This is a genomic window from Salinivibrio sp. MA351, from assembly GCF_001996065.1.
Lineage (GTDB): Bacteria > Pseudomonadota > Gammaproteobacteria > Enterobacterales > Vibrionaceae > Salinivibrio > Salinivibrio costicola.
Genome location: NZ_MUFG01000011.1, coordinates 57,672 through 163,163, shown reverse-complemented (window position 1 = coordinate 163,163; position 105,492 = coordinate 57,672). Strand labels below are relative to the sequence as shown.

General features: G+C 48.5%; 92 protein-coding genes and 1 tRNA gene (1 of these 93 cut by a window edge). 43 read left to right on the top strand and 50 right to left on the bottom strand.

From position 1 onward, the window contains the following. Positions 1 to 94 precede the first annotated feature (94 nt). Positions 95 to 1,255 carry a PLP-dependent transferase gene (locus BZG78_RS08160; RefSeq protein WP_077660904.1) on the top strand — a complete coding sequence of 387 codons (1,161 nt, stop codon included), beginning with the start codon at positions 95 to 97 and terminating at the stop codon, positions 1,253 to 1,255. Continuing rightward, positions 1,252 to 2,667 (top strand): Na+/H+ antiporter NhaC family protein, encoded by a 1,416-nt coding sequence (locus BZG78_RS08155; protein WP_077660903.1) that lies wholly within the window; start codon positions 1,252 to 1,254, stop codon positions 2,665 to 2,667. The genes BZG78_RS08160 and BZG78_RS08155 overlap by 4 nt, the downstream gene beginning before the upstream one ends. Positions 2,668 to 2,790: 123 nt before the next feature. Here the strand turns inward: BZG78_RS08155 and BZG78_RS08150 are convergent, their stop codons facing one another. Beyond that, positions 2,791 to 3,171, bottom strand: coding sequence for a glutathione S-transferase N-terminal domain-containing protein (locus BZG78_RS08150; protein ID WP_025744879.1), 381 nt, complete (start codon positions 3,169 to 3,171; stop codon positions 2,791 to 2,793). Positions 3,172 to 3,362: 191 nt separating this feature from the next. Between BZG78_RS08150 and BZG78_RS08145 the strand changes: the two genes are divergently transcribed. After that, entirely contained in the window at positions 3,363 to 4,202 is an 840-nt protein-coding gene (locus tag BZG78_RS08145) for a 2OG-Fe(II) oxygenase family protein (protein ID WP_077660902.1), read from the top strand. Positions 4,203 to 4,305: 103 nt separating this feature from the next. Here BZG78_RS08145 and BZG78_RS08140 read toward each other — a convergent pair whose 3' ends face one another. From BZG78_RS08140 to BZG78_RS08130, 3 genes are all read right to left on the bottom strand, one after another. Beyond that, positions 4,306 to 5,427, bottom strand: coding sequence for a PQQ-dependent sugar dehydrogenase (locus BZG78_RS08140; protein WP_077660901.1), 1,122 nt, complete (start codon positions 5,425 to 5,427; stop codon positions 4,306 to 4,308). A 13-nt stretch (positions 5,428 to 5,440) separates the two neighbouring features. After that, positions 5,441 to 5,680 carry a DUF465 domain-containing protein gene (locus tag BZG78_RS08135; RefSeq protein WP_025744348.1) on the bottom strand — a complete coding sequence of 80 codons (240 nt, stop codon included), beginning with the start codon at positions 5,678 to 5,680 and terminating at the stop codon, positions 5,441 to 5,443. Positions 5,681 to 5,783: 103 nt separating this feature from the next. Continuing rightward, positions 5,784 to 7,658, bottom strand: a complete 1,875-nt coding sequence (locus BZG78_RS08130) for an alkaline phosphatase D family protein (protein WP_077660909.1) — start codon at positions 7,656 to 7,658, stop codon at positions 5,784 to 5,786. A 247-nt stretch (positions 7,659 to 7,905) separates the two neighbouring features. Here BZG78_RS08130 and BZG78_RS08125 point away from each other — a divergent pair. Further along, positions 7,906 to 7,981, top strand: a tRNA-Asn gene (locus tag BZG78_RS08125). A gap of 116 nt (positions 7,982 to 8,097) precedes the next feature. Here BZG78_RS08125 and BZG78_RS08120 read toward each other — a convergent pair. Beyond that, on the bottom strand, positions 8,098 to 9,705 hold the full coding sequence (locus tag BZG78_RS08120; RefSeq protein ID WP_077605502.1) for a peptide ABC transporter substrate-binding protein: 1,608 nt from the start codon (positions 9,703 to 9,705) through the stop codon (positions 8,098 to 8,100). A gap of 338 nt (positions 9,706 to 10,043) precedes the next feature. Between BZG78_RS08120 and BZG78_RS08115 the strand changes: the two genes are divergently transcribed. Beyond that, positions 10,044 to 10,709 (top strand): glutathione S-transferase family protein, encoded by a 666-nt coding sequence (locus tag BZG78_RS08115; protein WP_077660900.1) that lies wholly within the window; start codon positions 10,044 to 10,046, stop codon positions 10,707 to 10,709. A 23-nt stretch (positions 10,710 to 10,732) separates the two neighbouring features. Here BZG78_RS08115 and BZG78_RS08110 read toward each other — a convergent pair whose 3' ends face one another. Next, positions 10,733 to 11,395: a glutathione S-transferase gene (locus tag BZG78_RS08110; RefSeq protein WP_077460882.1), complete on the bottom strand. Its 663-nt coding sequence runs from the start codon at positions 11,393 to 11,395 to the stop codon at positions 10,733 to 10,735. An 87-nt stretch (positions 11,396 to 11,482) separates the two neighbouring features. Next, the gene (locus BZG78_RS08105) at positions 11,483 to 12,019 is read right to left on the bottom strand and encodes a hypothetical protein (RefSeq protein WP_077460883.1); all 537 of its coding nucleotides are present in this window, start codon (positions 12,017 to 12,019) and stop codon (positions 11,483 to 11,485) included. Between the two features lie 196 nt (positions 12,020 to 12,215). Between BZG78_RS08105 and BZG78_RS08100 the strand changes: the two genes are divergently transcribed. Continuing rightward, positions 12,216 to 13,772: a cryptochrome/photolyase family protein gene (locus BZG78_RS08100; RefSeq protein ID WP_242412999.1), complete on the top strand. Its 1,557-nt coding sequence runs from the start codon at positions 12,216 to 12,218 to the stop codon at positions 13,770 to 13,772. A gap of 82 nt (positions 13,773 to 13,854) precedes the next feature. Here BZG78_RS08100 and BZG78_RS08095 read toward each other — a convergent pair whose 3' ends face one another. Beyond that, entirely contained in the window at positions 13,855 to 14,493 is a 639-nt protein-coding gene (locus BZG78_RS08095; protein WP_025744343.1) for an OmpA family protein, read from the bottom strand. Between the two features lie 283 nt (positions 14,494 to 14,776). Here BZG78_RS08095 and yiaY point away from each other — a divergent pair, with 283 nt between their 5' ends. After that, positions 14,777 to 15,925 (top strand): L-threonine dehydrogenase, encoded by a 1,149-nt coding sequence (yiaY, locus tag BZG78_RS08090; RefSeq protein ID WP_025744342.1) that lies wholly within the window; start codon positions 14,777 to 14,779, stop codon positions 15,923 to 15,925. A gap of 63 nt (positions 15,926 to 15,988) precedes the next feature. On the opposite strand, the gene BZG78_RS08085 is transcribed toward yiaY, so the two are convergent. Next, positions 15,989 to 17,002 carry a 2-hydroxyacid dehydrogenase gene (locus BZG78_RS08085; protein WP_077660898.1) on the bottom strand — a complete coding sequence of 338 codons (1,014 nt, stop codon included), beginning with the start codon at positions 17,000 to 17,002 and terminating at the stop codon, positions 15,989 to 15,991. Between the two features lie 168 nt (positions 17,003 to 17,170). Continuing rightward, positions 17,171 to 19,345, bottom strand: a complete 2,175-nt coding sequence (locus tag BZG78_RS08080; protein ID WP_199877176.1) for a TonB-dependent receptor — start codon at positions 19,343 to 19,345, stop codon at positions 17,171 to 17,173. A 153-nt stretch (positions 19,346 to 19,498) separates the two neighbouring features. Here BZG78_RS08080 and BZG78_RS08075 point away from each other — a divergent pair, with 153 nt between their 5' ends. The 4 genes from BZG78_RS08075 to glpD all read left to right on the top strand — a co-directional run bounded on the left by BZG78_RS08075 (position 19,499) and on the right by glpD (position 24,783). Continuing rightward, on the top strand, positions 19,499 to 20,203 hold the full coding sequence (locus BZG78_RS08075) for a riboflavin synthase (protein ID WP_025744340.1): 705 nt from the start codon (positions 19,499 to 19,501) through the stop codon (positions 20,201 to 20,203). Between the two features lie 286 nt (positions 20,204 to 20,489). Next, entirely contained in the window at positions 20,490 to 21,359 is an 870-nt protein-coding gene (locus BZG78_RS08070) for an MIP/aquaporin family protein (RefSeq protein ID WP_025744339.1), read from the top strand. 63 nt (positions 21,360 to 21,422) lie between these two features. Then, positions 21,423 to 22,946: a glycerol kinase GlpK gene (glpK, locus tag BZG78_RS08065; protein ID WP_077460889.1), complete on the top strand. Its 1,524-nt coding sequence runs from the start codon at positions 21,423 to 21,425 to the stop codon at positions 22,944 to 22,946. A gap of 295 nt (positions 22,947 to 23,241) precedes the next feature. Continuing rightward, on the top strand, positions 23,242 to 24,783 hold the full coding sequence (glpD, locus tag BZG78_RS08060) for a glycerol-3-phosphate dehydrogenase (protein WP_077660896.1): 1,542 nt from the start codon (positions 23,242 to 23,244) through the stop codon (positions 24,781 to 24,783). A gap of 100 nt (positions 24,784 to 24,883) precedes the next feature. Here glpD and BZG78_RS08055 read toward each other — a convergent pair whose 3' ends face one another. From BZG78_RS08055 to BZG78_RS08045, 3 genes are all read right to left on the bottom strand, one after another. Next, positions 24,884 to 25,735 carry a DMT family transporter gene (locus BZG78_RS08055; RefSeq protein ID WP_077660895.1) on the bottom strand — a complete coding sequence of 284 codons (852 nt, stop codon included), beginning with the start codon at positions 25,733 to 25,735 and terminating at the stop codon, positions 24,884 to 24,886. A 114-nt stretch (positions 25,736 to 25,849) separates the two neighbouring features. Then, on the bottom strand, positions 25,850 to 26,131 hold the full coding sequence (locus tag BZG78_RS08050) for a hypothetical protein (protein WP_077457317.1): 282 nt from the start codon (positions 26,129 to 26,131) through the stop codon (positions 25,850 to 25,852). A 32-nt stretch (positions 26,132 to 26,163) separates the two neighbouring features. Continuing rightward, positions 26,164 to 26,742: a BON domain-containing protein gene (locus BZG78_RS08045; protein ID WP_077660894.1), complete on the bottom strand. Its 579-nt coding sequence runs from the start codon at positions 26,740 to 26,742 to the stop codon at positions 26,164 to 26,166. Positions 26,743 to 26,977: 235 nt separating this feature from the next. On the opposite strand from BZG78_RS08045, the gene BZG78_RS08040 reads away from it, so the two are divergent. Beyond that, positions 26,978 to 28,372 (top strand): sigma-54 dependent transcriptional regulator, encoded by a 1,395-nt coding sequence (locus BZG78_RS08040; RefSeq protein ID WP_199877175.1) that lies wholly within the window; start codon positions 26,978 to 26,980, stop codon positions 28,370 to 28,372. On the opposite strand, the gene BZG78_RS08035 is transcribed toward BZG78_RS08040, so the two are convergent. Both BZG78_RS08035 and BZG78_RS08030 read right to left on the bottom strand, forming a co-directional pair. Further along, positions 28,351 to 30,003, bottom strand: coding sequence for a diacylglycerol kinase family protein (locus BZG78_RS08035; protein WP_046075681.1), 1,653 nt, complete (start codon positions 30,001 to 30,003; stop codon positions 28,351 to 28,353). The two genes, BZG78_RS08040 and BZG78_RS08035, sit on opposite strands and share 22 nt — an antisense overlap. 123 nt (positions 30,004 to 30,126) lie before the next feature. Further along, entirely contained in the window at positions 30,127 to 31,107 is a 981-nt protein-coding gene (locus BZG78_RS08030; protein WP_077660891.1) for a rhodanese-related sulfurtransferase, read from the bottom strand. 406 nt (positions 31,108 to 31,513) lie between these two features. On the opposite strand from BZG78_RS08030, the gene BZG78_RS08025 reads away from it, so the two are divergent. Continuing rightward, positions 31,514 to 32,902, top strand: a complete 1,389-nt coding sequence (locus BZG78_RS08025) for an amino acid carrier protein (protein WP_199877174.1) — start codon at positions 31,514 to 31,516, stop codon at positions 32,900 to 32,902. Positions 32,903 to 33,022: 120 nt separating this feature from the next. On the opposite strand, the gene BZG78_RS08020 is transcribed toward BZG78_RS08025, so the two are convergent. The 4 genes from BZG78_RS08020 to BZG78_RS08005 all read right to left on the bottom strand — a co-directional run bounded on the left by BZG78_RS08020 (position 33,023) and on the right by BZG78_RS08005 (position 37,208). Further along, entirely contained in the window at positions 33,023 to 34,018 is a 996-nt protein-coding gene (locus BZG78_RS08020; protein ID WP_021022971.1) for a chemotaxis protein, read from the bottom strand. A gap of 223 nt (positions 34,019 to 34,241) precedes the next feature. Further along, positions 34,242 to 35,498 (bottom strand): FAD-dependent oxidoreductase, encoded by a 1,257-nt coding sequence (locus BZG78_RS08015; protein WP_077660890.1) that lies wholly within the window; start codon positions 35,496 to 35,498, stop codon positions 34,242 to 34,244. After that, positions 35,495 to 36,874 (bottom strand): FAD/NAD(P)-binding oxidoreductase, encoded by a 1,380-nt coding sequence (locus BZG78_RS08010; protein ID WP_077660889.1) that lies wholly within the window; start codon positions 36,872 to 36,874, stop codon positions 35,495 to 35,497. The genes BZG78_RS08015 and BZG78_RS08010 overlap by 4 nt, the downstream gene beginning before the upstream one ends. Further along, entirely contained in the window at positions 36,867 to 37,208 is a 342-nt protein-coding gene (locus BZG78_RS08005; RefSeq protein WP_077460894.1) for a (2Fe-2S)-binding protein, read from the bottom strand. Before BZG78_RS08005 ends, BZG78_RS08010 begins: the two co-directional genes overlap by 8 nt. Before the next feature lie 341 nt (positions 37,209 to 37,549). Here BZG78_RS08005 and BZG78_RS08000 point away from each other — a divergent pair, with 341 nt between their 5' ends. The 3 genes from BZG78_RS08000 (at position 37,550) to BZG78_RS07990 (ending at position 41,582) form a co-directional block, all read left to right on the top strand. Beyond that, positions 37,550 to 38,986, top strand: coding sequence for a coniferyl aldehyde dehydrogenase (locus tag BZG78_RS08000; protein WP_077660888.1), 1,437 nt, complete (start codon positions 37,550 to 37,552; stop codon positions 38,984 to 38,986). A gap of 139 nt (positions 38,987 to 39,125) precedes the next feature. After that, positions 39,126 to 39,629, top strand: a complete 504-nt coding sequence (locus BZG78_RS07995) for a hypothetical protein (protein WP_077660887.1) — start codon at positions 39,126 to 39,128, stop codon at positions 39,627 to 39,629. A 369-nt stretch (positions 39,630 to 39,998) separates the two neighbouring features. Then, positions 39,999 to 41,582, top strand: coding sequence for a S8 family peptidase (locus BZG78_RS07990; protein ID WP_077660886.1), 1,584 nt, complete (start codon positions 39,999 to 40,001; stop codon positions 41,580 to 41,582). Positions 41,583 to 41,717: 135 nt separating this feature from the next. Here the strand turns inward: BZG78_RS07990 and rihA are convergent, their stop codons facing one another. Further along, entirely contained in the window at positions 41,718 to 42,653 is a 936-nt protein-coding gene (gene rihA, locus BZG78_RS07985) for a pyrimidine-specific ribonucleoside hydrolase RihA (RefSeq protein ID WP_021022974.1), read from the bottom strand. Between the two features lie 443 nt (positions 42,654 to 43,096). Between rihA and BZG78_RS07980 the strand changes: the two genes are divergently transcribed. From BZG78_RS07980 to BZG78_RS07960, 5 genes are all read left to right on the top strand, one after another. Further along, positions 43,097 to 44,344 carry an aromatic amino acid transport family protein gene (locus BZG78_RS07980; protein WP_077660885.1) on the top strand — a complete coding sequence of 416 codons (1,248 nt, stop codon included), beginning with the start codon at positions 43,097 to 43,099 and terminating at the stop codon, positions 44,342 to 44,344. A 318-nt stretch (positions 44,345 to 44,662) separates the two neighbouring features. Further along, positions 44,663 to 45,400 carry a nucleoside recognition domain-containing protein gene (locus BZG78_RS07975; protein WP_077660884.1) on the top strand — a complete coding sequence of 246 codons (738 nt, stop codon included), beginning with the start codon at positions 44,663 to 44,665 and terminating at the stop codon, positions 45,398 to 45,400. Then, a complete protein-coding gene (locus BZG78_RS07970; protein ID WP_021022978.1) occupies positions 45,397 to 45,864 on the top strand; it encodes a YjiG family protein in 468 nt (155 codons plus the stop codon). The genes BZG78_RS07975 and BZG78_RS07970 overlap by 4 nt, the downstream gene beginning before the upstream one ends. Positions 45,865 to 45,872: 8 nt before the next feature. Beyond that, positions 45,873 to 47,009, top strand: a complete 1,137-nt coding sequence (locus BZG78_RS07965; protein ID WP_077660883.1) for a M20 family metallopeptidase — start codon at positions 45,873 to 45,875, stop codon at positions 47,007 to 47,009. 179 nt (positions 47,010 to 47,188) lie between these two features. Next, on the top strand, positions 47,189 to 47,416 hold the full coding sequence (locus tag BZG78_RS07960) for a DUF2798 domain-containing protein (protein ID WP_077660882.1): 228 nt from the start codon (positions 47,189 to 47,191) through the stop codon (positions 47,414 to 47,416). A 4-nt stretch (positions 47,417 to 47,420) separates the two neighbouring features. Here the strand turns inward: BZG78_RS07960 and BZG78_RS07955 are convergent, their stop codons facing one another. The 4 genes from BZG78_RS07955 to BZG78_RS07940 form a co-directional block, all read right to left on the bottom strand. Further along, positions 47,421 to 48,845 (bottom strand): sensor domain-containing diguanylate cyclase, encoded by a 1,425-nt coding sequence (locus tag BZG78_RS07955; RefSeq protein ID WP_242413000.1) that lies wholly within the window; start codon positions 48,843 to 48,845, stop codon positions 47,421 to 47,423. 230 nt (positions 48,846 to 49,075) lie between these two features. Then, entirely contained in the window at positions 49,076 to 51,001 is a 1,926-nt protein-coding gene (locus BZG78_RS07950; RefSeq protein ID WP_077660880.1) for a RecQ family ATP-dependent DNA helicase, read from the bottom strand. A 159-nt stretch (positions 51,002 to 51,160) separates the two neighbouring features. After that, positions 51,161 to 51,769 (bottom strand): bifunctional 4-hydroxy-2-oxoglutarate aldolase/2-dehydro-3-deoxy-phosphogluconate aldolase, encoded by a 609-nt coding sequence (locus tag BZG78_RS07945; RefSeq protein ID WP_077660879.1) that lies wholly within the window; start codon positions 51,767 to 51,769, stop codon positions 51,161 to 51,163. Positions 51,770 to 51,778: 9 nt separating this feature from the next. Beyond that, positions 51,779 to 53,158 (bottom strand): GntP family permease, encoded by a 1,380-nt coding sequence (locus BZG78_RS07940; RefSeq protein WP_077660878.1) that lies wholly within the window; start codon positions 53,156 to 53,158, stop codon positions 51,779 to 51,781. A gap of 152 nt (positions 53,159 to 53,310) precedes the next feature. Here BZG78_RS07940 and BZG78_RS07935 point away from each other — a divergent pair, with 152 nt between their 5' ends. Together BZG78_RS07935 and edd are read left to right on the top strand one after the other, a co-directional pair. Next, positions 53,311 to 53,832: a gluconokinase gene (locus BZG78_RS07935; RefSeq protein ID WP_077660877.1), complete on the top strand. Its 522-nt coding sequence runs from the start codon at positions 53,311 to 53,313 to the stop codon at positions 53,830 to 53,832. Further along, a complete protein-coding gene (gene edd, locus BZG78_RS07930; RefSeq protein ID WP_077660876.1) occupies positions 53,829 to 55,622 on the top strand; it encodes a phosphogluconate dehydratase in 1,794 nt (597 codons plus the stop codon). Before BZG78_RS07935 ends, edd begins: the two co-directional genes overlap by 4 nt. A gap of 21 nt (positions 55,623 to 55,643) precedes the next feature. On the opposite strand, the gene BZG78_RS07925 is transcribed toward edd, so the two are convergent. The 6 genes from BZG78_RS07925 to BZG78_RS07900 all read right to left on the bottom strand — a co-directional run bounded on the left by BZG78_RS07925 (position 55,644) and on the right by BZG78_RS07900 (position 62,533). Next, on the bottom strand, positions 55,644 to 56,645 hold the full coding sequence (locus BZG78_RS07925; RefSeq protein ID WP_077460904.1) for a substrate-binding domain-containing protein: 1,002 nt from the start codon (positions 56,643 to 56,645) through the stop codon (positions 55,644 to 55,646). Between the two features lie 118 nt (positions 56,646 to 56,763). Next, positions 56,764 to 57,177, bottom strand: coding sequence for an alternative ribosome rescue aminoacyl-tRNA hydrolase ArfB (gene arfB / locus BZG78_RS07920; protein ID WP_021022988.1), 414 nt, complete (start codon positions 57,175 to 57,177; stop codon positions 56,764 to 56,766). Between the two features lie 102 nt (positions 57,178 to 57,279). Next, positions 57,280 to 57,975 carry a pirin family protein gene (locus tag BZG78_RS07915; RefSeq protein ID WP_077660875.1) on the bottom strand — a complete coding sequence of 232 codons (696 nt, stop codon included), beginning with the start codon at positions 57,973 to 57,975 and terminating at the stop codon, positions 57,280 to 57,282. Positions 57,976 to 58,138: 163 nt separating this feature from the next. After that, positions 58,139 to 59,764 (bottom strand): methyl-accepting chemotaxis protein, encoded by a 1,626-nt coding sequence (locus tag BZG78_RS07910; RefSeq protein ID WP_077660874.1) that lies wholly within the window; start codon positions 59,762 to 59,764, stop codon positions 58,139 to 58,141. Between the two features lie 257 nt (positions 59,765 to 60,021). Next, on the bottom strand, positions 60,022 to 61,944 hold the full coding sequence (locus BZG78_RS07905; protein ID WP_242412998.1) for a DUF4105 domain-containing protein: 1,923 nt from the start codon (positions 61,942 to 61,944) through the stop codon (positions 60,022 to 60,024). Positions 61,945 to 62,050: 106 nt separating this feature from the next. Continuing rightward, entirely contained in the window at positions 62,051 to 62,533 is a 483-nt protein-coding gene (locus BZG78_RS07900) for a DUF3015 domain-containing protein (RefSeq protein ID WP_021022964.1), read from the bottom strand. A gap of 276 nt (positions 62,534 to 62,809) precedes the next feature. Here BZG78_RS07900 and BZG78_RS07895 point away from each other — a divergent pair, with 276 nt between their 5' ends. Then, the gene (locus BZG78_RS07895; RefSeq protein ID WP_077660873.1) at positions 62,810 to 64,618 is read left to right on the top strand and encodes an ABC transporter transmembrane domain-containing protein; all 1,809 of its coding nucleotides are present in this window, start codon (positions 62,810 to 62,812) and stop codon (positions 64,616 to 64,618) included. Here BZG78_RS07895 and BZG78_RS15315 read toward each other — a convergent pair. The 6 genes from BZG78_RS15315 to BZG78_RS07870 form a co-directional block, all read right to left on the bottom strand. Further along, positions 64,615 to 64,788, bottom strand: a complete 174-nt coding sequence (locus tag BZG78_RS15315) for a DUF6435 family protein (RefSeq protein WP_108743183.1) — start codon at positions 64,786 to 64,788, stop codon at positions 64,615 to 64,617. The two genes, BZG78_RS07895 and BZG78_RS15315, sit on opposite strands and share 4 nt — an antisense overlap. Positions 64,789 to 64,859: 71 nt before the next feature. Beyond that, positions 64,860 to 65,267, bottom strand: coding sequence for a hypothetical protein (locus BZG78_RS07890; protein WP_077660872.1), 408 nt, complete (start codon positions 65,265 to 65,267; stop codon positions 64,860 to 64,862). A 192-nt stretch (positions 65,268 to 65,459) separates the two neighbouring features. Continuing rightward, a complete protein-coding gene (gcvP, locus tag BZG78_RS07885) occupies positions 65,460 to 68,324 on the bottom strand; it encodes an aminomethyl-transferring glycine dehydrogenase (protein ID WP_077660871.1) in 2,865 nt (954 codons plus the stop codon). A 15-nt stretch (positions 68,325 to 68,339) separates the two neighbouring features. Then, positions 68,340 to 68,717, bottom strand: coding sequence for a glycine cleavage system protein GcvH (gene gcvH, locus BZG78_RS07880; protein WP_077660870.1), 378 nt, complete (start codon positions 68,715 to 68,717; stop codon positions 68,340 to 68,342). Positions 68,718 to 68,845: 128 nt separating this feature from the next. After that, positions 68,846 to 70,144: a serine hydroxymethyltransferase gene (locus tag BZG78_RS07875; RefSeq protein ID WP_077460915.1), complete on the bottom strand. Its 1,299-nt coding sequence runs from the start codon at positions 70,142 to 70,144 to the stop codon at positions 68,846 to 68,848. A 26-nt stretch (positions 70,145 to 70,170) separates the two neighbouring features. Then, on the bottom strand, positions 70,171 to 71,571 hold the full coding sequence (locus BZG78_RS07870) for an L-serine ammonia-lyase (protein ID WP_077660869.1): 1,401 nt from the start codon (positions 71,569 to 71,571) through the stop codon (positions 70,171 to 70,173). Between the two features lie 596 nt (positions 71,572 to 72,167). On the opposite strand from BZG78_RS07870, the gene BZG78_RS07865 reads away from it, so the two are divergent. Both BZG78_RS07865 and gcvT read left to right on the top strand, forming a co-directional pair. Continuing rightward, positions 72,168 to 72,770, top strand: coding sequence for an XRE family transcriptional regulator (locus BZG78_RS07865; RefSeq protein ID WP_051109680.1), 603 nt, complete (start codon positions 72,168 to 72,170; stop codon positions 72,768 to 72,770). 60 nt (positions 72,771 to 72,830) lie between these two features. Beyond that, positions 72,831 to 73,955: a glycine cleavage system aminomethyltransferase GcvT gene (gcvT, locus tag BZG78_RS07860; RefSeq protein WP_077660868.1), complete on the top strand. Its 1,125-nt coding sequence runs from the start codon at positions 72,831 to 72,833 to the stop codon at positions 73,953 to 73,955. A 75-nt stretch (positions 73,956 to 74,030) separates the two neighbouring features. Here gcvT and BZG78_RS07855 read toward each other — a convergent pair whose 3' ends face one another. The 3 genes from BZG78_RS07855 to BZG78_RS07845 form a co-directional block, all read right to left on the bottom strand. Further along, entirely contained in the window at positions 74,031 to 74,378 is a 348-nt protein-coding gene (locus BZG78_RS07855; protein WP_077460919.1) for a carboxymuconolactone decarboxylase family protein, read from the bottom strand. A gap of 224 nt (positions 74,379 to 74,602) precedes the next feature. Continuing rightward, a complete protein-coding gene (locus BZG78_RS07850) occupies positions 74,603 to 75,985 on the bottom strand; it encodes a multicopper oxidase family protein (RefSeq protein WP_077660907.1) in 1,383 nt (460 codons plus the stop codon). Between the two features lie 166 nt (positions 75,986 to 76,151). Then, a complete protein-coding gene (locus BZG78_RS07845) occupies positions 76,152 to 76,925 on the bottom strand; it encodes an EAL domain-containing protein (protein ID WP_077660867.1) in 774 nt (257 codons plus the stop codon). Positions 76,926 to 77,389: 464 nt separating this feature from the next. On the opposite strand from BZG78_RS07845, the gene BZG78_RS07840 reads away from it, so the two are divergent. Further along, entirely contained in the window at positions 77,390 to 78,004 is a 615-nt protein-coding gene (locus tag BZG78_RS07840) for a DNA-J related domain-containing protein (protein ID WP_021024428.1), read from the top strand. Positions 78,005 to 78,145: 141 nt separating this feature from the next. Here the strand turns inward: BZG78_RS07840 and BZG78_RS07835 are convergent, their stop codons facing one another. Then, entirely contained in the window at positions 78,146 to 78,442 is a 297-nt protein-coding gene (locus tag BZG78_RS07835) for a DUF406 family protein (protein ID WP_021024429.1), read from the bottom strand. A 249-nt stretch (positions 78,443 to 78,691) separates the two neighbouring features. Further along, entirely contained in the window at positions 78,692 to 80,347 is a 1,656-nt protein-coding gene (locus BZG78_RS07830) for an AMP-binding protein (protein ID WP_077660866.1), read from the bottom strand. A gap of 367 nt (positions 80,348 to 80,714) precedes the next feature. Here BZG78_RS07830 and BZG78_RS07825 point away from each other — a divergent pair, with 367 nt between their 5' ends. The 3 genes from BZG78_RS07825 to BZG78_RS07815 all read left to right on the top strand — a co-directional run bounded on the left by BZG78_RS07825 (position 80,715) and on the right by BZG78_RS07815 (position 83,252). Continuing rightward, entirely contained in the window at positions 80,715 to 81,200 is a 486-nt protein-coding gene (locus tag BZG78_RS07825; RefSeq protein WP_021024431.1) for a TetR/AcrR family transcriptional regulator, read from the top strand. A 335-nt stretch (positions 81,201 to 81,535) separates the two neighbouring features. Continuing rightward, positions 81,536 to 81,922: a hypothetical protein gene (locus BZG78_RS07820; RefSeq protein WP_021024432.1), complete on the top strand. Its 387-nt coding sequence runs from the start codon at positions 81,536 to 81,538 to the stop codon at positions 81,920 to 81,922. A gap of 142 nt (positions 81,923 to 82,064) precedes the next feature. Next, positions 82,065 to 83,252: an acetate kinase gene (locus BZG78_RS07815; RefSeq protein ID WP_077660865.1), complete on the top strand. Its 1,188-nt coding sequence runs from the start codon at positions 82,065 to 82,067 to the stop codon at positions 83,250 to 83,252. Between the two features lie 77 nt (positions 83,253 to 83,329). Here BZG78_RS07815 and BZG78_RS07810 read toward each other — a convergent pair whose 3' ends face one another. The 3 genes from BZG78_RS07810 to BZG78_RS07800 form a co-directional block, all read right to left on the bottom strand. Continuing rightward, positions 83,330 to 85,252 carry an LTA synthase family protein gene (locus BZG78_RS07810; protein ID WP_242412997.1) on the bottom strand — a complete coding sequence of 641 codons (1,923 nt, stop codon included), beginning with the start codon at positions 85,250 to 85,252 and terminating at the stop codon, positions 83,330 to 83,332. A 21-nt stretch (positions 85,253 to 85,273) separates the two neighbouring features. Further along, positions 85,274 to 85,648 (bottom strand): diacylglycerol kinase, encoded by a 375-nt coding sequence (locus BZG78_RS07805; RefSeq protein ID WP_077660863.1) that lies wholly within the window; start codon positions 85,646 to 85,648, stop codon positions 85,274 to 85,276. A 352-nt stretch (positions 85,649 to 86,000) separates the two neighbouring features. Then, positions 86,001 to 86,510 carry a cytochrome b/b6 domain-containing protein gene (locus BZG78_RS07800; protein WP_077660862.1) on the bottom strand — a complete coding sequence of 170 codons (510 nt, stop codon included), beginning with the start codon at positions 86,508 to 86,510 and terminating at the stop codon, positions 86,001 to 86,003. A 209-nt stretch (positions 86,511 to 86,719) separates the two neighbouring features. Here BZG78_RS07800 and BZG78_RS07795 point away from each other — a divergent pair, with 209 nt between their 5' ends. The 8 genes from BZG78_RS07795 (at position 86,720) to BZG78_RS07765 (ending at position 93,082) form a co-directional block, all read left to right on the top strand. Continuing rightward, complete coding sequence (locus BZG78_RS07795) at positions 86,720 to 87,337, top strand: thermostable hemolysin (protein WP_077660861.1); 618 nt, start codon at positions 86,720 to 86,722, stop codon at positions 87,335 to 87,337. Next, positions 87,321 to 88,574 carry an AMP-binding protein gene (locus BZG78_RS07790; RefSeq protein ID WP_158011790.1) on the top strand — a complete coding sequence of 418 codons (1,254 nt, stop codon included), beginning with the start codon at positions 87,321 to 87,323 and terminating at the stop codon, positions 88,572 to 88,574. The genes BZG78_RS07795 and BZG78_RS07790 overlap by 17 nt, the downstream gene beginning before the upstream one ends. Further along, a complete protein-coding gene (locus BZG78_RS15310) occupies positions 88,517 to 88,825 on the top strand; it encodes a hypothetical protein (protein WP_131826075.1) in 309 nt (102 codons plus the stop codon). Before BZG78_RS07790 ends, BZG78_RS15310 begins: the two co-directional genes overlap by 58 nt. 8 nt (positions 88,826 to 88,833) lie before the next feature. Then, the gene (locus BZG78_RS07785; protein WP_077660860.1) at positions 88,834 to 89,526 is read left to right on the top strand and encodes an iron-containing redox enzyme family protein; all 693 of its coding nucleotides are present in this window, start codon (positions 88,834 to 88,836) and stop codon (positions 89,524 to 89,526) included. Between the two features lie 9 nt (positions 89,527 to 89,535). Continuing rightward, positions 89,536 to 90,372, top strand: a complete 837-nt coding sequence (locus BZG78_RS07780) for an SDR family oxidoreductase (RefSeq protein WP_077660859.1) — start codon at positions 89,536 to 89,538, stop codon at positions 90,370 to 90,372. Then, on the top strand, positions 90,359 to 91,003 hold the full coding sequence (locus tag BZG78_RS07775; RefSeq protein ID WP_077660858.1) for a tetratricopeptide repeat protein: 645 nt from the start codon (positions 90,359 to 90,361) through the stop codon (positions 91,001 to 91,003). The genes BZG78_RS07780 and BZG78_RS07775 overlap by 14 nt, the downstream gene beginning before the upstream one ends. Then, positions 91,000 to 91,656 (top strand): response regulator, encoded by a 657-nt coding sequence (locus tag BZG78_RS07770; RefSeq protein WP_077660857.1) that lies wholly within the window; start codon positions 91,000 to 91,002, stop codon positions 91,654 to 91,656. Before BZG78_RS07775 ends, BZG78_RS07770 begins: the two co-directional genes overlap by 4 nt. A gap of 64 nt (positions 91,657 to 91,720) precedes the next feature. After that, entirely contained in the window at positions 91,721 to 93,082 is a 1,362-nt protein-coding gene (locus tag BZG78_RS07765) for an ATP-binding protein (RefSeq protein ID WP_242412996.1), read from the top strand. 266 nt (positions 93,083 to 93,348) lie between these two features. Here BZG78_RS07765 and BZG78_RS07760 read toward each other — a convergent pair whose 3' ends face one another. The 4 genes from BZG78_RS07760 to BZG78_RS07745 all read right to left on the bottom strand — a co-directional run bounded on the left by BZG78_RS07760 (position 93,349) and on the right by BZG78_RS07745 (position 98,145). After that, positions 93,349 to 93,879 carry an MltR family transcriptional regulator gene (locus tag BZG78_RS07760; RefSeq protein WP_077660855.1) on the bottom strand — a complete coding sequence of 177 codons (531 nt, stop codon included), beginning with the start codon at positions 93,877 to 93,879 and terminating at the stop codon, positions 93,349 to 93,351. Between the two features lie 61 nt (positions 93,880 to 93,940). Continuing rightward, the gene (locus tag BZG78_RS07755) at positions 93,941 to 95,089 is read right to left on the bottom strand and encodes a mannitol-1-phosphate 5-dehydrogenase (RefSeq protein ID WP_077660854.1); all 1,149 of its coding nucleotides are present in this window, start codon (positions 95,087 to 95,089) and stop codon (positions 93,941 to 93,943) included. 67 nt (positions 95,090 to 95,156) lie between these two features. Then, on the bottom strand, positions 95,157 to 97,127 hold the full coding sequence (locus BZG78_RS07750; protein WP_077660853.1) for a PTS mannitol transporter subunit IICBA: 1,971 nt from the start codon (positions 97,125 to 97,127) through the stop codon (positions 95,157 to 95,159). 517 nt (positions 97,128 to 97,644) lie between these two features. Then, positions 97,645 to 98,145: a lactoylglutathione lyase family protein gene (locus tag BZG78_RS07745; RefSeq protein ID WP_077660906.1), complete on the bottom strand. Its 501-nt coding sequence runs from the start codon at positions 98,143 to 98,145 to the stop codon at positions 97,645 to 97,647. 101 nt (positions 98,146 to 98,246) lie between these two features. On the opposite strand from BZG78_RS07745, the gene BZG78_RS07740 reads away from it, so the two are divergent. Continuing rightward, entirely contained in the window at positions 98,247 to 99,128 is an 882-nt protein-coding gene (locus BZG78_RS07740; protein ID WP_077660852.1) for a LysR family transcriptional regulator, read from the top strand. A 42-nt stretch (positions 99,129 to 99,170) separates the two neighbouring features. Here the strand turns inward: BZG78_RS07740 and clcA are convergent, their stop codons facing one another. Together clcA and BZG78_RS07730 are read right to left on the bottom strand one after the other, a co-directional pair. After that, complete coding sequence (gene clcA / locus BZG78_RS07735; RefSeq protein ID WP_077660851.1) at positions 99,171 to 100,568, bottom strand: H(+)/Cl(-) exchange transporter ClcA; 1,398 nt, start codon at positions 100,566 to 100,568, stop codon at positions 99,171 to 99,173. 361 nt (positions 100,569 to 100,929) lie between these two features. Then, positions 100,930 to 102,231, bottom strand: coding sequence for an alpha/beta fold hydrolase (locus BZG78_RS07730; protein ID WP_077660850.1), 1,302 nt, complete (start codon positions 102,229 to 102,231; stop codon positions 100,930 to 100,932). Positions 102,232 to 102,436: 205 nt separating this feature from the next. Between BZG78_RS07730 and BZG78_RS07725 the strand changes: the two genes are divergently transcribed. The 4 genes from BZG78_RS07725 to BZG78_RS07710 form a co-directional block, all read left to right on the top strand. Then, on the top strand, positions 102,437 to 102,898 hold the full coding sequence (locus BZG78_RS07725; RefSeq protein ID WP_021024442.1) for a MarR family transcriptional regulator: 462 nt from the start codon (positions 102,437 to 102,439) through the stop codon (positions 102,896 to 102,898). A gap of 108 nt (positions 102,899 to 103,006) precedes the next feature. Beyond that, positions 103,007 to 104,065: an HlyD family secretion protein gene (locus BZG78_RS07720; protein WP_077660849.1), complete on the top strand. Its 1,059-nt coding sequence runs from the start codon at positions 103,007 to 103,009 to the stop codon at positions 104,063 to 104,065. A gap of 11 nt (positions 104,066 to 104,076) precedes the next feature. Continuing rightward, positions 104,077 to 105,114 carry a DUF2955 domain-containing protein gene (locus BZG78_RS07715; RefSeq protein WP_021024444.1) on the top strand — a complete coding sequence of 346 codons (1,038 nt, stop codon included), beginning with the start codon at positions 104,077 to 104,079 and terminating at the stop codon, positions 105,112 to 105,114. A gap of 261 nt (positions 105,115 to 105,375) precedes the next feature. Beyond that, positions 105,376 to 105,492, top strand: the 5' portion of a protein-coding gene (locus BZG78_RS07710) for a methyl-accepting chemotaxis protein (protein ID WP_077577348.1). The gene runs 1,488 nt beyond the window's last position; only the first 117 of its 1,605 coding nucleotides appear in the window; its start codon is at positions 105,376 to 105,378; the stop codon falls past the right edge of the window.

The window sequence follows — 105,492 nt, the reverse complement described above, 5'->3', positions numbered from 1 at the left end:
GTGCGGGTATTGTCATGTCATTATGTTTTATAGTCGTGATAATGACTTATATTTGCCATTTTAACGATTTTTTATACCAATAAAGAGCCCTGACATGAGAAATCCTCATTTTTCTACCCTTGCTATTCATGGTGGTGATCAAACCGACAAAGGTCACCATGCGGCTTTTACTCCGATTTATACCGCCAGTAGCTTTATTCAGCCCCATCTGAGCCATCAAGCAGACTTTGGCTACTCCCGTGTTGGCAATCCAACACGATATGCTTACGAGAGTGCGTTGGCGGCGCTCGAGCAAGGCTGTTATGCGACCGCGACGGCCTCGGGGATGGCTGCGACAGCCTTGGCCTTAGAACTGCTACCCGCAGGCGCGCACATTATTGCGATGCGCGGTGTGTATGGGGGTACACATCGCTTGTTCGACAAACTCCGCGCCACCAATAACGGACTCAGTGTCGATTATGTTGATCTCAATGACTTGGACGCCGTGGCGGCAGCCGTCAAACCAAGTACTGCCATGGTTTGGATTGAAACTCCGACGAATCCCTTGTTAGAACTGGTTGATATTGCTGCGATTTGCCAGTTTGCCCGCGAGCATGCCTTATTAACCTGTGTGGATAACACCTTTGCGACTGCGTGGAACCAAACGCCGCTGTGTTTAGGGGCGGATATTGTGATGTTGTCGACCAGCAAATACATTGGCGGGCATTCTGACATGATTGGCGGTGCGCTGGTCACCGCTGATGAAACCTTGGCGAAAAAAATTGATTTTGCCAAAACCACGGTCGGCGCAATTGCCTCACCATTTGATGCTTATCTCGCGTTACGCGGATTAAAAACGCTCGATTTGCGTATGCAGCGTCAATGCGATAATGCGCTAAACGTCGCGACCGCACTGGAAAACCACCCTGTCATTGAAGCGGTTTTCTATCCGGGCTTACCGTCACACCCGCAACATGCGCTTTGTCAGACGCAAATGCGCTCAGGGGGAGCAGTCGTCACCATTCAGTTAAAAGGCACGCGGGTCGAAAGCGAGCGATTTTTAAGCCGCTTACGCTACTTTATCTTGGCGGAATCGCTGGGTGGTGTGGAAAGTATGATTAACCATTCAGCGTCCATGTCTCACGGCTCCATGAGTGAAGAGGAACGCGAGGCGATGGGGGTTTTCGATACCACCTTCCGGCTCTCGGTCGGCATTGAAGACAGTCGTGACTTGATTGATGATCTCCTGTATGCGCTCGATCAGGAGGCATCATGACCGATTATGGCGTCTGGACGGTGGTGACGCCCCTGGTCACGATTGTGCTTGCGGTGGTCACGCGTCAGGTCATTCTGTCGCTACTGACAGGGGCGATGGTGGGTTATACCGTGATTGCGGATTTCAATCCATTCGCTGGCGTCGCCAAGGCACTGGATAGTTATATTGGTGTGTTTGCCAGTGCGGGAAATACGCGCACCATCTTGTTTTGTTTTATGGTGGGTGGATTAATTCGTCTTATCCAAGTCACAGGTGGCACGCGGGCCGTGATTCATGCGCTCACCGAGCGTGCTCAATTGGTGAAAAATCCGATTGCGGTGCAGTTGCTCGCGATGGTCACCACCACGCTGATTTTTATTGAAAGCTCCATTTCCATTATGTCAGCGGGGACGGTGAGCCGTGATTTAGCCGATCACTATCGCGTCTCTCGCGAGAAGCTCGCCTATGTGATCCAGTCATCCTGCGTCGCGACCTGCTCTAGTGTGATGATCAATGGTTGGGGTGCCGCGATGATGGCGATTATCGGCGTGCAAGTCAGCAAAGGTTATGTTGAAGGGGAGCCCTTCAACATTCTATTGCACGCTATTCCTTACAACTTAATGGCGTGGCTCTCCTTGCTAGCAGTGCTGTTTTATGTGCTCACTGGGGCGAGTTGGGGGCCAATGGCGAAAGCTGACCAACGTGCAGCAGCCGGGCAAGTACTGCGTGAGGGCGCCTTTCCTATTGCTGGCGATCATCAGCGCGATGATGAGCCGCTAGGCAAAGTGAGCTATTTTGTTCTGCCGTTACTGAGCACCATTTTAATGGTGCCGGTGGGCCTGTTTATCACCGGTAATGGCGATATTGCCTCTGGGTCTGGCTCGACTGCTGTCTTTTGGGCGGTGATGACAGGTACTGCCGTCGCGATGGCTTTCTTTATCGGCACGCGTGTCTTGTCGTTAGATGCCTTTTTCCGCCACCTGTTAGCCGGATACGCCAATATGATGCCTCTGGGGGCAATTATGTCGCTGGCATTTTTAATGGGGGATTTATCGGCAGACTTACATACGGGACACTACATCACTCAGGTGATTGATGGCATTTTGCCTGCGGGATTATCAGCCGCTTTTGTCTTTGTGATTGCCGCCATTATGTCACTGGCGACCGGGACCTCGTGGGGCACGTTTGCAATCATGATCCCGATAGGTATTCAGATTGGCGCCGCGACAGGCATTGACCCGCACTTGATGATTGGCGCATCGATATCTGGGGCGATTTTTGGCGATATGACGTCACCAATCAGTGATACCGGCATTGTCGCGTCGATGGCAACAGGCAATGATCACGTTGATCATATCCGCACGCAATTTCCTTACGTTATGGTCGTAGGAGCGATTAGCACAATGGCATTTGCGATCTTAGGGAGTATTTAAAGAGAGACTGCCTAAGCGATGGCGCGGGCGGTTGAATAACCTCAATGCAAGCGTTGTTACTGCATTGAGGCGTAAAGGCAAGCAGGGGCGTTGTCACCAAAAAAAACCCCTCTAAACGATTGACTAGATCTTGTTGATGATGGGTGCTGTTTGCTGATTTAAATACGCGATAATGTCGTCCGATTCATACATCCAGCGCGTGTCTCCAGCATCATCTTCGATACGCAAACAGGGCACTTTAATACGGCCACCACCTTGCTCAAGCGCTTGCCGTGCGGCCATATCACGTTTGGCATCTTTAACCGCCAAAGGTAGCCCTAGTTTGCGACTCGCCTGACGAACTTTGACACAAAACGGGCATGCAGCAAATTGATAGAGTGTGAACTGTTCTGACAACCGCTCAAGTGCTTGTGTTTGTTCGGCACTTAACTTGGGAGACTTAGGTTTGGTTAAGGCCTCGACAACGAGAATAATTTTTCCAAGGATCCAACGAATAACGCCCATATAACCTCCATGCGTTCAATAAAGCCAGAGTGTAACACGCCAAACACGTTTGCTCATCGTTAACATATTGTTCCTGTATGGAAATAAAGTGTTTCCACCTGAGTACAGAATCGCGTTGTGCCTCTCGATCGCGCTGTTAGACTATGCATGCGACAACCTCACGATAAAAAGCAAACGATTACGAGTACCCTATGATACTGCAAGCTATTGACTTCCAAGCATCGAATGCGGAGCAAGCATTTGTTGAATCTTTACGTGAAACAGGCTTTGGCGTTCTTAAAAACCACCCGCTACAACAGCAGCGAGTCGCTGATATTTACCAAGAGTGGGAAGGCTTTTTTAACACCGAGGAAAAGCACGATTTCACCTTTAAGTCAGACACGCAAGATGGCTTTTTCCCCGCTAAAATTGCGGAAACGGCGAAAGGCCATACCAAGCGTGATCTAAAGGAGTTCTTTCATTATTACCCTTGGGGGCAGTGTCCTGAAGCACGACGTGATAACCTGCAATCTTATTATCAACAAGCGACCAGTTTAGCTGAAACCTTGTTGTCTTGGGTTGAGCGTCAATCGCCTGTCAGCGTCAGTGAGCACTACTCACAGTCACTGTCGAGTATGATTGCGGGGAGCGAACAGACGTTACTGCGCGTATTACATTATCCGCCGTTAAACGGTGATGAAGAGCTAGGTGCAATCCGGGCCGCTGCGCACGAGGATATTAACTTGCTCACTATCCTTCCGGCGGCGAATGAGCCGGGCCTGCAGGTGAAAGCCAAAGATGGTAGTTGGTTGGATGTACCGTGTGATTTTGGTAATTTGATTGTCAATATTGGTGATATGCTGCAAGAGGCATCGGGCGGCTATTTCCCATCAACCACCCATCGCGTGATAAACCCTGAGGGGGCGGATAAAACTAAAGCACGTATTTCCTTACCACTGTTTTTGCATCCCAAACCAGAAGTGGTGTTGTCTTCTCGCTACACTGCGAAAAGCTACTTAATGGAACGTCTGCGTGAGTTGGGCGTGATTTAACCTTAGGCCTCCAATAGCTGCCGAGATAAGATATTGCCTCGGCAGCGTTAAAACCCTATCGTTCGCCCTGATACGGTCACCTAAAACAAGTACGAGCATAGCTTTAAGGGGAAGGCGTCAGTTTCAATAAACTCCCGTTACTTCTGTCTGTCAGTAACAATATACTGCCATCGTTTGCTTGGATAACATCACGAATACGACCAAACTGACCATCAAGCATCCGCTCCTCATGAATCACTTTGCCATCTTCCAATACTAGCCTGACTAATAACCCAAATTTTAAAGAGCCAAGCAGCAGGTTGCCTTGCCACATTGGGAAGCGATCACTGTCAACCATGATCATGCCTGACGGTGCAATTGACGGATCCCAATAATAAACCGGTTGGCGCATCCCTGGTTTTGATGTCCCCTCTCCGATTTGTGTGCCCAGTCCATAGTTAACGCCATATGTTATAGTCGGCCAGCCATAGTTTTCACCGGCGAGAATAACGTTGAGTTCATCGCCACCTTGGGGACCGTGCTCATGTGCCCAAATACGTGTGCCTGTGTTATCGAGGGCGATGCCTTGGATATTTCGGTGCCCGAAGCTAAACACCTCCGCACGTTTGTCATCCGCCTGTAGGAAGGGATTACTCTTCGGCACTGTACCATCAAGATTAAGACGCACGAGCGTGCCCAGATGATCGTCGGCAAATTGCGCGCGATCGCGGTGGCCACGATCGCCGAGCGTGATATATAGGTGCTCAGAAGTGACCAATAAACGACTGCCAAAATGGCGCCCGCCACTGCGTTTGGGAGAGGCTTTAAAAATAACACGACTGTCAATGAGTACATCTTTAGACAGTGTGGCCATTATAACCTCAGTACCGGCTTGTCCTCGCTCGTCGATGGCGGCATAGGAAAGATATAAACGCTGGTTGGTCGCAAAATCAGGTGCCAAGGCGATATCTAATAGGCCCCCTTGCCCCTCTTGAAACACGTTTTTTGGGGTGCCTAAAATGGAGACGACCAGCCCATTGGGTGTCAGCCGTTTAAGCTTGCCGTCACGCTCGGTAATCAGTAGATCGCCATCCGGAAGCTCAGTGATCCCCCATGGATGAGAAAAGCCGGATTTCAGTGTTTCAACACGAAGGCTCACCGCCTCCGTGTTGATGGTTTTTGCCTCTGCAGCCCCTATTGTCCCAAGAAACAGAACGACCAAGCACAATGAATGCGACAAACGCATTGCTCACCTCCCATTAATGTGTGCGTAGTTTTTCGTACAAGCGGTCTTTGAGGTGCGCGCGCTGTCGTTTCATGGCAGTAAAGATGTCGTCGCTGGTGGGGATTTGGTTCATCTCTAAACCACGAATATGGTGATCGAGTTGATGATAGCGTTGCGCATCGAGCTGAAACGCGGGGTCATATTGCTTAAGGTGGTGGATACGATCGCGATGCTCCGGGAAATCAAAAACGAGTGCGTGGTTTTCTCCTTGCATACAGCCTCCTGTTATCGGCCTGCCTTTTATAAGGTTAGGCCTGCTTACCGCGATTATCCAAATTTCATCGATGATAATCACGGTGATGTAGTAGGCGAGCTGTCTAGGTCTTTGTCTTTTCGGGAAAAGAGACGCGTTGACCATCGGTCTTCAGAAGGCTAATGGTGCGTGGAGAGCCATCTTCATTCAAGGTGACCAATCCTACGGCGCTGGCATTGACGAGACGCTTCGGGCCTGGCGTATCAGGGTCGCGCCGATCAATACGCATACGCTTGCGTTTAGTGAGCCAATTCAGTGGAGACAGTGGGCTGAATAAAACGCGATCGCACCACTCGCAAAAGCTCAGAAGTGGCTCGGGGAAGCGGTTTTTGAAACCACTGGCAGTTATTTGCCACAAACGCGGACTATGGGTGCGAAATCGGATTCGAATATCATAAGCAAACGAGTAATGCACATCCCCAGATAAAATCACGTAATTGGTGGGCGTACGTTGATGACGAAAAATACTGAGTAGCGTATTGGCACTCCCTGGGTGGGCCATCCAGTTTTCGGCATCGACGACAGTCGGCGCGCCTAGCCAGGTCGCAATTCGCTGTAATACCTCGATAAATTTAACGCCAAACATGGGAGCGGCAGAGACGATCACCGCGCTATCATGCCTTAACAGATCATGTTGAAAATCCATCAGTGCTTCCCAGTCCATCAGGCCCGACGGTTTATTCATTCGTGACTCGGATCGCCAGCGACGAGTGCGTGTATCTAACACAACAAGATGTGGCGTGGTTGGTACCGTGTAATGCCAGTGCTCAAAGCGCAGACATTGCTCCACCATAGCCTGGTGCGTCTCTGTTTGTGTGTCCAGGTCGCAAACACTAATGGGCTGATAGGCGCTTTGGCGGGCGGTAGTGAGAAAGTCTTGGCCAAAGTTATCGGGCGCATTGCCCCAACCTTGGCACAACCAGTAAGCCATCAGACCATTGCCGATAATGCGACGAGAAAAGGGATTGAGATACGCGGCCTGTTCCCAACCGACGGTGATATTCCAATCATCCGTGATGTCATGGTCATCAAAGATCATATAGGTTGATAGATGTGCGAATAGTCGCTGCACACCGGTTAAACCGGAACGAAAGGCATTGAGTGCGAGTGTTTCTTGTTGATAGCGTTCGCGTTGACTGTCGGTAAGTTGACTGGGGAGATGAAGATGAGGTCCGTCTGTTAGCGTCCAAGAAACGGGAGCCCAAACCAGCAAATACATGGCGACGTGTTCTGCAAAGCTTATCAAGTGATTGGAGACGGTTTTGGAGGTAAAAATAGGCTGTGGTTGACCAAACAGTCTCTCTAAACGGCCGCCCTTTTCCGCGCGCTGGCTAGGGAGGAGCTTGCCACGTTGAACATAGCTGTCAGGATGTGTATCCAAGGCACGGCAGTCGACAATGGGCGCGGCCTCGAAATACTCATTTTTAAGACCTAATACGGCAATTAACCGGCGAATACGCTGCAGCATCGGCGTGGCGACGTCATCGGCGTAGATTTGATCCCCACTCATAATCAACATATTAGGCCAGTGTGTCATGGGGGTCGTGGCCAAATGTTGGTCGAGAGTGACGAGGGCATCATCGCAGTGGTGGTGCAGATGTCGGCATGAGCCATGCGCGATGTGGGTGGCTTTTGAGGGAATACAAAAAGAGGGCGCTTGCTCGTTGTCATACAAGATATCCGGTTGGATGTCCGCCACTCCCCTGTGGTTGATCTGTATATCGTATGACAACGGGAGATCGACGGGAAACCCATGGGCCGACCGGAGATGATGAAGCACGACCCACGCACGCTCGCCAAGACGAAACCAATGTCCGGCTGACAATGGCATGGATGCTAATATCTGGTTGTGCTGATAAACTGACACGGTGCCATCTTCGGGCTTTTGTGTTAGCACTGACCATAACGTCACTTCATGCTGTGTCGTACGCCGTAGCATGGGGCCGGCAATAAAGAGTGGGAGCGATGCGTCTTTATCCAATGTCTCTGGGTCCTCGAAATCAGCTACTGGGCTACTGGGTTGTATATTTGCACTTTTACCTACGTGAGTGCAAAGAAGATAGTTTAATCGTCTGATTTGTTGCCTTTTTAGCCATTCGAGCCGAGTGTGTGGGGATTTATTGAAAAAAGGGTTGCACCGAGATAATGGATTGCCTATCATCTCGCTCGTTGTCGAAAAAGACAATTCCCCCATAGTTCAGTTGGTAGAACGGCGGACTGTTAATCCGTATGTCACTGGTTCGAGTCCAGTTGGGGGAGCCAAATTTAGAGAAAGCGCTAGCCGAAAGGCTGGCGTTTTTTTTTTGCGTTTTTTTTTGGATTTTGTCACGTATTGTCAAACGCCACGCTAGGTAGCGTGGCGTTTGCACTTTCTGCCATTAATTTTGCGTTATGTATAGATTACGGGTGTACCGCAATTTATTCGGGTTCTCAACGTTATAACCGCCTACTTTAGGGCTTTTAATCACACTACGTGTGTAGAAGTACAGCGGAATGGCTGGCATGTCGCGAGCAAAAATACGCTCAGCTTCTTGATAGTAATCGTTGCGTTTTTCCGGGTCGACGACCGTCAAAGCCTGATCCAGCGCGTGATCATAATCTTTATTCCCCCAACTGGTTTTATTCATACCGTCACTACTGAAATAGCTCAAGAACGTCGATGCTTCGTTATAGTCACCAATCCAACCGTCTCGGGCGACATCAAAATCTTTTTGCAGCACTTTTTGTAAAAAGGTTTTCCACTCTTGGTTGGCTAAGTTGACATCAACCGGGAGGTGGCGTTTCCACATCGAGGTTACTGCCAGTGCCAGTTTTTTGTGTGACTCCATAGTGTTGTAAACCAGTTCAAACTCCAGTGGATTGTCTTGCGTAAACCCGGCTTCCGCCAATAAGGATTTGGCTTTTTGATAGCGCGCATCCTGACTCATTTCCGCCCATTCAAGCTTGGGTGCCTCAAAGTGGTTAATCGCTGGTGGGGTAGCGCCATACGCAGGAATTTGGCCTTGGCCGAGAATAATATCGGTGATGATGTTTCTATCAATGGCATAAGATAAGGCTTTGCGCACTCTGACATCGTCAAAAGGGGCCTTTTCGGTATTAAATAAGTAATAATAGGTTGCTAAAGACGGCATGGTGATCAATTCATTAGGGCGTTCTTTTTTGATTTGATCATACGCTTCCAAAGGGAAGCTCGAGGTGATATCGATCTCGCCGGTACGATAACGGTTATATTCAGCATTGACATTACTTGATGCAACATACGAAGTCTTATTAATCACTGTTTCTTTGTCGTTCCAATAAAGCGGATTTCGCTCAAGATCAATGCGCTCATTAATGACCCAGTTAGTGAGATTGTAGGCACCCGAGTTCACCATATTGTTGGGGCGAGTCCAGCTGTCACCAAACGCTTCAAGCGCATGCTGTGGTACTGGATACGTTGATGAGTGAGTCAGCATATTGGGGAAGTAAGGCGTACGGCGTTCCAGGGTAAACTCAACCGTGTGATCGTCAATGGCTTTAACCCCGAGTTGCTCTGCTGGCTTTTCGCCGTCAGTGATCGCTTTTGCGTTCTGAATATTGGCGGTCCCTAAATACCAAGCGTAAGGCGCACCTGTAACAGGATCGACGACACGTCGTAAGGTAAAGATAACGTCGTCGGCCGTTATAGGCTCACCGTCTGACCATTTCGCATCACGTAGATGAAACGTATATTTAAGTCCATCGTCACTGATTTCCCAGTCTTTCGCCAGGCCGGGCACAACCTCGCCTTCTGGATTACGAATCATTAACCCTTCAAATAAATCGGAGATAATTTTATTGCTGGCGGTATCGCTGGATTTGGTCGGGTCTAGTGTTGGTACTTCACCGGCGACGCCCCAAATGAGGGTCTGTTCATTAGCGAGGGTGACATTCTCTGGCACTTGGGCGGCAAACGCTGAACTGCATAATGTTAACGCCATGGCACTGGCGAGTATCTTGATTTTCATAAGCCTTCCTTGGTTGAGTGTTTTGTTAATAAATCTTAACAATCAATAGATTAACCCTAATTGCTGATGAAATAAAACCTAGATGAAAGAAATATGATGCGCGTTGGTGACAGCAATAAAAGGTGACACCTCGCGAGCAGCATTAAACAGGGGTTTAAGCGATTAAAGCAGCATGATCGTTGGTCTTCCCGGTGTTTGTATGGCTAAGTTGTCATGCTTTTAGCATAGAAACACGATGACTTGCTAAGCTCGTTGGATTATGCGAGCCTCAAACATTCATCTTAAATCAAATAAAATCAAGGCAAGGAACTGCTTCTGACTGTTACAAGGAGAGTAAAATGAAAGTGTACGGACATCCGCTGTCAATAAATGTTCAGAAAGTGATGTGGTTGATTGAGGAGCTGGATTTAAGTATTGCGCTAGAAGAAGTCGATATTTGTCATAGCCATCGTGACGCACAAGCCATCGCTGAGCGTTGTCCGATGCAACAAACCCCCGTTTTAGAAGACGGCCCGAATAGCGTGTGGGAGTCACATACCATATTGCGCTACCTCGTTGCTTGTTATGGTAACAAAATGTGGTATCCGGATTGTGCGTTTCAACGATCATGTTATGAACGCTGGATGGACTGGTGTCTCTCCTCATTCCAACCCGTTATTAAAAGGGCGTTATTCTCTTCAGCCTCTGACCACCCACAAGCTATGTCTTCACAAGCTATGTCTTCACAAGCTATGTCATCACGAGCTATGTCATCACGAGAAAAGGCGCTAGAGCAGTGTCGTTATCATCTGGAACGAATCGATGAGGTACTGGCGGAGCAAAAATATCTCGCATCAGATCGCATAACATTGGCTGATATTGCGATAGGAAGTTTGATCCATAGCTTGCATAATGAGGCGTCTTTAACCTTGCCACCTAATATCTCTCGCTGGTATCAGCAGTTAGCTGATTTGCCAGGCTATCAGCGTTGGATCATGCAAGCAGAGTCGACTCTGCCTGCATAATACAAGCCTTAACACTGTCTTTGTTACAGTGTTTTTAGGGGGCCGACCACGCATAACGCATTCTGGTAGCCGGGTTGCTGCTCAACTTGCTCCAGATAGCGAAAAATGTTGGCGTGATGTTCGGTATGAAGCTGTGGGCGCGCTGCCAATAATGGAAAACTCATTTGAATATCGGCCGCTGTGATTTGGTCCCCACAGAGCCATTTATGATGCGCTAAATGATTATCTATCATAGCGAAATGGTCGTGTAACTGCGGCGTCAGGAACTGCTGCTTCACACCATCCATCAGCTTTCGGGCTAGGGGCCGAATAAAAAATGGCATGGGAGATTCTGGAATTTTACTGAATATCAGAGACATCACCAATGGTGGCATCAGAGAGCCTTCGGCATAATGCATCCAGTATCGATAGAGGCTCTTCTCTGTTTTTGTTTCAGGTATTAAGCTGCCATCCCCGTATGTATCTAACAAATATTCAATGATTGCGCCAGATTCCGCAATCACAATGTCCCCGTCTTCGATCACGGGCGCTTTCCCCAAGCTGTGTATTTGTTTCAACTCACGCGGTGCGAGTTTGGTTTTTGGGTCACGCTGGTGGCGAACCAACTGATATGGAACCGCCAAAGACTCCAATAACCAAACAATACGCTGAGACCGCGATTGCTCTAAATGATGTAAAGTAATCATATCGGACCGTTTTAGACTGTAATTTAAAAACTAGGCTCGGGATAACGTACGACTCTAATGCTGATTCGATCAATAATGGTTGGCAGATCATTGGGTAAGAGCGGGAAGGACTTGTCCTTCGATACGAAGATCCGGACTGATTTCTTGAATATTTGTACCGCGAATATACAGATTGCCGCCGATATAGATATCGTCAGGAATAGCGTTTATCGGCGAGTTCGTGAGGTATAAATTGCCTTCAACAAATAGACGCTGAGGGAGCGCTGTCAATGGCGTATTGACCAGGCTTAAATCGCCTCGCACCACGAGGTTAGGGGGCAGACGCGTTATTTGTGTATTGGTCAGGTTAATATAGCCACCGACTTTCATTCTCGGTAGCTGCTTCAAAGCGGTATTGGCCGCGTTAAAATACCCGCCCACCTCTAATCCGCGAGGTAGCCGTACAATATCACTGGCTTCAATATCCAGGTACCCTTTTGTTTTGAACCCTGCAGGGAGTGCTGTAATCGGCGCAAACCGCAGTTTTACGTTACCGTAATTATCTATGTAGCCGTGGAAGCGAAGGTCTTGTACAAACTGGCTAGCGGGCTCATTCATTGCCAATGTCGGATAGACAACTATCATTGGAGTGATCAACAGGCAAAATCTGACAAGAAGTGCGCGCATAAGAGTAGGGCATAATGGCTAGTGTTTGGACCAATGTAGAGCGTTTTGGCAGATATTCAAGCTGGTTGAGCTAGGCAATCATCGAAAATGTGGTTTGCTGCGTATGATTTTGCAACATTTATCTTGCAACACTTATTATGACAACGAGGTGCCAGTGAAGAGCACGCACTATAAAACTTTGCGCTTGGTGCTGGGCGATCAGCTCAATGCGAGCCATTCATGGTTTAAACAGACCGATGACTCTGTGCTTTATTTGGTTGCGGAGCTTAACCAAGAAGCCACCTATGTCAGGCATCATGTCCAAAAGGTAAGCGCATTCTTCGCGGCGATGGCGGCCTTTTCCCATGCACTTGAGCAAGCGGGTCACCATGTCTGTTACCTCACTTTAGATGACACTCAACGCTATCAAGATTTACCCGCGCTAATAAGTGCTTTGTGTGAACATTATCAGGTAAACACCTTTGCGTATCAGCGGCCGGACGAGTATCGGCTTTCGCAGCAACTCATCGCGCTCAATCTCCCCGATAAAGTGGCAATCCAATGTGTTGATACAGAGCATTTTTTATTGTCTTACGACCATATAGCGACTCAGTTTACGGCGAATAAACATCGTAAAATGGAGTATTTTTATCGGGATATGCGTCGCCAGTTTGGTGTCCTGATGGACGGTGATACGCCAGAAGGAGGACGCTGGAATTACGATCAAGATAATCGTAACAAGCTCAAAAAAAGCGATTTAGCTGCCATTCCGTCTCCCTTAGTATTCAGTAACGATGTTCGCGATATTTTAGCTCGTATCGAACGGCATAACGTTGCGACGATCGGTGAACCTGCACCAGACCTACTCTGGCCTGTGACACGATCACAGGCGAAAGCCTTGTTGGATCACTTTTGCCGTCATTGCTTGCCTCTGTTTGGTCAGTTTCAAGATGCCATGACGGGTCGTAGCGATCACCAATGGAGCCTCTATCACAGCCGTTTGTCGTTTGCACTGAATGCAAAGTTACTTCATCCCATGCAGGTGATTACCGTCGCGATTGCGTATTTCCGACATAGTGATGCCATCAACCTAGCGCAGATTGAAGGCTTTGTGCGTCAAATATTAGGCTGGCGGGAGTACATACGTGGCGTATATTGGGCAAATATGCCTGCTTATGCAGAGAAAAATGTCCTCGAGGCAAATCGACCACTCCCGCGTTATTTCTGGGATGGGCAAACCAAAATGCGCTGTGTGTCTCAAGCGGTGACCCAGTCATTGCAAACGGCCTACGCACACCATATTCAACGACTCATGGTAACGGGGAACTTTTGCTTGCTAGCCGGTATTAACCCGGATGCCGTCGATGACTGGTACTTATCAATTTATATTGATGCGATAGAATGGGTTGAGATGCCTAACACCAGGGGGATGACGCAATTTGCTGATAACGGGTTGGTTGGCACGAAACCCTATGCGGCCAGTGGCGCTTATATTAATCGCATGAGTGATTATTGCGGGGATTGTCATTACTCAGTGAAAGAGAAAGTGGGGGATAACGCGTGTCCACTGAATGCACTTTATTGGCATTTTATGCAGCGTCATCGCGATCGCTTTAGTCGAAATCCAAGAATGGCTATGCCTTACAGAAACTGGGATAAAATGGACGCTGCCCAGCGCGAGGCCATGCTTGAGCGTGCAGACTATTTGCTTGCTCACCTCGATAATCTCTAGTGTTGGTGGTCAATACCTCTTTACGGTGCGCTTACTGCCAATAAGCGCACCGTGTTGTGTCATTCTTGACTGATCACCGCCGCTATTGGGTGTTTGGCACCACTTGAATCTCAACCCGACGATTCAATGCGCGATTGGATGCACTGTTATTGGCAACGAGTGGACGTGTTTCGCCAAATCCAGAGGTATAAAGGCGCGCATTGTCGATAGACTGGCTGGCAAGATAGCGTTTAACGCTCATCGCACGTCGCTCAGACAAGCCTTGGTTGTATGAGGCTGCCCCTGTGTTGTCGGTATGGCCCTCAATGCTTAAAAAGGTTTTGTCGTATTTGCGCATGACGTTGGAAACCGCATTGAGGGTGGGATAGAAGTCGGCGGCGATAGCATCTTGATCCAATCCAAAGGTAATATTCGATGGCATGATCAAACGAATGTTATCCCCTTCTCGCACTACTTGAATCCCGGAGCCTGCCAATTCCTCACGGAAAGCCTGCTCTTGCTTATCCATATAGTTGCCCACCGCGGCACCACCGATCGCACCAATGGCTGCCCCGATAAATGCGCGTTTATCTTTGTGGTTAGAGGTGGACTTACCCGCAATCGCACCAGTGATCGCGCCAATGGCCGCACCTTTTTGGGCATTCGACATGGATTCACAGCCTGTTAATGCCAGTGAGGCAGTCAAAACCGCAACCGCAGTAAGTTTATATTTTGTTCCCATTGTGTTCTCTCTATCACAAGTTAGCGATGACTCTACTCTATTGCATGTTAGACATTATTCTTCAAGAAAGTGTCAAAAAAATGATTTTCTGCTGATGTTTTAAACACAATGGATTCCGTCGCAGACACAACTCTCAGTTTTGTCTTTTATTTTGTTTATCTTGCCTAGCAAATTGCGCTGGATCAAAATGTGACGAACTAATGGCGTGTTACAAAATGGCATCAAAAGGGGAAAGCACTTTCTGCTAAAACCTCTGTTATCCCTACAAAAGGAGTCAAGGATCATGTCGAGCACTTTCTTTATCCCAGCGGTTAACCTCATGGGTGCCGGATGCCTTTCAGAAGCCGCAGACGCTATTCAATCGCATGGATTTAAAAAAGCCCTCATTGTCACCGATAAGGTGCTGAACGAAATTGGTGTCGTCAAACAAATCGCGGCGTTACTGGATAGTCGCCAGGTTGACAGTGTGGTGTATGACGGTACTCAGCCTAACCCAACAACCGGCAATGTGGCGCAAGGCCTTGAGCTTTTGCAAGCGAATCAATGTGACTGCGTGATCTCTTTGGGTGGCGGATCGCCGCATGATTGTGCGAAGGGTATCGCTTTAGTTGCCACGAACGGCGGCCATATCAGTGATTATGAAGGTGTCGATCAATCGGCGAAACCTCAACTGCCACTGATTGCGATCAATACAACAGCCGGCACGGCATCTGAGATGACGCGTTTTTGTATTATTACTGAAGAAGAACGTCATATTAAGATGGCGATTGTCGATAAGCATACCACGCCAATTATCTCGGTGAATGATCCTGAGCTTATGCTCGCGAAGCCAGCTTCACTAACCGCGGCGACCGGAATGGACGCATTAACTCACGCCGTTGAAGCGTATGTATCAACCGCCGCGACACCGATCACGGATGCCGTCGCGCTCAAAGCAATGACCTTGATTCAAGAGCACCTTCGTACCGCCGTGGCTGACGGACAGAATATTGAGGCACGTGAACAAATGGCTTATGCGCAGTTTATGGCCGGTATGGCATTCAATAATGCGTCGCTCGGCTATGTGCATGCCATGGCACATCAGCTCGGCGGGTTTTATGACCTCCCTCATGGTGTGTGTAACGCGGTATTGCTACCCCATGTTCAGCGCTATAACGCGCAAGTCTGTGCAAGTCGTTTACGCGATGTGGCAACTGCGATGGGCGTTGATACCGAAAACATGACTGAGGATGAAGGTGCGAAAGCCGCAATCCAAGCGATTCAGTCGTTGTCAACGGATGTAGGTATTCCTGCAGGTCTGAATGAATTGGGCGTTAAACAAGACGATATTGATGTGTTGACGGAAAATGCGCTCAAAGATGCTTGCGGGTTTACCAATCCGAAGCAAGCAACCCATGAAGAAATCGCTAAAATTTTCATGGAAGCCATGTAATCAGCCGCTAAATCGATATTGAAGAACAAAAGGCCTGAGTGATCAGGCCTTTTTTAATCGGCGTTAATCGCTTCTGTCTTCCACTTCGACGATTTGGTTTTGGCAAGTCTGACCGCTTAGTACGATCTGAATGTTCGCCAATGTGGTCTCGGCAATGTTGTGCAGTGCTTCTTTGGTTAAGAAAGCCTGGTGGCCGGTAATCAATACGTTGTGGCAGGCTGAAAGCCGACGAAATACGTCATCCACAATCACATCATTCGATTTATCTTGGAAAAAGAGATCGCGCTCATTGTCGTAGACATCTAAGCCTAATGAGCCAATTCGGCCTTGTTTGAGTGCCTCGATGGCCGCGACAGAATCAAGAAGCTCGCCCCGACTGGTGTTTATCACCATCACACCGTCTTTCATTTGATTGAATGCGTTGGCACTGAGTAAATGGTAGTTCTCTTTAGACATGGGGCAATGTAAAGAAACCACATCACTTTGCGCATAAAGCGTTTCTTTTGAAACATATTCCGCCCCCAGTTCAAGGGCCTGTGGGTTTTGATAGGGATCGTGGCAGAGTAGACGCATCCCTAGGCCGTTGAGAATGCGCATGGTCGCAATACCAATTTTTCCTGTACCAATAATCCCCACTGTTTTGCCATGAAAGTTGAAGCCGACTAAACCCTCGAGCTCAAAGTTGGCGTCGCGGGTACGTTGATACGCTTTATGGAAACGACGATTAAGACACATCATCATGCCAACCGTGTGCTCGGCGACCGATTCAGGCGAGTACGCGGGCACGCGCACAACCGTGATCCCCAGTGATTTAGCTGCGTCGAGATCGACACGGTCGTAGCCAGCGCAACGCAAGGCTACGAGAGAAGTCCCTGCCTTTGCGAGAATTTCAAGTACGGGGCGAGACAAATCATCGTTTACAAACGCACAAACCACCTCGGCACCTTGCGCCATTTTGGCTGTTTTGTCAGTGAGTTGGAAATCATGAAACTCAAACGTGTACGCAAATGCGTCGTTGACATGAGTAAAGGCGGCCTTGTCATAAGATTTCGCGCTAAATACGGCAATGGTCGTCATTAAATAGCCTCCGGTTTAATCGGGGGAGGTGAATGGTCTCTATCAATAACGTGATTTTGATCAGAAATAAACCATTAAATTTATCAGGATAATCGTGTCGGTTATGGTACGAAATTGCAAAGCCGAACTTGTGTTCGGCTTTGATAATGTTGTGTCTCCCTCGCTTGCCTAGAACCTAATAGTGGTATTAATGCGTATATCTCGGCCAGCTGCTGGCACGCCGGCAGAAAGGTAGGGTGAGTAATATTGATCGGTAAGATTGACGATAGTGGCACGTAGTACAAAATCATCACTGGGCTTCCATTCACCATACAAGTTTTGGAAAAAGTAGGCGTCACTTGCCACGTTTGCAGTGTGCAAAGAAGGCTCGTTAGGAACACGATCTTGCTCGTCCCAATATTGCCCTTGCCATGCGATTTGAATGGTATCTGTCAGTTGGCGTCCGATACCGAACATTGCACTTAGTGGTGGGGTTTCGTACCAGTATTCGTCTGCGCCCGTGCTATCGCGCAATGATCCTTTATGTTTCCCCCTAACAATAGAAACAGACGCATCGGTGAACCAATCGTAGAGACGATATTGTAACTGTGCGTCGAGGCCGTAGGTATATAGCCCTTCTAGGTTGGTATAGTAGCCTTCTTTTTGTTTTGTCGCATTTATGCCACGACGCTGAGCAACGTCATGAATGATGTCATTCCAGAACAGCGTGACCTCAGTAGCAAGGTGATCGCTTTCAGTCAACACACGTTGATGCTCATTAGTCATACCTAATAGATACGCATTGACTCGAGTCACGGAAAGATCCCGACTTGTCGAGGCCCGTTTAGAGGCTCTTGCATACTGCACCGTATACAATTCGTCAATTGTTGGTGCTTTCAAGCCATAAGCATAGGCGGCTTTGATTTGCGTAGATGGACTGACATCGTAGACCAATGCAATACGCGGCTCCCAACCCTGGTGAGTAACAGCACTATAGTCATGACCCACAGATGGGTCGTTATAATCAGGTGCTAAATTCGGAACGCCCTCTGATCGAATATGGTTATAGCGCAGCGAGGCGGTTAGTTCGAGATCTGGAGTAATGAAGTATCTATCTTGGACAAACGCACTTTGAGTTCGCTGTTCACCAGATGGTTCAAAGTTTGGTGTATAGTACCCGTAGTTTTTCGCTGGTTTTTTTCGATAAGTATGATTGTAAACGCGAGAGTCTCGGTTTTGGTCTTGGTATTGAGCGCCGATCATAATTTCGTGATCACCGAAGTGGCTAGTATTCGTCAATTCTGCAAACCAACGCTCATATGATAACCATACCTGATGACCGTATTGACCCGAAGAAATATAAGATTGATAGGTGCTGTCGGGTCTCTCCCAATAACGATGGTTTTGTGAATGTGCGATCACGACACTAGTGTCTATAAAGTTATTAAACGGTTGATAGTGGTAATTCAGGGTACTGGTATACTCGCGATAATGATTATCCACCGATGTGGCAAATAATGCCGCTTCGTAGCTACCATACTTATCTATTTTGTAATCACTAATCGAAGGCATGGCGCCGCGTCGATTTGCCCACGGTTTTCTTCCCTGGTCGTCATACCGTGTGTGGCTTAACATAAAATCATGCGCACCAGATTGATAATGAATTTTACCGAGCAAGCTATGTTGGGCGTAGCCCGAGAAATCAAATGTCTCTCCGTTTCCTAGCTCAATATCATCTGCATCACGTTTTGACCCATGGAGCAATACCGACCAGCCAGAGTCGGATTTGCCAAAGGCAGTAATACTGCGTTTCCATTGTTGGTTCACGCTATTAAAGCCAGCCTGAGCCGTCGCACCGATTGACTCATCCGCATCAAGAAAGTCTGCAGCTTCTTTTGTTTCCATAATAAAACTGCCGCCAAAGGCGCCCACACTGGCACGAACGTTATGATCGCCTTTTACCACGCGGACAGATCTTAGCAACTGAGGATCGAGGAAAAAACTGCCATATCGATACTGTTGAAATCCGACTGGAGCACCATCTATACGGACAGATAGTGCTGAGGGGTGAGAAAACCCCCACACATTGATACGTTCACTGCCTGGGCGCGCACCGGCATCAAGTGAGACGCCGGGCATTTTCATGACCAACTCTCCGATGTTATGAGCCTGTTCGCGTTGAATATCGTCCAGCTCTAAAGTCGATTTTCCCGGTGAAATAAGGGTAATAGGATGGTTTAGTTGCTCACCTTGCACCTTAATGGTTTCAATGCTGTCGGGAGAGCGATTCGTGTTAGCACTGGCGGTATGAATGCCAATAGCGAAGGCTGCCAAAATGGCAAAGCATAAAGAAGGATACGGCATACTCATAATACTTTACTGACGTATAAAAATGCGCACTATACGCCGGCTAATCACAACTATCAATGCTAATGAGATTGATTATCACTTGTGCGCATTGGTTATTTTTGTTGCCAAGCAGTATGATTATGGGAAATTCTTAAGAGGATATCCCCCATGTTTACCGGAATTATTCAAGCGGTGGCAAATATTGACGTTTGTCGCGATCACCAAGGTATTCGAACGTTCGATATTCGCTTCCCAGATGGCTTTTGTGATGGATTAGAAATTGGTGCCAGTGTCGCCATTGATGGCGTATGTTTGACGGTCACTGAGCGATTAGAAGCGAATCTTGTGCGTTTTGATGTGATGCTACAAAGCTTAGCGATAACGACGTTACGTTCGTTTAATACTGGCGATAGCGTGAATGCGGAGCGAGCAGCGAAAGATGGCGCAGAAATCGGCGGACATCCGTTATCGGGGCATGTGGATTGCTGTGCTTTAGTGCATGACGTGCTGTTTCAAGAGGAAAATTGTCGATTGCGATTTTCCTTAGCAACGTCATGGATGCGCTACATCTTTGCCAAAGGTTATATCGCTATTAATGGTGCAAGCTTGACCATTGCCGACGTAAACAAGGATGAAGGGTGGTTTGACGTTTGGTTGATCCCAGAGACGCGGCGAATGACAACGTTCGAGCGAAAGACTGTCGGTGATTCCGTTAATATAGAAATCGAGCGACAAACCCAAGTGATGGTGGATACCGTGCGTGATACGTTGAGCGAAAAGCTTGGCCCCTTACTTCCTGTGCTCGAATCGTTAGCAAAGGAGAAAGGGATCGATCTTGATACACTTGGGGTCTCAATGCCAACCTCTCGATAACAAAAATATAACAACAAAGCGCGCTCCTCAACGATCACTGCATGGATATGAGGGGCGCCAAGCCTTGCCATCCCTAGCTTTCTAGCAATCCCACTGTGTTTGCGCATTTTGTGCGCGAACGTGCTCAAATAATGATGTAGTTAACAAAAATGTCAGTATTAAGTCATAAAATTATGCTCGAACGCTCATTTTTGTTGTGAGTTTGTTTTCGAGATGCTGTGATTATGCAAAATGGTAGTGTGGTTTTGAACGTGTACCCCTACTAACAGTGACAAGGATAATCATCATGAAAAAAGCATCGTCGACTCTATTAGGCGAGTGCGTGTCCGAGTTTATCGGCACGGGCTTGCTCATTTTCTTTGGCGTGGGTTGTGTGGCAGCGCTGGTACTGACTGGCGCCGATTTTGGTCAGTGGGAAATCAGTATCGTCTGGGGCTTTGGTGTGGCGATTGCCATTTACTGCACAGCAGGTGTCTCAGGCGCGCATATTAATCCTGCCGTTACCATCGCTCTCGCGGCCTTCCATGGCTTTGATAAAAGTAAAGTTGTTCCCTACATTATTTCGCAAATGCTTGGTGCGTTTGCGTCCGCCGCACTTGTTTACAGTCTATATAGCAATCTTTTCGTCGAGTGGGAGTTAGCCAATAATGTTGTTCGGAGTAGCCCCGAGGCCTTAGCAACCGCAGGTATCTTCTCAACGTATCCGCATCAAGCTCTGTCTTTCATGGGTGCCATGGCGGTTGAATTTGTGATCACAGCGGTGTTGATGTTTGGCATCTTAGCGCTAGGCGATGAAAATAATGGCGCTGCACGTGGCCCAATGAATCCATTACTCATCGGTATTTTGATTGCGGTTATCGGTGGCTCGTTAGGTCCATTGACCGGTTTTGCAATGAACCCTGCGCGTGATTTCGGTCCTAAACTATTTGCCTTCTTTGCCGGATGGGATTATGCCCTGACAGGCGCACGCGATATTCCGTACTTTATTGTGCCCATTGTCGCACCAATTTTAGGGGCCTGTTTCGGTGGTTGGCTGTATCCAAAAGTGATTGCCCCATACCTGCCTCAAGAGGGCCATGGTTGCACCATTCCTAACCAGTGTGATGATGAGGAGCTGGAGCTGGCTGAAACCGAGACGCAAAAAGTAAACGCATAAGTAGCATGGGCGCGTTAGTGCGCCATAACGACTAAAATATAAGAGATAGAAGGAAACCCGATTATGTCTGCGCACAAATATATCGTTGCTCTAGACCAAGGTACTACCAGCTCACGCGCCGTCGTCATGGATCATGACGCGAATATTGTGGGTGTGTCTCAGCGCGAATTTACCCAGATTTATCCTCAAGCCGGTTGGGTCGAGCATGATCCAATGGAAATTTACGCGACACAAAGCTCCACCTTAGTTGAGGTGTTGGGCAAAACGGGTATCCGTAGTGATGAGATTGCGGGTATCGGTATTACAAACCAGCGTGAAACCACGGTAGTCTGGAATAAAGAAACCGGAAAACCTGTGTACAACGCGATTGTGTGGCAATGCCGTCGTACCGCCGACATTTGTGATGACTTGCGCGAGCGTGGTTTAACTTCATATGTTCGCGATAACACTGGGCTTGTACTTGATCCGTATTTCTCAGGTACAAAAGTGAAGTGGATTTTGGACAACGTCGAAGGCGCGCGAGAGGACGCAGAAGCGGGTAAGCTATTGTTTGGTACCGTGGATACCTGGCTGGTCTGGAAAATGACCCAAGGGCGTGTGCATGTGACGGATTATACCAATGCGTCACGAACTATGTTGTTTAATATCAATGATATGTGCTGGGATCAAAAAATGCTCGATGAGCTCGGTATCCCCGCTTCAATGTTACCTGAAGTGCGTCGCTCTTCTGAGGTATATGGGCAAACGAATATCGGCGGTAAAGGCGGGACACGTATTCCAATTGCTGGGATCGCGGGTGACCAACAGGCTGCGCTATTTGGTCAAATGTGTGTAGAAGCCGGACAAGCGAAAAATACCTACGGCACAGGGTGCTTCTTGCTGATGAATACCGGGCAAGAGAAAGTTACGTCTTCTCATGGCCTGCTGACGACGATTGGTTGTGGTCCACAGGGTGAACCTTCTTATGCGCTTGAGGGCGCGGTCTTTATGGGCGGAGCCTCTATCCAGTGGTTACGTGATGAGCTTAAAGTGCTCGAAGACGCGCATGATTCTGAGTATTTTGCCACTAAAGTCGATACGTCAAATGGTGTTTATGTGGTCCCGGCTTTCACGGGATTAGGCGCCCCCTACTGGGATGCATATGCACGCGGTACCATTGTAGGCTTAACGCGCGGTGTGAATTCAAATCATATTATTCGAGCAACATTGGAAGGGATTGCTTACCAAACTCGTGACGTATTGGATGCAATGCAAGCCGATTCAGGTATCAAGCTCGCGGCGTTACGCGTGGATGGTGGTGCCGTTGCCAATGACTTCTTGATGCAATTCCAAGCCGATGTGCTTAATACGGAAGTTCACCGTCCCGAAGTGACGGAAGTCACGGCGCTGGGCGCAGGTTATCTTGCGGGGATGGCTGTTGGTTTCTGGGGTAGCCTGGATGAGTTAAAAGACAAAGCGAAACTCAATCGTAGCTTTGAGCCTCATCAGGATGAAGAAAAGCGGAACCGTCGTTACCGTGGTTGGAAGCGTGCGGTAAAATGTGCTCAGGCATGGGCACAGCTTCATGATGAGGAAGAAGACATTTAATTACGTCTAAACCGAGTTATCTTAAAAAGGCGCGTTTTCGCGCCTTTTTTTATGCCTGAACGCAGACGGGTGAATTCTGCTTTATTGAATAACAGAGTGACAACGACCTGCTTCTGCTACGTTAATCTTGGCTTTACGGTTCACAATTCACGCATTTTTATAACACTTATTCTACACTTGTCACACTCGATAATAATTTTTCGAACATTAATAGTGACCGAAAACGAAAGTTGATATACAGTTACACCCATCAATTAATGTTCGTTCGCTCATATCTGGACAAGGTCGGCTAATAATGACTACGCATAATACTCATCAAGAAGCATTACTCGATATTATCGTCGTGGGAGGCGGTATCAATGGTGCAGGCATCGCTGCAGATGCAGCAGGCCGCGGGCTTAATGTTGGATTGTACGATGCAAAAGATTTCGCATCGGCCACATCGTCAGCAAGCTCAAAGTTGATTCATGGCGGGCTTCGCTATTTAGAGCATTATGAATTTCGTTTGGTTTCCGAAGCGCTAGCAGAGCGTGAAGTGCTAATCAACAAAGCGCCGCATATTGCCTTTCCTATGCGCTTTCGTTTGCCGCATCGCTCTTATCTGCGCCCCGCGTGGATGATTCGTTGTGGCCTCTTTTTATATGACAATTTAGGTAAACGTTCGACGTTACCAAGTAGCCACAAAGTGGATCTCAGTAAAACCGGCTATATGAAAAAAGAGATGAAGATCGGTTTTGAGTACTCTGATGCGTGGGTAGATGATGCGCGTCTCACACTGCTTAACGCTCAGTTTACCAAAGAGAAAGGCGGTGAAGTCCGTAACTATTGTAAAGTGGTGACGGCAGAGCGTGAAAACAATATCTGGCGTGTTACCTTGGAAGATGCACACACCGGCGAGCGTTTTGAGCGCAAGTCGAAAGCCTTGGTGAATGCAACAGGGCCTTGGGTCAAACAATTCTACGACGATAGTCTTCATGAAAAATCGCCACGTGGGATCAAAATGATCAAAGGCTCTCATATGGTGGTGCCACGTATCCATCAAGATCCACAAGCCTATATTCTGCAAAATAATGATGGTCGTATCGTATTTGTGATCCCTTACCTGGATAAGTTTTCACTGATTGGCACCACGGATGTTGAACACAAAGCAGATCCGCGTGAAGCTAAAATTGATGATGCTGAAGTTGATTATCTGGTTGATGTGGTCAATCAGCATTTTACGCACCAAATCAAACGCGAGGATGTTATTTGGACCTACAGTGGTGTGCGTCCTCTATGTGATGACGAATCGGATTCGCCGCAGGCAATGACACGTGACTATACCATTGAGTTAGAGCAGCAGGGCAGTCAAGCGCCGCTCGTATCCATTTTCGGCGGTAAGCTCACCACTTATCGTAAGCTGGCGGAGTCCGCGATGCGTAAACTCGAGCCATTCTTTAACAAAATGGGTCAGCCTTGGACCGCAAACGGAACGTTACCTGGTGGTGACTTCAGCTGTGGTCGCGATGATCTGGCCATGTCAATCAAGCAACGTTACCCGTGGTTAAGTCACGAGACGGCGCAGCGATTTGTGGACACATACGGTACTTGCACCCATCAGTTGATGAAAGGCTGCACCAGCGAGGCAGATATGGGACGTCAGTTTGCAGATGGTGTTTATCAAGCTGAGCTAAATTATCTCATTCAACACGAGTTTGTGCAGCATGTTGAAGACGCGCTATGGCGCCGTACGAAGCTTGGTCTCTATTTGACTGAAGAGCAGGCTGATGCGATTAGCCAGTACATCGAGCAACAGCGCGTTAAGGTGCATGCACTGCCATTGAGTGAAGCGAGCTAACACTCGGTAAAGTGAGTCGTTCAGAGAACAAGATTCGATGACTAAAAAGAGCGCCGACCATCGGCGCTCTTTTCTATTGGTTGGTGTTAGTGCCTTTTCGTTAATGCCTTTTAGCCGATAACGTACTGCCTAACGAGGCAGTGATTACCATACCGATGGCGAGCCATTGGCGCAGTGCAAGTTGCTCGTCGAGAACCAATAGCCCTGCCATTGCGGCAACGGCGGGCTCTAAACTCATCATCACACTGAAGGTTTGCTTAGGCATATTTCGCAGCGCGATCATCTCTAACGAGTAGGGAATAGCGCTAGAAATGAGTGCCACCGCAATGCCCAATGGCAGCAGTTGCCACTGGAGCAGAGCGCCATCGGTGGCAACGTAGCCCGCGGGTACAAGATAGAGCGCAGCAACCGTCATCCCCAGTGCAACAGTGCCGCCGCCTGGCGCTAGATTACCCGCTTTTTGACCAAATAAAATATAGCCAGCCCAGCAGCCCCCGGCGGCTAGGGCGTATGCAACCCCTCGTGGGTCGAGGGCATTTACGCCTGATAGATCCGGGAGCAATGTGATCACACCGCCGACGGCGAGCACAATCCAAAGGCTGTCCCGCGCGCGCCGTATTGAAAGCAATGCAACCAGAAGAGGACCCGTAAATTCGAGTGCAACGGCAATCCCGAGAGGAATGGTTTCAATCGCTAAATAAAGCAGCAGCATCATGCCACCCAGGCAACTGCCATAAACGCTAATAGCGCGCCAGTGACGTCCACGAGGCCATTGGCGCCAAGGCCGAAAAACCAGCCATAGTATCAGGGCGGAAAACCCGACTCGCAGAGCACTTGTCCCGACAGGCCCCACCAGAGGAAACAGCTGCTTGGCAAACGAGGCACCGAATTGAATCGCGCACATGGCGCCAAAAACACTCAATATAGCGATAAAAAGCGCGCGAGCCTGCATGTTTCCTCTCCTTGGTGATATTAAAGCCTTACCTTAACATAAAGACAAAAAAAAGCCGCTCCGATGAGAGCGGCAAAGATTTTGGAGCAAATTGTCTCAATCCTAGTGTGTTAGCTAGAATTTCTGTTTGGCCGAGTCATAAGCTTCTTTAAGTGATGTTAATGCTTGTTCGGCGCCTTGTTTAATATCATCCCACGCCTCGTCACTGGCATTTTGAAGCTCATCAATGCGCGTTTTTGCTTGTTCTTTTCGCGCTCTTAAGTGCTCGATAGACTCACGGTATTCGGCTTTTGCATTTGCTGATGCGACGTTCGCTTTGGCTTCAAGCTTATCAATTTCTTGATTCCAGTCATGTAAGCGGCCGTGTAATTTTTCAATCATTTCTTGGCGTTGCATAGCATCTCCTTATTAGGGGTTTGTCATTACCCTTAGGCATTTTCTTCTACTTTAAGTTCATCAATGACACGCTCGACATCTTGGGCGTTTTCCGCCATTAAGACGGCTAGATCACGAGCGCCATCACTTTTGACTTTTCCGGATAAGGTTGCCACGCCGTCTTCAACGGAGACATTAATATTGGTTCCGCTAATATCTGGATTAAGTAGCAAGCTCGTTTTTAATGCCGCACTTACTTTTGTGTCGACAACGGCTTGCCCTAAGTCTGCGGCTTTGCTGGCGGGTTGAGAAACGGTGAGATCATTTTCCACCTGACTGACCCCGTCGATTTGGCGCACAAGACCGCCAGCTAAGCTCTTATCCAACTCAGTGTCTACGTTTCCCGTTAAGATAACCACACCTTGCTCTACATCTGTGTTGATATCAAAGTTGTTTAGGTCAGTATTAACCATCAGCATGGATTCGGCTTTGCCATCAATCCACGCATCTTTGGCTTCATCTTGCCAGTCATTGGCGCTGCTCGCTGCAGAGACAGATGAAGCGCCAAGCGCAAGCGCTAACCCTAATGATACAAATAAAGGATGAAATCGACCTTGTGGAGTCGTCTTCATTAAATCCTCCTTTTTCAATGAGTGTGAGCAACGTTGTGGCGCTGCTAGGGCTACTAAAAGCGAAATCTATGCCATTTTTGAAAATAGTTAAAAATCAATAATTTAACTATGTACTGATGAATTGAAGGTTTTTTATTTAGGTAATTTTTTCTTATGTAGAGTAATTATTACTTAATTTATAGGGTTGGATATGGCAGTCTAGAACAACAATACGCTTGGAAGGAGTGCGATGTATATGTCTTGCTTGTTCGCTTATTTACCTCAGTCGTCAGATGCCTCTTTGCGTCAGATGCTAAAGGTGGCGCTTAACGCGCGAGCTACGAACGTGGTGTGCTTTGATACGTTAGCCGCACTGTTGGAAGCGTGTCAGGTTGATGGCCCTGACTGGGTCGTATTAGATGTTGACACCAAGGATGGCGATATCGATGAGCTGCTCACCATCATGACACGTGTCACCCACACGCAATGGGTGTTATTGACTGATGGTGCGCCCTTTCCTGCTTGGAATCACCACGCCCAAGACATGGCAGCGATGGTATTTCGTCGTCCTATCGATAAGCAGGCTTTCCAGCATCTCGTTATTGATCAGATGCGCGGTGGGGATCGTGGGCAATTACAGGGTACCCCCGTTATTACTAGCCAGGCAGATCAATACGGCTATTTATTGGGCTCATCAAGCCCGATGCTGGCCCTGTATCGCCAGCTTCAACGACTAGGTCCAACGCAAGCGAATGTGTTTATCATCGGTGAGAGTGGGGTGGGCAAGGAGCATGTCGCAAAAACACTTCATGGCTTGGGTCGACCGACTGACATAGGCGGGATGGAGAGGCGAAGCCAAGGGGGGGATGCCCTTTTTATGGCGGTCAATTGTGGGGCACTGAGCCCAGAGCTGATCGAAAGTGAGTTGTTTGGTCATGTCAAGGGGGCGTTCACTGGCGCGCATCAGGATCACCAAGGGATTTTTTACCAAGCCGAAGGGGGAACGGTGTTTCTCGATGAAATAACGGAAATGCCCCAGTCGCTGCAAGTGAAATTATTGAGGGTGCTGGAGTCAGGGGAATACCGCCCGGTTGGTTCGACACGCAATCAAAAAGCGAACGTGCGTCTTCTGGCCGCCACCAACCGCGACGCGCAAGAGGCGATTCAGCAAGGCAAGCTGCGTGAGGATATTTATTATCGCTTGGCACAATTTGTGGTCACGGTTCCGCCATTAAGGGCGCGAGGAGATGACATTCATGCACTGACCACGCATTTCCTCGCTGAATTGAATTTTAATCATCAGACAACCGTGAGCATTAGCGATAACGCGCTCGAGCACGTCCAGCACTACCACTGGCCAGGGAATGTACGTGAACTCAAACATGCTATTGAGCATGGCTTTCTATTGAGTAATGGGTGCATTGAAGTCACGGACCTACCCACTAACGTGATGGGTGATGATCCGTCAACAGCGGTTGAGGCGCTTTCGCTGCCAGAGGGAATCAGACTTGATGAACTCGAAAAAGCAGCGATTTTACAAACACTCGCACGCTGTCAAGGAAACCGTCAGCGTACGGCTAAGGCGCTTGGGATCAGCCCTAAAACCTTATACAATAAACTCCAGCAATATCATGCATTATCGTCTGATTGAGCGGCATCAGGAAGAGGCGGAGACAGGATCGCGAGTGATTGAGGCTGCGCGTCAATCGTCAGTTTTCGGTCGCGATAAAGCTCGCCGTCAATGACATAGTCAATGACTGATGTAGCACGTATCGAGACGCGTGTGACCTGCTGATAGTGAGTAAAGCGGCCTAATCGTGTTTCAAACAGGCTCGCGAATGCTAATTCCATGAGGGACAACGCGGTATCTGTTTTGGTAGAACTCGCGGTGAGCCAAGTGACATCGAGTTTGCCGTCGGCATAATTTGGTTGGCCTTGCCCTTGTGCTAATAAGGTTGTCATTGGTGCGGCATTGGCGACCACCATACTGGTTGTGCGGATCAACTGAGGCGCTTGGTGATCGAATTGAACGGTGAGATCGATGGCTTGATTTTGACTGGCAGCCCCGAGTAGACCCTGCAAATACGCCCACTGGCCTAATTGATTTTTCTGCTCCCGAGCGGCGTGGCGAATCATTTGTTGTTCAAAGCCAACGCCCACGACTAACAACGCCACTTTGCCGTTACAGCGTGCGGTGTCGATGGTTCGTGGCGTCCCATCTAAAATTACATCGCAAGCGGCATCAATATTTAAAAATTTGGTCTTTATCCCCCACAATGCATGGCATAAGGCGTTTGCGGTGCCAAGCGGTAATACGCCTAAAGGGATTGCGGTGTTAATCAGTGCTCGCGCAACAGCGTTGACAGTGCCGTCTCCACCGGCGGCGATCACCACATCAGCCTGTTGTGAAACAGCGCGGCAAGCGAGTTGATAACTGCGACGATTATGGCGTGTCTGATGGACGACTAACCGATACCCGTCACCTAAATAGGCCTGAATATAGTCGCGGTGCTTACGCCATTTCTTTCCACCTGCAGCAGGGTTAGCAATGATCCAGGCAATGGGACGCGCCAACCGCAACGCACCGCTTTGCTGAAAACGCACTAAAGCGCGGCGCTGGCGTTGGTTCAAGTGTGCTTTGGGGCGTACCATTTTGATGTCACCAAGCACATCCTCGAGCGAATGGTGGGGAGAAAGTGCCCAAAGATAGGCGGCAACAACCATCACGGACCGTCCGCGTCCTAGTGCACAATGCACCACCACCTTGTGTCCGGCTTGTCGCTGTTGATGCAGCCATTGTAACGCGCGCATCAGTTGGCTACGCGAGGGATAGGCATGATCCAATACGGGCACCGAGAGATAGGCGACAGCCTGTGATTGTGTGAAACGGTCGACGCTCTCGAATTCAGCGGTAACATCTAATATTCCATCAATACCTTGCGCTTGAAGATCGGGGATGTCTTTGTAGGTCAGGCGGGCACCGACATAGAGCCCAGGGGCGACTTGCTGGACGGGCGGTGCAACATCGCGTTTTCTTGCCCAACGATTGTACAGGTGGGTAAAGGTGAAAAATGGCGCAAACACCCACTGGCTGATGCGAGGCAACTGCCCGGACTGGCGTTTGCGAAAAAGGCGAGGCTGATTACGCCAATAAGCGATACTAACGGCGAAAAATGCTGCCGCACACCATGAGAAAAGCAAGGTAAGAAGGACGTTAGGTATCCACCAGCTGATCGTGAATAAACACGCGGCGACCAAGCTATAAAAGGGACCTATAAACACGCTTATTCACTCCTTTTTTATTCAAGCACAGACGCCATCGGTAAAACAATCCAGCTTTTACTATACGTTAGCCCTGCCCAATATCATAAAAAACGGCACGTCTGGCGTGCCGTTTTTGTATTATTATTTATCTTGATTTTGACGTTGGCGCCGGAATTTCTTCATTGCGCGACGTTGTTCAATGATCTTTCTCGCCTCACCGCCGACGTGCTGTTCACCACGTTCTCGTGCAAGACGGACTTGGTACTCTCGCTCTCGAAACGCTGCCTTTTGGGCGTCGGTGTGTTTGTCAATGCATTTAGGGCAGGAGACGCCTTGTTCATAGTGCTCGCTTTCCATGTCTGCTTGGGTTATTGGCAGACGACAAGCGTTACACATTGCGTAAGAGCCTTTTTCTAATTCATGATTAACGGCAACTCTGCTATCAAAAACATAACATTCACCGTTCCATAAGCTCTCACTTTCAGGCACCTCTTCAAGATACTTTAGGATCCCGCCCTCGAGGTGATATACCTCATCGAAGCCTTTTTCTTTCAAAAATGCCGTCGACTTTTCACAGCGGATCCCGCCAGTACAGAACATCGCCACCTTTTTGTGGGTACTGGGGTCAAGTTGCTGCTCGACATAGTCCGGGAATTCGCGAAAGCTATCCGTATGCGGGTTAACGGCGCGTTCAAAGGTACCGATCTCAATTTCGTAATCGTTGCGCGTATCAATCACCAACACATCCGGATCGCTGATTAATGCGTTCCATTCGGTCGGTTTGACATAGGTGCCGACACTTTGGCGTGGGTCAATGCCTTCCACGCCCATGGTGACGATTTCTTTTTTCAGTTTTACCTTGGTACGACTAAACGGCTGGCTGTCTTCAAACGATTCTTTATAGTCAATATCGGCCAGGCGTGGGTCGTTTTTAAACCACGCAAATAGCGCATCCATATTTTCTCGTGTCGCAGCGACTGTACCATTGATGCCCTCGTGAGCGAGAAGGAGTGTACCGCCTATCTGATTGGCTTCCATTACCTCAAGCAATGGCGCTTGCAAAGACTGATAGTCTTCAAGGGTGACAAATTTGTACAAAGCACAAATGACATAAGTAGACATGTTTTTTCCTCTTGCTGGCTGGAGCGTAAATCCAGTGCATGGGTTATTAGGGGAATAAAGCAGGGCGCGGAGTATATCGAAATGACAACCCTCTAAACACCGACAGAAAGTATGGTTACTGAGCAAAAAAACGTACCATGCACGGCTTGGTGCGCTCCAACTGTTTCGCTCTCAAATCAAATAAAGCCTGTAACGGCGACATCAAAGCCAATATTTATGTGACAAAAGTCATGAATTAGCGGCAAAAATATCGCTCATGTAAGATTATAATCGTAATTTGAATGCGTTTTTAGTCACGCGATGTTTGTTTTTATTTTGTACTCTAACTATTTGTAGCTGGGCGTGACTCGCTGGCTTGTGGTAGGCGCTGAGCGATGGCTGCACAATCAAAGGAAGGAATTCGCAGATGCTTGAAGAATGGATTAATGCCTTCGTCGGCTTTATTTGGGGAAAGCCCATGCTCATCTTACTTGTCGGGGGAGGGATCTTTTTTACCCTATACGGCAAGTTTACGCCATTTCGCTATATGGGGCACAGTTTAAAACTCCTTACAGGGCGGGTTGATGATGGCTCGGGGCATGGTGATTTATCGCACCGGAAGGCCTTAGCGGCTGCCTTGTCGGGGACGCTTGGGCTGGGCAACATTGCTGGCGTCGCTTTGGCGCTAAGTGCAGGTGGTCCTGGCGCGGTATTTTGGATGTGGTTAACTGCATTACTGGGTGTGTCGACAAAATTCTATACCTGCACACTTGGCGTGATGTATCGCCACAAAGACAGCGAAGGTCGCGTACATGGCGGACCCATGTACACGGTGCGTAATGGCTTGGGTAACAAGTTTAAATGGCTCGCGGTGTTATTTGCTATCGCGGGATTAATGGGCTTTGTTCCCTCTTTTCAGATTAATCAGCTCGGCGCGGTAGTCCAAACACAACTGTTTCCAGGGGTTGAGTGGCTAGAAAGTACGGCCTTTTCGTGGGGGCTGGGTATTGTCTTGGCTATTTTTGTCGGGTTGGTGATTTGGGGCGGCTTGAAGCGGGTTGCGGACGTTGCTGGCGCACTGGTTCCCCTGATGGCTGGAAGTTATATGGTGATGGCGATTGTAGCTTTGCTGCTCAACGCAGAGCGTGTGCCGGCTGTTTTTCAATCCATTTTTGCTAGCGCCTTTTCGCCTGATGCTATGTTTGGTGGCTTGATCAGTGTGATTATTGTTGGTGTCAGTCGAGGCGCTTTCTCGAATGAAGCAGGGATTGGCACTGAAGTGATGGCTCATAGCGCGGCTAAAACCAATGAACCGGTGCGCGAAGGCTTAGTCGCAAGTCTCGGGCCAATTATCGATACGTTAATCGTATGCAGTTGTACCGCTTTAGTTATCTTAGTTACCGGGGTATTGGACCAGGCTGACGGCATGCAAGGTGTCAGTTTGACGATGGCTGCTTTTAAAGCCGCATTTGGTGCGCCTGGTGCATGGCTATTAGCCGCACAAGTTTTGGTGCTGTCTTTTACCACTGTATTTACGTTCTGGTATTACGGGTATAAGTGTTTTGTTTATCTGTTTGGCGAAACGGCAGGACAGTACTACAAGTACTTATATCTCTCATTGGTGGTGTTAGGGGCGGTTGTATCATTGGATGTCGTCTTCTTATTCTTGATCGGCGCTTATGGCCTGATGGCGGTTCCTACGATGGTCTCTGGGCTGTTATTGGCACCAAAAGTCAATCAGGCGGCGAAAGCCTATTTTTCAAGTCAGGCATATAAAGGGGCAGCCCAGCTTCAGTCTCGCGCGCCTCATCATTAAACCGCTGTTTTTGTTATAGCCGAAAGAACAAAATCAAAAGGCTGCCTATGTTCGGCAGCCTTTTTTATCAAAGTAGACTGTTTTCTATCGAAGAAGGCAATGCTTTCGTGCGTATATGTGTTAGTCATCCAGCGGCGCACCAAACACATACTTGTCAACCAAGCTAACCATACGCCCAATCTCAGGTTTTGTAATGGTGTCGTTTGCACCGAGCTGCAAGGCTTTCGCGCGGTTATCTTCACTCATAATGGATGAGAACATAATAATTGGCATGGTTTTGTAGGCGTCTGTTTCACGTAGGCGCTTGACCAAGTGCATACCGTCCATCCGGGGCATTTCAACATCTGAGACAATGGCATCGACAAATTCAGTGATGGCGACGCCTTCTTCTTTTGATATACGCTCAAACTCGATCAGTTTTTCGAATGCTTCACCACCGTCTTTGGCGGAAATAATATTAAAGCCGGCTGAGCGGAGGGTGTTTTCGATCAAACTACGAATAAAGGCGGAATCATCGACGACCAACGCGGTTTTAGCTTCGCGTTTTTTAGCGCTAGACTCGGATATATTGACGCTTCTATCCTGAGTGACATCGTATTTTTCCATGCTCAATTCAGGATTGATGTCAGCAATGATTTTTTCAAAGTCTAAGATCATGATCAGATTTTTGTCTTTACGTACCACAGCAACCACACAATCTTGCTCGCCAGCTTCTAAAAACTGGCTAGGAGACTCAACGGCTTCCCATGAAATCCGATGAATGCGGCTGATACTATCGATCAAAAAGCCATTGGTCATATTGTTGAAATCGGTAACGATGACAAATTTGTTATCTTTTTCTGGTCGTGTAGGCACCCCCAACCAGCCAGCGAGATCAATCAATGGGGTTAGCTTGTCGCGCGATGAGAACACACCAATCATGTGTGATTGTGCATTGGGATAATCCGTTGTTTCAGGGACTTGAATGACTTCACGAACCTTGGCCACATTGATACCGTAGTAGCAAGTTTTGGTGCTACCGTCAGGAAGTTGTTTTATCAAGTGGAACTCGATGATTTCGAGCTCATTCGTCCCACTTTCCGTTAGTATTTCGTTCTTTGATGGCTCGTGATTCATGCCTACCACATTTCCTTTCGATAACAGCGAACAACGCTGATGTGAGCTTACGTTTGGTCAGTATAAGCCCGAGATCGTTAAAGCGACAATATTTGCGCATCAATCAAACGATGATCTGTGGCCTATCGCGCTAATTGATGTATCAAATACGTCATCCAATCACAGGCTTTTAACATAAGAGATGCTAGCATAATGCAGATTTTACCTGCGGATAGATGAAAGGTTAAGGCAATGCTACGTCCAAATGATAGTGACCAATCATCTTTCCTTGGTCGTCTAAAAAGCGCGTGTAGGAGAACGGCTCAAGATCGATGGTGGTTGGCATACCACGCACGACTTCATTGATGACTTTCCCTGTGATGGCAGAGGTCAACATTCCGGTACGAAAATGCCCACATGCATTCAGGTAACCATCAATACCCGGTACTGTACCTAGGATCGGGAGTTCATCTGGTGAACCTGGACGTAAGCCTGCCCAGCAGCGCTTGATGTTCATCTTTTTCAGCTCAGGGATAGACTTCATGGCGCCTTGTGCCAGCTGTTTGATGTATTTCATGTCTGTGGTGGTATCAAAACCGCGCTCTTCGGTGGTTGAGCCAATCAGGACTTCGCCGTTATCTTTTTGGGCGATGTAACAATCACTGGTGGTCAAACAGCCATTTAAAAGCTTAGGTAGCTTCTCGGAAACGATCACTTGGCCTTTGACTGGGAAGACAGGCATTGGCATCCCCGTTGCCCACAAGCTGAGTTTTTCCGCCCATGCGCCACCGGCGTTGATCATGGTGCCACAACCTAGCTTACCGTTTTCTGTCTCAACCGCGACAACCCGGTTACCTTGTCTCACCACGCCCGTGACTTTGGTATTAAGATATAGCTCGACACCGTTCTGCCGTGCTGCTTCCAAATAGGCCTCGTTGAGGCGATAGGGGTTGATTTGGTGATCCCCCTCAAACTCCATCGCACCAATTGCAGCGCGCGACACGTTAGGCTCTTGTGCGTGAAGATCGTCTTGAGAAACCCAGCGTACATGCTCTTGGCGATCAGGAATGGCGGCCGCAATATGTTCGGCATAGAGTTTGTCGTATTTATCAAACATGACAAACTTCAAACCGGTACGCTCAAACTTAAAGTCCACACCGTGATGCGTCATCAGGTCATCATACAATGCCGGATAGAGCTGGTTAGACAGCATCGCCATATCGAAGAACGGCTTGGGCATAATGTGCGGTTTGATCTCTGGTGATCCCCCTTCGCCGCTTTCTTGCATCTGCTTAGAAAGGGTTTTAAACAGGATAACGCCGCAGCCAAGGCCGGTTGACTCGCCCATCGCCCATAGGCCACCGGCTGACGCACGTGAGGCATTTCCGGGGTATTTATAGTCCACAACGGCGATGGATAAGTCGCGCTCGCGGCTTAAATGATAAGCCACCGATGCGCCGATCACACCGCCGCCACAAATTACGATGTCGTACTGTTTCATGCGTCATCCTCCAACGCAGCAAAAGGAATAGGGTCGAGTGGGAATCGAGGGCGAATCAAAGGCTGAGGCGACGTCGTGCTCTCATTGAGTCGGTCGTAGCAATAGTGCGCACAGGTTTTTCCTTGGCAGTCACCCATGGTAACGCGGGTACGCATTTTCAACGTAATCACATCCTTGACGCCTTGATTGATGGCGTTATCAATGTCCGCCTTTTTCACTTGCTCGCAGCGACAGATCACTGTGTCTTTTTCCGGCAAACTGAGCAGGCCTGGGCGACGGTAGCCTGCCGTATCAAAGCCTTTACGGAAACGGTAGCTCTTTTCGAGCTGATGACGCAGAGCCTTAAATTCATTGTCAAGATTAGGCATTGAAATATTGCGTGCCTTCAGTGCGGAGCACGCCGCAATCTTTCCTTCCAACATGGCGGCTTCTGCGCCGGCAAATTTCACGGTATCACCGGCGCAGTAAACATTGTCGAGACTGGCTCGTTGCCACTCGTCCACCACGGGGATCGCCCCGCTCATGTGATCGTACTGCATATCTAGTCCCATCAGTTGTGCGAGCTGAGAGCGTGCCGCAAAGCCGTAACCCACACCAAGTACATCAGCATTTATGGTTTCGGCACGGCTAACATCTGGGTGCCAGTCTTTACTGTAGGGGGCTACCGTAACTTGCTCGACTTGAGGATCACCTGAGGCTTTGACTACGCCCCAACCGTAATGCATCGGGATATGGTGGCGTTTGAGATACATCATCATGGACAGACCATCTAGCGCGAGCTGTGGACGGTTGAGGAGGGCGAGCGTTTCACGTGCCAAGTCTTTGAATGGCGCCGCTTCATAGATACCCGCGATATCACAACCAGCTTTGTGAAGTTGACAAGCAACCAGTACAAGCAAAGGACCTGTGCCGGTGATCACGCAGCGGTGACCGGGACGGACTAAGCCACTTTTTATTTGAAGCTGGATACCCCCGAGAAGCATCACCCCAGGCATATCCCAGCCGGGAAAGGGAATGCTGCGCTCTTGGCAACCGGTGGCGAGGATCAACTGCTCGTAGTCAATCGTTGATAGCGTGTCTTCATGAGCAGTGAGGAGGTGTTGATCCGCCATTGGCCCCAGTACCCGCGTCAAACTACGTAGGTCAATCAAATTCTGATGCTGGCGATATTGTTCGCGCAGGGATTGTGACGTGGCCTTCCATTTATCATCCAAATGAGGCAGCGCGTCAGTATCTCGCCATGGACCACGGTAGACGACGCCACCGGGTTTGGGCGCTTCATCAACAATAATACTAGCGACCTTGTGCTTGGCCAGTGTGACCGCTGCAGACAGACCGGCAGGTCCAGCACCAACAATAACAACAGGTTTAGACATGGGTTTCTCCTTGCTCGACGGTACTGCTTTCAAGATCCTTGCTCTCAACCACAATGTTGGCTTCAGTGCGGACATCCATATCCGGTTGCACGGCGACTTGACATGCGCGTTGTTTATGGCGGCCGTTGATTTCCAGCGTACAGCAATGGCATACGCCCATGCCGCAATAGGCACTGGCTAATCGGCCATAATCATTTTTAGATAGCGCACGGATATTGCTCGCAAGCAAGGTGCTTAGCACGCTTTCTCCAGCGATGGCAGGAACAGTCTCGCCATTGACACGGATTGAGAAGGTTTGACCAACTGCATCGGTAATGTCTTGGGATCGTTTCATCGTTTTAATTTGCTCATTCGTATGTTGTCGGGACAGTGATGACTCCCACTCAGTCTGTTTAAGTGAGCGGACCTTATTGTCTTATTTGTTAGGCGATGCGTATAATAAACTTGCTTTGTGAATATGTAGTTACTTTTTGTTTCGCATTTGTTATCCCTCACAAAATATATGGAAATAATGATGATGTTGTGAGCTTTATCATGATAACGATCAGGTTTGCGCGGAGAGGGGCCTGTGAACAGTAACGCTATATCGGTCAATCGCTGTTGCGTAAACAAGGTGGCTATGTCATCAATGAAGAAGTGGTTTATCGCGATCTTGTATCGGTAGAGGAGGCAAGGATGACAGAGTCAGGCTCACAGTGGTTGGAAACGGTTAAAGAGATGCGAGAGACATTCGACGCGCAAAAAGAACAGGTATCTCAGCGACCTTTTTTAGAGTACAGCCATCGCCGTGACTCGCTGCTGCGCTTACGTCAGGCTATCAAGCAAAAATCGCCTGTACTACAACAAGCCCTTAGCGACGATTACGGCCACCGCGCTTTTGGTGATACCGAAATCGCTGATATTTTGCCACTGATACACCAAATTGATTATACCCGTCGCCGATTAAAACGATGGATGAAGCCGCAAAAACGGCGTCCTGGGATTACCTTACTCGGAACCAAATTGGCGGTACACCAACAGCCAAAAGGGGTAGTTGGGATTGTCGTGCCGTGGAATTTTCCAATCATGCTGGCAGTCAGTCCATTGATTTGCGCGTTAGCGGCCGGCAATCGGGTAATGCTCAAGCTTTCGGAGTTCACGCCGAACACCAATCGGGTATTACGCGAGCTCATCGCGGATGTGTTTAGCCCTAAGGAAGTGGCCGTGATTGAAGGGGAAGTGGAAGTGTCGCGTCGCTTTACTGAATTAGAGTTCGATCATCTATTTTTTACCGGTTCGACCCAAGTTGGACGGCAGGTCATGCTGGCTGCGGCTGATAATTTGACGCCGGTGACCCTTGAGTTGGGGGGGAAATCTCCTGTGATCATTGATGATAAGATTGATATGGATGTCGCCGTCTCGCGGCTTATTTACGGAAAGTGCTTAAACGCTGGGCAGATATGTGTTGCCCCCGACTATGTGCTTTGCCCTGAACATCGGCAAGAAGCGTTTATCCACGCCTACCAACAAGCGTTTCGTGCCATGTATCCTGATTTTGAGGCCAACCAAGACTACAGCCAGATCGTTAACCAAACTCAAGTAACGCGGCTAGAAGAAACACTGCAAGATGCGTTAGATAAAGGTGCGAGGCGCTGGTGTGCGCTCGATCAAAAAACCATACCGACGGCCGAAAAACGATGCTGGCCAACTCAGTTACTGACTCATGTCACTGACGAAATGCGGGTGATGCAAGAAGAGATTTTTGGTCCGCTTTTGCCCATTGTCAGTTATCAAGATTTTACCGAGGCACTGCATTATATTCAGGCACGTCCACGACCGCTCGCTTTGTATTTGATGAGTAATGATGCGGAGATACGCGCGCAGGTCACCACACAGCTTCACGCCGGCGGCATGGGGATTAATGAAACCTTGTTTCATGTCGCGGCAGAAGATGCGCCTTTTGGGGGCATTGGTGATTCCGGCATGGGGCATTACCACGGCATTGAAGGCTTTTATACCTTTAGCCACAGTAAAACCGTGCTCACCCGTGATAGATGGGACACCAGCTTTTTAGTTAAACCGCCATACAACCGCTGGTATAAACGCTTAATGCGCTGGTGGTTGCTCAGATAATTAGGAGTATCTGTTTTGGGTTGTCTTTCGATCTATACATTATTCGGTTAAATCACTAAACCTTTTAGGGGAATTGATCTATACCTTTGGTTGTTACATAAGTGTTAAAATCGATGCGGGCAACCAAGGGAGCAACCTAATGGCTTTTTCAATACAACCCGATTCTATGCTGCCAGATATTAGCAATCATGAACGAGCAATGGTCGAGCAAGAGGTAAAGCTCGCCGTCACCGATGCTAATGGCAAATCACTGGGGTATTTGGCGATGGTGCCCGATGCGCAGCGCTTTATTACCTTAACCCAAGATAACGCAGAGTCGTTGAGTTTTATCAAAACCCCATGCAGCGTTAATGCAGGCTACTACCAATGGTCTTTTTTTTATGACGACGTCGAGTATGGCCTCGATTGTTTGATTGAGCCGGACAGAAACAAGTGTCGACTTTATGCCAACGATCACGCTGCGGCTGCGCCCTCATGGAAGCTCGCTTATCAAGGAGAATTTGGCCCTTTAATGATTGCAGCGCCTATCTCCGCCATTGGGCCGGGTACGCGTATCGCTGTCACGTCTTCAGATACTGAAGTACCTAATGTGTTAGTGGGCGCGCTTGATGGCGGCGTGTTGATTCACGAAGAATCTGCCTAACAAAAAAGCATTAAGAAATATGTAATGAGCCAGCGAAACCGCTGGCTTTTTTCTGTTCACAGAGATCACTAATAGGCTGTGAGTCCCAATTTAGTTTTCATATAGAGTGTGGTGGGTGTCTAAAATAAAGGACTAACAATGCCTAGTTAAAAAGTGTTAGATGTGAGTGAGCTGAGTCAATTAACGCATTGTAAACAATTGGTTAAAAAATGTTTGGCTGACAAAAAGGTCAATAATACTAATGAATCTCCTTAATAAAGTGATTTTCACTACGGAAAAAACAGCCTTAGTTGTATAGCTTTAAAGCGTTATTGTTGATTTTTGTAGGCAATAATTGCTAATACATTTAACCATTGTAAGGAATACAATATGTTAAAGCATGCTCTTAGCTGTTGCGTCGCGTCGGCGCTGATGGCGGCATCACCCACAGCACTATCTGAACAAAATGAAGGTAAACAAGGCGTCTCTCAGCAGCAAACGCTAGCGCCATTGATGGTTGCGGCGGAAAACCGGGGGATTGAGGATCAGTACATCGTGGTACTCAAGCAGCCAATGACTCTGAGTGATGATCCGCAAGCGTTGAAAACCTTTACTCAACAAGCCGTGTCTAGCATGGTTAACCAACATGCGGTTAAGGTAGAAAAAGTGTTTGATCGCTCGTTAAGTGGGTTTGTAGCTAAGCTCACACCGGCACAACTACGTGCATTACGCATGGATTCGCAAGTTGATTTTATTGAACAAGATAAGACCATTTCATTGGACCCGGTGATTACCCCTGACGCGAACCAAAATAACCCTGTTTGGGGGTTAGATCGTATTGATCAGCGCAATCTTCCTCTAGACAACAACTACAGCACTAACTTTGATGGCACAGGTGTCACTGCTTATGTTATTGATACTGGTGTGACAACGTCACATGTTGAGTTTGGTGGTCGTGCACGCTCCGGATATGACTTTGTTGATAACGATCAAGATGCGACTGACTGTAACGGCCACGGTACGCATGTAGCTGGCACCATTGGCGGTAGTCAATACGGAGTCGCTAAAAATGTCGATATTGTCGGGGTGAGGGTGCTCAGCTGTAGCGGTTCGGGGTCGACGTCCGGTGTGATTGGTGGTGTCGATTGGGTAGCAGCCAATGCGAATGGCCCGTCAGTGGCAAACATGAGCCTAGGTGGAGGCGTATCAACAGCGCTCGATCGTGCCGTTGCCAGTGCGGTACAATCTGGCGTGAGTTTTATGCTAGCAGCGGGTAACTCCAATGCTGATGCCTGTAATAGTTCGCCTGCACGAGAGCCAAGCGGTGTCACTGTAGGATCTAGCACGATTCGCGATACCCGCTCTAGCTTCTCAAACTGGGGAAGCTGCTTGGATGTGTTCGCCCCAGGATCGGACATAAAGTCCGCTTGGTATGATGGGAGTTATCGCACCATCAGCGGCACCTCGATGGCGACCCCTCATGTTGCTGGGGTTGCTGCCTTGTACCTACAAGAAAACAGCAACCTTTCGCCTGTACAATTAGCGAATTTAATTAGCAACCGCGCGAGTGTCGATAAAATTAACGACCCTCGTGGCTCCGTCAACAAACTGTTGTATAGTCAAGCCGATAGTAGTTGTGAGCCAAATTGCGGTACAGAGCCTGATCCTAAGGGTGAGCTTAAAAATGGTCAGGCGCTAACAGATATTTCGGGTGGGCAAGGCGCCCAGCGCTTCTTCTATGTTGATGTAGACGCTGGGCAACGCCTCACGGTGAATATTAGCGGCGGCTCAGGCGATGCTGATTTGTACCTGCGCTATGGCTCAAAGCCAACCCTTAATAACTGGGATTGTCGACCGTACAATTACGGTAATAGCGAAGTGTGTACCGTGCAGAACACCCTGAAAGGTCGCTATCATGTGATGTTAAACGGCTACGCAGCATTTAGTGGTGTCAGCGTGACCGCCCGTTACTAGGCGTTTGTTGGCAATAAATAGCATTCGCTGCACGACAAGTGATGAATGGTAAGATACCGAGTTAAACGCGCGGATATGATCCGCGCGTTATTTATCAGACTTGCCGAAAACCTCTTCGTTTAGGTAGGAGAGCAGTCAATTGTAGTGGCGTATACACTTACACAGTAAATCGATAAACCCTTCTCGGTTGATTGCCATTGCAACCTCGGCATTGGCTGGATTACCTGTAACTTGATAACGATCGACCACTGTCATACCTGTTGTCAGTGCTCCCTGAGTTTCTATACCCACCCAAACGGATTCACAGTCAAAAAGCTCAGGCTTGACTAACCACGCAATCGTGCATGGATCATGTAACGGTGAGCCATCAAGTCGCCATTTAGGATCGCGATGGTAGCGCATAAAGAAATCAAGCCACCCCGCGACAGTTTGCGCCACAGGATTATTAATGGCTCGGATAGACGCCACGTCTTCATCTTTGACTAGGGCTTGATGGGTCACATCTAACCCAAACATGGTTATGGGGATCCCTGCACGGAAAACACAGTCTGCCGCCTCAGGGTCAACATAAATATTAAATTCAGCGGCGGGTGTCCAATTGCCAAAAGTCACGCCTCCCCCCATCAATACAATCCGCTTAATTCGGTTGGTCAGATCAGGGTAGGCAGCGATAAGTAACGCCACATTCGTCAATGGACCTGTTGCAACCAAGGTGACCGGCTGATCGCTTTTTTTTAAGACACTGGCCATCAGATTAACAGCATTATTAGGATCAGGATCCATCATAGGCTCTGGCAGCTCAGGACCATCCAAGCCCGACTCGCCGTGAACATTATCGGCAATAATCAAATCACGGGTGAGCGGTTTATGTGCCCCACCCGCAATGGGAATATGTGATTGTTGCAGTAAGGTGAGAATGCGCCGTGCGTTGTAAAGCGTTTTATCAGGGGTTTGGTTGCCCGCACTGGTCGTCACGGCTTTGATATCGAGTTGCGGTAATGCACAAGCCATTACCAGTGCAATGGCATCGTCATGTCCCGGATCACAGTCAATAATAATGGGTTCATTCATAAACAACCTATCCCGTTGAGGTAAATATCCGTTGAATCATGCTTAGGATAAATGTGTTTCTGCACTGTGCTTGTGATCCCTTTCGCTAAACAGCCATGTCGCGCGAGATGTAGTCGCGCGAGATGTAACATGTGCGTGATTTATCATCAAAAAATGAGATGTAAACAGTTACAATTTGTCAACAACAAGCAAACGAAAATGTGGTTGTTGCATTGTTTTGCAAACAATTCAATCAATCTAATTAATATAAATAATTTGGAATATTGTTCTGGTTGTTTGTCAATTTATTGGTTGTTTATGCTGCCATTTGAAGAATAGCCCAGCTGGATTTGCGTGTTTTTGGTGATACAATTAGGACATATATCTATTACATATATGTGATAGTTTAGGTCGAACTCGGTACTATGCAACCGCACAAAATATTATAACTAAGAGAGTTTGACGTGAACCAGACTATAGATATCTCCTCAAAAAGTGTATCGCACCGTTGGACCCAGCATGACACCCATTGGGCGCTTAGCTTGTTTGGAACCGCGGTCGGTGCCGGAATTTTGTTTCTACCCATTAACCTAGGAATGGGGGGCTTTTGGCCGCTGATTATTATGGCGGTACTAGCGTTTCCGATGACGTATATGGCGCACCGGGGTCTAGCGCGCTTTGTATTATCGTCGCGTCACAACGATGCCGATTTCACCGATGTCGTCGCAGAACATTTCGGCGCCAATGTCGGACGTATGATTTCGATACTGTATTTCCTCTCTATTTTCCCCATTTTATTGATATACGGCGTTGGGCTGACCAACACGGTTGATAGTTTTTTAGTCAACCAACTGGGATGGGTATCACCAAATCGCGTGTTGCTGTCGGGTGTACTAGTCGCTGGTATGATTGCGATCATGTTGGGTGGTGAACGCCTGATGCTGCGTGCGTTCGCGGCGATGGTTTATCCGTTGGTTGCCATTCTGGCGTTTCTGTCTTTTTATCTTGTTCCATCGTGGCAAACGCCTAATCTCAGTTTACCGCCGATGGGTGAGCTGGGTATGAGTCTTTGGTTGGCGGTGCCTGTGGTGATTTTCTCGTTTAGCCATGCAGCGGCGATTTCTAGCTTTGCCAACATTCAGCGCCGGCATTACGGCGACGAGGCTCAAGGTAAGTCAGAGCAAATTCTTAAACGTGCCGGTATTATGCTGGTGGCTTTTGTGTTGCTGTTTGTGTTCTCGTGTGTGTTGACACTCACCCCAGCACAAATGGCAGAAGCAAAAGCACAAAATGTGTCTGTATTGTCGTATCTTGCTAATGTCACCCATAACCCGTTTATTGGTACCTTGGGGCCTTTGGTTGCTTTCATTGCGATTACTTCATCGTTTTTGGGACACTTCCTTGGCGCGCGTGAAAGTTTGAACGGCTTGGTGACGAAGCACAGTAAACTCACTTACAAAAACGCCGACAAACTGGGCGTCATCGTGATGTTTTTTGCTATTTGCGGCTGTGCCGTGCTCAACCCCAGTATCCTTGACATGATGGGTGCATTGTCTGGGCCTGTGATTGCGATGATCTTGTTCATTATGCCAACGGTTGCCGCTTATAAGGTCAAAGCCCTGGCGCAGTATCGTGGGCAAGTAGGTACTTACTTTATCTTCATCACAGGGATGCTTGCGATATCAGCATTGCTTTATAACCTGATGGGCTAATTAAGTATTCGTAATCATCCATTAAAAAAGCGCCCACTGGGCGCTTTTTGGGTTATATTTTCTAATCTATTATAAGCGGTTTTCTTATTCGATGTTCTCTGCGCATATCTCTCAGTTGTGACATATAAATGCATTTAAATCAGCCTTTAAAGTCACATTCATTTCTGTTTTCTTTGACTTTGTTTGTCAGCTTATGAATGAGCTCATATTATGTAACTGCTAGCCTATTACTTGTGGGATAAATTGATAATTATCAATCTTTGTTTGTGTGTCAGCGCCGATGATGAGGTCAATGTTCATTGATCATGAGGGCTGTTTATGACACGTCCAACCGATACAGATCGGCAAGTGACATGGGGATGTTACTTGGCACTGGTATTCGCTGTGGTGTTTTTCTCGGGATTGTTACAATCCAATCAATGGTACGGCGTGTTCGACTTTACCACCTTGAATGGTTCGTTCGGACAAGTTGCGTATCAGGCCACGACTGCGACAGACGGCACGGTAGAGGTGGCAACAACATCACTTCGCGGTAAGGGCGGGAGCGGTGCGCGTGATGGTTTCATTTTTGCGTTGACCTTAATTCCTACCGTGATGTTTGCGCTGGGTATGATTGGTGTACTTGAGCACTATGGAGCGCTTGATGCCGCGCGCAAACTCTTAACGCCTCTTCTTAAACCTGTATTAGGCATTCCTGGAAATTCAGGACTAGCACTGATTGCCTCCATGCAAAGCACAGATGCTGGCGCAGCGATGACTCGTCAATTGAAAGATGAGGGTTACCTGACCAAGCGTGAAACCGATGTATTCACCATGTTTCAGTTCACGGCAGGCGCAACCATCGTCAACTTTTTTTCCTCGGGCGCGGTACTTTTTACTTTAACCATGTCAGACGGTTCGTTAGCGGTGACATCGTCAATTGGTCTTGCTATTGGCGTGATCTTCTTATTTAAGTTCATTGGTGCCAATGTCTTTCGTTTGTACCTCAATATAACTGAGGGCAAAGGACCGCAGCGAGAAAAGACACAATCCTATCAAGAGGAGCACGCATCATGACCCAGTCTTCTACCAGTAAACCGATGATCACTGACATCTTTGTCGAAGGCGCTAAGAAAGGTTGGCATATTGCAACAACATCAACCGTGCCTAATGTTGTCATGGCGTTTGTGATTATCAAAGCACTTCAAATTACCGGCCTACTGGCCTTGATGGGCGATGTGTTTGCACCTGTGATGGCTGTATTCGGATTACCCGGTGAAGCCGCCGCAGTGCTAATGGGGGCATGGATGTCGATGGGAGGCGCTGTTGGTGTCGTGATCACTTTGTTTGACCAAGGCATTCTCACCGGTACCCATATCGCTATCTTGGTTCCTGCTATTTATTTAATGGGTTCGCAAGTGCAATACATTGGCCGAGTAATGGGCCCGATTGGCACTGAAGGCCGCTACATCCCTATTATGGTCGGCATTTCTATTCTGAATGCTTTTGGCGCCATGTGGGTGATGAATCTTTTACTTTAGGAGGCATGATGACGTTTTCTTTGCAACGCTACCTAGATGAGTTGGCGCCTCTAGTCAATATCGACTGTGGCACCTTTCAACGAGAAGGTATTGAGGTGATTGCGGCCCTAATGGCCGATAAATATGAGCAAATGGCAGGATGGCATATTAAGCGAGTGGAATGTGGAGAGGCAGGGATTGGATTGGAAATTCGCAACCAGCCAACCCATCCACATATCGATGTGATGCTGATTGGTCACATGGATACGGTCTTTCCTCAGGGGACGGCGGCAGAGCGTCCCATGCATATGGAGGACGGCTTCGCATACGGTCCCGGTGTATCAGACATGAAATCAGGCTTGCTTAATATCGTGTATGCACTGCGCGCATTGCCGCAAGCAGAACGTGATGCATTGAGCATTTGTGTCTGCATGAACCCGGATGAAGAGGTGGGTTCGATACATTCCAGTACCTGGCTTGAGTCCGTTGCTCGTAATGCACGCTATGTGCTGGTGGCAGAGGCGGCCCGCGCAGATGGTGGCTTAGTAAAAGCGCGTAAAGGCATGGCGCGTTATAAAATTGCCGTTTCAGGTCGTGCCGCTCATGCTGGTAACGAGCCAGAAAAAGGACGTAGCGCGATTACAGAGTTAGCTCATTGGCTGGTGACCCTCGATAGTATGAAAGATCTAGAGGCCGGTACCAGTATTAATGCTGGTTTGATTGAAGGTGGAGCGGGGGCGAATATTGTCGCTGCTTATGCATCGGCACTGGTTGACGTCAGGTTCTGGGACAACAATGCTTATTGCGCGCTTGATCAAGCCATTCAAGCGCGCGCCTCTCACCCTTACACCCCCGATGTCACCATTGAATTGGTTCGCGAAGCCTATAAACCAGCGATGGTGCCGACCCCTGAAACGGAACACTTGATGGGTCTTGTTGAAGCGGCAGCCTTTGAGGAAACCGTGCCTATCCATTGGAAAGCGGTGGGCGGCGGCTCCGATGCCAATAATACCGCAGCATTGGGGATCCCTAGTTTAGATGGATTTGGCCCAGTAGGAGCCAACTTCCATAGTGATGGTGAGTATTTGCAACTCGACTCCATTGAACCAAGGATCCGCTTGCTCACTCGGGTGTTATCACGTTTAGCAGAGCAAAAAACAGTCTAAACATTGCGCGGCTACAATAAGCGGTAGCCGCGATGGCGTTTCCCATCAAGTGACCATGTCATATTACAAATTAGGGGGTAAGTTGATCTGCTAGAGTTGATCGACGCAGTAACACCACTTGTTATTTCTGCTTGCTCATTTACTATAAGCATTAGTACTTGCTAAATTATTGGGTGTGTATGTTACCAAAACGATTTTTCCCTATTGTTGCGCCGTTTCTGATGTCAGTGTTAATGGTGACATTGATGACAGCGGTAATTACCGCTGTCAATACCGGGCTGAACAGTGGGTTTGTTTGGCGTTGGTTAGAGGCCTTTATTGTTGCTTGGCCCATTGCGTTTTCTATTATTTTTGTTTCGTCAAAACATGTTCAACGGTTAGCTCAGTGGCTGTGTAGCCGCGAGTAAAGGGTTACAGCACGTGTAGAACCGCGCAGTTTTTACCCTGTTTTTTGGCTTGGTACATGGCTTTGTCAGCATCGATAATTTCACTGTGAGGCATGCCGTTAGGGTAATAAGCAATGCCTAAACTGATCGTGACAGGCTTAGACGCGTGATTAAATAACGCTAAACTCTGTCGCGCAATCTCTTCACATAAAACCCTTGCTTGTGCCAAGGCGCCCTCTGCACTTGAGAAATATTGGAGTATTGCAAATTCCTCGCCGCCAATACGGGCGATAATGGCATCTTTCGGCAATAGAATTGTCGCCGTTTTAGCCACAAAACAGAGCACCTCATCCCCATGAGCATGACCAAAACCATCGTTAAATGCTTTAAAATCATCAATATCAAAAACCATTAGCGCGATGTCGCCTCTCGTTTTATCCAAGTCATAGAGGTGTTGATAAAAATACCGGCGATTGCGCAACAGCGTTAATGAGTCGGTAATGGCTTGATCTTGAAGCATATCGTTGGCTGTTTGTAGCGCGCGCGTTTTTTGTTTGACCGTTCGCTTAAGTAAGACAATGTAACTGGTAACGATAAAAATACTGATAGCGACTAAAGCAGGAAATAAATGGGTAGGGTAAACCGTTTCAACGTCATAATAGACCCAGCGATTGAGTAGCTGGCGTTTAGTATCGTCATCTAACCAAGCAAATTTATTGTCTATGCGATTAAGTAATGCCGCGTTGCCTTTCGCAAATCCAGCGTGCAGCATCTCTGTATAAAGGTGCCTGACAGGGATAAATAGGTTGTGGTTCGTGGTGGTATAAAGGTGATAATTTGCCACTTGCAGGTCGGCCACAAATGCTTGAATTTTTTTAGATAATGCCGCATCAAGCATGGCTTGGTTATTCGGGAAAAGCTGCAATGCTACGTCTGGAAAGTTAGCGCTCATAAACTCTTCTTCGTACCCGCCTTGTACCACGCCAATCTTATGTTCGGTCTCACCAGAAAGGACAAAGTCAGCAGACGTGCCCATCATGGATTGACTGAAAAATACTTGCGTATCAATGGCAAATAGAGGCGTGCCAAAATCCATGAATTGCAACCGCTCCGGTGACTGAAGGAGCCCAGCGTGCACATCAGCTTGACCGGTACGCACTAAATCGATTGACGTTTGCCAATCGGTCAATAGAAACTCGATATCATAGCCATTGCGGTCGCCAAATTCTTTCCAAAAGTCAATCAAGATTCCTCTGGGTTCTTGGTTGCTATTGAGATAGGAAAATGGACGCCATGCATGCGAATTAGCCACCTTTAAAACAGGTTTTTGTGACTCAGGTTGTTCGCTGTTATCAGAGTGAGCGCTGGGGCTTATCGATAACAACACGCCAACGCACAGTGTAAAAACAATTTGGCGGGCCAAAACATACAACGCCCCAGAATGCAGCATAAATAAACCCTGAATATGGCAATACATTAAGTGTGCGGTGGTCACCGCATCACGTCTTTATCATCAGTATATGAATAAATTCTTAACTTCTGGGATAAATTTGTCTCGTTTCCTTATAACTATAGGGTTCTAAAGGCGATCGCGGCTGTTGTATAACACTGAGACTGTTCGGCTAGCCGCTTAAGCGGGTGTTAACGCACGCAAAGGTCAATGAATCAAATCGCCACTTCTTAATGATAGATATCGTGCTCAGCGATCACCTGTTCTTTGATAGTTTGAAACGGATAAGATGCAAGGGCGCCAAACCCAGGTATGGCCTTCGCCTTAATTTTGGTATGAAGCGGTGACGATAGGCCGAGTAAAAAGCGCGTCATTGCCGCCGAAGTTGGTGTGCCGTCGCAAGCAGCCGCAAAATGCTGATACCATGAGGATAACGCTTGCACATCGATCGCCGGTAATTCTGGGCGCGGAGGTAAATGGGCGATCTCGCCTTGGCATACCGAGCAATGACCACAGGTGGTTGGTGCCGCATGATCACCAAAATAGTCGGCAAGGCGCTGACTAATACAGGTTGAAGAAGATAACAAGGTCAGTAATTGGTTGATGCGGGCAAGCTCGCTCTGTTCTTTTTTGGCAAAAAGGGTATACAGCGTCTCAGCTTGATCGTGAATATCAATCTCGTGGGTGTTCACGCCAAACACTTGTGTGGCTTGTTGGGTCGCGAGTGATAACCAACCTTGTTCGTGAAAGTACTCCAATGCAGTTAACGCGCGCTTTCTTTCTGCTCCAAAGCGTTGCCACAGTTGTTGGAAATCCATCTTGTACCAGGTTTTTGCTTTGATCGCGCATGCAAATAGCTGGGCAACAAATTCGCGTCGCTCACCATGGAATTTGGCCGTAATGGCGGCGGGTGACTCCACACACTGGAATTTCACATCGGCAAAGTAACTGTATTGGCTGGTGATCACGCCGGCCATTTCTAAATAAACGAGCAAGGTTTTAAGCGGTAAGAGCCGAATATTATATGTCCGTGAAAGACTATGGAGCATGACTTCCCATTGTTGACCGGCCTGTTGTACTTCTTCCAGTAACCCCTGAATCGCCATTTTGTCTGGCGTATCGCCGTAGATAAAATTCTCTAGTACATTCAGACTCGACTGGTTAGCGAGTACCGTGCAGGTCGCCTTGTGACCATCCCGTCCCGCGCGGCCAATTTCTTGGCTGTAGTTTTCAATCGACTTCGGCAAATCAAAATGGATGACACGGCGAATATCCGCCTTATCGACGCCCATCCCAAAGGCGATGGTCGCAACAATACATGGCGATTGGCCCGACATAAATGCCTCTTGTATCGACACGCGAACATCGTGACTCATACCGGCATGGTAAGCTGTCGCGGATATATGCTGGGATTGTAACCACTGGGCGATATTCTCCGCGGTCTGCTGCTGGGTGACATAAATGACGGTCGGCAAATCGGGGGCGGGCTTTAACTGCTCAACCAGCGCTTGCCGCTTATGCGCCTCTTCCACGGCGACCACATTTAGATGCAGGTTAGGACGATAAAACCCCGTTAATGTGGTGTTATTTGCCGGGATGGCAAACTTCGTCTGCATGTCCTCAACCACAGCCGGCGTTGCGGTGGCGGTGAGAAGCAAGACTTGCGGAATATTTAATTGCTGTCGGTAAGCAGGGAGTTTGAGGTAATCCGGACGAAAATTGTGTCCCCATTCAGAGATACAATGCGCTTCATCCACCACCAATAACGAGATCGGGATAGGCGTGATAAACTGGCGAAAACGTTCGTTATTCAAACGCTCGACTGAAATCATCAGTACTTTGATGTCGCCGCGACGGACTTGATCCATCACTTGTTTGGTTTGTTCGGGTGTCTGCGTTGAATCGATGGTGGCCGCTGGGATGCCTTTGCGGGTCATAAATGCAAGTTGATCATGCATTAATGCCAGCAAAGGCGAAATCACCAATGTTAAGTGGGGCAGCTGTGTGGCCGGCAATTGATAGCACAATGATTTACCTGCACCGGTGGGAAAGATCGCACAGGCCGATTCACCTTGCATCACCTGCGAGATCACTGCTTCTTGTCCCGCACGAAATGACGAAAACCCAAAAATTTGCTCAAGTGCTTGTGCCAACATACCGTCTTTCCCCTACTTTTAACCAAGTGTCTGTTTATGAACAGGCGGGAAAAGGTATCGGCTATGTGCCGAGGTTGCAAGCACAGGGGGTATGCGTGCGAGCGACCCCATTATCTTCAATAAGTGGGGTCGATCTTTTCTTAACGGATACGAGAGCTATCACAGCGCCTTAATCAGTGCTGCTATCTCATCCCACCTTTGTTCATCAATCAACTTGGCGGGCACCATCCAAGTACCGCCACATGCCAGTACAGAGGGCAACGCGAGATAATCGCTCACGTTTTCTTCACTCACGCCGCCGGTTGGCATAAAGCTGACCGGGTACACCGCAGATAGCGCTTTTAACATCGCAATGCCTCCCGACGCTTCCGCGGGGAAAAACTTCAACGTATCAAGACCAAGTTCCATGGCTTGCTCGACCAAACTCGGGTTGTTGATCCCAGGGACGATGGCAATCCCACGTTGTTGGCAATGTTTTACTGTAGTGGGATTAAGCCCAGGGCTAACAATAAAATCCGCCCCAGCGTCAATCGCGACATCGACTTGTGCAAGCGTCAGTACTGTTCCGGCACCAATCAGTAGCTCGGGATAGGCATCGCGCATTTGGCGGATAGCACTGGCAGCCGCGTCGGTACGAAAGGTGATTTCGGCGCACGGTAAGCCATTGTCGACCAAGGTTTTAGCGAGCGGCACGGCATCGTCCGCATTATTAATCGCAATCACCGGCACAATGCGAATTGCCTTGAGACGTTGGTTTAGTTCAGTCATAGGATTCCCTTATAGTAAAACGCTTAATAGCGCTACGATAACAAACGCGATAGTCCCGAGCAGGGTTTCCATCACAGTCCAAGTTTTTAGCGTGGTTTTTTCATCCATTTCGAGCAAACGTGATACGAGCCAAAAACCCGAGTCGTTGAAATGCGATAAAACGGTAGCTCCACCGGCAATCGCGATGACAATAAAGCATAAATCGAGTTGAGATAAGCCGACAGTGTGCGACACCGTGGGCGCAATCAGCGCGGCTGTGGTTGTGAGTGCGACGGTGGCTGAGCCTTGTGCGACACGCAAGCAGGTAGCAATCACAAACGCGGCCAATATTATCGGCATCCCCGTATCTGACAGCATGTTGGCGAGTGCTTCACCAATGCCGCTAGAACGAAGTACGCCTCCAAACATCCCGCCCGCACCGGTCACCAAAATCACCGCACAAATCGGTGCCAATGAGTCGGAGCACAGCTTCTCCATTTTACTTTTGCCAAGCTTTTGGCCGAAGACTAACAAGCAAGTTAACAGCGTGATGAGCAGTGCAACCGGTGTTTTACCCAGCATACGCAGAAAACCAACCCATGGGTTTTCGCCGTCAACGATACCTGCAACACTGAGTGCGTTTAAGCCTGTGTCGAGGAAAATTAGCATGACAGGTAGGAGTAAGATCATCAGCACCGTAGAAAAGGTGGGATGGTCCTTTTTGTTTTTAAACATCACTTCTGTATTTAAAAACGCCTTCGCAAGGGGAATATTGAATTTCTTGCCGGCATACAAACCAAATAAATAACCGCCTAGATACCAAGTGGGTAGCGAAACCAGTAGCCCAACGACCAAGAGAAGACCCATATCTGCGCCGAGTAAATCTGAGGCCGCAACGGGGCCGGGGTGCGGGGGAACGAAGGTATGCATAACCGCAAATGCACCCGCGACGGGTAGGGCATACTTTATCGGTGAGCCACCTAAACGTTTCGCGACACTAAACATAATGGGCATCATCACAATCAGCCCCGCATCAAAGAAGATCGGAAAGCCAAATAGTAGAGAAGCGATACCCAGTGCAAACGGAGCACGGGCTTCGCCAAAGCGGTCGATCAGCGTATCGGCCAATACATTTGCGCCACCGGTGACTTCGAGAATTTTACCAATCATGGCGCCGAGCCCAACGAGCAAGGCGACCGACGCCAGGGTGCCGCCAAACCCTGTCATCATGGCCGGCACTACCTTATCGGTAGGGATCCCCGTGGCCAAAGCAGTGATTAAGCTGACCAATGTGAGTGATGCAAACGCATGCACCTTAAGTTTCATTATCAGTAGTAATAACAACGCGATAGCGCCCAATGCTATCAAGAGTAAAGTAGTGGGTTCAGGGCTTTGTGCGAGTAGTTCCATGGCTCACCTCTTCCGACCAGGATGTTTGTGTTAAACTTCACAAATCTCAACGTTACCGGTAACATGTTACCGGTAACCACACTAAGATAAAGACAATTATTGAATGCGTTATCAAAAATGAGATCTGGTTAAAATCTCGCTAAGGAGTGGGTATGACAATTGGCAGTGTGATTGTGATGGGCGTCAGTGGCTCGGGGAAAAGTACCCTTGGCGCAGAGTTGGCACAGCGCTTAGGGGCAAAGTTTATTGATGGAGACGACTTACACCCGCGTGCGAATATCGAAAAAATGGCGACGGGTAAGCCGCTTGATGATCATGACCGAACTCCCTGGCTGGGCCGGATTAGCGATGCCGCCTTTAGTTTGGAGCATAAACATGAATATGGCGTGATTGTGTGTTCAGCCTTAAAGCGCCGCTATCGAGACCAGATCCGAGATGGCAATCAGAACGTTACCTTTTTGTTTTTGGACGGAGATTATGCGTTGATCCTCGCAAGGCTTCGAGCGCGCAAAGGGCATTTTATGAAAACCCATATGCTGGATAGCCAGTTTGCCACGTTGGAGGTGCCGGGTGACGATGAGCCTGATGTGGTCCGAGTCGGCATTGATGCAGACATTGATACTGTGGTGACACGTGCAGTGAACGCTTTAAAAGACAAGGAGGATGCCGAATGACACATCCGACATTGATGGCAGTGACAGAGGCGTTATGCCAGCGCAGCCAACCGACGCGCATCGCGTTTTTGCATCGGACTCAACAGCAAGCCGATACCGGGAAAGCGCGTACCAGTCTGTCTTGCGGTAACATGGCGCATGCGGTGGCGGCGTCGTGCCAACAAGACAAACAGCACATGCTGGATATGACCACCGCCAATGTGGCGATTATCAGCGCCTATAATGATATGCTGAGCGCGCACGCGCCCTATGCTGACTACCCTGATCAGATCAAAGCCGCTTTGCTGCCGTTAGGTCATACCGCGCAAGTGGCAGGTTGTGTGCCTGCGATGTGTGATGGAGTGACCCAAGGCCAACCGGGAATGGAAATGTCGTTGTTTTCACGTGATGTGATTGCACAGGCGACTGCGATATCGCTGAGCCACAATGTGTATGACGCAACATTATTGCTTGGTGTATGCGATAAAATTGCACCGGGACAATTGATGGGCGCGCTGGCCTACGCCCATTTACCTACCTTATTTATTCCCTCCGGCCCAATGACAACGGGCACCAGCAATGATCAAAAAGTGGCGGTGCGTCAAGCCTATGCGGCAGGCGAAGTAGGCAAAGACGCGCTACTCGCCATGGAATGTCAGGCTTATCACAGCCCGGGAACCTGCACCTTCTATGGCACGGCCAATACCAATCAACTGGTGCTCGAGGCGATGGGATTAATCTTACCTGGCGCTGCTTTTGTCCCACCAGATTCAGCGCTGCGCCAAGCGTTGACTTGCTATGCAGCGACAGCGTTAGCTTCTCAGTGTGCCGGAAGTGCAACTTACCGATCATTAGCCGATGTGGTGACTGAAAAAAGCGTGGTGAATGGTGTGATCGCGTTGTTGGCTTCAGGCGGCAGCACCAACCATACCATCCATTTGGTGGCCATGGCGCGAGCAGCAGGGATTATCCTAACGTGGGAAGATATTGATGCGCTCTCTCGTGTAGTGCCCTTGCTGACTCGAGTCTACCCCAATGGGCCGGCCGATATTAATGCCTTTGAAGCGGCCGGAGGCGTACCGACGTTAATGGCTCACTTACATGCGCTAGGGTTATTGCATGCCGATACCTTGCCTGCCGTCGGCCAATTTAGCGACCAGCTGACCACACCACGATTAGATCAGGGGCAGCTTGTTTGGGAAGCGGCCACCCCATCAACCGACACAGCGGTCATTGCCCAGCCCGGCTCACACTTCAGTGCAGCCAGTGGCTTGCGCATGCTGTCTGGCAATATGGGTAACGCGGTGATCAAAGCCTCTGCGGTTGACCCCGCGCATCGCGTAGTTTGTGCGCCCGCACGGGTGTTTGAGTGTCAGCACGAGGTCGAGCAGGCCTATCAACGCGGTGAGCTCAACCAAGATGTGATTGTGGTGGTGCGTTTTAATGGCCCTGCTGCTAATGGGATGCCAGAGCTCCATAAACTCATGCCTATTCTCGGCAATGTGCAAAAAATGGGTTATCAGGTCGCACTGGTAACAGATGGCCGGTTATCCGGCGCGTCAGGCAAAGTCCCTGCGGCCTTGCATGTCTGCCCGGAAGCCATGCATGGCGGTGCGTTGGCGTCCATTCAAGACGGCGATCTGATCACATTGGACGCGAATACTGGCGTATTGACCTGCCATGCTGACTTATCTCAACGATATGTAGCTAATACGCCTCAAGCTGCTACAACCTGGGGACGTGATTTGTTTGCTGCGGCGCGTCAGCGGGTGTCTCGCGCTGATGAAGGGGCGACGTATCTATTTCCGTGATCGCTCGGTCAACCGTGATGGTTACAAGCTGCCACCGTCTGTGATGGTGTGTGGGATAGCATGCACTTTTTCGGTGATAGTTTCACCGCTTAATGCTTGAATCAAAAGTGTCGCGCTGCGCTCACCGATTAACTCTCGGGGCGTCGCGACACTGGTGAGTCTTGGGCTGACCACAGTGCCAATATCCAACGCATTGTAGCCGACAATGCTAAGCGTTTTAGGTACCTCAATGTCCTGCTGTTTACAGGCAAGTAACGCACCGACGGCGAGGTCATCATTGGTACAAAACAGCCCGTCACAATCTGGATACTGAGCCAAGGTTTGGTTAAGTAAGGTCTCGCCTAAGCTGAATGAAGAATGCTCCTCGGTGGCAACACAGCGAGGAGTGAGTCCTGCCTGTGTCATCGCGCGTTCGTACCCTTTTTGCCGCAGCTGAGTGCGGGTATCCAGCCGAGCCGCCAAATACACAATCTGCGTTTTATCTTTGTTGATCATCGTTTGAACTGCATCATAAGCGGCTTGCTCATGATCAAGCCCAACTGCCATATCAATCGGCGTTTCTGGAAGCTCCATGGTTTCTACCACAGGAATGGCGGCGGTTTTTAACATTTGTAACGTACGTGGGGTGTGGTTAGTTTCAGTGAGGATTAAGCCATCCACTTGATAAGAGAGCAAAGAGGCAATTTTCTCTTCCTCTGCCTGCTCGCTATAGCCGGCGTGCGTAATCAAAATGTCGTAGCCATGTGCCTTAGTCACGCGTTCAATGCCCTGGACTAAATGAGCAAAGACTTGGTTAGACAATGAAGGAAGCACAATTCCAATGGCTTTGCTCGATGATTTAGATAACATCGCGGGCACACGATTTTGTATGTATCCCAATTCTTCAATCACCGCCGCAATCTTGTCGCGTGTCGCAGGGGCGACTGACTCCGGATTGCGCATATAGCGCGAGACTGTCATTTTGGTCATCCCGACGCGGTCAGCAATATCTTGTAAGGTGGCCCGGTTTCTTTTTTCTGTCATCTCATGCACTAGCCGAAAATGTTACATGTAACATTAGAGCAATCTGACCGCCGATTAGCAAGAAAAACTGGTAGGTGGAATTAGGTCTTTATTGAGAACGCACACTGACGATTTTGAATTAAGGCGCCACTTTACCGCGCAAAGACTTAGTCTGGCTCTTACGCTTTTTGGATTCTACGCGGCGACGTTGTGACGCTTTGGTTGGCCGAGTTGGCTTGCGTTTTTTCTGCTCCACCATCGCGCTTTTAATTAGCGCAGCGAGGCGTTCTAACGCGTCTTCTCGGTTTAGCTCTTGGGTGCGGTAGTTTTGCGCTTTGATCACCACGACGCCGTCTTTGGAGATGCGTGAATCGGACAGTGTCATTAAGCGTGCTTTGTAGGCATCAGGCAGTGACGAGGCGTGAATATCAAAGCGCAAATGAATGGCACTCGACACTTTATTGACGTTTTGTCCGCCTTTCCCAGCGGCGCGGATGGCCGTGAGCTCGATTTCACTGTCGGGAATCGCTACTTTGTTGGATAGAGTCAGCATACGGCCTCAAATATTAACAAGAGGCGCGCAGTGTACATAGCATTAGGCCTGTGGCGCAAATAAGCCTGCAGGCCGAGTCTTTTTGAGTCGTTAATCGGCACTTTAGGGTAAATCAAATACCAGTGTTTGGCTGATTTCGTTGCCGACATTACTAAAGGTGATGTGACGGATATCTTCGACTTTCGCGCCATCACCGGGAGAAAGAGATGTGTTTTCAACCTTAAGAGTGCCCGCGACTTGATGCACATAGGCGTTGCGTCCTGCCTCCAAAGCGAAGGTAACAGACTCACTCGGCGCCAAGACAAGCTGCAGCAAACGTGCATCTTGTTTTATTTTTAACGAGCCATTCTCACCCGTTGGCATCGCAATGACGGTAAAGCCGGCTTGGTTGCCAAAATCTTTTTGCTGATAGCCCGGATCTCCGCCTCTTTCGTTAGGTTCAATCCAAATCTGTAAAAAGTGCAATGGCTGGGATGACGAGGCATTATATTCACTATGATAAATACCACGCCCAGCCGACATCAGCTGGAACTCGCCAGCGGGTAGAGTTTGTCGGTTGCCTTGACTGTCTTTGTGTTCTATTGCTCCTTCCAGCACCAGACTGATGATTTCCATATCACGGTGTCCATGGGTATCAAAGCCCGCGCCAGGCGAAACGATATCATCATTGATCACACGTAGTGCAGAGAAGCCCATATGATGGGCATCGTAATAGCTACCAAATGAAAAGGTATGGCGGCTTTGTAGCCAACCAAAGTTAGCCTGACCGCGATCGCTGGCATGACGTACTGTAATCATAACGCTTCTCCTCACTGATTCGATGTTGAACAGCGGTGACGCTGAACAATAGATGCAGTGTAGAAACAAAAACGCCGTGCGAACACGGCGTAATCTTGTGCATCTTGTTCTAAAACATTGAACGAGTATCGTGCAGGAGAAATAGCACGCATCAGATAATGTACTAAAGCTTAAATGTTTCCATGCGTGTTTTTAAGTTATGCGCAAGATTGCTGATTTGGTCACAGGCAATCGCTGTTTGCGTTGCCCCCTCGGCCATTTCCGTTGAGGCACTATTAATGTTCTCAACGCTGCGGTTAAGCTCGTTAGAGACAGAGCTTTGTTCACTGCAGGCGGTAGCAATTTGGGTACTGCGTTGGGCGATATCATCAACAGAGACTTCAATTTCTCGCATTTGTTCGCCGGTATCGCTGACCGTTTCTACACATTGCGTAATGCCTGCTTGGCATTCATGGCTGGATTCGCGGACCTTAGTCGTGTTTATTTGCAGTGTCTCGATGGTATTAACAATTTGCTCGGTCGATTCTTGAGTACGCTGTGCCAGTGAGCGAACCTCATCGGCTACCACAGCAAACCCTCGGCCTTGCTCACCGGCACGGGCTGCTTCTATCGCCGCATTCAAAGCCAGTAAATTAGTTTGCTCGGCAATACCACGAATCACATCAACCACGACATTAATGTCTTCGGAGCTTGTTTTAAGTTGCTCTGTTAACGTCTCTGAGTCTTGCATCAATCTAGATACGCGTTCAATAATGCTAATCGCATCGGCTAATGAACCACTCCCTTTTTTTGCTATATCTGCTGCTGAATGCGCTGATGTTGCGCCTTCTTCGGTATTTTGTGCCACTTCACTGACAGCGGCTTGCATCTGGGTCATCGCTGACGCCACCGATCCAAGCTCTTGCTGCTGGTTTTGCATACCTGACGCATTTTGAGATGAAATCGCACTCACCTCTTCAACGGCGGCAGTTAGCTGAATGGTAGAATCGTTAATTTCTGATACCAATCCGTGAAGATTGTTTTGCATCGTCACCAATTCTTTGAGTAAGGAGCCAAGCTCATCTTTGGACAAGTCCTTTTCATCAAATTTGTTGTTGAGCTGACCTTTGGCAATACTCGAAGCAAACGCGAGCGCTTTATCGACTGGGCGAGAGATAGCGCGAGAAAGCAGAATAGATGCAGCCATAATCACTAAAATAATCACAAGTGTTCCAATGGCTGCATTTATCTGAGCGGCGGTTGCTGCACTCTGGGCTTCTGCCCCAATTTGCTTTACTAAGTCATCGTTTAGTTCGAGTGTGTTATCCAAGCTTTTTAGCGCATCGGAATAGGTCCCAAAACTGGCTAACACGACTTCATTCGCTTTGTCAGGATCGTCATTTCTTAAAAGCTGGTTATAAGACTGGGTTTCCTTAATGTACTGATTCCAGGTTTTCTTAAACACATTAAATGATTGTTTCTCTTGTGATGTGAGGTCCAGAGCTTGATAAGCTTTGATCCCAGCTTGTACATCGGCACGCCATTGGTCGAGATCGTTTAACCATTGCGATATTTTTGGGTTACCGCTGTTTGGTAGCAGTGAAAATTCATCTTTTCGGACTTTGGTGATGTCGACCTGGATGCCTTTTAATATTGATACCGAGGGGAGACTTTTGTTTGAAAGTTGTGTGATGTCTTTACTTATCGTGGATAGGCCGAGCATAAACATGATGGCAACGGAGGCAAAAACGATAAAAACGGCAATAAAACTGAGCCCTATTTTTTTGACAACACTAAGATCTTTCATCATCTGCTTTCCTGTTCATCGCGCTCATGAACTAGCGCAAAGGTGTTTTGTAACAACATTAAGCTAAGCGTAGACGATTTAGATGATAAAAATATTATTAATTGTGAGAGAAGAATATAAACGCGCGGAGGGAAAACCGAGGAGTAACTTGTTATGAAAGCGGGCCGTTAATCTTGAATGCTATTAGACCCGCTGGTTCTAGGGGATGCGTGCTATTTCTTTGCTGTCAGTTCGAGAGGACGGCATACGATTTGAGGTGTTTAAAAGTAAAAATAGCTAGTAATGTGACCACTCATCTCTTCGTTCTCCCAGTGCTGGTAGCGTGCTTTACTGCGAATAGACCAATCATCGGTGACGCGCCAGTGCCAAGTCATATCGACTTGTGATTGTGTCAGGGAGGAACGATTAAGCAGCGGCAGATACTGTGCTTGCACGCCGAGACGATGGTCATCAGCAAGTTGCCATAGCAATCCTGATTCTACGCCGGTTGCTAGATTAAATTGGTCATCGCTGGCATCGCCATGAGTTAATGCTGTTGACCACAAAGCGTAGGCATGTAAACCGTCACTTTCTCCCCACGACTGACCAACGCCCCCTTGGGCAAACCAACGGCTATCTTGTCTCTCGGTGCCTGGTAAACGGTCAAAGCCTGCACGGATATTCCACGATAGACTAGAGAAAACCCGTTTTTTCGGCGCGATTGTCATTGCATCGATCAGATAAAGCTTATCCAGTTGCGTATTACCGTTTTCATCGTGACTGATAGCGACATCAACAAAGCTGATTTGTGCTCCGGGCACAAAGCCATCTTGGGGATCCATTAAATCATGGTATGCTGCGCGCCATTCAAGCGAGAGGGCATCGGGACCGTATTTTGCGGTTCTTGCTCCAAAACCAATACGTGTAGAGCCGTGCCCTTTATCCGGCGATACATTGATATTAGCTACGGACTCAAACGGAGAGGCTGCACTGACTTGGCTGCGCATGCTGAGTAATTTAGTGAGGCGCTGCGCATAGGGATCTCTAGGAAGTGCTTGATCATAAAAATCAAAATTGAGCCACTCGTAAGCAAATTCATAAATAGCGGCCAATTGCTCGTCAGTATACTGCTGATGGTCAGGGAAATGGCCACTTTTCGCTTTTTTCGCGGCTTCAAACACCGCAGGAGAGGCTTGTTGCGACATATTTAATAGGCGAGTGCCAAACGAGGCACGAAAACTCGGTGTCTCAATCAAGTCATTACTGGCTAGTGTTTTTACTGTATCTGACGGGATCGCTTGAAACGGGAAATCATCGACCAAACTTAAATCATCGCGAGCCAACTGAAGCAATGCGAGCAGTTGGTATGAGCAGTTTTCGTCAAGAAAGTAGTAATCGAAGGTCGCGCTTTGCATCTCCCACAAATGCAGCAATACACGATTTACCTCTTGCTCGGACAAGTTAAGGGGATATTCCCAAATATCTCGCGACTCAATGTCGTTATACTCGCGAACCTTACGATAATAAGGCATCACAGTAAATTGCCCCGGGTAAGCACCAAACAGCCCCTTTGTGGCATACATGGCGGCATTGTCATCTTGGCTGGGTTCGGCAGCAAAATTGACTGCAAATGCCACCAATTCTTTATTTCGTGTTTGATCTTGTGCGTCAATTCGCAACAGCGTATGGCCAAACATTGATGAGGGATTGTTCATAAATGCCGTTGGAAAAACCAGCGTCATGCCATCTGGATCAAGCACCTTTTGCCAACGCTCAAGTTCAGGGCAATCGAGTTGTGCAGTGCGTCCTGCTTTAGACTCGAGCCATGTAAAACGCGCGGGATATTGACACCTTGCTGCTTTTGCAAAGGAGGCATCGGCATGGTAAAGCGCATTAATTGTCGCTGCTAGCTCTTGTTGCGGGTGTGTCTTTCCGTTAGCGGCAAGGAAAAAATCTTCTGAATCAACCGTACTTTCATAGCCTGATAACGTGTTAGGTAGATAGTGAACCAGTTTTAGCCAGTATGCTTGGTTGGCCAAGGAGGGAATATCAAAGTCACTATTTTTCGTAACAGTAGCGGTCTTAGCAAACGTAGCCGTGTTGGTAAAATCAGGCGTACTCGCAAAAGCCGGCGCGCTAAAGAGAGAAAGAATGATGAGACTAAGACGAACAAATAGCGAGGTGCGAGAATGAATAAGTCTCATATCAGTACAACGATTCACGTCCAGAAACATGAAAGTGCCCAAGTAGGGCACTTTCGTACTTAATAACCGCCACTGTTTGGCGGATAACCGTCAAGCGTTATACCGCTTAAATTTTATACGTTGAAAGCTGCTCGTTTTGCGCTACAACAGTATTTAGGTTGGTCAGTACTTCTTGTGAAGTGACTTGATCAGAGGTTACGATCGATGCAAAGTTTTGCTTAGCAACGTCGTTAAATGCTGCTTTGTCTGCATCTTTGATGCCCCAAACTTCAGAAAGCGTTGCCAACGTTTCGCCTTCGCCGCGTGCGATATCACGCGCTAGGTTGTCCATGTTTCCGTCAATGAACATGGCTAGCTTCTGCTGCGAATCAATGGTGCCTGTGCCATCACAGCCTAGCGTACCAAAGGTGATACCAAAGGTTTGGTTACCAGATGTGCCGTTTGTGGTCGCGCCGAGTACTTTGTAAACCTTTCCTTGTTGACCATCAAATACCATTGTGCCGAGACCACAGCCGATATCTGAATCTGCCAATGCCGCGCCAGAGAGTGGAAGGGTAGCAAGTGCAGCAATAGCGATAAATTTTTTCATGGTAATCCTTTTGATTAAAAGTGTTGCAACTAGAGTTTACCTCATAATAGCTTCTCAAAGGTGAGATTATTAGGCAGGAAAACCCTAAAAATTTGGTGTGATGATTATATTGACTGTTTTGTATAATTTCAACGACACCTTTGCAAACGTGGGATTAGCTGCTCAAAGAAAGAGAAATAGCGAGCGATAACAGCTTATAGTGGCCAAAGCATTCATAATAGGAATGTTCGTCAGGCAATAACACGCTAACATGCAAGGACAGCATTGAGTGAGCTTATGGCAAATCAAACCGCAACGGATACCTCATCGAAACAATCTGCCGTGAATCGCAACAGTAAAAACCTGACTATATTGTGGGAGCTTATTGCGTTTATCCGCCCTTACCGTTGGCAAGTGAGCGCGGCATTGCTGGCTTTGGTTTTTACCGCATCATTAACACTCTCGGTCGGACACGGCGTTCGGCTTTTGATCGACCAAGGCTTTGCACAGCAATCACTGGTTGAGTTGGGCAATGCGGTACAGTTTATTTTGCTGATCACGGTATTAATCGCGATCGGCACCTTTTTCCGGTTCTATCTGGTGTCATCGGTAGGTGAGCGGGTCAGTGCCGATATTCGCCAAGCGGTGTTTGATCATGTGATTGATCTGCATCCGAGTTATTTTGAAACCCACGGCAGCGGCGAAATTATGTCGCGGATCACCACAGATACCAGCTTGCTGCAAAACATCATCGGCTCCTCTTTTTCCATGGCGATGCGCAGTGCGTTGCTGTGTGTGGGCGCTATCATCATGCTGTTTGCCACCAATATTAAACTGACCTTAATTGTGCTGGCCTCCGTGCCTTTTATTTTGGTGCCAATACTTATCTATGGCCGTCGCGTGCGGGCATTGTCGCGGCAAAGCCAAGATTCGATGGCGGATGTAGGCAGCTATGCCGGTGAAGCGATCGCCAATATTAAAACCGTGCAAAGCTTTGCGGTAGAAGATCACGCCAAAGCTGCATTTGGGCAAGAAGTGGAGCGTGCCTATCTCATCGGACGCGAGCGCGTGAAACAACGAGCCATTCTTATTTCCGGCGTGATCGTGATTGTATTTAGCGCCATTACTGGCATGTTATGGGTCGGTGGTCGTGATGTGATTCAAGGTACTATGTCAGCAGGGGATCTGGGTGCCTTTGTATTTTTCGCCATCATGGTAGCCTCTTCCATGGCCACTTTGTCGGAAGTGCTGGGGGAGTTGCAGCGCGCGGCTGGCGCGACAGAGCGCTTGGTAGAACTTTTACACGTGCAAAGCCATATTCGTACGCCAATCACCGCGCTAATAGACCCTCAAACTTTGAGCAATGATATTCGTTTTGAAGCGGTGCATTTCCATTATCCCACGCGTCCTCATCAACCGGCGATTGATACGCTGAACCTTGCTATTCAGCCTGGTGAAGTCGTGGCGTTAGTGGGGCCGTCGGGGGCCGGAAAAACGACGGTCTTTGAGTTACTACAACGCTTCTACGATCCGCAGTCGGGTGCGATTACACTGGGAGGACAAGATATTCGCCGCTTGTCCCCGCAAGCCTTGCGCCAACAAATGGCATTGGTGCCGCAGCAACCGGCATTGTTTAGCGATAATGTGATAGGAAACATCCGCTACGGCAGGCCAGACGCCAGTGAGCAAGCGGTGAAAGAGGCGGCAGTTCAAGCGCACGCTGACGGCTTTATTCAGCAATTACCGGACGGCTATCACAGCTTTTTGGGCGAGCGTGGTGTGCGGCTTTCGGGCGGCCAACGGCAGCGAATTGCGATTGCCCGCGCAATTCTCAAGGACCCACGGATTTTATTGCTCGATGAAGCCACCAGCGCGCTGGATAGTGAAAGTGAGCATGCGGTACAACAAGGATTGGCCACCTTGATGCGCAATAGAACGACCTTGATTATTGCTCATCGATTGTCGACCATTCAACATGCTGATCGCATTGTGGTGATGGATCAAGGTAAGTTGGTGGATGTGGGCAGTCATACCGAGTTGTTGGCACGCTGCCCTTTATATCAGCGCTTGGTAAAACGGCAATTTAACCCTTCTTCAAGTCACTAAGCCTTGTTTTCCAAGGCTTTAATCTGTTGGTCAATCTTTTCCGCTTCTTCGGTGAGTAGTGAGTAACCTCTGATATCGCCATTGCGTTGAGCTTCAAAGGCTTGTTGTTGTTTGGCGTCGTACTGCTTTTTTAGCTTTTTAACCGGGTTCGGTTTTAGAAACGAGAGCATAGTGGATCCTTATAGATGGTGACTGCTCTCAGTACGACGTTAACCTCCACTTAGATGACCGCTTGCTATGACTAGAATGAATACGTCACGCCCAGCGCGCCGCCAAGTTGCAACTCTGGACCGCCGTGGAAGTTAAGCTCTGGATGGACTTGGCCGTAGGCACTGATCTGTTTGGTGATTTCCCAATCTAATCCTATCGGTAAACGAACGCCATAGTCGTCGTCCCACTCCGCCCAGCCACCGGCGCCTACATACCAATCAACCGGGACATCGAGGTTATCAAAAGTGCCTTGTTGAAAAAGATAATCAAATGCGGTGCCATCATTGCCGAGGGTAAAACGGTATTGATCGTCGATTTCCAGTACAGCGCTTAGTTGTTGATCAACGGCGAGACCCGCCGAGATGCTGGTTTTTTCTTGCGCCACCGCTTGAGTGGTGAGACCAAGTGCGAGCAGGAGACCGAGAGCGATAGGTTTCATAGTGTGCCTTAATACTGCTTTTTCAGATGGCACAGAATGTAGCGGTGTTCGGAGAACAATCTGTCAAGCGTTTGTCAGCGACATTTAAAAGTTCATACCCTTATGTCAACGTTTGCCCAGAGAAAGCCATTCATAAAAAAGGCGAGCCGAGCGGCTCGCCTTTAACATCACTCTTTCCGCGAGCGGAATGGATTACTCATCCATATAGTTTTCAATGCTAGGGCAAGAACAAATCAAGTTACGGTCGCCGTAGACATTATCGACACGGTTGACCGATGGCCAGTATTTGCTTGCCTTATTATGGGCAGATGGGAAGCAAGCCAACTCACGTGAATAGGCGTGAGACCACTCGTCTGCCATCAGATCCGCTTGGGTGTGAGGCGCATTGACCAATGGGTTGTCTTCCAGCGTCCATTCACCGTCTTGCACCTTGGCAATTTCCTCGCGGATGGCAATCATGGCATCACAGAAGCGATCCAATTCCTCTTGGCTTTCACTTTCGGTCGGCTCAACCATCAGCGTACCCGCGACCGGGAACGACATGGTCGGCGCGTGGAAGCCATAATCCATCAAGCGTTTAGCAATGTCTTCTTCGCTGATGCCGGATGCCTCTTTGAGCGGACGAATATCGATAATACATTCGTGCGCAATGCGTCCATTTTTGCCGCGATAAAGCACAGGGTAGTAAGGACGCAAACGTTCCATCACATAGTTGGCACTGAGAATCGCCAACTCGGTCGCGCGCGTCAGGCCTTGTTCACCCATCATCGCAATGTACGCCCATGAAATAGGAAGAATCGAGGCGCTACCCATAGGTGCAGCCGAGACGGCAAATTCGTCGCCTTGCTCCACATGACCGGGAAGGAAAGGCGCAAGGTGCGATTTCACGCCAATCGGTCCCATACCTGGGCCGCCGCCACCGTGGGGAATACAGAAGGTTTTGTGCAGGTTGAGGTGCGAGACGTCTGAGCCAATATAACCCGGTGTGGTCAGCCCCACTTGCGCATTCATGTTGGCGCCGTCTAAGTAAACTTGGCCACCTGCCTCGTGCACCAGCTCGCACACTTGCTGCACGGTTTCTTCGTACACACCATGTGTCGATGGGTAGGTGATCATTATGCACGAGAGCGCATCGCGGTGTTTATCGATCTTGGCTTTCAGATCATCAATGTCGATGTTGCCATCGTCATCACAGCCAACTACAACCACTTTCATTGAGACCATGGCTGCGGAGGCAGGGTTGGTACCGTGGGCGGAGCTTGGGATCAAGCACACGTTGCGGTGACTGTCACCACGGCTTTCATGGTAGCGCTGAATCGCAATTAAGCCCGCATACTCCCCTTGCGCGCCTGAGTTGGGCTGCATGGATATCTCGTCGTAGCCGGTGATTTCACACAGCATGTCACGCAGTGATTTGCCCAGTGTTTGATAGCCTTTGGCTTGCTCCAACGGCACAAACGGGTGCAGGGCGCCAAACTCTGGCCAGGTGACAGGGATCATCTCGGCCGCAGCGTTGAGCTTCATGGTACAGCTACCGAGCGGGATCATGCCGTGGGTGAGGGAAAAGTCTTTGTTTTCTAACGCCTTCATATAGCGCATCAGCTTGGTTTCACTGTGATAGCGGTTAAAGACAGGGTGCGTTAGGTACGCGCTACTGCGGCGGCATGTGGCAGGGATCGCGGCAAATTCATCGGCTTCAATGTCGCTCGCCACGGCATCCGCATCGCCTTGACCGGTGAGTGCGGTAAGCAATTGATTGACTTCTGCCAGCGTGCTCGCTTCATCAAAGCTCACGCCGAGCTGGCCATCCAGTTTACGCAAGTTAAAACCAGCATCTTGCGCTTGTTGGTACAAGGCATCGGTTTGCTCGCCCGTGTTAAACGTCACGGTATCAAAGAAGCTATCGTGCGCGAGGCTCAACCCGGCTGCTTGTACCGATTTGGCGAACAGCGCGGCGAGGTGATGCACGCGGCGAGCAATTTTCTTTAAGCCTTCTGGACCGTGATACACCGCGTAAAAAGCAGCCATGTTGGCCAGCAAGGTTTGAGCGGTACAAATATTGGAAGTCGCTTTTTCACGGCGAATATGTTGCTCACGCGTTTGCATCGCCATGCGCAGGGCTTGGTTGCCTTTGCTATCGACCGATACGCCAATCACTCGGCCTGGCATGGTGCGCTTGAGCTTGTCGCGTGTCGCCATAAAGGCGGCGTGTGGGCCCCCGTAACCCATAGGCACCCCAAAGCGTTGTGCCGACCCAATCACTACATCCGCGCCCATTTCACCCGGCGCTTTAAGCAAAGTGAGTGAAAGCAGATCGGTAGCAACCGCGACCAGCGTCTTCTTGCTTTGTGCTTCTGCGATAAGCGCACTGAGATCGCGCACTTCGCCGGTGGTGCCGGGGTATTGGAGTAGGGCACCAAATACATCGTGCTGATCCAGCTTGTCCGTGTCATCAACAATGATGTCAAAACCTAAGAAGTTGGCACGCGTTTTAATCACATCCAAGGTTTGTGGGTGCACATCGCTGGCGACAAAAAAGGCGTTGCCTTTGTGCTTGCCGCCACGCTTACACAGGGTCATGGCTTCCGCCGCGGCAGTGGCTTCGTCGAGCAGCGACGCGTTGGCCAAATCCATCCTCGTTAAGTCCATTACCATTTGCTGGAAGTTCAGTAAGGATTCTAATCGGCCTTGCGAGATCTCGGGCTGATAAGGCGTATAAGCGGTATACCAGCCAGGGTTTTCCAGCACATTACGTAAAATAGGCGGTGGGGTATGAGTGTGGTAGTAACCTTGGCCAATCAAGCTACGCTTTATCGTATTTTGCGTAGCTATGTCGCTCAGTTCCGCCAGCATCTGGGTTTCGCTTTTCGGCGCACTCAGATTAAGCGGCTTCGGCAAACGGATATCCGCAGGAACGGTTTCTTCAATCACATGCTCAAGGCTGGTGGCATTGATCGCCGCCAGCATAGCGTCTTGTTGTTTGATATCCGGTCCATTGTGGCGAGCAATAAAATCGTTATCAGCCACTAAGCTATCGAGTAAACGCGTTTTGGTCATGATATTCGTCCTGAATTAGTCGTCGATGGCGGCGGCATAAGCATCCGCATCCATCAGATGATCCAAGTTGGTGTCGTCAGCGAGTTTAATCTTGGCAATCCAGCCGCCCTCAAAAGGTTCGTCATTAACTAACTCTGGGCTGTCTTCTAAATCGTCGTTAATGGCGACAACTTCACCATCAACCGGTGCATAGATATCAGAGGCGGCTTTTACCGATTCCACCAGAGAAAAGCTTTCACCTTTTTCAGTACTGTCACCCAGCTCAGGTAGATCGACAAACACGACATCGCCAAGTAGGCCTTGGGCATGATCAGTGATCCCCATGGTGACTGTGCCATCGCCGTTGTCTTTGACCCACTCATGGCTTTCGGAATACTTCAGTGTCGCGTCCATTTGCTACTCTCCTGCTAAATTACGAACTGCTCGATTTGTGAGCAATTTACATTGTAAATTGAGGCAAATACTATTTTACCGCCTCATAATCCTAAGTAATTGATATATGGATATTTATTGCTATGCCTTTATTGACGATAAAGCGGGAAGCGGGCACATAGCTGTTGCACTTGTTTACGAATCCGCGCTTCAACCTCAGCGTTGCCGTCTGGTTCCTCAACTAAGGCATCTAATACATCGCCAATCCATTCACCGATTTGACGGAATTCTTCGGTGCCGAAGCCGCGGCTGGTGCCGGCTGGTGTACCGAGGCGAATCCCCGATGTGATCATTGGCTTCTCGGTGTCGAATGGAATACCGTTCTTGTTACAAGTGATCCCCGCGCGCTCGAGTGCTTGTTCGGTTTGGTTGCCTTTTAGACCTTTCGGGCGCAAATCAACCAACATCAGATGAGTGTCGGTGCCGCCCGTGACAATGTCGCAGCCACGCGTTTGTAGAACCTCGGCCAGTACTTTGGCGTTAGCAACGACTTGATCAATGTACAATTTAAACTCAGGCTCTAGCGCCTCACCAAATGCCACGGCTTTCGCGGCAATCACGTGCATTAATGGACCGCCTTGCAGGCCGGGGAACACGGCCGAGTTGATCTTCTTATTGATGTCCTCGTGATTGGTGAGGATCATGCCACCGCGTGGACCACGCAGGGTTTTATGCGTGGTGGTGGTGACCACGTGCGCATGCGGCAGTGGCGATGGATGGGCGCCGGTGGCCACTAAACCGGCAATGTGTGCCATATCGATCATCAGATATGCGCCTACTTCATCGGCAATCGCGCGGAAGCGAGCAAAATCAATTGGGCGTGGGACAGCGCTGCCGCCGGCGATGATCATCTTAGGTTGGTGTTCACGCGCAAGAGCCGCGACATCGTCATAATCAATTTCTAGAGTTTCTTGATTAACACCGTATTGCACGGCATTAAACCACTTGCCTGATAACGCAGGGCGTGCCCCGTGAGTAAGGTGGCCTCCGGCATCCAGTGACATACCCAAAATAGTGTCACCAGGTTGCAGCAGTGCCAGCATCACGGCACCGTTGGCTTGTGCGCCAGAGTGCGGCTGCACGTTTACAAACTCGCAGCTAAACAGCTGTTTGGCACGGGCTTGAGCAATGGCTTCGACTTCATCGACATGCTCACAGCCGCCATAATAGCGACGTCCTGGATAGCCTTCTGCGTATTTATTGGTCAAGCAAGTGCCTTGTGCTTGCATCACCGCTTGCGAAACGATGTTTTCTGATGCGATAAGCTCGATTTGCTGTTGTTGGCGTTTGTGTTCGGCTTGCACGGCTGACATCACGGCACCATCGGATTCCGATAAATTGGTGGAGAAAAACTGCTCCAATTCTACATTCGGGTAGCTCGGTTTCATTTCGCTTTCCTTGTTGGCGATGGTGGCTAACAGGCCACAACATTAATCGGGATCACATTGGTAGCGAGGCCACCTTGTGAGGTTTCTTTATATTTGCTCATCATGTCGAGGCCGGTCTCGTGCATGGTTTTAATCACGCTATCGAGTGAGACATGGTGTTGGCCGTCACCACCCATTGCCAACCGAGTCGCGTTAATCGCTTTCACGGCACCCATGGTATTGCGCTCAATGCAAGGGACTTGTACGAGGCCATCTATTGGATCACAAGTGAGGCCGAGGTTATGCTCCATGCCGATTTCTGCCGCGTTTTCAATTTGTTGATTACTTGCGCCCATGGCTGCGGCTAATCCGGCTGCTGCCATCGAACACGCCACGCCAATCTCTCCCTGACAACCGACTTCTGCTGCCGAAATCGAGGCATTGGTCTTGTACAAAGAGCCGATAGCCGCGGAAGTCGCCATAAAGGTGCGGATGCCTTCAGGGTTATTGGGCGATACAAATTTATCGTAATACGCCAGTACTGCAGGGATCACGCCGGCAGCACCATTAGTCGGTGCGGTGACGACTCGGCCACCGGCGGCGTTTTCTTCGTTCACTGCCATGGCAAACAGGTTGACCCAATCATTGGTATCTGTCGGTAATCCATGGGCTTGCTTGTCATGAATGGCCTCGTACATGCCTTTGGCGCGTCGCTTGATGTTCAAACCGCCTGGCAGCACGCCGCCTTGTTGAACCCCGCGATCAATACACTCACGCATCACTTGCCATATATGGTCGAGCCCTTGATTGACGGTTTCATGCGTTGCTGCCGAGTCATGATACTGGGCGCGCGCAATTTCGTTGGTGAACATCAATTCGCTAATACTCATCCCGGTTCGATCACATTGCGCCAGCAGCGTTGCCGCACTATCAAATGGATAAGGTGGCGTGAAATTAGTTGCCAAGGCATCCGTTTCGCCCTCTTCGACCACAAAGCCGCCACCGACAGAGAAATAGGTCTTGCTGGTCAAGCAGTCACCGGCTTTATCATATGCGCTGACAGTCATGCCATTAGGATGCGCGGGGAGAACCTGATCATAATGAAAGGCAATATCTGCCTCCCAGTTAAATCGAATATAATGCCGGCCGGCAAAGGGCAGTTCGCCACCATTTTTAACCATATTAGTCATGGTATCGATTTCATCTGATTCGATAGTCGCGGGCATTTCGCCCATCAATCCCATCACGCAAGCGACATCCGTGGCATGTCCTTTTCCGGTCAGCGCCAAAGAGCCGTATAAATCGACAGTCACACGATGGATCATATCGAGCGCGAGCGTTTGCGACGCAAGTTGCGAAAAACGTGCGCAGGCAACCATGGGCCCGACAGTGTGTGAGCTTGAAGGCCCCACGCCTATTTTGAACAGGTCAAACATGCTGTGACTCATGGCCTGCCTCCTCGATCAGTAAGGTACGTTTTTATCATTATTTATACTGTCCTACATGCCAACGGGTGTTGCCGACATTGCTTCACGTTACAGCAAACAGTTAAGCGGTGAGCTCTCGCGCTTTACCATTAATTTAAACATTTTGTTAACGTACCTAAGCGTTCACTTTTCCGCAAAATAAATTTCCAATAAGAAACCTATGTTGTGATCCTGAAGACAAAACCTCACCTTTTCTCTCTCAACCAATGCAGCGCAAACGTTTGCCTTTTTATCTTAAGATAGGGTAAATTGCAAATCCATGTCGATGAAAACATCGCTTTTCGTCAGTGATTACGTGGAACAGTATTCGTGAGTGGATATATAATGCATTGATTTTATGATATTTGATTTTAAACGAGGTGGGGTGGGGATGAAGAGAGCGCGTAGCGTGCCTGTGCCAATTCGCTTGCTATGTCACGTTTATGGCATCACTATTTTCCGATAGGAAACTTTTTTGTTAAAAATGTTAAGGCGTTAAAGCGTCATACTGTGAGATAACCGATAGGGGCGACAATTAGGTGACAACCAATCAATCAACACAGGATGTGTACCCCTCAATGCAGGTAGAACGATCGCAACATGAGGGGGAGGCACGCGAACCCATTGCGCCATTGCGGCTGGGCCCGCGTTTAAAAGCCGTACGGGTTGGGTTAGGGTTAACGCTTGAAGAAGCAAGCCAGCGCACTGGCTTGGCGCGTTCCACGTTGTCCAAAATTGAAAATGAGCAGATATCTCCCACCTTTCAAGCCATGCAAAAACTCGCGCACGGGTTGAACATTGATATCCCGCAGTTATTTGCTCCGCCAAAAAAGCGGCAGGCAACGGGAAGGCGAGATGTGACGTTTGCGGGCCAGGGCAAAGCGCACCCCACCGGCACCTATGAGCATGAATTACTGGCCACACAGTTAAGCAACAAAAAAATGATGCCGTTTAAATCGCGAGTAAGAGCGCGTGCTTTTGAGGATTACAGTGATTGGATCCGACATGACGGCGAAGAATTTTTGCTGGTACTTGAAGGTAGCATTCAATTTTTTTCTGAGTTTTATGAAGCGATTACTCTCAATGAGGGCGATAGCGTGTATTACGACGCCACCATGGGACACATGTTGGCGTCAGTGAGTGACGCCGATGCATTGATCTTATGGGTGACCGCTTCTTAATGACCACACAAACGCCTTGCTTCACGTGGGCATGATGCCCGCAGGCACAATATGGAGAGAATGATGGCAGAGTTACTAACCACCCCGTTACACGGCTTGCACCTTGATATGGGGGCAAAAATGGTTCCCTTTGCGGGCTATGAAATGCCAGTCCAGTATCCGCTAGGGGTGCGCAAAGAGCACTTGCATTGCCGCGAACAGGCGGGATTATTTGATGTGTCTCATATGGGGCAAATTCGCCTCCATGGTGATGACGCCGCGAAAGCGCTCGAAACATTGGTGCCTGTCGATGTCGTCGATTTACCGAAAGGAAAACAACGCTATGCGGTGTTTACCAATGAGCAAGGTGGGATTCTTGATGATCTCATGATTGCGAACTTAGGCGATCACTTGTTCTTGGTGGTCAATGCCGCCTGCAAAGCCCAGGATATTCAGCATTTGCGCGATAATCTTAAAGGGGATGTGACCGTCGATGTTGTTGACGATCGTGCTTTGCTGGCCTTGCAAGGACCAAAAGCGGCCGAGGTGCTGGCGACCTTTAACCCGCAGGTCAGTGAGATGGTCTTTATGGATATTCAGCCTATTACGGTCAACGGCATTGAGTGTGTGGTGAGTCGCTCAGGTTACACTGGCGAAGATGGGTTTGAGATTTCGGTGCCGGCTGAGCATGCTGCGTCGTTGGCAAAAGCGTTGCTCGATGATGAGGCAGTAGAATGGATTGGCTTAGGTGCGCGGGATTCATTGCGTTTGGAGTGTGGCTTATGCCTGTATGGTCATGATTTGGACACCACCACTACGCCGGTTGAAGCAACCTTAATCTGGGCAATCAGTAAAGTTCGTCGCGCTGATGGTGAGCGCGCAGGTGGCTTTCCCGGTGAGCAAATCATTTTGGATCAAATAGCGACTAAAGCGGTGAGTCGGAAGCGGATTGGTTTAGTCGGTCAAAGCAAAGCGCCGGTCCGTGAAGGAAGTAAACTGTTTGATGCGGACGACAACCAAATTGGCATCGTGACCAGTGGCACCTTTGGCCCTACTAAAGGGATGCCCGTGGCGATGGGTTACCTCCCACCTGAGTTTGAGTTTATTGCCCCCGGCACCGAGGTATACGCTGAAGTGCGTGGCAAGAAATTGCCTATGACGGTCGAAAAAATGCCGTTTGTGCCGCAGCGATATTACCGCGGGTAAATCGGTGGCTTATATATAGATGAAGAAGCGCAGTTGGCAGCGGCTGCGCTTTTTTAATGTCGTTTATTTTAAGTGTTACGCCTCACTCAACTGCTCGACGGCTTCCAGTGCTTGAGAGCCGTAAATCAACGACGGACCGCCGCCCATCACAATGGCAACATTAATTGCTTCTACGCATTCTTGCTTAGTCGCGCCGTGCTTTAAAGCGGCGGCGACGTGTGCACCGATACAGCCATCACAGCGCGCGGCAATCCCGATGCCTAAGGCAATCAATTCTTTTGTTTTTACATCGAGATCGCCTTCTGCCATTGCGGCGCGATGAAGTTGGCCAAATGCAGTCAGTGTCTCGCTGCTGTGTGCTTTAAATTGCTTGTTGAGAGCTAACTGTTGTTGGTTAATCTCTTGGTAGTCTTTTTTACTCATTCCCAATCGCTCCTTATTGTTTAGATTATGCTAATTTATAATCTTTGCATGTAAGATGCAATCAAACTTTGCGAGCTTTATTCACTCTCTTAAAAGCGTAGCTTGTCATTTGTTAAGGAAAAACAGACATCCATATAGAATGAAAGGGGAAACGTAAAAACCACAAAACAAGAACGGCGAGCACATAGGCTCGCCGTTCTATTTTCAGTATGTTTTGCGTATTGCTATACCACTTCTACAAACCCCATCAGACCGGTTTTCATATGCTCAATCACATGGCAGTGATACATCCAACGACCTGGGTTATCCGCCACAAAGGCAGCCTTGGCGTGGCCATTTTTACCTAATAGTACGGTATCAGTATGGAACGGCGTCACAGGCTTGCCATCTATTTCCAGCACCGTGAAGGTGTGGCCGTGCAAATGAATCGGATGATGATACTGGGTCACATTCTTTAAATCGAAAATATAGGTCTTCCCTCGTTCCAGTTTTGCGATTGGCTCAGGAATATTTCCTTTGCTCATCCCCTCCCAGGCACGTTTATTCATCAGCCAAAAGTCGTGATTTCCTTTTCCTTGTTTATCTGCAGGGGTAATGGCGCCGGCCCACTCAAACACAAAATGACGGGTTTCGGCATTCACTAAATCTGGTTTTGCAACGGGGTTGAGTGGCAGAGCGGGCAGGGGCTTGTCTGTTAAGGTTGACGGTGTTGTGGTAAAGCTTGTCAACAAGAATGGGAAACGTCCTTTCATGTACATGACTTCGATCTTTCTACCCGCTTTCGGTGCAATCAGGCCGATATCTAGTCGCATCCCTGGGGCGATTTTATGCTCCTCTAACCGTTGAGGCGTTGCGATAGGGTTGCCATCAATGGCGATGATCCAAGCCTCTGCGCCGCGCACTTGAATCGGATAGGTGAGCGTATTATCCACGTTTGCCAAACGTAACCGTGTGGTGGCATTTTCTTGCAGTGTGTATTCAGGGTGGTGAACGCCGTTGACGGTGCCCCACTCGCCGGGAGTGCCCATGCGTGCGCTGTAGCGAGGGATAGCGAGATCTTTCCAGTTGCCTTGACGATCAAGGTGCCAGTGTTTGAGTGTCAGTGTGTGCTCTTCATCAAACACAACCGGCGTGGCTTCCTCGACCACGATGGCTCCGACTAGTCCCTTCCCCAGCTGTACCACAGAGTTCATGTGCGGATGGTACCAAAAGGTGCCGGCATCAGGGGGGGTAAAGCGATAGGTAAAGGTTTCGCCCGGTTGGATTGGTGCTTGAGATAAGAAGGGGACACCATCCATTTCTATGGGTATACGCAGTCCGTGCCAATGAATTGTCGTCGGCTCGTGTAAATGATTCGTGAAGTGAATGGTCACTGGCTCGCCTTGCCGACAACGAATAGTAGGCGCTGGAATCTTACCGTTAAACGCCAATACATCGGTTTGATGACCGGGCACGAGTGACGCGAGACCTGGTTCAGCGCTTAGGTGATATTCCCACTGCCCGGTTTGTCGGGAGGCAGATCTCAGCGAGCAGGCGGGGAGAGTTGAGATAGCAGCCATCGCCACTGTCGATTGTAAAAAACGACGACGAGACCAACCCTGCGTCATCAATCCTTTTTGTCCTTTATGCATACAACGCCCTTTATACTCACAAAAATCATGCGGTATTGTATCGCAAGGCCAATAAATGAGAAAGGTTATCAGTTGTATTTGTGAGGCAGTTAAAAGATGCCTATCCAGTCGCTACCTATCTAAGCGGCCTTCCATCGTCGAGTTATTGACGATGGAAGGCCTCTAAACCAGGTGATTGATTAATTGCAGGTAATGATTCAAAACCTGGCTTAGCAATGTAGTAGCCTTGGAATAAATCGATACCCAGTTCGGCTAAACAAGCAAGCTCGGCTTCCGTTTCTACGCCCTCGGCAATAATTTGACGGCCAAGTTCGCGGCACATGGCAATACTATGGCGAACAATGGCCTGTTTCGTGGTGTCCGTATCAATATCGCGCACCAAGGCCATATCTAATTTGATGATATGCGTGTCGATATTGGCGAGAGCTGTTAGCCCTGAATAGCCCGAGCCAAAATCATCAATCGCGGTCAGAAAGCCTTGAGAGCGATAATGGTGAATGATGCGTTGAATGTGTTTGTAATCAAGCACTTCTTCGCCCTCAGTAAACTCGAAGAGGATTTTATCGAGCGGAAACTGGTTATCGCGTGCCGCTTTCAGCGTTGTTTGAATACAACGCTCAGGTTCGTAAACGGCATTAGGCATAAAGTTAATGCTGAGATAACAAGGGATTGCAAGCTCTGCCGCTAATTTGACAGCCTTGATTCGGCAGGTTTGATCAAATTTATACTGATTATCTGCGTTGACATGCTTAAACACACTGCCTGCTCCACTGCCATCAATACCACGCGCCAATGCCTCATAAGCAAACACGGTTGCCGTTGAAAGTTGGATGATCGGTTGAAAAGCCATGGTAAAGGCAAAGGAAAGTGGCTGCGCACTTTTACATGCCTCACATTGTGAACTCGTTGATGCCATAAGCTTATGCCATTAATCAAATAATTAAATTTTTATGTTTATATCAAGATTAATGGAGTTCTCAACAGAATGCGAATTAAATGGCGCAAAGTATGCGAGTAAGCACGGTTTACTGTNGTTTACTGTTGCTTAATGCAGGCTTAATTCATCGTGGTGCCTTAAAACATGGTGCTTTCAAGTAAATATATTCACTGACTTAACCTTAAAGATTATTTATAAGATTAATCAGTGATATACGCAATATTATGATTTTTTAAAAATAAGTTGGCACCAGATATGCTTAGATTTTAACCGGCAATCGTAAAGTGTCATTGTAATGGCGGCATACTGACCAACAACAATGAATTTTTCGATTATGACCACAAAACACTCAGAATTGGTTTATACCTTAAGTAAGGTGGTTTACGACCAAACCTAAGACGTGCCGGTTTAAAATAGCTGGCCAGTGACAGAGGACGAACGTCATGCTTGCTGAAAAACGGGATGAAATAGACAACCCCCTGATTTGGCCGATACTCAGTATTTTAGAGTCGACACGACAAAGTTGGAAAGTGCATCACCTGTTGGGTGAGTTGCGAAAAGATACCATGATGGCGCAACTCGATGAAGACCCCCATCTTGATCTGTTTAAACGCAATTTCCTGATCATGAACGCCCTCTATCAACTGCAAGAAATGTTGCTGCCCCAGCAATGGTTGCAGGTTGAATCCATGGATATTCAATTACAATGGCGTGTGGGAGGTCATGGTTTTGTGGCCAAAGAAATCGATTACCAGGATCCATTACGCGATTACTATATGGACTGGAACAACTATGATGCTAGCCAAGATGATGTCAAAGAATTGCTGTCTTCTTTTTGGAAGCATTACCAGCGCCACATCGGTAATGATACACCAGGGACTGCGATGCTGGAGCGAAACAAAGCACTTAACGTGTTAGGTTTGGACGAAAATGCGAGCGAACATGAAATTCGTCGCCAGTGGCGGAAGATGGCCCTAAAATGGCATCCGGATCGCCCTGAGGGTGATGCGACAACATTCCGTGAAATGTGTGAAGCGTGGCAGAGCTTAAGGCTTTAACCGGCGGCGAGCGCTTTCACTGAGCCAAGATGCTCGAATCATAGCTAAATAATGAGCAGGGTGAGTGAATATTCACCCTGCTTCGTGTTTTTGAAGCAAGCCTGCGTAATCGCCTGCATGCCATTAAAGCTCTCTTAACGCCTAGGCGTTGTTCAAACTGCGGCTACGCAGTTCAAAAATCAGCTTTTCAGCACTGCATTCAAATTGCATCTTAATCGTCAGTGCGTCGTTTTTAATGTGCTGACTATCAAAGTCATGCTTCACAGCAGGATTAATACTCTTTGCCAGGTCAAGATACTGCTCGAAGCGCGCCGCTATCGCCTCAGGGCTGTTGGCTTGAATGGTGACTTCTGCTACATCATCGCCCTCTGAGATGATGTAGCCAATCTCAGCACTTACACCGCAAGCATCGCAAGCGTCAGTTTGGTTCTCTTTCATGGTGTTCCCCTACGTAAACGCAGCCAATGACGTCACGTTTAAGACGTGGCTGCAAACCAGTGGTACGATCTTTAGCAAACACATGCCTGTGGCACATTGAGATAGGTCAGGTTTTGATATCTTTTCTGTATTAATGATGGAAAAACTACCGGTGAACCAATCAAAAATAGCATCGAAAACAAGAAAGGGGTGGTGCTAATCGTATTGTCTTGCGGCGCCCCAGCATAGATTGACGGGGCGCCGGTGAAGCTATAGCAAGTCTTCTTCCCACTGCACGAGCGTGCCTTTTGGCCAGTGAGTGCCAAGATCGTGGTATTCCTGCTCCAGCTTATGGCGACGAATTTTTAAGGTCGGTGTCAGTTTACCGTTCTCAATACTCCATGGTTCTTTAATCATCAACACACCTTTAATTTGCTGGTGTGACTCAAGTTCACCATTGATAGTATCCACCACTTTTTTTACTCGACGCTCGTAACGAGCGCGATCAAAATGAGGGAAATGGTGTGGGAGCGCAAGTAGAATCGGTGCTGGCATGCCTGAGCCAATTACGCACAACATTTCAGCGTTTGATAATTCAAATAAGCGCTTTTCAATCGGTACAGGGGCGACAAATTTACCTTTGGCGGTTTTGAACGTATCATTTTTGCGCCCTGAGATACTGAGGTAGCCATCGCTGTCGAGCTCCCCTAAATCACCAGTATGCAACCAACCGTCGACCAAGGTTTCTTTGGTTGCTTCTTCATTTTTGTAATAACCGCTAAACAGTCCTTGGCTTTTTACTAAGATTTCTTGGTCGTCTGCGATCTTGATTTCAACCCCTGGGCCGGCATTCCCAACGGTACCAATTTTATCGGCCCGGAAAGGATAATTAATGGTGCTGTAGGCATAACTTTCGGTCATGCCCCACGCTTCGGTGACATTCAAACCAATCTTGCGGTACCACTCCAACAATGCCGGCGCGACAGGGGCGGACCCACAGCCCAATACACGTGCTTGATCCAAGCCTAAGTTTTTAGCGACTTTATTTTTGACGATCGTACTCACTAACGGAATACGGAGCAGTAGGTTCAACTTACCGTCCGGCAGTTTCTCCTGGATTCGCTGTTGAAATAGGGTCCAAAGCCTTGGGACCGAAATAAACAGGGTTGGGCGATGCATTTTGACATCTTCAATGAAAGTATCGAGTGATTCAGGAAATGCCGTCGGGATCCCGCCCATAATGGCTGACCCCATGATGTATACACGCTCGGTAATATGGGCCAGTGGTAGGTAAGAGAACAAACGATCGTCAGGTTCGATATCAATATGATCGATCAACCGTTGCGCAGACCAGCAGTAACCGCCGTAGCTTAACATGGCTCCTTTAGGCGGCCCTGAGGTGCCCGATGTATAAACCAGCGACATGAGATCGCCATCAAGATGAACAGGACGCTCGTCTGACGGTGCGTGGTTGGCGATCAGATCGTGCCATTCGTAATGACAGTTTACGGTAGGATAAGGGAGGGCAATTGTTTTTAGGTTCGGCAGACTTTCTAACGAGGCCGTTAGCGCTTTACTGTCATCTAATTTACCCACAAACATTGCTTTCGATTCGCTGTGGTTAATGACATGATCGATAGTGTCGGTGCCCGCGGTAGGAAATATGGGCACACTGATGTAGCTTCCCATCATCATTGCTAAATCTGCGATAAACCACTCAGCACAGTTTTTTGATATCAGTGCGATTTTGTCACCCGGCTTAAGCCCCATATCGCGGAGCGCTGTTACCATTTTCTGGGCCTGCTCGGCGACCTCGGCAAAGGTATAATCATGAAAGCGGCGCCCGTGGATTTGGCGCAGAAAAACATGATTTGGGCGCTCATCGGCCCAACGTAAGATCTGATCATGTGGTTTGATATGTGACATTGGACTTCCTCATTGTCGCAACGTGGAGATACGTTAAAACGTTATAATAATGTTAACTTACGGATCCTCGGCCACCATACGCAAGATAATCATTTAAACGACTGTCTAAATTATGACTGATGACACTATTTGCGGTGTTTTTTGCCTGATTTTTCAGTTTTTTCACCCCATTTTCAGGAGCCAATGCCAAAAGCTTGATCAGCCTCCGTATTCACATAAGACGTTTACTGTCAGGCTTTATTGGTGAGTCTGTACTATTTTTACTAAGGGCTAGGCTTTATCGCGAGCCAGACGCAAGTGCGAGCCAAACGGGCGCGCGTTACAGCACTGCGCCAACAGTGGCGATTGACGGGAGAACAGGTTACGTATGCCTAAACGGAGTAAAGCGCAAACGCAACAGACCATTGAGCTCATCCTAGCAGAGGCGAAACACCAATTATTAATGCTTGGCTATGAGGGAATGTCGTATACAACGTTAAGCGAGGCGACCGGCGTATCGCGTACCGGGATTAGTCATCACTTTCCTCGAAAACAAGATTTTATGGTCGCGCTGGAGCCGTTTATCGTCGACAGCTTGCGCATGCCGCTTGATACAACCAGCACCATTAATGCGTTTATGACCAGTTGGATGCAGGCGATGCATGCAAACGGTGACTTCAAAGCCACGCTCAAACTCTGTTTCTATCTACTGATTAGTGGCAAAGCGGACAATGGCGCCGCGTTTAGAATTCTAAAAGCGTTACAAAAAGAGTGTGAGCAGCGTATGCAAACGGATCTCACCGTCGCTTTTTCGCAATTATTAGGTGCGAGCCTGTTACTGTGCCGTCAAAAAAGTGAGGGGCATGCGAAGTAACTGTATAGAGTGTCCGGTCCGATCAGGTTAGCGAGCAGACGCGGCGATAAAATTAACGCCCAACTGACAGACAGAGCTTAACTTTTTTGTTATATTGATCACGCTTTCAAAGCAATACATTTTTTGGAGATAACTATGAACAATACCGACCATCCTCCGAGTCGAAACGGAGAAAAATAGCGACTGTTGGTATTGTCTCTGCCAGTTTACCAGCCGTTGTTGATAGCTGGCCCCACCTGCTTTATTTTTCTCCTCTCGCTCTAACGCATAATGCTGCCTTTTAGGCGCTATACGTTGTTGATGGTCGTTACCTGTTGCCAATCGGGAGATTCGCCATGACGGTAATGAACAACACCTTTGATAACACTGCAACTTTCTCAACCTCCGAGATCGTCGCGGCTCGTAATGCCTTTTTACAATACGAATTAACTCGGCAAGCCGAGCTACTCACCGTAATGCCAATCGAGGAATCGATGGGTGTTCTGCGGCACTGCTCGGTGGCTCATGTTCAACATTTGCTCGATATATTGGGCGAGCAAGGCCATCAGCGGCAAGCGGATGAATATGCGCACCGCCTTGGAGTGATACCACCAAGGACCAACCTGCTTTTGCGTATGATGGAGACACTTCGCGCGCACCGCAAAGTCGTCACGATTATGTCGCTAGTAATGAGCACCATGGGGGTCGTCGGTTACTTGTCATTCTTGTTTTTGCCTAGTTGATGCGCACTTAGCTTGATCTTACGCAGTAAATTGTTGGGCAATTATGCTATCACTATAACGATAGTTGAATTATTCAAAAATATTTTAATAATAGGGTGGCGGCCGCAAGTCGCGATCCCAATTCTGCCAATAAGGTAAACCTATGAGTGATGCACTGGTACTCGTTATAAATTCAGGCAGTTCGTCTTTAAAGTTTGCACTGATGGACGCGCAAACAGGCGATGCTGTGATTTCAGGCGCCGGAGAGTGTTTTGGTCGTGATGACGCATGCATGAGCTGGAAAGTCGACGGTAACAAAACTGAAAAGACATTGAGTGCAGGAAGCGACCACCATCAAGAGGCCATGGACATTATTGTGGGCCTTATCGAAAACAACCAACTCAGTGATAAATTACAAGCTGTTGGGCACCGAGTGGTCCATGGTGGCGAAACCTTCAGTCAGGCGACGCTTATCGATGATGCCGTACTTGCACAGATCGATGCCTTGAAATCCCTGGCGCCACTGCACAACCCCGCTCATGTCGTTGGTATTAATGCCGCGCGTAAAGCTTTCCCTAACCTTCCTCAAGTCGCGGTTTTCGACACAGCATTCCATCAAACCATGCCGGAAAAAGCGTATCACTACGCGATCTCGCGTCAGCTCTATAATGATTATGGCATTCGTCGCTATGGTTTTCATGGCACCAGCCATTCTTACGTAAGTCGTGAAGCGGCAAAATGGCTTAACCAAGCGCCTGAACAAACCAACGTCATCACCGTACACCTTGGTAACGGTGCCTCTTTGTGTGCGGTCAAAGACGGTCAAAGTGTCGATACCAGCATGGGCTTTACGCCTTTAGCCGGTTTGATGATGGGCACTCGCTGTGGTGATATCGACCCATCTATTCTAGAGTTTTTATCGAAAAAAGGGCTCAGCATGGATCAAATCCATCATGAGCTAATCGATAAAGCAGGGCTCCTTGGTGTGTCTGAGCTCACTAATGATTGTCGTGGGCTGGTTGAAGCCGCGGAAGAAGGCCACAGAGGTGCGCAACTCGCGCTGGAAATGTTTGCTTATCGCGTTGCGAAATTCATCGCAAGTTACATGGTGCCGTTATCCCGCCTGGATGCGATTGTTTTCACAGGTGGAATTGGCGAAAACTCACTGCCAGTCCGTGAGATGATCCTAAAAGAACTCGCGATTTTCGGTTATCAGTCAGATGCCGACGCCAACGCCGCAGCTCGGTTCGGTGCCGCAGGACAAATCACAACACAAGATTCACCGCTCGCATTGGTGATCCCAACCAACGAAGAGCTGGTGATTGCCCAGCAAGCCATGGCAATGGCCTGAATCTTAGCCTTCTCTGAATAGAAACAGCGAGTATTATTGCTCGCTGTTCCTCTATTTGCTCGCGGTATGTTACTAAGTCAGCGCGGATTTTTTGTTCCTGATGGATATAATCCTTGCCTGTATAGCTTCCCGCCCAACAGCGCATGTGCTTTTGCGCGCACTACCGCCTCTTGGTTTAATTTGATCGGACTGAGTACTTGTTTTACAACATCATATTGATAGGCGACCGGGGCTTTTTTGGGCTGAAGCACTACCAGTGATTCACGTGTTAAATAACCGAAGTTTTTATCGAACTGCATCATTGCACGTTGATATTCAGATGGTACGGCGCGGTTTAAATCATGGCCTATCATAGGTGTTGTCGCATCGATACCGATCAATGAAAGTAACGTCGGCGGCATATCTAAACTACTGACTAAACGGGTGTCTTTGCGTTTAGGAATATCTTTTCCGATAATTAACGCTGGGATGTGAAAACGGCTAACGGAGATCGGATCATCGCCATAGGCGCGTGAATCATGATCCGCAATGATCAAAAAGATGGTGTTTTCCCAATAGTCTGATTGTTTAGCCTTGTTAAAAAACTCACCGAGTGCATGATCCGAGTATTTTACCGTATTTAGACGTGTACTTTTTTCCTTAGTGTAAGGTGTGATTTGTCCATCTGGGTACTCATAGGGCGAATGGTTGGAACTAGTAAAAACAAGACTAAAAAAAGGTTTGCCTTTTTGATGAAGCGAACGAAACTGTTTGTCAGCCATATTATATAAATCTTGATCTGAAACGCCCCATGAACCGACAAACTGTGGGTTATCGAACTGAGAAAGATCGACAATATCTTGAAAACCATTACCGAGAAAAAATGACTTCATATTATCGAAATGACTCTCACCGCCATAGATAAATTGTGTCGTATAGCCTTGTTGTTTCAGTACATCAGCGATAGTAAAAAATCCAGTTTGGCTTTTTGATAGCTTTACTACTGCACGAGAGGGTGTTGGCGTAAAACCTGTTGTGACCGCTTCGATACCACGTACCGACCGTGTTCCCGTTGCATAAGCTTGAGTAAAATTCCAGCCTTGTTTCATGAGATTATCTAAGTTGGGTGTAAGCGGTAACCCATCTAACGCGCCAACAAACTGCGCGCCTAGACTTTCTTGCAGTAAGATGACCAGATTTTTCTTATCCTTACCGATCGCTCGCTTCGTATTTAACGTTGGATACGCGGAATTCATGAGATAATGTGTGCTTGATGGCGAATAAGCTTTAATCGTTGAAATGATTTCTTCCAGCGGCAAATCTCCATAGTATTCTTCAGCATTACGTTCGGATGCCATGGATTTGGCGGCAAATACCAACGAATAAGAAGAGTTGAGTACTAAATCATTTAATAGCGGATTAGTTGAAAAGGCGACAAGTGCTGGGTTTAGTGGACGGTGTTGCAGAGTTGAACGTGCTCCCATGATACCGAAAGCAATCACACACACCGCAAGAATAGGCCGTGTCCACCAGCGCGGCTGATTTTCTGTCTGGATAAGCTTGCCGCTTAGTCGCCAGCTGAAAAAACCCACGAATAACGCGCCAAAGAGTCCTAAGAATAACGGTAACTTATAGCCCTTCCAAAGCATGGAAAAGACTTCTTTGGGGTACACCAAGTACTCTAGAAATAGCCGATTCGGTCTTAGATTATATTCTAAAATAAACGAAGGCGTGGCAAACTCCATATAAGCTAACACGACTAATCCACAGACCAGCCAAATCCGCAGTATAAAAACAAATCCTCGACCAAATTTTCCAGAGGTTGGCAGCAGTGTCAATAAAAATGCCGGTAGGGTATATAGCCAGCAGAGGGTGGCTATATCTATGCGAACACCTTGCGTGAAAATATAAACATATTCAAACCAATTATTTATATTGTCTTGCTGCCAGATTAGAAGTCCAACCCGAAACGCACTAAGAAACCCTAATGCTAATAGGAAGAAAATAAGAATTGGTTTCATTAATTTTATGACTCTCATCGTTCAACCCTGAATTATGAAATCTATTATGACACTGAACCATGTCACTACTGCAAGAATTAATGTTAATAATACGGCCGCTGATCCGATGTCTTTGGCCTGACCACTTAGCTCATGGTGTTCTTTACCTACACGGTCAACAACTGCTTCAATGGCAGAATTAATTAGCTCGACGATCAGTATAAGCAATAAGCTCCCAATTAATATGAGTTTAGTTAGTAATGCAATGGGCATTAGTAATGCAAATGGTACTAGGATTAAGACAAGCACGACTTCTTGACGGAATGCTGCTTCATTCTTCCACGCAGCTTTCAACCCTTGGATTGAAAACTCAGTTGCCTTGAAAATCCTTTGAATGCCTTTATAGCCTGGCTTCATATTCTACCTATTGACGACAAAGTGAAAAAATATCTTTAGATTCTTGATATGTGGATGTGGATATATCCATAACTCCTAGTAGTGAATGAAAAATATTGTCATGTGAAAAACGACTTAGTGATGAATAGCCAACTTAATGCGTTAAAAATAATGTTAAAGATAGCAATGAAAAAGAGGGGGCGTAGCGAAAGATCCAAGTTCGATGCTGTCAAGACGATATAGTATGATGCCGCCAAGTTCACTAWAAATTGGCACATTAATAATTAATGCAAAGTATACAGCGATCACTATCGTTATTGATGTGTATGAGAATCTTAAATTTTTTATCTTCATCACTTAAACATCCTTAATATTAGCGAAGCATGGATTTTATGTAGTTACGCTTACCATATCGACTCATTAAAATGGCGGCGCTAACATGAATAGTGACGAGGACTAGGGTTGCGTTGGCAGCAAACTCATGGACTTCTTCTAACCATTCGAGCTCTTCACCTGACTGCGTCATTGCCCAGCCAGTCAAAATGGTGACGAGGAGCAATCCCCAAAGACTCCAAATCATAAGTGCCGCGGCAGGATTGTGACCTGAGCTTGTGTGATCACGCCCATCTATAAGGTTGCTGAAGTGAGCACGAGCGGCAGAAAGCGAGGGAATAAAACGGGTGAGTCGTGCTTCTGAATGTGTGAACATTCCCCAAATCAGACGTAAGACAATGGCCCCAAGGATCACGTCCCCAAACCAGCGATGAATGTCACTGCCTTCTTCAGTGACGCTCATGTTGGCAAAGAATAATGCAGCAATCATCCAATGGCTGAATCGGACGACTCTGTCCCATTTAAACGGTCGGGTGGTGTTGGCGGTCATGATAATTTCCTCTCATATTGTTATGCCTTCATTCTATGAGAGGAAACTTAAGAATCGCTTAAGAGGGTGGAAAAAATAAAAAGGTGATATTTTACAATTGGATAGATTTTTGGGGTGCGTTTTTTATCGACTGGAGGAGATTCTTAAGCTTTTCTTAAGTATCGCGCCGTAAGCTCAGTGACAATAAATCAATAAAGGATGTCACCGCTATGGTTAATTCAGCGAGTCGATTTGACATTGTTACACCAGACTCAGCGAATCGCGCTGAAATAGAGGCGTATATTGCTGAACGCTATCAACAAGCCTTCGACGCGACAATTACCACTTTCATGCCTTATTTGTCCTGCCTGAGAGGGAAAGACGATCGCTTATTGTCGGTATGCGGTTATCGCCCCGCTGCGTGTCAGCCGCTTTTTCTCGAACAATACCTTGGCGATGATGTTGCTGATGTACTCAGCACTCACTATCAGCAAGTGATCACGCGTACATCAGTGATTGAATTTGGGCAACTGGCCTCGTTCTCTTCGGGGACGTCGCTACCGCATTTCCACGCTTTAGCGAATGTGCTGCTATCCCACGGATACTTGTGGTGTGTGTTTACCGCGACAGGGCCGCTATATGCACTCATGCGTCGATTTGGCCTTGCTCCCCATCTTCTGACCAATGCGGAAGCGAGTCGCTTACAACCCGCCACTGACCAATGGGGCGACTACTACACGCGGATGCCTCGTGTCTGTGCTGGTAACCTTGCTCAAGGTGCTGAACAGTTGGCTCGAATCGCGTCTAAACACCGTCATACGGAGAATGCACATGCGCGTCTTATTTGAACGTTTGGCTAAATATGCCAGCTCCCAATCTGATCAGGTTGCCATTCAAGGGACGGATGCATCTGGCGACTGCCTGATATTGACTTACGAAGCGCTTTGGGAACGAATCAGGGCTTTGAGTGAAGCCCTATTGGCGCTAGATGCGCACATGATTGGGCTTGCCGGTGACAACAGTGTTAGTTGGGTACTGATCGATCTTGCCGCTGCGTATGCAGGCATTTCAATTGTACCGATCCCGCCATTTTTTACGGCGGATCAACAACTGCATGTCTTGGAGACTGCGAGGGTCGATTGGGTGATTGGCTCGCTACACCCTGATGTCGCATTAAGCCACGAATCTGTGACTACATTGGCGGGATTACCATGCCATGCACGAGATGTAGACGCACTGCCAGCTTTGCCTCCTGCCGTAAAGGTCACGTTTACTTCAGGCTCGACCGGTTCTCCCAAGGGCGTGGTATTGAGCGCAGCCACGCTAGAGAGCGTTAGCGTATCGCTTGCCAATACCGTCTCCACCACTGCGGTGCCCTCCCATCATTTAGTCGTCCTTCCCCTGTCCACACTACTGGAGAATATTACGGGTGTTTACGTGCCTCTATTGCTTGGGGTGACGACAGTGATCCCATCCAGCCATGACTTGGGGCTGATCGGCTCAAGCCAGTTAAACCTGAATCAATTGATGAGCGGACTGATTCGTTATCGTCCGCAAAGCTTGGTGCTTACCCCTGCGTTATTGCGAGCCGTAATCCACCTTGGTGAACAGCATCCTGGTGCGGTTGCCGATCTCAAGCACGTTGCTGTCGGAGGCGCAAAGGTGGCACCGGCCTTATTGCGCGCAGCAAGTCGGCTTGGCTTATCGGTTTTTGAGGGTTATGGCTTATCGGAGTGCGGATCAGTGGTGAGCTTGAATACCACCGATCACCATTGTGTTGGCAGTGTGGGTAAACCGTTACCTCACAATCGTGTTTTTCTAGCACCAGATGGTGAAATTATGGTAACAGGCGCGACATTCTCAGGTTATCTGGATCGCGACTTTATCCCTCACCAAGGCGCCGTCGCGACGGAAGATATCGGTGAGTTTGATGATGACGGCTTTTTGTATGTAAAAGGTCGCAAAAAAATCAACTCATTACGGCTTTTGGCCGCAACATCCATCCAGAATGGATTGAGGCGGAAGCCATGGCCTATTCGGCGCTTAGCAACATGGTGGTATTGGGAGAGGGGAAGGACTACCTGACTGCTATTATTGGTAGCGACTCTCCTGATCAAGCAAAGCAGCAGCTGATCCAGCTTAACCACCAACTGCCCGATTATGCGCAGCTCCGAGCGGTGATATTTACCGCTCCTTTTCATCAGCAACCCCATTTGATGACGGCAAATGGCCGCCCTAAACGCGATGTCTTTTGCCAACAATTTGAGCCGCAACTTAACACGTCGGCCCAATCATTACTGACTGACGAAACCCTGCCACTCACGGCACATTCCTAGGAGGATTTATGGATAATCAAGGTTTTTTCCATGTACTAGAGAAAGAAACCTCTCAGGCGAGAGCCTCAATGCTGAGTGTGCCTGTGATTGAGGCTTACGACTATAAGGCGATCACGCTGCAAACCTACACGGCCTTTCTTGTTCAGGCTTATCATCATGTGAAGCATACCGTTCCATTACTGATGGCCTGTGGTTCTCGGTTGCCGGAGCACTATGAATGGTTACGCCAAGCGCTCGGCGCATACATTGAGGAAGAGAAAGGTCACCATGAATGGATCTTGAATGACTTGCGCGCATGTGGCTTTGATGCCGAACTAGCGAAGGCTAACTGTGGTGAGGGTCAAGTCGGGTTAGGGATTGAGATGATGGTGGCGTATTTATATCACCAAATTGATCGTAAAAACCCAATGGCTCTATTTGGCATGGTTTGGGTGTTGGAAGGGACGAGTGTCTCAATCGGCGGCTCGATGGCCGCACTGATCCAGCAAACGCTTTCTCTACCCGATACAGCGATGCGGTATTTAACGTCACACAGCACCTTGGATGTAGAGCATATTGGCTATTTTGCCGATTTGATGAACAAGGTAACGGAGCCCGCGGACCAACAAGCCATCATTGATAGTGCGAACCGTGTTTATGCGCTGTATGAATCAATGCTGCGAGCGCTTCCCATGACCACAACACAGACGCAAGTGGCATAGGAGGCGGTAATGAAAAACACAATTATATTGCTAACAGGTGCGACAGGAGGCATTGGCCGAGCTCTGGCTGATGCACTGGCAAAAAAAGGCGCAATACTTGTGCTCGTCGGCCGCCATCTCAATGCGTTGCATGATCTTAAAGAACAGCTTGTGAATGACGAGCATCATCAGATCATCGAAGCAGACATTGGTGCAGTAGAAGGAAGAGACAAGGTGAATCAGCATGCACGATGGCTGGGTCAGCAAGGTACGCCAATAGAAATACTGATCAATAATGCGGGGGTAAATAGTTTCAATTACCTATCCATGCGCGCGGATGTCAGTATTGAACATGAGATTGCCATCAACCTAACCGCGCCTATTTTGCTTTGTAAACAGGCACTGACGTGGCTCGCACCGACAGGCCTGATTGTCAATATTGGCTCAACCTTTGCTGGTATCGGTTTCCCCGGGTATGCCAATTACGGTGCGACTAAATCAGGCCTATATCGCTTTACCGAAGCGTTAAATCGGGAGCTACATGGCACTCAGCAGTGTGCCATTTATATCGCGCCTCGAGCCACCAAGACGGCGTTAAATGATGCACGTGCAACGGCGATGAATAAGCAATTGCGAAATCATGTGGACTCACCAGAGTGGGTAGCGAATCACATTATTCGTGCCATCGAAAAGCGTTGCTTTGCGACGTGGCTCGGGTGGCCCGAAAAACTGTTTGTTCGTCTGAATCAACTTTTTCCATCGTTAGTGGGTCATGGAATCGCAAAACAAAAAGACATCATTGATTTTCACGCCAATACGCCACAGGGCTTGCCAGTTGTAGAGGAATCGCACCATGACTATTCGTAAATCATTTTATATTACCGTATGGGCACTCAGTTGTTCTTTGATCAGTGCGACAGCGCTGGCCGACTCTATCTTGGCTAAGATCCAGACACGCTGGGCACAATGTAACTACACTGTCGGAAGTAGTGACGCCAAAGTGGCGTGCTTCGACCGTTTAATCGATGACACGCAAATTGCACTCCTTGCTCAACCAGCGCGTCTTGATCTGAAAATATGGCTTGCTATCAATAAGAGCTCGTTAGCCGGGGTTGATGGTGGCATGGGAGCATTAGGCTTGGTCAAGGATGCAAAAATCCTACTTGAAGATGTGATAACACAGGCGCCGGAAACGCTGGACGGTTCGGCCCTAACGAGCCTAGCGACGTTGTACCACAAAGTGCCGGGCTGGCCACTCGCCTTTGGTGATGACGATAAGGCTGCTGAGCTGTTTAAAAAAGCACTCGCGATCAATCCAGACGGTATCGATCCGAACTATTTTTATGGCGAATTTCTGGCGGATACCGGAAAAATAAATCTCGCTGTGGCATTCTTGAAGCATGCACAGCAAGCCCCTGCACGGCCGGACCGTCCTCTTGCTGATCAAGGACGCCAACAAGAAATTATCCAAAAACTGAAGGAGCTTAATCAGCAATGAGGCTGTTACTCGTCGAAGATGATTGCATGCTAGGGGAGTCCATGGTGGCGTCGCTGCAGCGTCACGGCTATACCGTTGATTGGTTGCAGCGAGGCGGTGGTGTGGATGCCCTGTTAAATACCGAAAGCTTTACCGCTATTATTCTCGACTTAACCTTGCCAGACACTGATGGACTTCATGTGTTGCGTAAAATTCGCCGCAAACATAGCGATATCCCTGTGATGATTTTGACCGCACGCGATGACATTGATGACCGTGTGAAAGGGTTAGATGGTGGAGCCGACGACTACATGATCAAACCTTTTGCGCTCGAAGAGCTATTGGCGCGTCTGCGCGTCATGATTCGGCGTATTTCCGGTTATGCCGATACCACCATGTCATGCCATGGCGTGACATTGTCGATGGTAACGGGTGAAGTGGATATGGAGGGTGCACCTATTCGGTTAACTCCTAACGAGTTCAAGCTGTTATCCACACTGATGGCACACGCTGGTCGAGTAATGAGCAAAGATCAACTTCAACAAGCGCTTCATGGTATGGATGAGGGAATTAGTCCGAATGCCATTGAAGTCCATATTCACAATTTACGCAAAAAAACGGGTGGAACCTTGATTCAAAACATTCGTGGGGTTGGGTATATCATTGAGAAATAAACAGCGCCCACATTCAATAAAACGCCATCTTACATTCAGCACTGTGTGTGTGGTGGGGGTGTTAATGTTTGTCTCTTGGCTGCTGGTGTATAGCGAAGCTCGTCATGAAATTAATGAAGTCTATGATGCGCGACTGGGGCAATCGGCAAAAACGTTGGCGCTGTCGGTAATGAGCTGGGGAGATCAGCCGCCAGATAACTTTACACAAAGCTATACCCATTGGTTAAACGCGATCACTGCCATCGCAAAAGATGACGATACGACCACACCATTTGGTCACCCCTACGAAGATAATTTGTTTTTTCAGTACCGTGTTAACGATGCATTAGTTGCCAAAAGTCCGAACGCACCGGCGCAATGGATAGGGACATCGGACAACCCCGGATTTGATATGGTTACCGCAGCAGGTGAGCAGTGGCGCACCTTCCTATTAGTATTCACACTGCCGGACAAACGGCAAGCGAGTCTGCTGGTGGCGGAAAAAGAGGCGATTCGCCAAGAGTTGATGACAGAAGTCTCGTTGACCATTGGCTTACCCCAGCTCCTATTGATCCCACTTTTAGCGGTTATTGTTGTGGTGTTAGTTAGCCGCGCATTTAGGCCGCTAGGCGAATTAAAAGAGACGATCGCTGCGCGCAGTGTTGATAATCTCGATCATATCCATGTTGCACAACCCACCGTTGAACTAACGCCATTGGTTAAACAGCTAAATTATCTATTCTCTCAGCTAAATAATGCGTGGGTGCGTGAAAAGCGCTTGGTTAGTACGGCCGCGCACGAGCTAAAAACTCCCCTCGCGGTACTGCGCCTTAATGCAGAAAATGCTTTGTCTGCCGCCACAAAAGCCGATCGAGATAACGATTTGACCAATATTCTTGCTGGCATCGATCGTACCGATCGTGTGATTCAGCAGTTGCTCATGCTATCGCGGGTGGAGCAGCAAAAAAACACCGACACCACACACATTGATCTTGTGCCATTGTTACGAGAGCAAATTGCAGCACTCGCACCGATGGCATTGACTCAACAACAGTCAATAGAGCTTGAAGGACGAGACCCCCTGTGGGTGAAAGGCCATCCCGTTATGTTGTCAGTCTTGTTTACTAATTTGATTGATAATGCAATTCGCTATGCAGGAGAAGGCGCATCTATCAGTGTGGTCACCAGTTGCTCAGCCAATACCGTGGTGGTGGCAGTGATTGATTCTGGCGATGCCATACCGGACGAAATTAAGAGTCGTATTTTTGATAAATTCTTCCGCGGTCATACCGAGAAAGGCGACGGGGCTGGTTTGGGTATGTCGATTGTCAAAGACATTGCTGAGCAGCATCAAGCGAGTATTGCGATTCGAAGCCCATATTTTTCCGACCATGGGAATGGTTTTACGGTCACTTTTCCAATTGCCTCCGTATATGAGAGCAGATAGCTATATGCTTGATTGGTAAAAGGCAGCTAACCTTGCCAACGTCAAGTCTTGTGTGATCTTACACAAGGCTTTTTGTCTATAATGATAGACAGTCTGCTCTCGATTTTGGTTTAATACCCGAACAATAAAAGGATTGGTTAGGTATGAAATTGTATAACACGATTAAGGCTTACTTATTTGAAACGTTGGTTTTAGGGGGAGCGCTAGCGCTTGGTATATGGTTAGTGCTGGCCGGGTAGTCAATTAGCCTATACGCCGGTTTAGTACTAGAACGGGCTTTCTTTGCTCAATTCGTTGCAAATCTCGACAATAACAAGAGAAAGCCCCGAGCGGAGGACCTGCTGCTGGCGTTGCAGTTGTAGCTGATAAAACTCAATATCCACATCATCCTCTGGCGCTTCTATATCGCGCTGAATCATACTCATATTTTCGATTTTACGAAGCTTTTTTACCGCATCCAGTACGTTAGGGTCGGTGAAGTGGTAGTCGTCAGCATCATTACTTAGCTGGTTTTTAAGTTTAATAATCTGTTCGATATCGTGATAGGCGTCATCTGACAACACGCCTAGACCAAACAAGAGTTTTAATCGCACTGAAAGATCACCCAGTGGCCCCGTGTCATGCAGCAAAGGCCCCACCACTGATTCTACTGCAAAGTTATCTTTGCGAAAAACCCGCTTGATTAAGCCATCAATAGACGCTTCAAACGTATCGACCGCGGCAACAAAAAAGCCACGCACGGTTGTCGCTTGGTTTAATCGTTCAATGATGTCTGTTTCGTCGAAATTTTCTGCCATAGACTCAATACTGCTTATTGTTATAACGGGGGAGTTAAACTCCCCCTGTGAAGTGCGCGGTTTACAATTGCTGGTACAGGATGTTGATTGCCTCAATTTCAGGGCTTTCTTCTGCCAAGCCGGTGTATATCGCTAGTGTCTTTCTTACGCCTACCTCAGCCAGTGAAGCTTGAAGTTCTTCAGCTTGTGGGTCGGTGTGATTGGTATATTTCAATGCTGCGGCAATACCTTTTAACAACGCTCGGTTATCCGTGCCATATTCTATTGTACCCAGTAATGGCTTGATAAGCCTATCGTTCTGACTTAGCTTTCGAATAGGCTGGCGGCCAACTCGATCGACCTCATCAACCAAATAGGGGTTTGAGAAACGCCCCAAAATTTTCTCGATGTACGCTTGGTGAGCGGCGCGGTTAAACCCGTAGCGTTGAATAAGCACTTCGCCGCTTTCCTGCATGGCCTGTTTCACCACGGCATGAATCTGTGGATCGGTAATGGCTTCACGAATGGTACGGTGGCCGCTTAAGCACCCCAAATAAGCAGTGATACAGTGACCTGTATTCAAGGTGAAAAGCTTGCGTTCGACAAACGCCATTAAGTTTTGCGTTTTCTCCATACCGGCGATATCAGGGATCTCGCCTTTGAACTGTTGCTCATCAACAATCCATTCGCTGAAGCTTTCTACCGTAACCTCTAAGGGATCATCGTTCGCCGCTTCCGCGGGCGGTACAATACGATCGACCGCTGAATCGACAAAACCAATCAGTGCCTCTGCTTTTTGATGCAACGCGGGGTCAAGGTGCTTATAGACTTCGCCCTTAAGGTGTGATGTGCCACGGATCATGTTTTCACAGGCAATAATGTTCAGCGGCACCAAATTGCCCGATTCAAAACGCTTTTCAATCCCGGTGGCTATGGTCTTAGCGATAATATCAAGCACATTGGGACCCACTGCCGTGGTCACTAAATCCGTTTTTACGATTTTATCGATCACATCATCACTTGCCGAATTAACCGCCGTGATATGAGAAACCGTGTCGATATGGCAGTCATTGCCGACCACTTTGACGTTGTAGCTTTGTTTGTGACTGAGTTGATCAATGAGGGGCGCATCAACATCTGCAAAGGTGACCTCGACATTGGCATCCGCGAGTAATTTTCCGATAAAGCCGCGGCCAATATTGCCGGCACCAAAATGAACAGCATTTTTCATAATATTTACCTCAAACTAAAAAAGATGGATATAAGGGACCACCTCAGTGGTCTCCTTATCAGACTGATTAATGGGACGACGTCATATGAGTGACGTTTTCATCACTTAATAGATTGAGGATCTCGTCAATACTGTCGGTACTGGTGAGGGTATCTATTGCATCAGGTTCATCTAGCGCATTAGTGATAGCGGTAATAACTTGGATATGCTCATCGTTTTTGGCGGCAATCCCGATCACCAATTTGGCGATATCGTCTTTATCGTCGGTGAACTGCACACCCGTTGGATACTGGCATACTACGATGCCGGTTTTCTTGACTCCATCTTTCGCTTTGACGGTGCCATGAGGGACGGCGATAGATTCACCGAGGTAAGTTGGAGTTAATGCCTCGCGCTCAAACATGGCGTCGACATAGCTAGGTTCAACGTAACCGAGTTTGACAAGTTGATTGCCGGCAAATTGGATCGCCTGCTCTTTGTTTGTTGCCGTTAAGCCAACATGGATATTTTCACGTTGGAGTTGAAAAGTGGGCGCTGGCGTTGGCTCGAAGCTATCGTCATTCGCGGCAGTATCAGGAATCCTAAGCACTTGCGGATCGTTCGCTGCAGGGTATTTTGCCGCGAGAATTTGGGTGACCAACTGGCCGTAAACCTCACCATCAAGGAAGTTATTAAGTGAAATATGGTGAGCTGATGGGGCGTGAGAACGTGCGCGCTCGGTTAGGTCTTTGTGCGTGATCACAATCTGCGCATCCTCAGGCAAACTATTAACCGCGATATTAGTGACACCAATATCTAGACCGGCGCTTTGCACTTTTTTGCGCAGCAAGCTGGCACCCATGGCACTGGATCCCATACCCGCATCACACGCAACCAAAATATGCTTAACGGATGCAAAATTAACCGTGCCTTTGGGCGCGGATGAGGGAGCGGAGGTATCTGCTTTCGCGCCTGTCTTCATGTCTTTCATTTTCGCAGTCGCTTCATCGAGTGAAGCTTCGTCACCATCGCCCTCTGTGCTTTTTTGCGTTTTCATCAGCAAAGCGGCAACCACAAATGACACACTGGCAGCGGCAATAATTGACGCTAAGACACCAACAACCGATCCTTTTTGCGTCATTAATAGCACGGCAAAGATAGAGCCAGGAGATGCGGGTGACACAATGCCTGCATCAAACACAGTGAGAACGAATACACCTGTCATACCTCCAGCAATGGCTGCAAGGATAAGACGTGGATTCATTAAAATGTAAGGGAAGTAGATCTCGTGAATACCACCGAAGAAGTGAATAATCGATGCACCCCCTGCGGTTTGACGTGCTGTGCCTTTACCAAACACCATGTACGCTAACAAGATGCCCAAACCTGGACCTGGATTCGCTTCAATGAGGAAGAAAATCGACTGGCCTGCTTCTGATGCTTGTTGAATGCCCAGAGGAGAGAAAATGCCGTGGTTGATCGCATTATTCAAAAACAAGATCTTAGCGGGTTCAACAAATACCGACGTCAGCGGTAACAAGTGCGCTGAGACCAAAAATTCAACGCCCGCAGCCAGACCATTGGACAACAGTTTTACGAACGGGCCGATGAGGAAGAAAGCGATAATCGCGCAAAGCATACCGATAATGCCGGCAGAGAAGTTATTCACTAACATCTCAAACCCGCTTCTCACTTTGCCATCGATATAAGCATCGAATTTTTTAATGGCCCAGCCGCCGAATGGACCAACTATCATCGCGCCCATAAACATGGGAATGTCAGTCCCGACAATCACCCCCATGGTGGTAATCGCGCCGACAACAGCGCCGCGTTCGCCGCCAACAAGTTTACCGCCGGTGTAGCCGATCAGCAGTGGTAGTAGGTAGGTAATCATGGGGCCGACCATGGCCGCCAATGTCTCATTGGGTACCCAACCGGTCGGAATAAATAGTGCGGTAATAATCCCCCACGCGATGAATGCGCCAATATTGGGCATCACCATATTTGAGAGGAAGCGACCAAAATTCTGTATCTTGATCTTGGTGTCAGATGATATCATAACAATACCCCGTTTGATGTTCTCACTGAACGTGTGTGGTAGAACGGTTCGCCAAAACCGTCTGGCTAGTTAGTACCCAGTCAATTTACCACACATTTTTTCGAGAGAACTGATAACGGGGATTTGTTGACCCACCTCTCACTATTCACGTCACAACTATATTTTACCCCAACACCTGTCACAAAAATAACATGAAAGTTTAGTACAAAACGAAAAAAACAACATTGTCAATAAAAATTATAATGACCATTATCACATTTTTTGTTTTTGCGTTATAAAATGTATAGTGATATAGATCACTCTTTATTTTTTTAGAACAGTGAAATAAAAAAACAGAGTGACTAATATCACACTGTTTGCCTGATCGATATTAATTCATTGAGTGATCTGTATCACGTTTGTTTTTTTGTTACAAATAGTGACGGTTTGGTCGGTGTTATATTGAAGCAGTAAACAGGCTCAATCACGTTGAGCCTGTTTATTGAAAGTACCAAAGCTGTTATCGCAGGTGGAAGAGTTAATATGCTCCTGCGCTGTAGATCAGCTCGTAGCTGTGGCTGTAGATCTCCAAGATATTGCCGAATGGGTCTTCCATATAGATCATGCGATAGGGCTTCTCTCCAGGATAATAATAGCGTGGTTTCTCCATCCGTTTCTTACCGCCAGCTTCAACAATACGCTCGGCTAATGCTTCAACATTTGGATCTTGCACGCAGAAGTGAAATACGCCCGTTTTCCAATACTCGAAATTGTTGTCAGGGTTTTGCTGATCCTTAAACTCAAATAGCTCTACACCAACGCGGTCACCTGTCGATAAATGGGCAATGCGAAAACGTTCCCAATCTTGGCCAAACACATCGGTGCACATTTCGCCGATTGCACTGTCGTCTTCAACAATCTCAGTAGGCACCATGATGAGATACCAACCAAGCACCTGCGTGTAAAACTCAACGGCTTTTTCTAAGTCAGGGACGGAAATACCAATGTGTGAAAATGTACGTGGGTAAGGGGTCTGCATCGTTTGTTCCTCTTTGCTTACGTCTTCATTGTTTGCAAGCATGAGGCACCTAAACCATAATGTTAAATTATGGTTTGCAATGATTGTGATGACATTTTGTTGTGGTTAACCCTGTTTGGCTGAAAACCTTTTGCACCCTGGTAGATGTTGGCACTTTTACTAAGGCCGCTGATAAATGCTATATGACGCAGTCTGGCGTAAGCCAGCACGTGCGAAAGCTTGAGGAGTCATTATCTTCAACGTTGGTCATTCGAGGAAAGAAAGGCGTGGTGCTGACCGAGGCAGGACAACAACTCTATCGTCAAGGGAAGGACGTGCTACAAACGTTGGATAATCTTGCTGTAACCATCAGTCGCGATCCCGGCTATGAAGGCGAGGTACGCATTATGTCGCCGGGAAGTGTCGGGCTCCGCTTGTATACGCGTTTGCTCGATCTTCAGGTGACATATCCTGCCCTTACGATTAACTATCGCTTTGCGCCAAATGGCGATGTTCACAAGGCTATCTTAAATAACACCATTGATATTGGCCTAACAACGGCTTGTCCAGTTGACCCGAATATTCAGTCTGAACCCATTGGCGAAGAGCCGTTATTGCTGGTGACACCGCGCCATATTAAAGACCCTACATGGGAAACACTCTGCCAACTTGGATTCATTGATCACCCAGATGCTAGGCATCACGCAGAGTTATTACTTGGGGCGAACTTCGAGCAATATCAAACGGCGCAGTTACGCCCCGTTAAGCAATCTGGTTTTTCTAACCAAATAAGTCTTATCTTACTACCCGTTGCACGCGGACTTGGCTTTACCGTCTTGCCCGCCAATGCTGTCGCGGCTTTTGCTCAACAAGCGGCCATTAAAGCTCATTACTTACCGACACCGGTCAGTGAAACCTTATATCTCTCCTCTCTTGCCGGACGCGAGCTGCCTCAGCGCGCGATCAATATTGCAAACGTCATTCAAGAGCAGGTAAGGGCGTAGTCCAATAGCGGCGAGCGCGCCGCCATTTTCAATTAGCCGCGATCATGACTCTGCTGATTTCTCAACCCGCAGCTTTTGCTCGCGCACTTTGCGACGTAATAGCTCGGTATAAATCGGTTGGCCGCCAAGTAATTGTGCAACAAGGGTGGCGCCGAGGGTGGTAATAATCAGCGGCAAAATCAGATAGTAGTTATTGGTCATCTCAATCACCAACAAAATTCCCGTGATAGGCGCGCGTACGGTCGCGGCGAACAAAGCGCCCATGCCTGCAATCGCAAACATGCCTGGCTCTATGCCCATCTCGGGGTATATGCTTGTGACCACTAAACCGTAAACGGTGCCTAACAACGTACCGAGTGCCAGCATAGGGGCGAAAATGCCGCCCGGTGCGCCGGAGCTAAAACAAATCACCGTCAGCAGCGTACGCGCCATAAAGATAAATAGCAGCGCACTGATGGAATAGTTTAAGCTAACAAAATCTGGCACTAAGTTAATGCCGCCATGGGTCAGCTCTGGGGCATAGACCAGTAATAAGCCAAAGAAACCGCCTAGCGTGGCCCCTACTAGCCAGATTCGTTTTTGACTTTTTTGATAAAAACGTTGGAAAAAGTCCTGACACCGCATAATCAAAAAATTAAACAGCACGCCAAACACGCCAAAACAACAACCTAGTGCGAGAAAGAACCATAAAGAGGCAAGTGGTGGTGTCTCGTACTGGGGCAGAACAATCACTGCCTCTTGGCCATTGATATAGCGAAAAACGATATCGGCCATGATGGCGGCAATGATCACTGCCTTTATCGAGATCAAGGTATAGCGAAACTGAGGTCGCATTTCCTCAACCACGAACATGATCGCCGCAAGGGGGGCATTAAACGCCGCGGCGAGACCGGCGGCAGCCCCGGATGCAAGCAGTGTTTGGTTACTGTTTCTGTCTTTGATGCGAAAAGTATCGGTGACCATGCGACCAATATTGGCACCGATTTGCACACTAGGACCTTCTCGTCCGAGGATCATCCCTGAGCCTAGCGCACCTAAACCGCCGAAAAATTTCACTGGGATTACCCGCCACCACCGCGAAGGTCGAATGCCTTCCATCGCGCCTTCCACCTCAGGGATCCCTGAGCCAGCGGCCTCGGGCGCAAATCGATGAACAAACCAATAACCCATTAAGGCCAGGCCGGCACTGATAATAAAAGCGAGTAATCCCAATGGAATCATTGAGCTAATGTTGCTGTCTAGCCAGTCAGTTCTTGACTGAGAGAGGGTATGAATCGCGAGTTCGAAAAGGGTGACAACAACGCCGCCTAAAAAGCCGATGACAACGGCGAGCAAAAGAATAGAAACGGGCGTTTTGTCGCGTGACCATAATTTATCAAAGAAAACGCTAGATTTATAAAAGATAGCTCTTTTCTTGCCTGTTTTACTTACAATTTTCATCTATGTGAACGCAAAGTTTGAAAAGAAAAATGACGATGTATGGGGGCACTCATTCTTGCGCCGACACCGTGCTGGGAACGTCCTGTTCCCCAAGAGAACGCATTTATACTACGCCAATTCACCTAACATGCAAGCGCTTGACCGGTGTCTAATTATTCGGCTAGCCAAGATAAAAATCACTGGAGTAAGCGATACGGGGCGGCGATAACGATAAGGGCATATTTTCAGACGTTTCACTGGGATAGTCCGTATTGAGTGATAGCGTACCACCTCCCTGTCCCTGAATAATTGATTTGAATTAGATCACAGTTTGTTAGGGACAAAATGTCCGCTGCGACACCATTGGCCGCAGCGGTGCGAATCAACCGCGACCAGGCGCTTGGGTTGCGGCAATATGATCGCCGATCTCAATCAAACGGCTCAAAATCCGCTCACCATCAACGCCAATGCCATTGTGCTCGTATTCGTTAGTCATCCACGCTTGACTGTTGGCAATCTGCGCCAAGGTTTGACGGGAATAATCGAACTCGACAAACATGTCATCCACATAGGTGGCACAGGCGAGCGGCACCGTATTGCATTTCAGCGCATCCAGATCATACAGCGCCGGCCAATCGCTCTTTTCTGCCAGTAACATGGCAGCGTCTTTGAGCGGCTTAAGGGTAGCCAGTTGATCAAACATCCACGGGTAAACCATTTCGCCGGTAAAACGGAACGGCTGATCGGGCTGATAGTGGAACTGCGGGAATTGATCGCGCACCCGATGGGCTGACCACTGCGACGCCTGCTGCTGGCAGTAAATCGATTCATGCAAAATAGCGTAAAACGGGTTGGTTAAATACCCTTGGTCAGCCTGCATCGCATTTAAGAACGGATAGCTTAAGGTACACTCGCCATTCCCCTCTATAAAGGCTCGTTCTAGTAAGTAATACAGCGGCAGCCCGGCATGGCCGCGACCGAGATTCAGTCCCAGCGTTTGAAATTGCTCAACGGTAAACGGCTGACCGTTTGGCAGCGTCACCGTATTGTTTTGCAAATACTGGGCAATCTCGTGACAGCGGGCTTGTGCATCGGGGAATTGGGCGAAAAACTGCTGGTTCTTGTCTTCCACGCGCTGATAGGTTTTTTGATACACCGCATCGGCGTGTCCCTTGAGCGGCGGGATCCCACCGGTGACAAACGCGCGAGACAAGGACTGCGGAAAGAACGACAAATAGGTGAGGGCACAGAACCCACCAAAGCTTTGCCCGAGGATCGCCCATTGCTTGATGCCTAACGCCTCACGTAAACACTCGGCGTCTTTCACGATGCTGTCGGCGCGAAAATGGCTCAGATACGCTGCTTGCTCGGCAGGCGTGAGATGGGCGAGTGTTTGGTGATTTACCGGCGCGCTTAAGCCTGTGCCGCGTTGGTCGAGCAACAACACGCGATAATCGTCTAATGCGCGTTTTAGCCAACCTGTGGCGCCGTTGGGGCGGGGAGACTCCATGCCTGGCCCACCTTGAAAATACACCAGCCACGGCAGATCTGCTTCGTGATGGCGTGTATCAACCACTTCACGAGCAAAAATAGTGATCGGCGTACTATTGGCGTCACTGTGATCCAGTGGGACCTCAACACGGTGACTGCGATAACGGATATAACGATCATAAAGATCTTGCATGGTAATGCCTTTATAAACAGAAAGATGACGATGATTAGGTTATCAGAGTTGTTCGGTCTCAGCGAGCAAGCACGAAGCCGAACTTCTTCGATTTTTATGTGATCTATATCACTTTTATATTTACTTAGCCTGCTAACTATTTTATATTGCTTGTTCTCTATTACTTAGCAGGCTAAGTAATCCGCACGATTGAGGGAGAGATCGCATGACCGCTTCACATCCAGAACATATGTCGATAGCTGAACATCTAGGACGGACCGCACGACTATGGCGACGCGTAGCCGATTCCGAGCTTGAACCACTTGGGCTCAGTTATCCGCGCTGGAGTGCGCTGTGGATGTTACGTCGATTGGGCGATGGCATCAGCCAAAGTGAGTTGGCGCAAGCGTTAGAGATTGAGCTGGGCTCGTTAATGCGCACGTTAAAGCACCTTGAGGAACAAGGGCTGATCACACGGCGCTGCTTACCCGAAGATAAACGAACCCGAACCGTCCATGTTACCGACAGTGGTTGTGAATTAATGTCGCGTATCGAAGCGCGGGTGTTGCGGGTACGCAAACATTTGTTGTCTGGTATCGCCGCTGAAGATTTTGAGGCTTTAGAGCGTGTATTGGTCACCATCAATCAAAACGCACTCGACTACGTAACGTCTTCTCAAGATGAATAAAAAGCAAGGCGATACCTCGTTCTTGTTAGGGCGACGCTGTTCAGCGCGATACTTTCCAGTGCAACACTAATCAATCATGATGTAGATAAGTAAAGGTAATAAGTACGAATGACACCGGATGAAAAATTTTCTCGCTGGGTAAAAATAGCGGCGCTCAGTTTTCTGATCCTTTTCGGTTATTTTTTAATCGCAGATAATACGATGCCACTCACGCCTCATGCGATGGTGACACGCACCGTCACCAAAGTGGCACCACAAGTGAGTGGCCCAGTCAGCGCGCTGGCGGTCGACAACAACCAAGACGTTCACCAAGGTGATGTGCTGTTTCGGATTGAAAGCGCGCCTTACCGAATTGCCGTCGACCAAGCAAAGCTCGCACTTGCCCAGGCCAGACAAAGCAATGCTCAGCTCGATGCCTCCTTGATGGCCGCGCGCCAAGATGTCTCTGCGCTCGCGTCGGTATTGGCACAAAAAGCACGCGAAGCGAAACGATTAAAAGCTCTATTTGCTAAAAATGGTGTGTCGCAGCAGCAGCGCGACGATGCGATTAGCGCGGCCGATACTGCACGCGCCAAATGGGAAGCTGCCAAAGCGCGTGTCAGTGCGCTTCAAATTCAACGGGGCGGTGATGGTGCCAGCAACATTGCCGAACAAGTGGCATTGAGCAAGTTAAAGAAAGCGCAATTGAATCAATCGTATACCATCGTAAAAGCCAGCCATGACGGCGTAGTGACCAACCTGCAATTAGACGTGGGCGCCTATGCCAGTGCCGGCCAGCCAATCATGGCATTGGTGTCAGAACGTGCACAAGTGATTGCCGATTTTCGTGAGAAAAGTGTGCGCGACATTGAAGCAGGTTATACCGCGCTAGTGGCGTTTGACAGTGAGCCCGGCGCTTTATATGCCGGTCATGTTACCAGTGTTGATGCGGGGGTCAGTGCGGGTCAAATCGATGCCAATGGCCAGTTGGCCTCACCCACCAATTCCAACCGATGGGTACGCGATGCACAGCGTATGCGTCTGCACATTCAACTTGATGAATGGCCATCTCATGCCCTCCCCACGGGTGCTCGCGCTACGGTACAACTGGTGCCTGACCATGCGATAAGCGGTCTGCTCGCAAAAGCACAAGTGGGCTTTCTGAGTATGCTGCATTACATCTACTAAGGGCGAGTGCAATGAATTTATGGCATCACCCGTTAAGCGATAATGATGTACGCCAATGTGCGCGCATAGCCACCGGCGCGACCTTAGGATTCGCGATTTGTAAGTTTTTCGACTGCAGCTTTGGGGTGTTTTTTACCGTCACGCCAATGTTGCTGCTCGGCCTTGTCCCGGTGATCAATGGCCGTGCCGCGCGTCAGCTTTTGGCCTCGGCGGTGATCAGTGGGTTAGAAGTTGGACTGCTGGGCGGATTATTTGGCGCGCATCCAGGGTTAATGACGCCTTTGGTATTCTTGTTGTTCACCTACAAATTTGCCTGCATGTCAAAAGGGCGTTTTTTTCTTTTTGGTGCCAACAGCGTGTTAAGCCTTAGCATCATGCTTCATTTTGCGAGTTATCCCGATTTACCGATTAATACCTTAATCTTCGGTAACCTGGGCGCGAATGTGTTATCGGTCGCAGTGGCGTATCTCGTCACCTGGTTAATTCCTGATGTCACGCCGCGCCAGCCGCCTGCTGCACCCGCAGGGGGAAAACAATCCCATCGGATGCGGCATGAAGCACTCATGGGCGCGACGTTGGCGACGGTCTCGTTTTTCATCTTTCAGCTGTTTGATTTGCGCGATTCGATTTCAGCACAAGCCACCACCGTGTTGTTGCTGTTCCCGATGCATTGGAACGGCTCGCTCAGTTATGCGCGCAAACGGGCGATTGGTACAGTGTTGGGCGTGGTGTATGGGGTAGGCTGCCAAGTCATTTTATATGATTGGTTTAACGTGTTGATCTTGGTGATCCCGCTGCTTTGGATAGGCACCATGTTGTTTGCTAAAGCGCATTTAAAAGAGGCCGGTGGCTCAGGCGTGGGGTTTGGGGCCATGGCAACGCTCGGGATCTTATTCGGGCAATACTTAAGCCCCAACCAAGACTTTATGTACGATGCCTTATATCGAGTCAGCAGCAACTTAGTCGCCATTGTGCTCACCTTGATGCTTTGCTTTATCGTGCATAAATTACTTAATTACTTCCCCGCAACGCGGTTTGGCGTCACTTAACTGCCGCTTATGCTGGGCACGAACATGCTTCGCTTCAGTCAACTAATAATCATGATTTTTGCGGCTAACCTCTCAGCCCAATTTCACTTTTGCGAAGCATCACTTGTTTAACCCATGACCTACCGCTATGATTCTGGTTAACAATTATGTACAGAGAGGAAGTCAGCCGTCTCTCATACTGTTCGACACTGAATTTTTCGGCACATTACGCGCCGGTTGTGACGGCTTTAGTCCTTCCCCATCATTTAAAAAGGCAGCGTAGTGAAAAAACTCATTTTGATCGTGGTCTGTGCCATGTTTGCGGTTGCGGCCATTGCAAGCATCACGGCCACTACCTTTATCTCGCATGACGAGATAGACAGCATTATTCTTAAACGT

What these genes read in the sequence shown, in the direction of transcription:
- BZG78_RS08160 (WP_077660904.1), top strand. Translation starts at nt 95, where the DNA reads ATGAGAAATCCTCATTTTTCTACCCTTGCTATTCATGGTGGTGATCAA.
- BZG78_RS08155 (WP_077660903.1), top strand. Translation starts at nt 1,252, where the DNA reads ATGACCGATTATGGCGTCTGGACGGTGGTGACGCCCCTGGTCACGATT.
- BZG78_RS08150 (WP_025744879.1), bottom strand. Translation starts at nt 3,171, where the DNA reads ATGGGCGTTATTCGTTGGATCCTTGGAAAAATTATTCTCGTTGTCGAG.
- BZG78_RS08145 (WP_077660902.1), top strand. Translation starts at nt 3,363, where the DNA reads ATGATACTGCAAGCTATTGACTTCCAAGCATCGAATGCGGAGCAAGCA.
- BZG78_RS08140 (WP_077660901.1), bottom strand. Translation starts at nt 5,427, where the DNA reads ATGCGTTTGTCGCATTCATTGTGCTTGGTCGTTCTGTTTCTTGGGACA.
- BZG78_RS08135 (WP_025744348.1), bottom strand. Translation starts at nt 5,680, where the DNA reads ATGCAAGGAGAAAACCACGCACTCGTTTTTGATTTCCCGGAGCATCGC.
- BZG78_RS08130 (WP_077660909.1), bottom strand. Translation starts at nt 7,658, where the DNA reads ATGCTACGGCGTACGACACAGCATGAAGTGACGTTATGGTCAGTGCTA.
- BZG78_RS08120 (WP_077605502.1), bottom strand. Translation starts at nt 9,705, where the DNA reads ATGAAAATCAAGATACTCGCCAGTGCCATGGCGTTAACATTATGCAGT.
- BZG78_RS08115 (WP_077660900.1), top strand. Translation starts at nt 10,044, where the DNA reads ATGAAAGTGTACGGACATCCGCTGTCAATAAATGTTCAGAAAGTGATG.
- BZG78_RS08110 (WP_077460882.1), bottom strand. Translation starts at nt 11,395, where the DNA reads ATGATTACTTTACATCATTTAGAGCAATCGCGGTCTCAGCGTATTGTT.
- BZG78_RS08105 (WP_077460883.1), bottom strand. Translation starts at nt 12,019, where the DNA reads ATGATAGTTGTCTATCCGACATTGGCAATGAATGAGCCCGCTAGCCAG.
- BZG78_RS08095 (WP_025744343.1), bottom strand. Translation starts at nt 14,493, where the DNA reads ATGGGAACAAAATATAAACTTACTGCGGTTGCGGTTTTGACTGCCTCA.
- yiaY (WP_025744342.1), top strand. Translation starts at nt 14,777, where the DNA reads ATGTCGAGCACTTTCTTTATCCCAGCGGTTAACCTCATGGGTGCCGGA.
- BZG78_RS08085 (WP_077660898.1), bottom strand. Translation starts at nt 17,002, where the DNA reads ATGACGACCATTGCCGTATTTAGCGCGAAATCTTATGACAAGGCCGCC.
- BZG78_RS08080 (WP_199877176.1), bottom strand. Translation starts at nt 19,345, where the DNA reads ATGCCGTATCCTTCTTTATGCTTTGCCATTTTGGCAGCCTTCGCTATT.
- BZG78_RS08075 (WP_025744340.1), top strand. Translation starts at nt 19,499, where the DNA reads ATGTTTACCGGAATTATTCAAGCGGTGGCAAATATTGACGTTTGTCGC.
- BZG78_RS08070 (WP_025744339.1), top strand. Translation starts at nt 20,490, where the DNA reads ATGAAAAAAGCATCGTCGACTCTATTAGGCGAGTGCGTGTCCGAGTTT.
- glpK (WP_077460889.1), top strand. Translation starts at nt 21,423, where the DNA reads ATGTCTGCGCACAAATATATCGTTGCTCTAGACCAAGGTACTACCAGC.
- glpD (WP_077660896.1), top strand. Translation starts at nt 23,242, where the DNA reads ATGACTACGCATAATACTCATCAAGAAGCATTACTCGATATTATCGTC.
- BZG78_RS08055 (WP_077660895.1), bottom strand. Translation starts at nt 25,735, where the DNA reads ATGCAGGCTCGCGCGCTTTTTATCGCTATATTGAGTGTTTTTGGCGCC.
- BZG78_RS08050 (WP_077457317.1), bottom strand. Translation starts at nt 26,131, where the DNA reads ATGCAACGCCAAGAAATGATTGAAAAATTACACGGCCGCTTACATGAC.
- BZG78_RS08045 (WP_077660894.1), bottom strand. Translation starts at nt 26,742, where the DNA reads ATGAAGACGACTCCACAAGGTCGATTTCATCCTTTATTTGTATCATTA.
- BZG78_RS08040 (WP_199877175.1), top strand. Translation starts at nt 26,978, where the DNA reads ATGTCTTGCTTGTTCGCTTATTTACCTCAGTCGTCAGATGCCTCTTTG.
- BZG78_RS08030 (WP_077660891.1), bottom strand. Translation starts at nt 31,107, where the DNA reads ATGTCTACTTATGTCATTTGTGCTTTGTACAAATTTGTCACCCTTGAA.
- BZG78_RS08025 (WP_199877174.1), top strand. Translation starts at nt 31,514, where the DNA reads ATGCTTGAAGAATGGATTAATGCCTTCGTCGGCTTTATTTGGGGAAAG.
- BZG78_RS08020 (WP_021022971.1), bottom strand. Translation starts at nt 34,018, where the DNA reads ATGAATCACGAGCCATCAAAGAACGAAATACTAACGGAAAGTGGGACG.
- BZG78_RS08015 (WP_077660890.1), bottom strand. Translation starts at nt 35,498, where the DNA reads ATGAAACAGTACGACATCGTAATTTGTGGCGGCGGTGTGATCGGCGCA.
- BZG78_RS08010 (WP_077660889.1), bottom strand. Translation starts at nt 36,874, where the DNA reads ATGTCTAAACCTGTTGTTATTGTTGGTGCTGGACCTGCCGGTCTGTCT.
- BZG78_RS08005 (WP_077460894.1), bottom strand. Translation starts at nt 37,208, where the DNA reads ATGAAACGATCCCAAGACATTACCGATGCAGTTGGTCAAACCTTCTCA.
- BZG78_RS08000 (WP_077660888.1), top strand. Translation starts at nt 37,550, where the DNA reads ATGACAGAGTCAGGCTCACAGTGGTTGGAAACGGTTAAAGAGATGCGA.
- BZG78_RS07995 (WP_077660887.1), top strand. Translation starts at nt 39,126, where the DNA reads ATGGCTTTTTCAATACAACCCGATTCTATGCTGCCAGATATTAGCAAT.
- BZG78_RS07990 (WP_077660886.1), top strand. Translation starts at nt 39,999, where the DNA reads ATGTTAAAGCATGCTCTTAGCTGTTGCGTCGCGTCGGCGCTGATGGCG.
- rihA (WP_021022974.1), bottom strand. Translation starts at nt 42,653, where the DNA reads ATGAATGAACCCATTATTATTGACTGTGATCCGGGACATGACGATGCC.
- BZG78_RS07975 (WP_077660884.1), top strand. Translation starts at nt 44,663, where the DNA reads ATGACACGTCCAACCGATACAGATCGGCAAGTGACATGGGGATGTTAC.
- BZG78_RS07970 (WP_021022978.1), top strand. Translation starts at nt 45,397, where the DNA reads ATGACCCAGTCTTCTACCAGTAAACCGATGATCACTGACATCTTTGTC.
- BZG78_RS07965 (WP_077660883.1), top strand. Translation starts at nt 45,873, where the DNA reads ATGACGTTTTCTTTGCAACGCTACCTAGATGAGTTGGCGCCTCTAGTC.
- BZG78_RS07960 (WP_077660882.1), top strand. Translation starts at nt 47,189, where the DNA reads ATGTTACCAAAACGATTTTTCCCTATTGTTGCGCCGTTTCTGATGTCA.
- BZG78_RS07955 (WP_242413000.1), bottom strand. Translation starts at nt 48,845, where the DNA reads ATGCTGCATTCTGGGGCGTTGTATGTTTTGGCCCGCCAAATTGTTTTT.
- BZG78_RS07950 (WP_077660880.1), bottom strand. Translation starts at nt 51,001, where the DNA reads ATGTTGGCACAAGCACTTGAGCAAATTTTTGGGTTTTCGTCATTTCGT.
- BZG78_RS07945 (WP_077660879.1), bottom strand. Translation starts at nt 51,769, where the DNA reads ATGACTGAACTAAACCAACGTCTCAAGGCAATTCGCATTGTGCCGGTG.
- BZG78_RS07940 (WP_077660878.1), bottom strand. Translation starts at nt 53,158, where the DNA reads ATGGAACTACTCGCACAAAGCCCTGAACCCACTACTTTACTCTTGATA.
- BZG78_RS07935 (WP_077660877.1), top strand. Translation starts at nt 53,311, where the DNA reads ATGACAATTGGCAGTGTGATTGTGATGGGCGTCAGTGGCTCGGGGAAA.
- edd (WP_077660876.1), top strand. Translation starts at nt 53,829, where the DNA reads ATGACACATCCGACATTGATGGCAGTGACAGAGGCGTTATGCCAGCGC.
- BZG78_RS07925 (WP_077460904.1), bottom strand. Translation starts at nt 56,645, where the DNA reads ATGACAGAAAAAAGAAACCGGGCCACCTTACAAGATATTGCTGACCGC.
- arfB (WP_021022988.1), bottom strand. Translation starts at nt 57,177, where the DNA reads ATGCTGACTCTATCCAACAAAGTAGCGATTCCCGACAGTGAAATCGAG.
- BZG78_RS07915 (WP_077660875.1), bottom strand. Translation starts at nt 57,975, where the DNA reads ATGATTACAGTACGTCATGCCAGCGATCGCGGTCAGGCTAACTTTGGT.
- BZG78_RS07910 (WP_077660874.1), bottom strand. Translation starts at nt 59,764, where the DNA reads ATGATGAAAGATCTTAGTGTTGTCAAAAAAATAGGGCTCAGTTTTATT.
- BZG78_RS07905 (WP_242412998.1), bottom strand. Translation starts at nt 61,944, where the DNA reads ATGAGACTTATTCATTCTCGCACCTCGCTATTTGTTCGTCTTAGTCTC.
- BZG78_RS07900 (WP_021022964.1), bottom strand. Translation starts at nt 62,533, where the DNA reads ATGAAAAAATTTATCGCTATTGCTGCACTTGCTACCCTTCCACTCTCT.
- BZG78_RS07895 (WP_077660873.1), top strand. Translation starts at nt 62,810, where the DNA reads ATGGCAAATCAAACCGCAACGGATACCTCATCGAAACAATCTGCCGTG.
- BZG78_RS15315 (WP_108743183.1), bottom strand. Translation starts at nt 64,788, where the DNA reads ATGCTCTCGTTTCTAAAACCGAACCCGGTTAAAAAGCTAAAAAAGCAG.
- BZG78_RS07890 (WP_077660872.1), bottom strand. Translation starts at nt 65,267, where the DNA reads ATGAAACCTATCGCTCTCGGTCTCCTGCTCGCACTTGGTCTCACCACT.
- gcvP (WP_077660871.1), bottom strand. Translation starts at nt 68,324, where the DNA reads ATGACCAAAACGCGTTTACTCGATAGCTTAGTGGCTGATAACGATTTT.
- gcvH (WP_077660870.1), bottom strand. Translation starts at nt 68,717, where the DNA reads ATGGACGCGACACTGAAGTATTCCGAAAGCCATGAGTGGGTCAAAGAC.
- BZG78_RS07875 (WP_077460915.1), bottom strand. Translation starts at nt 70,144, where the DNA reads ATGAAACCGAGCTACCCGAATGTAGAATTGGAGCAGTTTTTCTCCACC.
- BZG78_RS07870 (WP_077660869.1), bottom strand. Translation starts at nt 71,571, where the DNA reads ATGAGTCACAGCATGTTTGACCTGTTCAAAATAGGCGTGGGGCCTTCA.
- BZG78_RS07865 (WP_051109680.1), top strand. Translation starts at nt 72,168, where the DNA reads ATGCAGGTAGAACGATCGCAACATGAGGGGGAGGCACGCGAACCCATT.
- gcvT (WP_077660868.1), top strand. Translation starts at nt 72,831, where the DNA reads ATGATGGCAGAGTTACTAACCACCCCGTTACACGGCTTGCACCTTGAT.
- BZG78_RS07855 (WP_077460919.1), bottom strand. Translation starts at nt 74,378, where the DNA reads ATGAGTAAAAAAGACTACCAAGAGATTAACCAACAACAGTTAGCTCTC.
- BZG78_RS07850 (WP_077660907.1), bottom strand. Translation starts at nt 75,985, where the DNA reads ATGACGCAGGGTTGGTCTCGTCGTCGTTTTTTACAATCGACAGTGGCG.
- BZG78_RS07845 (WP_077660867.1), bottom strand. Translation starts at nt 76,925, where the DNA reads ATGGCATCAACGAGTTCACAATGTGAGGCATGTAAAAGTGCGCAGCCA.
- BZG78_RS07840 (WP_021024428.1), top strand. Translation starts at nt 77,390, where the DNA reads ATGCTTGCTGAAAAACGGGATGAAATAGACAACCCCCTGATTTGGCCG.
- BZG78_RS07835 (WP_021024429.1), bottom strand. Translation starts at nt 78,442, where the DNA reads ATGAAAGAGAACCAAACTGACGCTTGCGATGCTTGCGGTGTAAGTGCT.
- BZG78_RS07830 (WP_077660866.1), bottom strand. Translation starts at nt 80,347, where the DNA reads ATGTCACATATCAAACCACATGATCAGATCTTACGTTGGGCCGATGAG.
- BZG78_RS07825 (WP_021024431.1), top strand. Translation starts at nt 80,715, where the DNA reads ATGCCTAAACGGAGTAAAGCGCAAACGCAACAGACCATTGAGCTCATC.
- BZG78_RS07820 (WP_021024432.1), top strand. Translation starts at nt 81,536, where the DNA reads ATGACGGTAATGAACAACACCTTTGATAACACTGCAACTTTCTCAACC.
- BZG78_RS07815 (WP_077660865.1), top strand. Translation starts at nt 82,065, where the DNA reads ATGAGTGATGCACTGGTACTCGTTATAAATTCAGGCAGTTCGTCTTTA.
- BZG78_RS07810 (WP_242412997.1), bottom strand. Translation starts at nt 85,252, where the DNA reads ATGAAACCAATTCTTATTTTCTTCCTATTAGCATTAGGGTTTCTTAGT.
- BZG78_RS07805 (WP_077660863.1), bottom strand. Translation starts at nt 85,648, where the DNA reads ATGAAGCCAGGCTATAAAGGCATTCAAAGGATTTTCAAGGCAACTGAG.
- BZG78_RS07800 (WP_077660862.1), bottom strand. Translation starts at nt 86,510, where the DNA reads ATGACCGCCAACACCACCCGACCGTTTAAATGGGACAGAGTCGTCCGA.
- BZG78_RS07795 (WP_077660861.1), top strand. Translation starts at nt 86,720, where the DNA reads ATGGTTAATTCAGCGAGTCGATTTGACATTGTTACACCAGACTCAGCG.
- BZG78_RS07790 (WP_158011790.1), top strand. Translation starts at nt 87,321, where the DNA reads ATGCGCGTCTTATTTGAACGTTTGGCTAAATATGCCAGCTCCCAATCT.
- BZG78_RS15310 (WP_131826075.1), top strand. Translation starts at nt 88,517, where the DNA reads ATGGCCTATTCGGCGCTTAGCAACATGGTGGTATTGGGAGAGGGGAAG.
- BZG78_RS07785 (WP_077660860.1), top strand. Translation starts at nt 88,834, where the DNA reads ATGGATAATCAAGGTTTTTTCCATGTACTAGAGAAAGAAACCTCTCAG.
- BZG78_RS07780 (WP_077660859.1), top strand. Translation starts at nt 89,536, where the DNA reads ATGAAAAACACAATTATATTGCTAACAGGTGCGACAGGAGGCATTGGC.
- BZG78_RS07775 (WP_077660858.1), top strand. Translation starts at nt 90,359, where the DNA reads ATGACTATTCGTAAATCATTTTATATTACCGTATGGGCACTCAGTTGT.
- BZG78_RS07770 (WP_077660857.1), top strand. Translation starts at nt 91,000, where the DNA reads ATGAGGCTGTTACTCGTCGAAGATGATTGCATGCTAGGGGAGTCCATG.
- BZG78_RS07765 (WP_242412996.1), top strand. Translation starts at nt 91,721, where the DNA reads ATGTTTGTCTCTTGGCTGCTGGTGTATAGCGAAGCTCGTCATGAAATT.
- BZG78_RS07760 (WP_077660855.1), bottom strand. Translation starts at nt 93,879, where the DNA reads ATGGCAGAAAATTTCGACGAAACAGACATCATTGAACGATTAAACCAA.
- BZG78_RS07755 (WP_077660854.1), bottom strand. Translation starts at nt 95,089, where the DNA reads ATGAAAAATGCTGTTCATTTTGGTGCCGGCAATATTGGCCGCGGCTTT.
- BZG78_RS07750 (WP_077660853.1), bottom strand. Translation starts at nt 97,127, where the DNA reads ATGATATCATCTGACACCAAGATCAAGATACAGAATTTTGGTCGCTTC.
- BZG78_RS07745 (WP_077660906.1), bottom strand. Translation starts at nt 98,145, where the DNA reads ATGCAGACCCCTTACCCACGTACATTTTCACACATTGGTATTTCCGTC.
- clcA (WP_077660851.1), bottom strand. Translation starts at nt 100,568, where the DNA reads ATGAAAATTGTAAGTAAAACAGGCAAGAAAAGAGCTATCTTTTATAAA.
- BZG78_RS07730 (WP_077660850.1), bottom strand. Translation starts at nt 102,231, where the DNA reads ATGCAAGATCTTTATGATCGTTATATCCGTTATCGCAGTCACCGTGTT.
- BZG78_RS07725 (WP_021024442.1), top strand. Translation starts at nt 102,437, where the DNA reads ATGACCGCTTCACATCCAGAACATATGTCGATAGCTGAACATCTAGGA.
- BZG78_RS07720 (WP_077660849.1), top strand. Translation starts at nt 103,007, where the DNA reads ATGACACCGGATGAAAAATTTTCTCGCTGGGTAAAAATAGCGGCGCTC.
- BZG78_RS07715 (WP_021024444.1), top strand. Translation starts at nt 104,077, where the DNA reads ATGAATTTATGGCATCACCCGTTAAGCGATAATGATGTACGCCAATGT.